Genomic DNA, 113156 nt, shown 5'->3' on the forward strand with positions numbered 1-113156 from the left:
TACGGCAGCGAGGTCCCGGCCGACGGTGGCTTCCTGATTCCCGAGGAACTCCGCTCCGAGATCCTCCAGGTCGCCCTGGAGACCGCGGTCGTCCGGCCGCGCGCGACGGTGATCCCGATGTCGTCGCTGCGGGTGCCGATCCCGATGATCGACGACACCTCCCACCAGTCCAGCATCCTCGGTGGCGTCGTCGGCTACTGGACCGAGGAAGCCGCAGGCCTCACCGAGTCGCAGGCCAGCTTCGGCCGGGTCGTCCTCGACGCCCGGAAGCTCACCGCCTACGCCGAGGTCCCGAACGAACTGCTGATGGACGCCCCGGCGTTCGCCGGGTTCTTCTCGGGCACGTTCCCGAAGGCCATCTCGTGGTTCGAGGACGTGGCCTTCATGGGCGGCACGGGCGTCGGTGAGCCGCAGGGCTTCATCAACTCCCCGGTCAGCGTCCAGGTCGCCGCCGAGACCGGGCAGCCCGCCGGCACGATCGTCTGGGAGAACCTCGTCAAGATGTACTCCCGCATGCTGCCGACGAGCCTCGGCCGCGCGGTCTGGATCGCATCCATCGACACCTTCCCGCAGCTCGCCACCATGGCCCTGTCCGTCGGTACCGGCGGCGGCCCCGTGTGGATCGGCAACATGGCCGGCGGCACCAGCGGCGCCGACACCCCGCCCGCCAGCATCCTCGGAAGGCCCGTCTTCTTCACCGAGAAGAGCCCGGCGCTCGGCACCACCGGCGACATCAGCTTCGTGGACCTGTCGTACTACCTCATCGGCGACCGGATGCAGATGGAGACGTCCAGCTCCGAGCACTACCGCTTCGCCAACGACAAGACCGCTTATCGAGTCGTGGAGCGCGTGGACGGCAAGCCGTGGCTGCAGTCCGCGATCACCCCGAAGAACGGCGGCCCCACCCTCAGCCCGGTCGTTCAGCTCGCTTCCCGCTGAGCCAGCGGCAGTGACGCCCCGCTAACCACCCCAGTCACAAAAGGAAGGCACAGCAATGGCAGGCATGCACGGACTCGGGCGCGTGTACAACGTGATCCCGATCGCCGCAGGCAACGCATTCAAGCTCCGCGGCGCGTCCGCGTGCAGCTTCGTCTGCACCGGCAACGACACCTTCACCCTCACCGTGGCGAGCAGCTTCGGCGGCTCCTACGCCAGCCCCGGCAACATCATCACCAAGAAGTGGACGAACACCTCCACCAACGGCACCGCCGCCTGGGTGGAGGCCACGCAGGCGGCATCCAACGCGGTCACCATCAGCTCCGGGACGGTCGTGTTCACGGTGCTGACGTCGCAGATCGCCGACCCCAGCGCCTACCTCAAGGTGTCCGTCGGTGCTTCCGGTCTGGTGACGGCGATCCTCCACGACCTGACCGTGGCCAGGAAGCCCGCGAACCTCGAAATCCTGGGGGCCTAGTCCGATGACGACGCTCATCAAGAACCAGGACGTCCGCACCATCGCGGGCGGTATCGCTGTCAGCCGGGCCACAGCCACCCTGCCGGCGTCCGGGACGGGGAACATCTTCGTCGTCGCAGGTGGCCGCATCCTCGTGCGCGGCCTGATAGGCGAGGTCACCACCGCGGTGCAGAACCAGGCGTGCACGCTGGCGATCGGCACCGCGCCGACCGTCGGAACCGGGTCGACGACGGCCCTCGGCACGGCATCCAGCATCATCGCCGCACCAATTGGCACGCACATGGCGGCCAACCCGGGCGGCGCGACCACGGTCGACCTGTCCACTCAGGCAGGCGTCCTCATCAGCACGGCCGCCCTGTTTGTGGTCAACGCCGGGAACATCACGATCACCACCTCGGCGACGAACACCGGCTCCGTCAAGTGGGACCTGCTGTACATCCCGCTCGACAACGGCGCCCAGGTCACGGCGGCCTGACCGTGTTGGAGACATGCCCGGAGTGCACCACCCGGTTCGCGGTGGGCCTGCTGCGGTGTCCGCACTGCCAGGCCCCCGCGCCCCGCTTCGCCGACCGCATGAAGGAGGAAGACATGCCGCGCATCACTGTGGCGGGCGGCCCGTCCAACCCGGACGCGCAGCCCGGCGAGACCGGCTACATCGCACCCGAAGGAGGCGATGACGTATCAGCTGGCAGCAACTCCTCGCCATCCGACGTCAAGCACGCGCCGAGTGGGAGCGAGACCCCAACGTCGTCGGACCGCCCACAGCGTGCCCCCGAGACGGAGAACCCCTCGAACCCGGACCCCCAAGCGAGCCCGGAACCTGGCACTGCCGATTCGACGGATGGCAGTACCCCCGCGACTGGGTCCGGCCGGAGCCGCCGGCAGGGCTCTTCGACGGGATCACGGAAGGGCCGGGCAGCTATGGAGGGCTCCCGTAAGTCCGGCGAGTCCTGAACCAGTTCGCATCGTCTGAAGGGAGGAGGAGAGCATGACCGCGACCGGCTACGTGTCCACGACCGGTGACGCCCGCAAGGTCAACCGCGCGGGTGACAGCATGACCGGCGACCTGGTCCTGAACGACTCCTCCCCGGATACCAGCCTCTCGGCGGCCTCGAAGGGTTACGTGGACACGGCGGTAGCCACGCCTAAGCCGTGGGTGTTCGACGTGACCGCGTATGGGGCGGTCGGGGACGCGCAGGTCGTCACGGACGGGGCGATGGGCTCCGGGTCCGCGGTCCTGACCAGCGCGACCGCGAACTGGCCCACGAGCGTGGTCGGAAAGTCGATCTCCGTGAAGGGCGCGGGGCCGGCTGGCGTGACCACTCTGGTCACGACCGTGGCGTCCCGGCAGAGCGCTACGCAGATCACCCTGAGCGCGGCGAATGCCTCCGGGGGTGCCGTGTCCAGCGCGGTCGTCATCTGGGGCACCGACGACACCACGGCAATCCAGGCTGCGGTGACCGCCGCTGAGGCGTACCTGACGACCCACACCTACGCACAGGTGTATCTCCCCCCGCGCCCGTACATCGTGGCCGGGGCCCTCAACACGACGAAGTCGGGCAACGGGCAGATCGTCTTCGGTGTGTACGCCGTCGCCAGCAACAAGCGCATCCTGGAGTTCCGTGGCGAGACTGACGGCGCCGCCGCGGTACGGCACTGGCAGCAGACGCAGCCGCAGTTCGCGGGGTCCTGCTTGATCAGCCTGGGTGTGTTCTCGTCCACCACCGCGCAGATCAACTCAATCAACGCGAGCGGCAATGCAGCCGTGATCTGTGGCCCCAACGAGGGCTCCGGGTTTGGTGTCGGCGCGGTCTTCTCCAACATGCAGGCGGTCGTCAAAAACCTGGCGATCCTCACCACGCACTCCAGCTTCGGCCTGACCTACGGGGCGCTGAACCTGTGGGGCGTCGCCAACGCCACCGTCGAGAACGTCGGCTATGGCACGGCGGGCGTGGTAACCGGCACCGACTACACCAGCCCCGGCGTCTTCGGCACAGGCCTGTCGGCTGGCTTGCTGTTGCCGGCGCCGGGCAACAACGACCACGTCATCGCCCGCAATGTGAGCTGCGGTGGCGGCTACACCTACGCCCTCTTCCTGACCGAGCACGCGGTTGTCGACCGCTACATGGCTCTGTACTGCTGGGCCGGCCTCGTCGCTGTCGGCACCTACGCCAACTCGGTTGGCTCGGTGCACTCGATGCACGTCACCTCGGCGTCCATTGAGGCGTGCACGCACGAGCTGTACATCATGGGCCCCGGCTCGCAGGGTGTCGGCCCGACGATCTACGCCAACATCAGCACGGAGTCCAGCACCCCGAACATCGCGGGCAACTCCGCAGGGGCCGTGAACGCGGCGCTCGGCCGAGTGATCTTGACCGGCCTGTTCACCGAGAGTGGCGTGAGCACGCAGTACCCGACCGGCATCGAGCTGGTTGACGGCCAAGTACCACGGGCGATCAAGAAGAAGACGAGCAACTTCACCGCCTCCCCGATCGACCGCGTCCTTCTCTGCGACACCACGGCCGGCGGATTCACCGGCACCCTGCCCGCCGCCGACTACAACCCGGTCGAGTACACGCTCAAGAACATCGGCGCCAACCCCTTGACCGTGGCGACGACCAGCAGTCAGCTGATCTACACCCTCACCGGAGCTGGAGCCACGACTGCCACGGTGGCAGCCGGCCAGACCCTCCGTGTGCAGGCCTTCTACAACGGAACGTCGTGGGGCTGGCACGCGGTAAGCACGCCCACCGCCCACGCGTCCACGCACGCGTCGGGTGGCAGCGACCCGGTCACTCTGGCCCAGTCGCAGATCACCGGCCTACTGACCGCGCTTGCCGCACTGCTGCCCCTGGCCGGCGGCACGATGACGGGCGACCTCACTGTCAACGGCGCCAACCTCACCGTCAAACGTGGCGACGGGACGGGTGCCTACCGGCTGCGGACGACAGGCGGAGGGCTTGATCTTGAGATCGCTGGCCTCGACGTCATCATCTCCGCTTGGTCCAACGCAGACTTCACAGGCACGCAGCACAACCTGTTGCGCTGGGAGTCGGCCGGCCCGCACCTGATCGGCCGCACCCAGTTCGGCACGACCCCCTTCGACAACGTCCACGACATCGACGCTGGCACCGGGGTGGCGGCGCTGGGCAAGAAAAACGGGCTCGCGAACATCCGCCTTGCTGGATTCAAGGCGACCTCGGGTGCGCCCACGACGGGCACGTGGACCACGGGTGACGTCGTCCTCGACTCGGCGGGCGCCTGGCACCTGTGCACCACCGGCGGGACTCCGGGGACGTGGACATGAGCGAAGTCATCGCAGGCCAGATGGTCACCCTGCTGTCGCAGTGGTACGACTTCGAGGGCGGCACGCTCACCGACCTCGACGCCACACCGACGATCACTATCACCAGCGTCGCCACCGGCAGCACCGTGCTCGCCGCCACCACGTCCGGCGTCACCCACCCCGGCACCGGCAGCTACGGCTACACCTGGACACCCGCATCCAGCCTCACCCCGGGCCTGTACCTCGCCACCTGGTCCGGCCTCAAGTCCAGCGCACCGGTAACCGCGACAGAAACCATCACCGTCACCGCGCCGTCCGCCGCTGCGGCAACGAACACCAACCCCGAGGGCATCTGGTACGCCACCCGCGAGGACGTCATGCACGCCCTCGACGTCCAGCCGACTGCCCGGAACCGTAGGCAGATCGACGCTGCGATTGAGGCAGCATCCCGTGACGTCGAGGGCCTGTGCCACCGCCGCTTCTACCCGGTGCAGGCCACCCGCTACTTCGATTGGCCGAACTTTCAGTACGCCTACCCGTGGAGGATCTGGTTCGACCAGTGGGAACTGGCCGCGGTTCCGAGCGCGGTCACGTCCGGCGGTGTGCCGATCCCGTTGTCCGCATGCAATTTCGAACCGGTCAGCAGCGGCCCGCCGTTCACGTACCTGGAACTGCGCGGGGACCAGCCGTACAGCTTCGGTGTCGGATCGACCCCGCAGCGGGACGTCGCGATCACCGGCCTGTACGGGTACCGCAATACCGAGACCGCCCTCGGCGCCACCGCGGCCGCCATCAGCGACACGACCAGCACGACGCTCACCGTGGACGGAGCCACCTCGGCTGTCGTCGGCGTCGGCTCCATCCTGCGGGTCGACTCCGAGCGGCTGATCGTCACCGAGCGGGCGAACACCAGCACCGGACAGACCGGCAGCATCACGGCCAGCAAGAGCGATGTGTCCCTCGCGGTCCCCGACGGCACGAAGTACGCGGTCGACGAGGTACTGCTCCTCGACTCCGAGCGGATGCGGATCGACGACGTCGCAGGCAACAACCTGACCGTCGAGCGGGCCTACAACGGCACCGTCCTCGCCGCCCACACCGCCGCCACCATCTACGCGCCGCGCTTGCTGACGGTCACCCGCGGAGCGCTCGGCACAACCGCTGACACACACGGCAGCGCCTCGACTGTGTACCAGTGGAACCCGCCCGGCCTGGTCAAGCAGCTCGTCAAAGCCGAGGCCATTTGGTCGCTGCTGGAAGAGCGCTCCGGCTGGTTCCGGAACGCGTCCGCGTCCGGCCGGTCCGCGCCTGAGGTGTCCCGGACCGCGCTCGACGCCCTCCGCGACCAGGCGTACACCGAGCACGGCCGCAAAGGCCGCCTGAGGGGAGTGTGACCATGCCTGGGATCGAGTTCGACACTCGCATGGTGGCACGCGGCCCCATGTTCGACGGGCGTACCGCAAAGGCGCTGCACGCCTACCGCGACGAGATCAGCCTCCGCATCGCCGAAGAGGGCGAGAAGCTCATCCGGCAGCGGTTGAAGGTCGTGCTGCAGCACCCGACCGGCTACTACGAGTCGAGGATCAGCGTCGACCGTGCCGGCGAGGGCTATCGCGTCTCGGACGGCGGGGTCATATACGGGCCCTGGTTGGAGGGTGTCGGGAGTCGCAACAGTCCCGTCACGAGGTTCCCGGGCTACGCCACCTTCAGGCGCACCAAGCCCTTGGTTGACCAGCGTGCCCGGCAAATCGCCGTGCAGCTCCTGGCCCGGTACAAGGCGATGGGGCTGATCTGACATGGCACTCGACCTGACCACCATTCTCGACGTCGTCCAGAGCCACGCCCTCGCCTCCGGCTATTTCGACCAAGTCAACGGGCACGAGCCGAAATCTGCGCCGGGCACCGGCCTGTCGGCGGCGGTCTGGGTGGAGCAGATCGGGCCCGCCCGCGGCGGCTCCGGGCTCGCCGCCACCAGCACGCGGCTGGCCCTGAACGTGCGCCTGTACACGCCGATGGTGCAGGAGCCTGAGGACGCTATCGACCCGAACCTGATGACCGCCCTCGACGCCCTCATGGCCGCCTACTCGGCGGACTTCACCCTCGGGGGCCTCGTCCGCGAGGTCGACCTCATGGGCATCTACGGCGACCCGCTGTCGGCGCGCGCGGGCTACCTCACCACCTCCGGCGCCGAGTACCGAGTAGTCACGATCACCCTTCCGTTGGTGGTCTCAGATCTGTGGGAGCAGGTGGCCTAGTGGCAAAAGCCAGCGGACTTGGTGACAACCTTTACATTTCAGGCTTCGACGCGTCCGGCGACATCAGCGCACTCGGGAACGTCGGCGGCGGCCCGGCCGCCCTGGACTTCACCGCGATCAACAAGTCCGCGATGGAACGCCAAGGCGGCATCCGTGACGGCCGCATGGAATTCACGGCCTACTTCAACCACGTAGCCGCCGGCGTCGGCACGCACGAGAAGCTCAGCGCACTGCCCACCAGCGACGTCATCCTCACCTACTGCCGTGGCACCAACCTCGGTGACCCGGCCGCATGCCTGGTCTCCAAGCAGATCAACTACGACGGCACCCGCGCCACCGACGGCGCCTTCACCTTCGCCGTGAGCGCGCAGGCCAACGGCTACGGTCTCGGCTGGGGCCGCCAGCTCACCGCCGGACTGCGCACCGACACGGCGGCCACGAACGGTACTGGCATCGACACCACGGCCTCGGCGAGCTTCGGCGCTCAGGCGTATCTGCAGGTCACCGCGTTCGCCGGCACCGATGCGACAGTGAAGATCCAAGACAGCGCCGACAACGTGACCTTCGCAGACGTCGCCGGGCTCAGCTTCACCCAGGTCACTGCCGCGCCGACGTCCGAGCGGATCGCTACCGGATCCACCGCAACCATCCGGCAGTACCTGCGGGCCGTCACCACCACCACCGGCGGCTTCACCTCGCTGACGTTCAGCGTGGTCGTCGTCAAGAACGAATCGACGGTGAGCTTCTAGTGAACCGGATCGAACCGGCGATGCCGGCCGAGGCGTACAAGACGTATGCGATCGTCGCCCCGCGCTCCTCGCACTGGGTGGATGCGACCTGCGAGCAGGTGGACTGCGCGCACTACCTGCACGGCTGGCAGTCCGTCATCGACGAGACAACCGAACTCGGGCAGCGGCAGGCCCACTACATCCGCAAGCAGTCCGGCCGCCGCTTCACCGAGGTCCGACGCGAGGACGGTCTGACCGCGTTCACCTTCGAAGCTGGTCAGGCCTGCTTCGACGCCGCTAAGCACCAGCGTCGGCTTGACCGGCCGGAGCTGTATGTCGTCCGGGACGGCGATCACCGGGGTAACCCGCGCGGTACGCCGGTCCGGCAGCACGTCCGCGCGGCCGACTGGGTCGAGGACTTCGCCGAGCACCAGCAGGCGCTCGCCGACGAACATCAGAAGGGATGACCAACCATGGCCAAGGCTTCCGGTCTCGGGTGGACCACGCTCTCGGTTGACGACAGCAGCGGCACCGTCAAGGACATCAAGAACGACATCACCAACCTTCAGTTCGCGACCCCGCGCGCGACGCAGGACATCACCGGCGTCGACAAGTCGGCGATGGAGCGTCTGCTTCTGCTGGCGGATTTCAGCATCACCCTGAACGGCGTGTTCAACTCGGCGACGGGCAAGTCTCACGACGTGTTCAAGACCGTCCCCAGCACGAGCGTGGCGCGGACGACGTCGCTGACCGTGAACGGCGTCAACCTCAACAACGAGGTGCTGTACACCGACTACCCGCTGACCCGTTCCAACAGCGGCGAGCTCACGTTCGCCGTGCCTGGCGTCCTCGCCGATGGCACGGTCCCCGTGTGGAGCTAGGGCAATTCGGACATCTTAGGAAGGAGGCCCGGCATGGGCTGCAAGCGAGTTCCCAAGCACTACCGGCTCAAGTTCGCTGATGGCGACTACGAGGGCCTCGAAGTGACCATGCGGTCGGTGTCCATCGGCGAGATGCGCACCGCCCAGAGCCACGAAGAGGGCTTCGACGGCCTGTTCGAACTCGTCGCCACCCACATGGTGTCGTGGAACCGGGAGGACGAGGACGGCACCCCGCTGCCGCCCACGGCCGAGTCGCTGGACGACGAGTCCCCCGCCCTCATCAACCTGATCGTCGATCAGTGGACGAGCGCGGTCGCTGGTGTGTCTGCCCCTTTGGAGCAGCCCTCGAACTCTGGCGCCAGTGCCCCGGTGGAGTCCATTCCGATGGAAGCGTTGTCACCGAGCCTCGCGAGCTGACCGACGCCCGCTTCATCCTCGGCCTGTGCGACCGCTGGAAGAAGTTGCCCAGCGAGATCTTGGCCGAGCCTGCCGAAACCCTGCGCCTGCTGACGATCGAAAGCTTGGGGGTGAACCCGGATGACCAACGTGGTGGAGATCCTGATCACGGCTAAGGATCTCGCATCCCCCGCGATGGCCCGCGTCAACGCCTCGGTGAACGGCGCCAGCAGGGGCATGTCGACGTTCCACAAGACGGCCATGATCGGAGCAGCCGGGCTCGCGGCGATCGGCTTCGAGTCGGTGAAGATGGCCGCCAAGTTCGACTCGTCAATGGCGCTTCTGCACACGCAGGCCGGCGTGTCACAGTCGAAGATCGCCGGGTTGAAGAAGGGCGTCCTTGACCTCGCTGGGAAGGTCGGTCAGGACCCGGATTCGCTCGCGGAGTCGCTGTTCCACGTGGAGTCGAACTTCGAGTCGATGGGCATCTCCAGCTCGAAGGCTTTGCATCTGGTCGAGACTGCGGCGAAGGGCGCGACGACTGGGCATGCGGACCTGGTCGACGTCACCAACGCCCTCACCGCCGCTGTCGCGTCGGGTATCCCTGGCGTGCAGAACTTTGACCAGGCGATGGGCGTTTTGAACGCCACCGTCGGCGTTGGCGACATGAAAATGCAGGACCTCGCCAACGCGTTCGGGTCCGGCATGGTCGCCACCGTCAAGGGCTTCGGCCTGTCTATCACCGACGTCGGTGCGGCGTTGGCCGTCTTCGGCGACAACAACATCCGCGGCAGCCTGGCGGGCAACCAGCTCCGCATGTCCGTCATGGCCCTCGCCCACCCTGTCGCGACTGCAGGAGACGCACTTCAGAAGCTCGGCTTGACGCAGACCACCCTTGCGACGGACATGCAGAAGGGCGGCCTCAAACTCGCCTTGGAAGACCTTGTTGCCCGTCTACACAAGGCCGGCGTCTCCTCCAAGGAGCAGGGTCAGATCATTACCGAGGCGTTCGGCCGGAAGGCCGGTGCGGGTCTGAATGTCCTCGTTTCGCAGATGGACCGACTGGAGTCGAAGTACCCGGCGTTGGAGAAGGGCGCGAAGGGCTTCGGGCAGTCGTGGGCGGATACGCAGAAGACGTTCGCGTTCCAGATGAAGGCGTTGCAGTCGTCGTTCGACGCGCTGATGATCAGCCTGGGCACGAAGCTGATCCCGCCCCTGCAGAGCTTCGTGAGCCTGCTCCTCGCGCATAAGAGCGCGGCCACCGCCGCGGCGGCCAGCATGGCTGGTCTCCTCGCGGCCACGGTCGCTGTGTCTGCGGCGATGAAGGTTGCTGCTGCCGCGTCCCTCGTGTGGAACGGCGCGATGCGCGGGTTTGCCGCGATCCAGGGCGTGTTCCAGACGATTGCTCTGCGGGCGATGTACATGCGAGAGGCGTTCATCGCGGCCGAGGGTGGTGTGGCTGGGCTGCGTGCCGCGTTCGCAGCGATGGGCGCGGTCGGTAAAGCGTCCGTGATCATTGGTGGCCTTGCGCTGCTTGCCCTGGCTGTGGCAAAGCTCAGCAGTAGCAGCAAAGAAGCGCGAGTCAGTGTCGATGATCTGGCGCGCTCGATCACTTCTGGTCTGGCGAGCGGCCACATCAACTCGTCCGTTCTGGATGATCTTCGTAAGGCGCAGCAGGGCCTTGTGAAGGACACGGACGACACGGCGTCCTCGTGGGACAGGCTGAAGTACACGTTCTCGCACCCGGGTGCGACGTGGAGCGATTCGGCATCGTCGGCTAAGGCCGCGGCGAACGACTACCGGGATCTGGGGAAGGCGATCGGGGAGATCGCCAAGAATAAGGGTGTCGACACTGCCCGGCAGGCATTGGCGTTGCTGGGCAAGCAGGGTGTGCACATCCCGACGAAGTACCTGAAGGACTTCAACAACGCGTCGAAGGATGCGGCGGTCGAGTCGAAGTTGACTGCGGCCAGCATGGGCTTGTTCGGTGATGCGGCGGTGTCGACGCAGGCGGCGCTTGATGGGGAGGCGCAGTCCGCGAAGGGCCTCGAAGAGTCCATCATGGCGCTGAACCAGGTCCATCGTGGCGCCTACGACGCCGAGACCGCGTTCTACCAGGCCATGAGCGACGCCAAGAAGGCCGTCAAGGACAACGGTAAGACCCTCGACGTCACGACCGAGGCAGGTCGGAAAAACCGCGACGTCCTCAGCCAACTCGCAGCGCGGACCGAGGACCTCGTCGATAAGAAGCTCAAGGAGAAGACGTCCTGGGATCAGGTAGACAAGACCTATAAGCAGGGCCGTAAGAGCCTCATCGACGCCGCGATGGCGATGGGCGACACCAAGAAGCAGGCCGAGGAGCTCGCGAATGCGATCTTGAAGGCGCCTGATGCGAAGAAGTTCAAGGTCAAGGTCGATGACAAGCAGGCGACTTCCGACCTGAACGCATTCAACACGGCGGTGAAGAAGTCGCCGGGCGCTAAGAGCGTCACTCTGAAGACACTCAGTCAGGGTGCCGAGCAGGTGCTGAAGGCATTCGGATTCAAGGTCACGCACCTGAAGGACGGTTCCGTCAAGATTTCCGCGGAGATCGGAGCGGCCCTAAGCGCGATTGGCAACGTGCAGAACGCCGTCGACAACCTGCACGGCAAGTCGATCGGGATCGGCGTTTTCACCACGAACTATCAAAAGACAGTGGATGAGGGCACCGTGCATTATGGCCCGCAGCTTCCCGGCATGCCGGGTGCTGCGCGTGGTGGTCTGCTCCGCGGCTACGCGGGTGGTGGCGGTGTCCAGATGTTCCCGGACGGGGGTTACGTCCGGGGGCCCGGGTCCGGCACGTCGGACAGCATCCTCGCCCTCATGGGTTCCGGGGCTATGGCGCGGGTGTCGAACACTGAGTACGTCATGAAGGCCGAGGCTGTCCGGAAGTACGGGGTGAAGTTCTTCGACGCCCTGAACGAGGGGCGCCTGCACGTCGCTGGGTTCGCTCGCGGCGGGCACCTGACGAAGGCGCAACGGCAGGCGCAGGAGCGGGCGAAGGAGCAGGCCAAGGCCGAGCATGACGCGCAAAAGCAGTTGGACAGCGAGTTCGGAATTTCCTACTTCGGCCGGCTGGCGGGCTACCGGCGGACGCCGTTCGAGCACAACCTGGGTGCGCCCACGGACATCAACGCGCTGGTGCAGTCGCTGAACGAAGCCGCCGGGAAGATCAAGGCCGCGTTCCATGGCCGGACCGAGTCGAACCTGCTCAAGCACCTCAACAGCATCGGCAAGGCGCTGATCAACCACGAGAAGGCCCTCACCAAGGTCACGGCGTCGCTGGACAAGGCCAAGGACAAGCTCAACAGCCTGAAGGACTCCGCGGCACAGTTGTCGGACTCGGTGAAGACGAGCCTGATCTCATCGGCGAACATCACCAAGGCTGCGTCCGGCAACGAGGGCGGCACTCTGACCCTGTCGGCGGTCCGAGCCGGCATGGTCGTCTCCCGGGACAAGGTCGTCGCCTTCGCCAACGCGCTGAAGGCTCTGAAGGCCAAGGGGTACAGCAAGAGCGTCATCCAGCAGGTCGCCGAGGCCGGAATCGACGGCGGTGGGCTGGAGACCGCGGGTGCGCTGCTGCAGGCGTCGGCGTCCGAGGTGTCGTCGATGAACAGCATGCAGTCGCAGATCGAGTCGGCGGCTGGTTCTGCGGGCAAGACGACCGCCAGCGCCGTGTACGACGCTGCGATCAAGGCGCAGGCGAAGGTGGTCGACAAGCTCACCAAGCAGCAGGCCAGCCTGGAGAAGGCCATGGCTAGCCTGGCCAAGAGCATGGAGAAGCTGATCCAGAAGGCCCTCGGTCACAAGGCTGCGGGTGGCGTGGTCGGCATGGCCGCGGCGGGTGGTCTCCGCTCGTCGCTGACGTGGGTGGGTGAGCAGGGCCCGGAGCTGCTGGACCTGCCCGCAGGCAGCCGGGTGTTCTCGAATCCGGACTCGCGGCGGATGTGGGCCGAGGCGAACACGCCGTGGTCGTCGATGCTCAACACGCCTCGCGCTTCCGGGAGCTACGCGCCTCCCGGGCCGGCCGCGACGTCGGGTCAGCCGATTGTGATCCAGGTCCGGCTCGGTGACCGCGACTTCGGTGAGCTGTGGGTGGACGCCGGCCGCCGTGAGGTTCGGGCTCGCGGCTCGATCGAGGCAACGCTTCGGCCGCCGCGCGGCCGGTAGGAGAAAGGGAGGGGACTGCTTTGCCGTACATCACATGGAACGGCCCGGCACCGACGACTGCCGCACTGGCTTCGGTAACGACCGGGACGAGCATCAAGACGATGCTGCAGCTCGCCACGCCAGCAACGCGGCAGATTCAGCTGCTGGAGTGGGGCTTCAGCCTGGACGACCCGCCGGGCGCGGACGGTGTCATCGAGCTGCTGCAGACGGACGTGGCGGCCACAGTGACGGCGCATTTGCCGTCGGGCGTGGTCAACCTGGACCCGAACGGGACGGCGTCGCTGCTGACCCTGGGCACCTCGGCGACCGGCTACTCGGCGTCTGCGGAGGGCACGATCACTGCCACCCGTCCTTTCGACGCGATCAGCCTCAGCTCGGTGTCAGGTGAGTCGAGCCTGCAGTACGTGCGGCAGTGGATGCCCGACTGCCGGCCGATCATCCCTGTGAGCAAGTTCCTCCGGGTGCGCGCAACGACGCCGACCACGGCCTGCGACATGCGGTGCTGGATCGTGTTCAGCGAGGTGAGCTGACCGGTGGCGCCTGGACTCGCTCCTCAACTCGCGGCGTGGGGGCGTCGTCTGCGTAACCTGCCTGCGCCCGCGCGCGGCTCTGGGGAGGCGTCCACCGGCGAGCCCGTACAGGTCGAGATGCTGGTGTCGGGCGAGTGGGTCGACATCACCGGGTACACGCTGGTCCGGGACGACAGCGGCCAGATACCCATCACCGGCGGGATCCGCGACGAGGGCTCCCAGACCGAGGCTGGCACGTGCACGTTGCAGCTCGACAACCGTGACGGCCGGTTCTCCCCGCGCAACCCGACCGGCATGTACTACGGGACGATCGGCAGGAACACGCCGATCCGGGTGTCGGTGCCGGACGGTATGGGCGGCAAGAGCTACCGGATCTGGGGTGAGGCATCGGAGTGGGCACCGAACTGGGACACCTCCGGCTCGGACGTGTGGACGGATCTGTCCGTCAACGGTGTCCTGCGTCGCCTCGCCCAGGGCCCGGCGCCTGAACACTCGGTCATCTACCAGGCGATCACGGATCCGGCGCCGTCGGGGCTGGTGGCGTACTGGCCGTGTGAGGACGCCACGGGGGCTACGTCCCTTGCGTCGGCGCTGACGAACGGGTCGCCCATGACCTGGTCTGGTACACCTGCGCTGGCCTCGTACAGCAACTTCATCGCGTCCGACCCGCTGCCCGACATCACGAGCGCGACCCTGTCCGGCAGCGTCCCCCGCTACGACGACCCGACCGCCACACAGGTGCGGTTCCTTGCCTACATCCCGGCTGACGGTGTCGCCAACTACAAGGTGCTGTGCGCCTTCGATCAGGTCGACTACTCGGCAGGGTCAGCGCAATTCTGGGAGCTGTATTACAGCAACACGGATGCTACGAACTCACTGGTGCTGCGTACCTGCGCCTCCGACGGCACCAACCTCGGCGCGCTGCTGCCTCATACTTTGGACGTCCGCGGCCGGCTGCTGTACGTCAGCGTGGAGTTGCAGGAGTCTGGTACGAGCATCACCCGGGCGATCCAGCTGACGGACGTCCTCACCGGCCGCACGTACAGCGTGTCCGACACGGAGACGCTGACTCAGCTCACCCGAGTCACGAAGATCCAGTTCGGGCCGGCATCCCGCAGCGTGGTCAACCCTGGGACCGCACTACTGCCGGGCGTCGTCATCGGGCACGTCACCCTCGAGAACCAGATCACGGCGATCAACGCGCTCGGGGTCCGCCTCAACCCGGTCGGCGAGGCGGCTGGCCGTCGGATTCAGCGGTTGTGCGGGGAGCAGGGCATCGCGGTCGAGTGGGTCGGCGACCTGGACGACACAGTAGCGATGGGCGCGCAGGGCAAGAGCAACCTGCTGACGCTTCTGCAGGAGTGCGCGCTCGCGGACGGCGGCATGCTGTACGAGACGCGGTCGGGGATGGGCCTCGGCTACCGCACCCGCGCGTCCCTGTACAACCAGGACCCCGTGCTAACGCTGGACTACTCGGGCGCGCAGCTCGCGAAGGTCCCCGTCCCTGTCGAGGACGACCGCTACGTCCAGAACAAGGTCACCATCACCTGCAACGGCGTAACCCAGTCCTATGAGGAGACGGACGGCAGCCTCAGCATCGCGCAGCCGCCGGCCGGGGTGGGCGTGTACGGACAGGAGACGACGCTCAACCTGGCGAGCACGGACACGGACACGCTGCTGGATCAGGCGGCGTGGCGGGTGCATCTCGGGACGGTGGATGAGGCCCGGTATCCGACGATCGCAGTGAACCTCGCGCACCCGTCGATCACGCCGGACATGCGGCGGGCGATCCTCGGCATGCGAATCGGTGACCGTATCCAGATCACCAACCCACCGAGCTGGCTGCCACCCGACACCATTGACCAGCTCGTCATCGGCACCAGCGAGACCATCACACGGTTCGAGCACAGGCTTACTTTCAACTGCCAGCCCGCCAGCCCGTACACGGTCGGCTACCTCGACAGCATCACTGTGCTCCTCGACACGGACGGCTCCGAGCTGTACGCGGACGTGGGGTCGGCGGACACGTCGCTAAAGGTGGGGCCGTCGCCTGGGCAAGCGGGTCTGTGGACCACGGACCCGGGCGACTTCCCCATCGATATCCGTGTCGGTGGTGAGGTGATGACGGTCGAGAGCATCACCGGTGGTGTTGCCGACGCCTTCAACCGGAACGTGACCAGCGGCTGGGGCAACACGGACACCGGGGAGACGTGGACCACCACTGGCGGTAGTGCTTCTGACTTCAGCGTGGTGGGGGTGTAGCCATGGCCGATACGTATGCCAACTACGCAGACTTGGCCGCGCACGAGACCGAGGGAGTGGACTACGAGCGGCGTAGCGTCCCGGTGACCGGGGCGACCTGGTGTGCGATCTCGATTCACGGCGGCGGCATCGAACCCGGTTCGGGGGAGGCTGCCCGCGCGGTCGGCGCGTCCCTCATGAATCACTATGAGTTCGCTGGCATCAAGGCGTCCAACAACTCGGTGCTCCACATCACCTCGACGAACTTTGACGAGCCGAACTGCGTGGCCATCGTCACGGCCGCCAAGCGGTGTATCAGCTTTCACGGCTACACGGGGGCGGCGGGGGTAGCGGAGACGTCACTGGGCGGCCTGGACACGGCAACCGGCACCCGAGTCGCGAACGCCCTGCGGGCCGCTGGGTTCCGGGTTGTTGCGGCGTCGCAGGAGCTGAACGGCAACGACACGGCGAACATCGCCAACAAGACGACCATCTCGGCCGGCGTCCAGCTGGAGATGTCGAACGCGCTCAGGGCGAGCTTCTTCCCCAACGGGGACCTGAGCCGGGCCATGCGCGACAGCGGCCAGCGAACGGCCGCGTTCAACGCCTACGTGGCCGCGGTCCGGAGCGCGTTCGATGGGCAGGGCCGGATGGCCTGTGGCAGCGTCAACGTCAGCAGGTGGGCGACCGTGCCGTGGTCGTCAGCGGATCTGGACATCAAGGCGAGGATGGCGACGGACGTCCTCGCCACGGGCGGCTCGCATTTCGTGCACCTGGCTGGCCGGTTCATCGACACCAGCAATAACTACCTTGCGAGGCTGGCGTTCAACACGGACCAGACGGTCACGCTGACACTGCGGTCCCGGATCGGCGGTACAGAGACGCTGCTCGCCACGGCCGCAGACACGAGCACCCTCACCCACGCCGCGGGACGGATGTTCTGGCTGCGGTTCCAGATCACGGGGACGACGCTGCAAGCGAAGGCGTGGCTGGACGGCGGGTACGAGCCGCCGTGGATGGTGAGCGTAACGGACGGCAATCTTCGAGCCGTCGGGCAGGTCGGCATGCGCACGATCCTGTCCAGCACGAACACGAACACGCTGCCGGTGACCGCCAGCTACGACGACTTCCAGCAGGTCACACCGCAGACGTTCAGCGTGATCCGCTCGGTGAACGGCGTCTCGAAGTCCCATGCCGCGGGCGAGGACGTCCGCCTCGCTGACCCGACCATCCTGGCCCTGTAGGAGGCACCCATGGCTGAGGCCTACCCGACACTGCTCGCCGGGCAGCGACTCACCGCGTCGCTGCTCCGGTCAATGCAGGTCCAATCGCTCCGCAAGACCGCGGACACGAGCCGGTCGGCGACGACGACGCAGGCCGCGGACCCGCACATTCAGATGGATGTGGTTGCTGGCGGCGTGTACACGCTGTGGGGCTGGCTGAAGTACGACGCCTTGGCGGCCGCTGACTTCACGATGGGCTTCTCCTACCCGACGGGAACGTTGGGTGAGTGGGTGGGGATGGGCGGCGGTACGACGGTGACGTCAGCGACGGGTGGCGGTGGCACGCAGCAAGACGCGGTGTCGACGTGGGGCTACAACGTGAGGCTGGAGACAACTGATGTGGTCAACACCAGGACTTACGGCGGCCTCGGTGTCGGGAACACGCTCACTGTCGACGTGAAGGGTACGTTCCGGATCGGTGCGACGGCCGGGACGTTGGCGCTGACGTGGGCGCAGTCGGTGTCGTCGGCGACCGCGACGACGCTGTACACGGACAGCTGGATCAATGTTCTTCGGGTCGCGTGAGGGGACATCATGGCGAGCTATGTGATCACCGCAAAGAACGGCAGTGCTGAGCCGGTGGTGTCGGTGCAGATCAGCGCGATCAATCAGGAGGGCACAGTCGTCGAGGAGATCGACGTGGTCAACTCGGTGCGCACGTTCCTCGGCACAGTCGCCGGAGTCGTGTCGGTGACGGCGCAGAAGTACGAGCAAGTCATCACCGTCGTCTAGCTGCCGCTTCATCGTCTGAGGGAGCGGATAGACAAGCCGCTTACGATTTCAACTAGACGGTACGTCTCGTCTCGTTATCCGGCACCAGCCGTGAAGGGACCCGAGTTGAACATCACCCTCCTTCCCGAGAACCACAGCCGCGCGCATCGGCTGGGCCGGCACGTCGAGCACGACCCGCGGTCCCTGCGCTACGCCCACGGCGTCCTGCCCGCCTCAGCGGTCAAGCCGGTCCAATGGCAGCGCCGCGTCCCAGTCTTCGACCAGGGGTCGCTGGGCTCGTGCACGGGCAACGCGGCGGCCGGTGTGCTCGCCACGGACAGCGCTGCCGGGCGCGGCGTCGCCTCAGTGACGGTGAAGGGCACCAAGCGGGCGGTCGACGAGACGCTCGCCGTCGACCTGTACAAGCTCGCCACCACGCTGGATGACGTGCCCGGCACCTATCCGCCGGACGACACCGGCTCCTCAGGCCTCGGCGCCGCGAAGGCCCTCAAGCAGATGGGGCTCGCCTCCGGGTACACGCATGCGTTCAGCCTTGCCGCGCTCAAGAGCGCGCTGCAGGCGGGCCCGGCGATGCTCGGGATCGTCTGGCTGAACTCGATGTTCGACCCGACGCCGTCCGGCACCCTGTCCGTGGACAAGTCCTCGGGCGTCGCGGGCGGGCACGAGATCGTCTGCTCGGGCTGGGACGGCTCCCGATTCCGCCTCGACAACTCGTGGGGCACCTCGTGGGGTGACTCCGGATCCTGCTGGGTCACCGAGACGGACATGCAGTGGCTGCTGTCCCAACAGGGCGACGTCACCATCCCCGCCCTCACTCACACGCCTACGCCGACTCCCACGCCTGCGGACCCGGATCTCGCGTTCGCGCTGGCCGCCCGCACCTGGCTCACCGCGAAGGGGCTGTGATGATCCACGGCATAGACGTCTCCGCCTACCAGCCGTCCACGTATGACACGACCGGTCTCGACTTCGTGATCGTGAAGGCGACCGAGGGTCTGTCGTACACCAATCCGCGACTGGCCGCGCAGACCGCGCACGCCCGCACCGCAGGGCTGGTCGTCGGCTTCTACCACTACCCGCACATGGCGAACTCGCCGCAGGCGGAAGCGGACTACTTCCTTTCCAAGGCGCCGATCCAGGCTGGGGACATCATCGTCTTCGACTGGGAGGGCTACGACACCGCCAACCAAGGCGTATCCAAGGCCCGGCAGCTCGCCTACCGGGACGCCTGGCTGAAGTACGTCAAGGGCAAACTGCCGTCCCACCGCGTCGGCATGTACTGCAACACCGAGTACTGGCTGACCATCGACCAGACCTCGACCTGCGGCGACTTCCTGTGGATTGCCACCGGCGGCAAGCCGGCAGGCCAGCCCGGCATCGACTACCGCTGGACTTTCCACCAGTACAGCACGGCGAACAACATCGACCACGACGTCGCGAACTTCCCCAGCAGGGCCGCACTCGCCGCATGGGCTGCTGGCACAACCCCCGAGGAGGACCCCATGGCGGGCTTCACCAAGCAGGACGTCCACGACGCGGTCTGGCGGATCGACGACATCGCCGCCGGCTCGACGGAGACGAACAAGGGCAACACGACGTGGCAGCCGCAGACGTACCTGAAGGGCACGTTCGAGAACACGGTGAAGCTGCTCGCGCAGGAGGCCGCGCAGACCGCGGCGATCACGAAGCTCGCCAGCCTCATCGGCTCGGGCGTGGACACGGCCACCGTGGTGGCGGCCGTCAAGGAAGCCATCGCGGACGCGGTGGTCAAGGTGTCGGTCGACGTCACCGGCTCGGCCACGCCGTGACTGACCTGTTCTACGATTCGGAGTTCCTGGAGGACGGCCGGACGATCGAGCTGATCTCCATCGGCATGGTGTGTGAGGACGGCCGCGAGTACTACGCCGTGAACCGGGACATGCCAGTGCGGCGGATCCGGAAGCACAAGTGGCTGATGGAGAACGTCGTCCCGCACCTCCCGAGGGGGCACGGTGACAGGCGTCTCACCGTGCCGGGCCGCTGGCTGTTCGACTACAGCGACCCGCTGGTGAAGCCGCGTCAGCGGATCGCTAATGAGGTCATGGACTTCATCCGCGCCGCCGGGACGGATGTCCAGCTCTGGGCGAACTACGGAGCCTACGACCACGTCTGCCTCGCCCAGTTGTGGGGCCGCATGGTCGACCTCCCCGAGGGTGTCCCCATGTTCACCCACGACATCCAGCAGGAGCGCGCCCGACTCGGCTTCAGTTGGGACGACCTGCCCAAGCAGGAGAGCGGCGAGCATAACGCGCTCGCCGACGCCAGGCACAACCAGACCGTCCGGCGCTGGCTCGCCGAACAGGAAGCGAGAACCTCATGACCGTCAACCTCGACTCGGCCTACTGGATCGGCCTCGTCATCTCCATCGTCCTGCCGGTCCTCGTCCGGCTCGTCACGACCCACGTCACCAGCGACGCCGTGAAGGCCGTGCTGCTGCTGGCGCTCTCGACCATGAACGGCTTCCTGGTGGAGTACGCGGGCCCGCACCACGGCGGGTACAGCGTGGCCACTGCCGCCGTCCTCGCCCTGGTCTCCTTCGGCACCGGCGTGCTGGCGCACTTCGGGTTGTGGGAGCCGACCGGGGTCGCCGACAGGGCTCAGGACCGGCTGGTGACCGCGAAGGCGGGTGCGTGACGCCGCCGGAGTCGTCCACGGTCGCTTTGGAGCTTGCTGAGATCCGCAGGTCGGTTGAGGTCGGCTTCACTGAGCAGCGGGGCCAGTTGGCTCTGCTGGTGCAGCGCGGCGATCAGACGGACAAGACGCTGGACGATCACGAGAAGCGGCTGGACGCCTTGGAGCGGAACCGGTGGCCGCTGCCGTCTCTGGCGGCGGTGTGCGGGGTCGGTGCGATGGCGGTGACGCTCTGGCAGGCGGCGGGCCGGTGAACACCGGCGACGCGGTGTGGGGCGGGCTGATTGTGGCGGGCGCGGCGTTTGAGACTTGGGCGCTGCGTACTGCCCGGCGGGAGCACACGTTCAGCGCGTCTACCCGGCGCTGGTTCCGGGTCCACACGAAGGCGGGCGCCGTCTGCTTTGCCGTCGCGTGGACAGGGTTCGGCGTCTGGTACCTCGACCACATCCTCCGCTGAGCCTGTAGACGCTACCATCGCAGTACGGCAGGACGCGCACGCCGATCCTTCGGGAGAAGGCCCACGGGGCCCGCGCAACCCACCCCGCCCCTTGTGGGCGGGGTTTTTTCATGCCGCCGTGGCGACGTCCCCGAGCTCCGCCCGCCGCAGCTCCGCAAGCAGGCGCTCGTACTCCGCCCGCTGCTCCCGCGACAACGGCACCTGCGGATGCGACCACAGTGCACGAATCTGCTCGTTCAGCTTGTCGGCAGCAGATCGCACTGGACCAGGGCTGGTCACAAGATCGGGGGGCATGGATCAAGCCTACGCCGCCTACGCCTTACTGCGGAGGGACATCCTCCACCGTGTACTCGTACCCGACCGTCAGGCGGTACGGCAGACACCACTCGCCATACTCGATCACACCCTCCTCATCCCACAGTCGGTGGGCGCCAGCGAGGATTGGGGAGCCGATGCGCACGCCCAGATAGTTGGCCTCACGCGCGTCGGCGTCGCGGCTGTGGAGGTCGTCACGACCAGCCTTGACGGTCCTGCCCGACTCCTGCTGGATCTTCGCAAGAAGTCCAGGCGCGGAGCGGGTCGACGTCGACAACAGCTCGGGAACAGACGCCGCAAAGTGTGCGGGATACCAGGTCACATGCAGGCCTGTGCGCTGCTGGCCCTTGCCGGTGTGCCACTCCCGACGCACTACCTGGGCGCCCTCGTCCAGGTCGAACAGCTCGGCCACGTACTGCGGCGGCCGGATCAGCTCCGCCCTGGTGACGATGACCGTCTCACCCTCGGCGAGAACGGACCCGGTACGCATGACGCGGGTGACCCGATCGTAGGAGCTGGGTGCGACCTCGGGAGCGTTGGCGACGAACGTGCCCTTGCGAGAGGTTGTGATGTAGCCCTCGACCTGCAGCTGATCGAGCGCGCGGCCGAGGGTGGCCACAGAGACGCCTTCCGTCTTGGCGAGGTCGCGCTGTGCTGGCAGCTTGGCGCCTTCTTCGAGGACGCCGTCGAGGATGCGCCGGCGGATGCGTTCCGCGACGCGCATGTAGGGGTGTTCGGTCTCGGGCATTGCGTCTCCTCGCGTCCTAGGTCATCGCCGACTGTACTAGGACACGAGTAATTCGTAAGGGTGGGGGTGCGTCTGACGTCTGGTCACATGTCCTAGGACACGCTACGGTCTGACCTAGGACACAACGTGCTGAACCCGGTGACCGTCGTATAGGCCCCGGGGTGTGGCCGACTGTGAGGAGTCGACGTGACGCACCGTACCGCCCAGCCCGCCCCGGCCACAGACTTGGACCAGGTGCCGCCCGACATCGCCACGATGCGCGCCAGCGCGCGCCGGCTCCTCGCCGAAGATGCGAAGCCGATCGGCCCTAACGACCTGGAAACGCTCCGGCTCATGCTGCGCGGGCACATCCAGCTGCTGATCCCTGCCGTTGAGGAGATGGCCCTCGGACTGCCGAAGCATGACATCGCCAGGGCGTGCGCGCTGGCCTGTACCCGCGAGGCCAGCATGCGGCTGCGCCTGGGCATCGGCGAGTACCCACCCGTGCGCATGTCTGTGGCCATGAAGCTGGCTCGCTCCGTGAACGCCCTCTGTGATCACTACGAGAACCTCAGTCAACGCTGAGGGGGTCAGCGTGTCGCCCCAGCGTCGCTCATAGACTGTCGGACTCACCCGCCGAGAGAAGGAATGATCCACATGCGCCCGCAGCGGTTCCAGGACTGGCTCATCGACACCGTGAAGAACACGCCCGGCGTGGGCCGCGTCCAGAGCTTGGCTGAGGCCGGAGACAGCAAGCATCCGTTCGGAATCGCTGTCACCCGCGGCGGCCGGGAAGAGCGCTGGCAGATCACCTACCGGCCCGCCGAAGGCGAGAAGCACGAGCAGGCCGAGAGCCCGGTCGAGGGAGCCCCGTTCTCGTCGCCTGCTCCGCAGCCTGACGACGCTCCGGACGTGTGGCTGACTCGTGCGATCGGCGCGGCGGAGTGCCCGGAGTTTGAGCGTGTCGCGCGCTGGACCGACCGGCCCAACCCTGCGACGCAGGCCGGGGTGACCGTGTTCGCGCACAACGGGGCCCGTAACTTCGTTCGCCCCCTGTAGACCCCCAGCCCGGACCGGGCTGGGTGAGCACAGCACCACATCAGCGCACCACCACACTGGAGGTACTGGTATGGAATGCACCCACGCCCGACCGGGCGCCCGGTTTGACCCGAGCCTGACTGAGGGTGGCTGCCCGGTCTGCGGCGCCATCGTCGGCTCAGAGTCCGGTCAGCCGACCACGATGCATCAGGGGCCGGATGGGACGACGTGCTCCGGCAGCGGACAGCCGGCCGTCTAACTGTGTTGACTGGCCCCGTTCGTCTGCCCGTGGTGGATGGGCGGGGCCTCGCCATCAGCGGACGAGGTCCGCGAGGGGCACGTCGAGGGCGTCGGCGATGAGGAGCAGGTCGGTGAGGTCGGGTGCGCGTAAGGCGTTTTCCCAGCGGCTGATCGTCTTGTGGTCGCGGCCGATGCGGTCCCCGAGGGCGAGTTGGGAGAGGCCGGCGGTGCGGCGGGCGTCGCGGATGCGTAAGCCGATCTCGGCGCGGCGGCGGGGTACCCAGGCGGGGAGGGGGTCGAGCACCCGCCCGATGCTGGAATGATCTTGGGGGAAAGTCTTTACCTGGCTGGGTAAATCTCAAGGCTCCGGGCACTCGACAGATATATGTGCCTGGAGTACCAATTATTTCCTCAACAGTGTGTAGCGGGGATGCACCTCAGTGTGCTGGGATGGGCATATGCCACTCGTACGCCAGTTCGAACAGTTAGCTCTTTGATCCCCCGACAGCCACCCCCTCAACAGCCCGGCACGGGCAGCCTGCAGTGTCGCCCGCGCCGGACGGGCCGTCCGCCCGCAGCAGGTTCACGGCTCGCCGTGAGCACCCTCTTGCGCGCGGGTGGGCGGCCTCAACAGAATCCCCCACCCCGCGCACTGGATCTGCACACAACCCCCAACAACCCCGAAGAATCTGCCCGTGTCATGTGCCACGGTGCGATCGTTGGACCATATAGCCAGGGTGAGGCGACAGCACCTCCCCGGGTGACAGCCTCACCCTGGCCATATGAGAACGGCCCCCGGTATGCGTACCGCCGGGGGCCGTTCAGCTCCCATGGGAGACAAGTGGGAGACAGATCATGCAGACTCAAGCCGAGTAAGGCTAACTAAGGCCGACTAGAGCTAAGTCGCATGACACAAAAACGCAGGTCAACTCACCGACCAGCACACCGAGGCTGCTGCTGGGTGATGCAGTGGATGCCGCCCCCGCCCGCGAAGATCGTACGGGCGTCCACCAGGGTCACCGTCCGCTCGGGGAACAGGCGCCGGAAGATCCCGGCGGCGATCTCGTCGCGCGGGTCGTCGAAGCCGCACAGCACGACGCCGCCGTTGCAGAGGTAGTGGTTGATGTAGGAGTAGTCGGCCCAGTGGCCGTCGGCCTCCAGGACGGTCGGGGCGGGGACCTCGACGACCTCCAGCCGGCGGCCGCGTGCGTCGGTCGCCGACTTCAGGATGCCGATGACCTCCTTGGTGACCTCGTGGTCGGGGTGGGCCGGGTCCGGCTGGGAGTGCGCCACCACGACGCCCGGACGGGCGAAGGCGGCCACGATGTCCACGTGGCCCAGCGTGCCGAAGCCGTAGGGCGGGTAGTCGCCCGTCAGGCCGCGCGGCAGCCAGATCGCCTGCTGTGTGCCGAGGTGGGCGTGGATCTCGGCCTCGACCTCCGCCTTCGACCAGTGCGGGTTGCGCTCGGGGCCCAGCTGGACCGTCTCGGTGAGCAGGACCGTGCCCTCGCCGTCTACGTGGATCGCGCCGCCCTCGTTGACCAGCTTCGAGGCGTACGTCTTCGCGCCGGCGAGGTCGGACACATACGCGGCGATCTTGGAGTCGTGCTCCCAGCGGGCCCAGTCCTGCGCGCCCCAGCCGTTGAACGTCCAGTCCACGGCGGCCAGTTGCCCACGGCCGTCGGTGAGGAACGTGGGCCCGATGTCCCGCATCCAGGCGTCGTCCAGGTCCCGCTCGACGGTGTCGACGTGCGGGCCGAGCAGGGCCTCGGCCTCGGCGGACTGGCCGGGGCCACAGACCACGGTCACCGGCTCGAAGCGGCGGATCGCGCGGGCCACCGAGGCCCAGGCGGCGCGGGACGCGGCGAGGTCGTCCGGGTCGTCGAAGGTGGGGTTGGGGCCCGGCCACGCCATCCAGGTGCGCTCGTGCGGGGTCCACTCGGCGGGCATACGGAAGCCGTCGGCGGCGGGGGTGGTCATGTGAGATCCCTGATGACTAGAGGAAGTAGAGACGGTTGAGGGAGACGGAGTCGGCGGGCTCGGAGCGCAGCGGGTCGCCGTCGAGGGTGACCAGGCCCGTGCGCTGGTCCACGTCGACCGCTCCGATGCGCGCGTTCAGGCGCAGGTCGGCGGGTCCGATGCCGCGGGTGCCGCGCACGGCGACCCTCCGGCGGCGGGTGGGCATCGAGTCGTTGCCCTGTTCGACGGCCGCCCGGGCGACGAACGCGACCGAGATGTCGGCGGCCGTCGCACCGTACGAGCCGAACTGCGGGCCGAGGACGAGGGGTTCGCAGGTGTCGGTGGCCGCGTTGGGGTCGCCGACCACGCCGTACGCCGGGAAGCCGGACTTCAGCACCAGCTGCGGCTTGGCGCCGAAGTACTCCGGGCGCCACAGCACGATGTCCGCGAGCTTGCCGGCCTCGATGGAGCCGACCTCGTGGGCGAGGCCGTGGGCGATGGCCGGGTTGATCGTCAGCTTTGCCATGTAGCGCAGGACGCGGGCGTTGTCGTCGCCCTCGCCGTCGCCCTGCATCGGGCCCAGCTCGGCCTTCATCTTGCCGGCCATGGCGAACGTACGGCGGACCGTCTCACCGGCGCGGCCCATGCCCTGGGCGTCGGAGGAGGTGATGCCGATCGCACCCAGGTCGTGCAGCACGTCCTCGGCGCCCATCGTGCCGGCCCGGATGCGGTCGCGGGCCATGGCGGCGTCGCCGGGCAGGTCGGGCTTGAGGTCGTGGACCGAGACGATCATGCCGTAGTGCTCGGCGACCGCGTCCCGGCCGAAGGGCAGGGTGGGGTTGGTGGAGGAGCCGATGACGTTCGGGACACCGGCCATCTTCAGCACGTTCGGGACGTGGCCGCCGCCGCAGCCCTCGATGTGGAAGGCGTGGATCGTCCGGCCTTCGAGGACGCGAAGGGTGTCCTCGACCGACAGGCACTCGTTCAGGCCGTCGCTGTGCAGGGCCACCTGGACGTCGTGCTCCTCCGCGACCCGCAGCGCCGTGTCCAGCGCGCGGGTGTGGGCGCCCATGTCCTCGTGCACCTTGAAGCCGGACGCGCCGCCCTCGGCCAGCGCCTCGACCAGGGGCGCGTCGTGGGACGACGAACCCCGGCCCAGGAAGCCGATGTTGACCGGCCATGCGTCGAAGGCGTTGAAGGCGTGGCGCAGCGCCCAGGGCGAGTTGACGCCGACGCCCCACACCGGGCCGAACTCCTGGCCGATGACGGTGGTCACACCGGAGGCGAGGGAGGCTTCCATGATGCGCGGCGACAGCAGGTGGACGTGGGTGTCGACGGCCCCGGCGGTGGCGATGAGCCCCTCACCGGAGACGATCGACGTGCCCGTGCCGACCACGACGTCCACGCCGTCGAGGGTGTCGGGGTTGCCGGCGCGGCCGACCGAGCAGATCCGGCCCTCCCGGATCCCGATGGAGACCTTCCTGATCCCCTGCACCGGGTCGATCACGACGACGTTGCTGATGACCACGTCACAGGTCTCGCGGACGGCGGCGGCCTTCAGGTGCAGTCCGTCGCGGGCGGTCTTGCCGAAGCCGGCCAGGAACTCGTCGCCGTAGCGCTGGGAGTCGGACTCGACGCGGATGGTCAGGCCCGAGTCGCCGAGCCGGATGCGGTCGCCGGCGCGCGGGCCGTGGGTGGCCGCGTAGGCGTGCGGGTCGACGTGGATCTCCCGGCTCACCTCTCGTCCCTTCGAGCGGCTCATCGCTCCTCGCCTCCGTCCGGCGTCGTTCCGAGGTATCCGCAGGCGGCGGCCCGGCGCAGGGCCTCTTCCCTCGCCCCGGGCGCGTCCAGCGGCCCGTCGACCAGTCCGGCGAAGCCGATCGCGATCCGGTCGCCACCGATCGGCACCAGCCCGACCTCCTCGCTCTCGCCCGGCCCGAAGCGGACGGAGGACCCGGCGGGTACGGCGAGCCGCATGCCGTAGGCGGCGGCGCGGTCGAAGTCGAGGCGCGGATTGGCCTCGAAGAAGTGGAAGTGGGAGGTGACGGAGACCGGCACGGTCGCGGTGTTGACGACGGTGAGCCGGACGGCCGGCGCGGGGTCGGCGTGCTGGGGTCCGGGCAGCAGTGCGCCCGGCGCCTGCTCGCCGAGGCCGCCGCCGATCGGGTCGGAGACCACCGCGAGCCGGGAGCCGTCGTCGAAGACCGCCTCGACCATCACCTCGGTGACGACGTCGGCGACGCCCGGCAGCACGTCCTCGGGGCCGAGCACGGACCGGGCCGCCTCGATGGCCTCGGCGAGCCGCTTGCCGTCCCGCGCGGCCTCGCACACGGTGTCCGCGATCAGCGCGGTCGCCTCCGGCACGTTCAGCCTGAGGCCGCGCCTCCGGCGGGCCCGGGCCAGTTCGGCGGCTCCGAAGAGCAGCAGCCGGTCACGTTCCGTGGGGGTCAGTCTCACGTCGCGGCACCTCCTTGCCATCCCCAAGTTAGAGCACCACTCTAAACACAGAATTCATGAAACAGAAGCATTGACCGACGGCAGGACTTCACGTCACATTGAGCGTCGCTCAAACCAGTAGGCGGCCGTCGAAGGAGACCCAGCCATGCCGATAGAACAGCGCGGAGTCGACACCATCCCGGACGAGGAGCGGACCAGCGGTCCGCGCGACCTCGTCTCGATCCTGCTCGGTTCCAACCTCTGCCTCGGAGTGATCATCTTCGGCTGGCTGCCGCCCTCCTTCGGACTCGGCTGGTGGGCGTCGGTGAGCGCGATCGTCGCGGGCACGGTGATCGGCACCCTCTTCACGGCGCCGCTCGCACTGGTGTCGCTGCGCACCGCCACCAACCTGTCCACCTCCTCCGGCGCCCAGTTCGGCGTCCGGGGCCGGCTGGTCGGCTCGGTGGTCGGCCTGCTGCTCGCCCTCGGCTACACCGCGCTCACCGTGTGGATCGGCGGCGACGTGATGCTGAGCGTGCTCGGCCGGCTGTTCGGGCTGCCCGCGGACGGGGTGTCGTACGCGGTGGTCTACGCGGTGCTCGCGGCGGCGACCGTCGCGGGTGCGGTCTACGGCTACCGGGTGCTGCTCGCCATGTCCCGCGTCCTCGCCGTCGGCATGACGGCCCTGCTGGTCCTCGGGATCTTCGCCTACGCCCCGCACTTCACCACCTCGGCGCTGCCGGACGCGGGCGGCTATCTGCTGGGCTCGTTCTGGCCGACCTGGTTCCTCGCGGCGGTGGCCGCGGGCCTCTCCGGTCCCATCGCCTTCATCACCCTCCTCGGCGACTACACCCGCTACATCTCGCCGTCCCGGCACACCAGCCGCCGGGTGCTGCACGCCACCTGGCTGGGTCTGGTCCTCGGCCTGCTGGTGCCGCAGCTGTTCGGCACCTTCACGGCGTACGCGGCCCACGCGGCGACGGAGTACGCGGGCCCGCTGGTGACGGCCTCCCCCACCTGGTACCTGGTCCCGCTGCTGCTGTCCGCGTCCGCCGGCTCGGTCGGCAACGCCGGTCTGATGCTGTACTCCATGGGCCTGGACTTGGACGCGATCCTGCCGAAGGCCTCCCGCGCCCGCGCCACCTACACGGTCGCGATCGTGGCCACGGCCTGCGTCTTCGTCGGCCACTACGCCTGGAACGCGCAGTCCGCGATGACGTCCTTCGTGCTGCTGCTCACCGCCATCGGCACCCCGTGGGCCGTCATCACCCTCATCGGCTTCGTCCGCTGTCGCGGTGTGTACGACGCCGACGCCCTGCAGGTCTTCAACCGCCGTTCACGGGGCGGGATCTACTGGTACCGGGCCGGCTGGAACGTACGGGCGGCCGTCTCCTGGGCCCTGGGCGCATCGGTCGGCCTGCTGGCGGTCTCCCTGCCGGCGTACCAGGGCCCGCTGCTGCGCCTGACCGGCGGCGTGGACTGCAGCTTCCTGCTGTCGGGCGCGGTCGGCGGGCTGATCTACCTGGCCCTGACGACCCGAACGGCACCGGCCCCTGCCGCCGCACAGGAACCGGTGGCCGCTCGGAGCCGGGTCTAGGACCGGAGGAGTCCGGCACTCGCGAGCGCATGATGTCGCGGCGGATGCCGGCGCTCTGCTCGCCGAGTTCACGGCCGCGCAGGATGACGGCGAGCGAGTCGGGGTCCAGCAACAGGATCTGCACCCGTGCCCCGTGCGCGGTGGCCGTTCTGACGCCCCGGAACAGACGCTCGGAGAACTGCGGCCCGAACAGGTTGGAGAAGGTGTCGAGCACCTTCACACACGCCGTCGCGCCGTGCACCTGGGAGGCGAACCACTCGTAGTCGAGGCGGGTGTGCTCACGGACCCGGCCCTCCTGGGCGCGGGAGATGAGCGGGCCGATCACGAAGACGGTGATGACCACGCCGACGAGGTCGGTGCCGAGGTTGAGGAAGAGGTTCTGCTGGTAGGCGCCCATGCCGGAGGCCCGCCACAGCAGCAGCGCGGCACAGCCGGCCAGCGCCAGCAGCGCGGTGAGGCTCTGCGGTCGGCGCGGGGTGCGCAGGGCACGCAGTAACCAGCGCAGTCGTGGCACCGGCGACCATGCGTTCATGTCCGCCCCTCCCCCCCCCCGTGGCGGGCGTCACCCCGCATACCAGTCCGCGGGGGCACGCGCCCCCGCGGACAGGGTGGATACCCGGACAGGAGTGGCGGTACGCCTCGAACACGCGCACCATTCACTCCCGTCGGACAGCCGGGAAAGCGGGCCTCAGCCGATCCGGTGCATCCAGCCGTGCTTGTCCTGCGTCACACCGCGCTGGATGCCGAGCAGCGCGTCCCGCAGACGGAGGGTGACCTCGCCGGGCGTGCCGTCGCCGTGGGTCCACGCGCCGGTCTTCGTCTTGACGTGGCCGATCGGGGTGACCACGGCGGCGGTGCCGCAGGCGAAGACCTCGGTGAGCGCGCCGGAGGCCGCGTCCTCGCGCCACTGCTCCAGGGTGATCACGCCTTCCTCGGCGGTGTAGCCGAGGTCGCGGGCCACCTGGAGGAGGGAGTCACGGGTGATGCCCTCCAGGATCGAGCCGGTGAGCTCGGGGGTGACGATCCGGTCGCCGTAGACGAAGGCGACGTTCATGCTGCCGCTCTCCTCGACCTTGGTGCGGGTGACCGCGTCGAGGTAGACGACCTGGTCGCAGCCGTGCGCGGCGGCCTCGGCCTGCGGCAGCAGGGAGGCGGCGTAGTTGCCGCCGGTCTTGGCGTCCCCGGTGCCGCCGGGGACGGCGCGGACGTGGTCCTCGGAGACCCAGATGGTGACCGGCTTCACGCCACCGGCGAAGTAGGCGCCGGAGGGCGAGGCGATGAGCATGAACAGGTACTCGTTCGCCGGGTGCACGCCGAGCGCGGCCTCGGTGGCGAACATGAACGGGCGCAGGTACAGCGACTGCTCGCCGCCGTGCGGCGGGACCCAGTCGGCGTCCTGGGTGAGCAGGGCGTCCAGCGCGGCGATGAACAGCTCCTCGGGCAGCTCGGCCATGGCCATGCGGCGGGCGGAGTTGCGGAAACGGCGGGCGTTCGCCTCGGGACGGAACAGCGCGATCGAGCCGTCGGGCTGCCGGTAGGCCTTCAGCCCCTCGAAGATCTCCTGGCCGTAGTGCAGGACGTGGGTGGAGGGGTCGAGGGAGATCGGGCCGTACGGGACGAGCTGGGCGTCGTGCCAGCCGCGGCCCTCGGTCCACTTGATCGTCACCATGTGGTCGGTGAAGTGGCGGCCGAACCCGGGGTCGGCCAGGATCGCCTCGCGCTCGGCGGCGGCGAGGGGGCTGGCGGAGGGCTTGAGCTCGATCGTGGGCGTCGTCATGTGTTGTCCTTCACCGGTTGTGTAGTGACGGGCCGCTTATACGCCTCGCAGCCGGCCGTTGGCCAGTGCTAGGACGTCCGAGCATTCCCTCATACCGCGGCTCCGCGTTCGATTATCGCGCGGGGGGCTGCGGCGGACGGAATCGGGGTGAAGGCGGCCCAAGGGTTGATGGTGGCACCCGGCGAGGCACAGGAGAAGCCGCCGGGTGCGGATGCGACCCGGCGGCTTCGAAGAGTGGCGCGGCGGGTCAGCCGGCTACTCGGGCGGCGAGCGCGTCGCCGATCTGCGAGGTGCTGCGGGCACCCAGCGCGGCGCGCTCGGTGAGGTCCGCGGCGACCGCCGTCTCGATGCGGTCGGCCTCGCCGTCGTAGCCGAGGTGGCGCAGCAGCAGGGCGACGGACAGGACCGTGGCGGTCGGGTCGGCCTTGCCCTGGCCGGCGATGTCGGGCGCGGAACCGTGGACCGGCTCGAACATCGAGGGGAACGCGCGGGAGGGGTTGATGTTCCCGCTGGCGGCCACGCCGATGCCGCCGGAGACGGCCGCGGCGAGGTCGGTGATGATGTCGCCGAAGAGGTTGTCGGTGACGATCACGTCGAACCGGCCCGGGTCGGTGACCAGGTAGATGGTGGCCGCGTCGACGTGAATGTAGTCGGTGGTGACCTCGGGGAACTCCTGGGCCACCCGGTTGAAGATGTTCGTCCACAGGTGCCCGGCGAAGGTCAGCACGTTGTTCTTGTGGACCAGCGTGAGCTTCTTGCGCGGGCGGCCCTGGGCGCGGGCGAAGGCGTCGCGGACCACCCGCTCGACGCCGTAGGCCGTGTTGACGGACACCTCGGTGGCGACCTCGTGCTCGGTGCCCTTGCGGATGGTGCCGCCGTTGCCCGTGTACGGGCCCTCGGTGCCCTCGCGGACGACGACGAAGTCGATCTCCGGCTGGCCGGCGAGCGGGGTGGCGACGCCGGGCAGGAGCTTCGAGGGGCGCAGGTTGACGTGGTGGTCGAAGGCGAAGCGGAGCTTGAGCAGGAAGCCGCGCTCCAGGACGCCGGACGGCACCGAGGGGTCGCCGATGGCGCCGAGCAGGATGGCGTCGTGCTGCTTGAGCGCGCCGAGGTCGGCGTCGGTGAGGGTCTCACCGGTCGCGTGGTAGCGCTTGGCGCCGAAGTCGTACTCCTTGGTCTCCAGCTTCACATCCTGCGGCAGGACTGCGGAGAGGACCTTGAGACCTTCGGACACGACCTCCTGGCCGATGCCGTCACCCGGGATCACTGCGAGATTGAGGCTGCGAGACATGCAGGCACCCTACTCCTCGTCCCAGCTACTGACATGAGCCTTCCACCATTCGGACACCTGGACGGGTGTCTTCCGGCGGGTGGGCTCAGTGGCCGGTCTCGCCGCCGTTGTCCCGGCGGTCCAGGGCGCGCTGGAGGGCGGCGGCGGCGTTCTTGCGGTCGGACTCGCTCGCGTGGGACACGTGGCGGACTCGGCGGCGGACGGTCGTCTCGGCCATGGGAATCGTCTCCTTCGGCAAACAGCGAGCACGCGAAAGGGATTTCGAGACGCCGGAGAGGCGGGGAGCGACGGGCCGCAGGGGTTGCCTGCACGGGGCCCGGCTCACGACCGCCATTCGCTGGATCGAGCGAGACGTTCGGCTCCTACAAAACTAAGGGAGCGGCCCGCTTCTGTCTGCACAATTACTCGGACTTCCTACTATCTGAGACGGCGCGCCGGCTCACACCGCTCCGAGCTGGGGTTCCGTGCGTTCGAGTGGGGGCTTTCCGAGGGAACGCAGGGTGCGGATCAGGGCCCGTACGGCGGTGGTGGCGGCGAGTTCCGGGGTCGTGACGTAGCCGACGGAGCGGTGCGGGCGGCCCGGCCCGAGATCGGTGATCTCCACGGCGGGCGGCGCCGCGGTGAGGGAGAGCGCGGGCATGATCGCCATGCCGAGTCCGCTGCCCACCATCGACAGCACCGCGCCGTCGTCCTCGGCGCGCACGGTCGCCGCCGGGATCCAGTCCTGGGCGGCCCACCAGGCACGCGTGTACGAGCCGCAGTTCTCCGCCCAGTCCACGAGCGGCAGGGCACGCGGATCCGGGTGCCCCGCCGGATGGACCAGTGAGTACGGCTCCTCGATCAGCACTCCGCCGACCAGTCCGGCCGGCGGCGGCCCGCTCAGGGTCGCGATGCCGAGGTCGGCCCGTCCGGCGGCGACCTCGCCCGCGGTGCCGGCGCCCAGTTCGCGTACGACGGTGACCGTCACCTCGATGCCGGGGTGCCGCTCGCCGAGCCGCTCCAGGGCGGGCGGCAGCAGATGCAGGGCCGTGCTGCGGAAGGCGGCGATCCGCAGCGGTCCGCGGACCTCACCGGAGTCCACTCCCCGGACGTCGGCGGCCAGGGCCCGGAGCATGCGCAGCACCCGTCGCGCATGGGCCGCGGCCCGCTCCCCCGCGGGCGTCGGCCGGGCGCCGAACCGTCCGCGTTCGAACAGCACCACGCCCAGCTTCCGCTCGATCCCGCGCACGGCGTGGGAGACGGCGGACTGGGTGGCGCCGAGCCGGTCGGCCGCGGCGGAGAACCCGCCCTCGTCGGCCACGGAGACCAGGATCCTCAGCTCCTGGGGGGAAAGGTCGACTGCGCTCACTCGGGGCTCCCGCCTGCGTGTATGAGGCCGTTTCATGGATCGGCGCGTTCCATGAGCCCAACCCCCTGCCCGGGTGCGGCATTCCTCCCTAGCGTCCCCGCCATGACCGAGATCGCGCTCACCGTGCAGCAGACCGCCCGCCCCACCGGCTTCCCCACCGCGGACCACTTCCGCTTCGCCGAGTCCCCGGTGCCCGAACCGGCCCCCGGGACGGCCCTGGTGGAGAACCTCTACTGGTCGGTGGACCCCTACCACCGCGAGATGATGGACGGCGACTTCGCGCTGAACTCCCCGCTGGAGGGCCGCACGCTGGGGCGGGTCGTGGCCTCCCGCAGCCCGGAGCTGCCCGAGGGTGAGATCGTCTTCCACCGCCGGGGCTGGCGCACCCACGCCGTGGTGAGCCCCGAGGAGGTCCGCCGCCTCCCGCACCACCCGGGCGTGCCCCTGTCGGCGCACCTGAGCGTGCTGGGCGGCACGGGCCTGACGGCGTACGTCGCCCTGACCCGGATCGCCCGGCTGCGCGCGGGCGAGGACGTGTTCGTCTCCGGCGCGGCGGGCGGGGTCGGTACGGCGGCCGGCCGCTTCGCCCGGCTGCTCGGCGCGGGCCGCGTGATCGGCAGCGCGGGCAGCCCGCAGAAAGTCTCCTACCTGACGGACCGGGCCGGCTACGACGCGGCCTTCGACTACCACACGGCACCGGTCACCGACCTGCTGACCGCGGCCGCCCCCACCGGCATCGACGTCGTCGTGGACAACGTGGGCGGCGACCACCTCGGCGCGGCGATCGGCGCGCTGCGCGAACGGGGCCGGGTGGTGCGGGTCGGCACGATCAGCCAGTACAACACCCCCGCCGCCCCGCCCGTCGTCTTCAACCACGCCGATGTCGTGGAGAAGAGCCTGCGCCTCGAGGGGTTCCTGGTGAGCGATCACCGGGACGTTCAGGACGAGCTGTACGACTTCGCCGTACCGCATCTGCGCAGCGGGGCGCTGACGGCGGACGAGACGGTGGTCGACGGGTTCGAGCGGATCGTGGAGGCGTTCCTGCTGATGCTGCGCGGCGGCAACACGGGCAAGATCCTGGTCCGCGCTGTATGACGGTTCGTCAGGTGACGTCTCCGTCGCGCCAGTCGAACACCAGCTCCTGGTCCGGATCGAGCGGCCCGGCGAGCGCGGGCCAGAGGTACACGCTCCCTTCTTCCTCCGCCAGCCGGACGATACCGCCGGGCGAGAGGGCGTGCACCCGGCCGGCCCACCGCTGCCAGCCCCGGCCGGTGTACAGCCGGGCGCCCTCCTCGCTGGCGCCGAGGGCGCCGAGGTCGTACGCCCGGTCGATCACCCGCTCCAGCTCGCCCATCACCCGTCCGCCGTGTCCGGTGCGCCGCACGTCGGCCCGTACGGCGACGGCCTCGACGTAGCCGGTGCGCAGCCAGCGCCCCCGATGCCTCACGCGCCGCATCACGAGGGCCCCGTGCGCGGCGAGGCCGGCGCCGTCGTGGACGAGGGCGTGCAGGCCGCCCAGCCCGTGGTCCCAGTCCTCGTCGGAGAAGTCACCGTCGAAGGCCGCGTCCAACAGGGCACGCAGCTCACGGAGTTCTGCGGGTTCGAGGTCGGCGGTGTGGGCGAGGCGCAGTCGGCTGGTCATGGCTCCCATCCTCGCTCGCCGCACCCCGCGATCGCCTCCCGGAATCCCTGCGGATCCTCCACGAGGCCGCTGTCGCAGATGCCGTTGATCCCGACGGCGTGCTCCAGCGCGCGCTCCCGGTCCTCGAACTCTGCCATGTCCCACAGGCCCGGGCCGCCGTGGCACAGCACCAGGGGGATCAGTGTGACGGAGGGAGTTGGAAACGGGCCGGGAAGCCTGCTCTGTGTCAGGCTTCCCGGCCCGTCGCTCGGGGGGCTGAGGGTCAGCCCATGTGCGGGTAGGTGTAGTCGGTCGGCGCGACCAGCGTCTCCTTGATGGCGCGGGTCAGGGTCCAGCGCAGCAGGTTCTGCGGGGCGCCGGCCTTGTCGTTGGTGCCGGAGGCACGGCCGCCGCCGAAGGGCTGCTGGCCGACGACGGCGCCGGTCGACTTGTCGTTGATGTAGAAGTTGCCGGCCGCGTAGCGCAGCTTCTCCATCGTGTACGCCGCCGCGGCGCGGTCATTGGAGATGACCGAGCCGGTGAGGGCGTAGTCGGAGACCGACTCCATCTGCTCCAGCATCTCGTCGTACTTCTCGTCGTCGTAGACGTGGACGCCGAGCACCGGGCCGAAGTACTCCGTGCGGAAGATCTCGTTCTCCGGGTCGGTGGAGACGATGACCGTGGGGCGGACGAAGTAGCCGACCGAGTCGTCGTAGCTGCCGCCCGCGACGATCTCGCAGGTCGGGTCGGACTTCGCGCGGTCGATCGCGGCCTTGTTCTTGGCGAAGGCACGGTCGTCGATCACGGCGCCGATGAAGTTCGACAGGTCGGTGACGTCACCCATGGTCAGGCGGTCGACCTCGGCCGCGAACTCCTCCTTGAAGCCGCTGTTCCAGATCGACGCCGGGATGTAGGCCCGGGAGGTCGCGCTGCACTTCTGGCCCTGGTACTCGAAGGCACCGCGGGTCAGGGCGGTCTTCAGCACCGCGCGGTCGGCGCTCGGGTGGGCCACCAGGAAGTCCTTGCCGCCGGTCTCGCCGACCAGACGCGGGTAGGAGCGGTACTTCTCGATGTTGGCGCCGACCGTCTTCCACAGGTACTGGAAGGTCTTCGTCGAACCGGTGAAGTGGATGCCGGCCAGGTCGCGGTGCTCGAGGGCGACCTTGGAGACCTCGATGCCGTCACCGGTGACGAGGTTGATGACGCCCTTGGGGAGACCGGCCTCCTCCAGCAGCCGCATGAGCAGCACGGCGGCGTGGGTCTGCGTCGGGGACGGCTTCCAGACCACGACGTTGCCCATCAGCGCGGGCGCGGTCGGCAGGTTGCCCGCGATGGCGCTGAAGTTGAACGGCGTGATCGCGTAGACGAAGCCCTCCAGCGGGCGGTGGTCCAGGCGGTTCCACACGCCCGGGGAGTTCGCCGGGGGCTGCTCGGCGATGATCTGGCGGGCGTAGTGGACGTTGAACCGCCAGAAGTCGACCAGCTCACAGGGCGTGTCGATCTCGGCCTGCTGGGCGGTCTTGGACTGGCCCAGCATGGTGGAGGCGGCGATCGTCTCGCGCCAGGGGCCGGCCAGCAACTCGGCGGCGCGCAGGATGATCGCCGCGCGGTCGTCGAAGGACATCGCGCGCCAGGCCGGCGCGGCGGCCAGGGCCGCGTCGATGGCGTCCCGCGCGTCCTGCTGGGTGGCGTGGCGGCCGGTGCCGATGACGGCCCTGTGGTTGTGCGGCTGGACCACCTGGAACGGCTCGCCGGCGCCCATCCGCTGCTCGCCGCCGATGGTCATCGGCAGGTCGATCGGGTTCTCGGCCAGCTCCTTGAGCTTGGTCTCCAGCCGGGCGCGCTCGGGCGAGCCGGGGGCGTAGCCGTGCACCGGCTCGTTGACGGGGGTGGGGACCTGGGTCACAGCGTCCATGAGATCCGTAACTCCTTGTACGTGAGCGGGTGTTCGGGCTAGCCCTTGGTGATCATGCTGCGGACGAAGAAGCGCAGGTTGGCCGGCTTCTCGGCGAGCCTGCGCATGAAGTAGCCGTACCAGTCGGTGCCGTAGGCGGTGTAGACGCGCATGCGGTGGCCCTCGGCGGCCAGCCGCAGGTGCTCGTCGCTGCGGATGCCGTACAGCATCTGGAACTCGTACTCGTCGGGCTTCCGGCCGGCCTTGTGGGCCAGCTCCTGGGCGATGGCGATCAGACGCGGGTCGTGGGACCCGATCATCGGGTACCCCTCGCCCTCCATCAGGACCCGCAGGATCCGGACGTACGCCTTGTCGATCTCGTGCTTCTGCTGGTAGGCGACCTCGGCGGGCTCCTTGTAGGCACCCTTTACGAGACGCACGCGGCTGCCCGCGGCGGCGAGGCGGCGGGCGTCGGCCTCGGTGCGGAAGAGGTAGGCCTGGATGACGCAGCCGGTCTGCGGGAAGTCCTTCCGCAGCTCCTCGTGGATGGCGAACATCGAGTCGAGGGTGGTGTGGTCCTCGGCGTCGAGGGTCACGGTGGTACCGATGGCGGCGGCGGCCTCGACGACCGGGCGGACGTTGGCGAGGGCCAGCTCGTGGCCGCCGTCCAGCGCCTGGCCGAACATCGAGAGCTTGACGGACATCTCGACCCTCTCGCCGAGCTCCAGCTCCTTGAGGTGGTCGATCAGCGCCAGGTAGGCGTCCCGGGCGGCAGTGGCCTGCTCGGGGGTCGTGATGTCCTCGCCGACGACGTCCATCGTCAGCTCCAGGCCCCTGGCCGTGAGGTCCTTGATGATCGGGACGATGTCGGCCACCGTCTCGCCGGGTATGAAGCGGTCGACGACCTGCTTGGTCACCGGGGCCGCCGAGATCAGGCGTCGCATCCGGTCGCTGCGCGACGCGGCGAGAATCACGGGACCCAGCACGGGGCACCTCCACAGACAAGCACCAATTCGGCCATCACCCGACGATTCGGGTACGGCACGGAGAACCACCGTGAAACCTAAGGATCTCTCCGATCGTGAGCCATCGACAGCTGTCACGCATCCGTGCCCCGGATCTCAGACAGATGTATGAAGGCCATCGGAAAATGAGGGAGAATGCCCGAGTGGCGGCTGATTTCAAGGCGTTCAGGGGTGACTACCAGGAGCTGGTGGACGAGATCTCGGAGCTGCTCGGGGTCCCGGCGACCCTGGAGAACCGCGACTTCGAGCTGATCGCCTTCGGCGCGTACGACAGCGAGGGCGAGCTGGATCCCTCCGCGCTGGACCCGGTGCGCACCCGCTCGATCCTGACCCGGCGCTCCACGGCGGGTGTCCGGACGTGGTTCGAGGGCTTCGGCATCACCCGCGCGACCGGTCCGGTGCGGATCCCGCCGAGCCCGGAGGCCGGGGTGTACCGCGGGCGGATCTGCCTGCCGGTACGCCATCGGGGGGTGGTCCTCGGCTACGTCTGGCTGCTGGACGGCGATCCGGGGCCGACGGACGCGCAGTTGGCGGCCGCGATGCGGGTGGCCGGCCGGATCGGCGCGCTCCTCGCGGACGAGGCGGAGGCAGGGGCGGGCCTGAGCCGGGAGCTGCGGGCGGTGCTCACCGCGGAACGCGGCTGGCAGCAGGACATGGCGGTGGCCGAACTGCGCACCGCGCTCGGCGCCCGCGCGGACGGCCCGGTCACCCTGGTGTGCGTCGCCCCCTGGCCGTCGGCCGACCCGGACGACGCACCGGCCGCCCGCACGATCCCGCACACCGCGGCGCTGTGCACGCTGCCGTGGGGGGCGTCGGGGCAGAGCCTCGCGCTGCTGGTACGGCTGCGGACGACGGAGACGAGCACGCCCGCGCTGGCGGCGGCCGCGCGGGTGCTGCAGGAGGCCGAGGGGGCCCGGGGGGCGCCGGCAGGCGCGGCGCGGGGGGCGGGGGCCCGGGTCGCCGCGGCGGCCGCCGCGGGATTCACCGGGGCGGGCCGGGCGGCCGCGGGTGCCGGGTGCGCCGCCGGGGTCGGCGAGCCCCGGACCGGTCTCACCGAGCTGGGGACGGTTTGGCGGGAGGCCGTCGCCGCGGCGCGCGCCGCGCTGGCCGAGCCGCGGTTCGGGCCGGTCGCCGAGTGGGCGCGCATCGGCCCGTACCGGCTGCTGACCGCGCTGCCGCCCGCGGCGGCGCACGACGTCGTGGTCGGCCCGCTGCTCTCCCCCGCCCACCGTGAGCTGGCCCGCACCGCCGAGGTCTACCTGGACTGCGCGGGCCAGGCCGGACGGACGGCGGCGGAGCTGGGCATCCACCGGCAGACCCTCTACTACCGGCTGTCCCGGGTGGAACAGCTGACCGGCCTGGACCTGGACGACGGGGAGGACCGGCTGCTGCTGCACATGGCGCTGAAACGGTCCCGGCTGTAGGGCCTGTCCGGCGGATCATGCCGGAGTCCCGGGGCAGGGCACGCCCGGTGCGTGAGCGACAGCGGCCCTCGGGTCAGTTCTTCGCCGCTGCCTCGATCACCCGTCGCAGCCCCTCGGTCAGCTGCTCGGCGGTGGTGGCCGAGTCCGGGTCGAAGAGCCACTGGACCATCAGGCCGTTGAGCAGCGTCTGGTAGAGGCGGCCCTCGGTCTCGGCCGCCTCCTGGTCGAGCTCCGCCTCGGGCACCCCGCTGAACATGGCGGCGAGCCCGGCGCGGCCCTCCTTCTGCGCCTCGGCCAGGAGTTTGCGCACTTCCTCCAGCCGCTCGTCCTGGAACATCAGCTCAAAGCTGAGCAGCCAGATCGCCCGCGACTCGGGCACCGTGCGAATGATGCTCGTCCACACCTCCTGGAAGCGCTCGAGCGACCCCGGAGGCTGCGTCACCTTCCCGCCGAGCCCGGGGTCGAACCGCTCCCCCACGCCTTCGATCAGCGAGATGTAGGCCTGCACCAGCAGCTCGGCCTTCGACCCGTAGTGGTAGCCGATCGACGCCAGGTTGGTGCCCGACTCCTTGACGATGTCCCGCGCGGTCGTGCGCAGGAACCCCTTCTCCAGCAGGCAGCGCTTGGCGCCTTCGAGCAGATCCTCACGGTGTCCCATACGCATCACCCTACCGCCGATCCATACACCTGTCCTAGACAGATGACTTATACAACCGTTCTAGACAAGCGTTTAAGACGCTTGTACAGTCTCTGGCATGACGAACCCGACGAGCACGAACGCCGGCGCCGACAGCGCCACCCCCGCCCGCGCCGGGCGCCGCGAGTGGACGGCCATGGGCGTGCTGATGCTGCCGCTGCTGCTGGTCTCGATGGACGTCTCGGTCCTGTACTTCGCGACCCCCGCCATCAGCGCGGACCTGCACCCGAGCGGCACCCAGCAGCTGTGGATCTTCGACATCTACGGCTTCGTCCTGGCCGGCCTGCTGATGACGATGGGCTCCCTCGGCGACCGCATCGGCCGCCGCAAGCTCCTCCTCATGGGCGCCGCCGCCTTCGGCACCGCCTCGCTCCTCGCGGCCTACGCGAACAGCGCCGAGACCCTGATCGCGGCCCGCGCGGTCCTCGGCATCGGCGGCGCGACCCTGATGCCGTCCACGATGGCCCTGCTGCGCACGATGTTCACCGACCCCGCCCAGCGGACGAAGGCGATCGGCCTGTGGTCCGGCGTGATGACCGGCGGCATCGCCCTCGGCTCGGTGATGAGCGGCATCCTCGTCGAGCACTTCTGGTGGGGCTCGGTCTTCCTGGTCAACCTGCCCGCGATGGTGCTCCTGCTGCTCCTCGGTCCGGTGCTGCTGCCGGAGTCGAAGGACCCGAACCCGGGCCGTTTCGACTGGGTGAGCGTCCCGCTGTCGATGGCCGCCGTGCTGCCCGTCATCTACGGCCTGAAGGAGATCCCCTCCGAGGGCTGGCACCCGCTGTACGTCGTCTCCCTCACCGTCGGCCTGCTCTTCACCGCCCTGTTCGTCCACCGGCAGCGCACGGCCGCCTCGCCGCTGATCCCGCCGGCCCTGCTGAAGGGCCGCGGCTTCGCCCCGGCGCTGGTCCTGAACCTCGTCGCCGCCCTCGCCATGCTGGGCTCGGCCATCTTCACCACGCAGTACCTGCAGTCGGTCCTCGGCAAGAGCCCCCTGGCGGCGGCCCTGTGGAGCCTGCTGCCCTCGGTGTTCATCGGACTCGCCGGTCCGGTCACCGCGCAGCTGGTCCGGCGGGGTGTCAACCGGGCGTACGTCGTCGCGGGAGGCTTCGCGGCCATGGCGGCCGGCTTCTCCGTCCTCGCGCTCCTCGGCACCGACTCGCTGTGGCTGGTGCTCGCCGGGGCCGGCGTCCTGGCCTGCGGGATGGTCGCGATCACGTCCCAGCTGGTCGACCTGGCCATGAGCAGCACCCCGGTGGAGCGGGCGGGCACGGCCTCCTCCCTGCTGGAGACCGGCACCGAGTTCGGCGGCGCGCTCGGCATGGCGGTCCTCGGGTCCATCGGCACGGCGATCTACCGCCACGAGATGCCGTCCAGCGCGCCGGCCGGAGCCCGCGAAACCCTGGGCGACGCCCTCGCCACGGCCGCGCATCTGCCCGGCGGGGCCGGTCAGTCCCTCGTCGCCACCGCCCGGGAGGCGTTCACCAGCGGGTTCCAGGGCGCGGCGATCGCCGGAGCCGTTCTGGTGGCGCTGGCCGCGGTGGGGGCCGCCGTGAGCCTGCGCAGGGTCGAGGCCGGGGACGGGAAGTAGGGCAGCGCACGAAAACGCCGGACGGGCTGACGGAAGTCAGCCCGTCCGGCGTTCGTGGACCACAAGGCCGAAGCGGGGCCTGGGGGCGGCGGCCCCCGGACGGCAACCTCAGACCAGGTTCACCGAGCGGGCGGACGTCGCACCGATCTCTGAGGCGACCTCGGCCAGCACACCGGCGGTCACCGTGTCATCGACGGTGAGCACCGCCAGCGCCTCGCCGCCCACCGCCGCGCGGGCGACCTGCATGCCCGCGATGTTGATGCCCGCCTCGCCGAGGATGCGGCCGACGGTGCCGACGACACCGGGACGGTCCTCGTAGCGCAGGACGACCATGTGGTCGGCGAGCGCGAGGTCGACGTCGTAGTCGCCGACCGCGACGATCTTCTGGATGTGCTTCGGACCGGCCAGCGTGCCGGAGACCGACACCTCCTCGCCCCCGGCGAGCGTGCCGCGCACGGTGACGACGTTGCGGTGCTCGGCCGACTCGGAGCTGGTGGTCAGCCGGACCTCGACGCCACGCTCCTGCGCGAACAGCGGCGCGTTGACGTAGGAGACCGTCTCGTCGACGACGTCCTCGAAGACACCCTTGAGCGCGGACAGCTCCAGCACCTTCACGTCGTGCTGGGTGATCTCGCCGTAGACCTCGACGTCGAGGCGGTGCGCGACCTCACCGGCGAGCGCGGTGAAGATCCGGCCGAGGCGCTCGGCGAGCGGCAGACCCGGCTTGACGTCCTCGGCGATGACACCGCCCTGGACGTTCACCGCGTCCGGCACCAGTTCACCGGCGAGGGCGAGCCGGACGGACTTGGCGACCGCAATGCCCGCCTTCTCCTGGGCCTCGTCGGTGGAGGCGCCGAGGTGCGGGGTGCACACGACCTGGTCCAGCTCGAACAGCGGCGAGTCGGTGCACGGCTCCTTGGCGTACACGTCGAGGCCGGCGCCGGCGACCCGGCCCTCCTTCAGCGCCGCGTACAGCGCCGCCTCGTCGACGATCCCGCCGCGCGCGGCGTTGACGATGCGCACGCTCGGCTTGACCTTGCGCAGCGCCTCGTCGCCGATGAGGCCGAGGGTCTCGGGGGTCTTGGGCAGGTGGACGGTGATGAAGTCGGAGACCTCCAGCAGCTCGTCCAGGGACAGCACCTTCACGCCCATCTGCGCGGCCCGCGCGGGCTGCACGTAGGGGTCGTAGGCGACGACCTTCATGCCGAAGGCGGACATCCGCTGGGCGACCAGGGCGCCGATACGGCCGAGGCCGACGACGCCGAGGGTCTTCTCGGCCAGCTCGACACCCGTGTACTTGCTGCGCTTCCACTCGCCGTTCTTCAGCGCGGCGTTGGCCTGCGGGATGTTGCGGGCGGAGGCGAGGAGCAGACCGCAGGCCAGCTCGGCGGCGGTCACGATGTTGGAGGTGGGGGCGTTGACGACCATCACGCCGGCCTTGGTGGCGGCGGAGACGTCGACGTTGTCCAGGCCGACGCCGGCGCGCGCGACGACCTTGAGCTTCTTCGCGGCGGCGATGGCCTCGGCGTCGACCTTGGTCGCGGAGCGGATCAGGATCGCGTCGACATCGGCGATGGCGGGGAGCAGTTCGGCTCGGTCGGCTCCGTTGGTGTGCCGGATCTCGAAGTCCGGGCCGAGTGCGTCCACGGTCGCGGGCGACAGCTCTTCAGCGATGAGTACGACAGGTTTCGAGCTCACGTGAGGTCCTCACAAGTCCAGAGCATGCGGACGGCCGTCCCGACGGCCGCAGGCGGAGGAGGGGGGCTAGCCGCGGAAGACGCACGACGCTGTGGGCCTGACGCGTATGTTGTGCAGCAGTCTAGTGGCGCGGCGATCGTCGCTTTGCGCCACCGCGGAAGTATCACCCGGACGAGAAACTACATTTTGTAGTCCTCCCGGCGGTTGTGGAACAGGGGGCCGGAGCAGTGCGCCCCGACCCCCTGACCTGAGGCTTACGCCTCCTCGTTCACCCAGCTCATCAGCTTCCGCAGCTGCTTGCCGGTGGTCTCCAGCAGGTGCTCGGAGTCCTGCTGCTTGTACTCGTTGTACTTCTTCAGACCGCCGTGGTACTCGTCCATCCAGTTCTGGGCGAAGGAGCCCTCCTGGATCTCGGCGAGGACCTTCTTCATCTCGGCCTTGGTGGCGTCGGTGATGATGCGCGGGCCGGTGACGTAGTCGCCCCACTCGGCGGTCTCGGAGACGGACCAGCGCATCTTCTCCAGGCCGCCCTCGTACATGAGGTCCACGATCAGCTTCAGCTCGTGCAGGCACTCGAAGTAGGCGATCTCCGGCTGGTAGCCCGCCTCGACCAGGGTCTCGAAGCCGGCCTTGACCAGGGCGGAGGTGCCACCGCAGAGCACGGCCTGCTCGCCGAACAGGTCGGTCTCGGTCTCCTCGGTGAAGGTCGTCTTGATGACACCGGCGCGGGTGCCGCCGATGGCCTTGGCGTACGACAGGGCCAGCGGGAAGGCGTTGCCGGTGGCGTCCTGCTCGACGGCGGCGATCGCCGGGACGCCGCGGCCCTCCTCGTACTGACGGCGCACCAGGTGGCCCGGGCCCTTCGGGGCGACCAGGGCGACGTCGACGCCGGCCGGGGGCTTGATGAAGCCGAAGCGGATGTTGAAGCCGTGGGCGAAGAAGAGCGCGTCGCCGTCCTTCAGGTTCGGGGCGATGGACTCCTCGTAGACCTGGGCCTGGATCGGGTCCGGGATGAGGATCATGATGACGTCGGCCTCGGCGGCGGCCTCGGCCGGGGTCACCACGCGCAGACCCTGCTCCTCGGCCTTCGCCTTGGACTTCGAGCCCTCGTGCAGACCGACACGCACGTCGACACCGGAGTCACGCAGCGACAGCGCGTGGGCGTGGCCCTGGCTGCCGTAGCCGATGACCGCGACCTTGCGGCCCTGGATGATGGACAGGTCGGCGTCAGCGTCGTAGAACAGCTCGGCCACTTTGGGTTCTCTCCTTGGTGTGCAGGTTGTGCGTCCCACCGTATGCCGGTGAGGGGAAGGGAAGTTTCTCGATCTCGGCATCCGGGCGGACGGGTCGTCGCCGACCGCCCGGTTCCAGCCTTGCGCGGTTCGCTCGAGTTCAGCTTTACGCGGTTCGGTCGAGCGCGCGAAGCGAGCGGTCGGTGATCGAACGGGCGCCGCGGCCGATCGCGATCGTGCCGGACTGCACCAGTTCCTTGATGCCGTACGGCTCGAGCATCTTGAGCATCGCGGACAGCTTGTCACTCGAACCGGTGGCCTCGATCGTGACGGCCTCCGGGGAGACGTCGACGGTCTTGGCGCGGAACAGCTGGACGATCTCCACGATCTGGGAGCGGGTCTCGTTGTCGGCGCGGACCTTCACGAGGACCAGTTCGCGCTGGACGGCCTGCCCGGGCTCCAGCTCGACGATCTTCAGCACGTTGACGAGCTTGTTGAGCTGCTTGGTCACCTGCTCCAGGGGCAGGTCCTCGACGTTCACCACGATGGTGATGCGGGAGATGTCCGGGTGCTCGGTGACGCCGACCGCGAGCGAGTCGATGTTGAAGCCGCGCCGCGAGAACAGGGCGGCGATGCGGGCCAGGATGCCCGGGGTGTTCTCCACCAGGACGGAGAGCGTGTGCTTGGACATGGTCTTTTACGTCTCTCTCGCTCAGTCGTCTTCGTTGTCGCCGAAGTCGGGGCGGACGTCCCGGGCGGCCATGATCTCGTCGTTGGAGGTGCCGGCGGCGACCATCGGCCAGACCATCGCGTCCTCGTGGACGACGAAGTCGACGACGACCGGGCGGTCGTTGATGGAGTTCGCCTCCTCGATGACCTTGTCCAGGTCCTCCGGGCGCTCGCAGCGCAGGCCCACGCAGCCCATAGCCTCGGACAGCTTCACGAAGTCCGGCACGCGCGTGCCCTTGGCCTCCGGGTTGATGTCGTCGGGGCCGGAGTGCAGCACGGTGTTGGAGTAGCGCTGGTTGTAGAACAGGGTCTGCCACTGGCGGACCATGCCGAGCGCGCCGTTGTTGATGATGGCGACCTTGATCGGGATGTTGTTCAGCGCGCAGGTGGTCAGTTCCTGGTTGGTCATCTGGAAGCAGCCGTCGCCGTCGATCGCCCAGACGGTCTGCTCCGGCTGCCCGGCCTTGGCGCCCATGGCGGCCGGGACCGCGTAACCCATCGTCCCGGCGCCGCCGGAGTTCAGCCAGGTGGCCGGCTTCTCGTACTGGATGAAGTGCGCGGACCACATCTGGTGCTGGCCGACGCCCGCGGCGAAGATCGTGCCCTCGGGGGCGAGTTGGCCGATGCGCTCGATGACCTGCTGCGGCGAGAGCGAGCCGTCCTCGGGCTGGTCGTAGCCGAGCGGGTAGGTCTCGCGCCAGCGGTTCAGGTCGCTCCACCAGGCGGTGTAGTCACCCTGGTGGCCCTCGCCGTGCTCCTTCTGCACCGCCTGGACCAGGTCGGCGATGACCTCACGGGCGTCGCCGACGATCGGCACGTCCGCGGCCCGGTTCTTGCCGATCTCGGCCGGGTCGATGTCGGCGTGGACGATCTTGGCGTACGGGGCGAAGCTGTCCAGCTTGCCGGTGACGCGGTCGTCGAAGCGGGCGCCGAGGGCGACGATCAGGTCGGCCTTCTGCAGCGCGGTGACGGCGGCGACCGCACCGTGCATGCCCGGCATTCCCACGTGCAGCGGGTGGCTGTCGGGGAACGCGCCGAGCGCCATCAGGGTCGTGGTGACGGGCGCGCCGGTGAGCTCGGCGAGGACCTTCAGCTCCGCGGTGGCGTGTGCCTTGAGGACGCCGCCGCCGACGTAGAGGACGGGCCGCTTGGCGGAGGTGATCAGCTTGGCGGCCTCGCGGATCTGCTTGGCGTGCGGCTTGGTCACCGGGCGGTAGCCGGGCAGGTCCATGGTGGGCGGCCAGGAGAAGGTCGTCTTCGCCTGCAGGGCGTCCTTGGCGATGTCGACCAGGACCGGTCCCGGGCGGCCGGTGGAGGCGATGTGGAACGCCTGCGCGATGACCCGCGGGATGTCCTCGGCCTTGGTGACGAGGAAGTTGTGCTTGGTGATCGGCATGGTGATGCCGACGATGTCCGCCTCCTGGAAGGCGTCCGTGCCGATCGACTTCGAGGCGACCTGGCCGGTGATCGCGACCAGCGGAACGGAGTCCATGTGCGCGTCGGCGATCGGCGTCACCAGGTTGGTGGCACCGGGGCCGCTCGTCGCCATGCAGACGCCGACCTTGCCGGTGGCCTGTGCGTAGCCGGTGGCCGCGTGGCCGGCGCCCTGCTCGTGGCGGACCAGCACATGGCGGACCCGGGTGGAGTCCATCAGGGGGTCGTACGCCGGGAGGATCGCACCGCCGGGAATGCCGAATACCGTGTCCGCGCCGACCTCCTCGAGGGAGCGGATGAGGGACTGCGCACCCGTGACGTGCTCGACGGGGGCGGACTGCTGTCCTCCGGATCGGGGCCGCGGCTGCGGATGGGCCCCGGTGGCCTGCTCGGTCATCGGCATTCTCTTCTCGATGCTGAGGGTTTTTGCGAGGTTTGTGCGGAGTTCAAGCGCTGCACGAGCGGCACTCGTGCAACAAAAAACCCCTCGTGCCGCAAGGCAAGCGAGGGGAGCGCGCCGGTGTGGTCGCTGGGCGTTCCGGATCGTCCTCCGGTGGGTCCCAGCTCAGCCGACGCGCTGTCCAAGTACGAGAATTCGGGTGCGCATGGCACTGACCCTCCCCCCGGCGCACACCACGTGTCAAGTGGGTGGGACGCGCGTCTCATTATGTGAGCGAAGGACACCGCCACCTCCCAGGACAGCCTGCACACTCCCTGTCTACACCCGCGCGCCGTTCTCCGCGGCCCGTTCACGCCCGGGGCGCAGCGGTCGGCGCCCCGCCCGCGAACGCCGGTTCGGCCGGTGCGTGCGGCACCGGATAGTGGCCGGATCCGAGCGCCCGGCGCAGCCGGTACTCGTCCAGCGGCCCGGCGAACGCCATGCCCTGTCCGTGCGTGCAGCCCATCGCGCGCAGCGCCACGACCTGCTCCGGCAGGTCCACGCCCTCGGCGACGGACTGGAGCCCGAGATCGCCGGCGATCCGCAGCAGACCGCTGGTGATCTTGTGCAGCCGCGCGGACTCCACGACGCCCTCGACCAGACCGCGGTCGAGTTTCAGGACGTCCACCGGGAGCCTCCTCAGGGCCGTGATGGCCGCGTAGCCGCTGCCGAAGCCGTCCAGCGCGATCCGCACCCCCAGCCGGCTGAGCGCGGCAAGGCGGCGCTCCAGCTCGTCCAGGGGGAGCCGCGGATCGGTGTCGGACAGCTCGAGGACCAGCGCGCCGGGCGGCAGCCCGTGCCGGGTGAGCAGCGCCTCCACGGAGCCGAGCGGCATCGAGCGGTCCAGCAGCCGCCGGGCGCTCATCCGGACGACCACCGGTACGACGAGCCCGGTCGCGGCCCGCTCGGCGGCCTGTTCGACGGCCTCCTGCAGGATCCAGCGGTCCAGCTCGGCGGTCTTGTCGCCGTCCTCGGCCACCCGCAGGAACTCGGCCGGGGTGAACAGCACCCCCTGCGAGGAGCGCCAGCGCGCCTGCGCCGACACGGCCGTGATCCGGCCGGCCTCCAGGCACACCACCGGCTGGTGCAGCAGCGCGAACTCGCCGTCGTGCAGCGCGGCACGCAGCCGGGTGGCCAGCTCCGCCTTGCGTACGACGTCCTGCTGCATCTGCGGCTTGTACAGCTCGACCCGGCCCTTTCCGGCCGCTTTCGCGCGGTACATCGCGAGGTCGGCGTTGCGCAGCAGCTCGCCCGCGCCGAGGCCCTGCTCGGCGAAGGCGACACCGATGGAGGCGTTGACCCGGACGTCGTTGCCGTCGATCGGGTACGGCTGGGAGAGGGTCACCCGGAGGCGCTCGGCGAGCTCCAGGATGTTCCGCTCCCTCGCGGCACGGTCCCGGGTGCCGTCCCCGACGATCAGGGCCGCGAACTCGTCGCCGCCCAGCCGGGACGCGGTGTCCCCCTGCCGGACCGCGTCCTGGAGCCGGCGGGCGGCCTGGACCAGCAGCTCGTCCCCGGCCTGGTGCCCGATCGTGTCGTTGACGGCCTTGAAGCCGTCCAGGTCGATGAAGAGCACGGCCGTGTTGCGCAGGGCGGCGCCCCGGTCGGTGGCCCGGCGGCCGGACAGGGCCTGTTGCACCCGCCGGGTGAACAGCGCGCGGTTGGGCAGGTCGGTCAGCGGGTCGTGCTCGGCGTTGTGCTGCAACTGGGCCTGCAGACGCACCCTTTCGGTCACGTCCCGGCTGTTGAAGATCAGCCCGCCGTGGTGGCGGTTGACCGTCGACTCCACGTTGAGCCAGCCGCCCTCGCCGGACCGGAAGCGGCACTCGATGCGGGTGGTGGGTTCCTCCAGCGGGCTGGCGGCGAGGAAGCGGCGCACCTCGTGCACCACGCAGCCCAGGTCCTCCGGGTGGATGAGACTGGCCAGCTCGCTGCCCACCAGGTCCTCGGCGGGCCGGCCGTAGACCCCGGCGGCGGCCGGGGAGACGTACCGCAGGACGCCGTTGGGCGCGGCGATCATGATGACGTCGCTGGAGCCCTGCACCAGGGAGCGGAAGTGGTTCTCCTTCTGCGCCAGCTCCTGGGTGAGGGTGATGTTGTCCAGCAGCATGATGCCCTGCCGGATGACGAGCGCGAGCACGACGCACCCCGCGGTGATCAGCACGACGTGGTCGGGCCGGCGGCCGTTGAGGACGTTGTACAGGATGCCCAGGGTGCACACGGCGGCGGCGAGGTACGGGGTGAGGGCGGCGAGGGAACCGGCCAGCGGCCGGCCGGCCGGGTACCGGCTGTGCTCACCTCCCGGGGCGGGCACGGACACGGGGTGGTGGCCCGTGCCGCGCTGTCCGGGCAGGTGCTCGTGGACCACGCGCGTGTGACCGTCCGGCACGTGCGCCTCCTGCGCGCCCTTGGCGCGGGGCGCGGCCCAGGGGGCGTAGGCGAGCAGCAGCGAACCGGCGAACCAGCCGGCGTCCAGCAGCTGCCCGGACCGGTAACTGCTGTGCAGCAGCGGCGAGGTGAACAGCGCGTCGCACATCACGGTCACCGCGAGCGCGCCGATCGCCGTGTTCACGGCGGTGCGGTTGCCCGGTGTGCGGCGGAAGTGCAGCGCGAGCACCATGCTGACGAGCGCGATGTCGAGCAGCGGGTACGCCAGCGACAGCGCGGTGTGCGCGACGCTCGGTCCGTCGAACCGGGCCGCCTGGGCGAGCGCGAGACTCCACGACAGGGTGAGCAGCGAGCCGCCGATCAGCCAGGCGTCCAGCGCCAGACAGATCCAGCCGGCCTTGGTCACCGGCCGTTTGGCGAGCACCAGCAGGCCCACGATGGCGGGCGGTGCGAAGCACAGGAAGAACAGGTCGGCGTAGCTGGGGCTGGGCACGGGCTGTCCGAGGACGACCTCGTACCATCCCCAGACCGCGTTGCCGAGGGCCGCCATCGTCGAGGAGAGGGCGAACAGCAGCCAGGCCGAACGGAAGCGGACGCGCGGACTGCGGGCGTACAGGAAGCAGGAGACGGCGGCGGTGCCCGCCGCGGCGCTCAGCCCGAAGTCACCCATGATCAGTGCGACTTCGTCAGTGCCCCAGGCGAACGCGGCCCCGACGGCGTAGGCCGCGCAGACCAGGGCGAGGACGAGTTGCTCCATCGCGCGCGTGCCCTCGCCGACGGCCTGCCGGCGGCGCGGCGCCTGCTGCGGGCGGGAGGCGCGCACCGCTGCGTCCAGGGCGGTCGTCACAGAGGGCGGCGCACTCACCGGGGCCTCCCCGTCTGCGCCGCTCCCGCGTCCCGGCGGTCCCGGTGCGCTGGGTGCCCCTGCCTCCTGCGACCGCTGTGCCTGCGCTGCTGGTGACTGTGGTGGCTGGTGTGATGGCCGCGTCTGCGCGTGGCCGTGCGCCAGGGCCGCCGTCGGCGGCTCCGCCGCGTCGGATCGTTCGTCCATAGGCCGTGCATCGCCCGTCGCCCCCCTCACAGATCTGAATGTCCATCCCCGGCGCCGAACGGTCAGCGGCGCAGCCCCTGTCGGGACGATACACCAGGATCGTCACTCAGGGACATAGCTTCTCTACGCTCCGTGACGACCAGGGAGGATGCGGGTACGCGCCGCGCCCGAGGGGTTGCGGAGGGTGCCGGAACCGTGGGCTACGACCCCGTCGTGAGGATCACGTTGCGCAGCGGCTCGTGGTTCACGAACCGGGTCAGCTGGTCCGTCAGCAGCCGCTTGGCGCGCGGCAGGAAGGCCGAACTGGGGCCGCCCACGTGCGGGCTGATGAGCACGCCGGGCGCCTGCCACAAGGGATGTCCCGGCGGCAGCGGCTCGGGATCCGTCACGTCGAGGGCCGCACCGATCCGGCCGCTCTCCAGCTCCATGAGCAGTGCCTTGGTGTCGACGACGGGTCCGCGGGCGACGTTCACGAGCAGCGCGCCGTCCTTCATCCGGCCCAGGAAAGCGGCGTCCACCAGGCCCCTCGTCTCCTCCGTCAAGGGCGTGGAGAGGATCACGACGTCAGCGTGTGGAAGCAGGGAGGGCAATTCGGTGAGCGGATGCACCGGACCGCGCGCCGTGGTGCGCGAGGAGCGCGCCACGCGCGCCACCCGCGCGAGCTCGAAGGGCGCGAGCCGGTCCTCGATGGCGGCGCCGATGGCGCCGTAGCCGACGATGAGCACGCTCTTGTCGGCGAGGGACGGATGGAACTCGCTCCGCCAGAGCCCCTCTTGCTGTGCCCTGACGAACTGGGGGATGCCGCGCAGGGAGGCGAGGGTCAGGGTGAGCGCGAGTTCGGCGGTGCTCGTCTCGTGCACGCCCCGTGCGTTGCACAGCCGCACGCCCGGCCGGATGGACGAGAGCCGCGCGGTGACGTCGTCGACCCCGGCCGTCAGCGTCTGGATGACCTGCACGTGGGTCAGGTGCTCGAGCGGACGCACCTTGACCGGCCCGCGCTTCATGTACGGCACCACGTACAGGACACAGTCCGCGGGGTCGCCGGGAAACTCCTGGTCACCGTCGGCGCCGCCGTCCCAGAACAGGTACCGGGGCCCTTCGGGAAGCCCCTCGATCTCCTCCGGCGCGATGGGAAGCCACACGTCAGCTGTCATGCATGGAGGCTATGTCAGGTACGCGCGGGTGCAGAGGTTAGGTTGGGGGCCGGGCAGAGGGAGGTTCACGAGCAGGTGGAGCGCAGGACGATCGGCGCGGGGGCGCTCGCGGTGGGGGCCGTCGGACTCGGGTGCATGCCGATGAGCTGGGGGTACAGCGGGTCGAGGCAGCGGGGCGACGAGTCGCTCAGAACCGCGCACCGGGCGCTGGACCTGGGTTCGACCCTCCTGGACACGGCGGACATGTACGGCCCGTTCACCAATGAGCTGCTGCTGGGGCGGGTGCTGAAGGAGCGGCGCCGGGAGGCCTTCGTGTCGACGAAGGTGGGGCTGCTGGTGGGTGAGCAGCACATCGTGGCCAACGGCCGCCCCGGATACGTGAAACGGGCCTGCGACGCCTCGCTGCGGCGTCTGCAGACGGACGTGATCGACCTCTACCAGCTGCACCGCGCCGACCCCGAGGTCCCGGTCGAGGAGACCTGGGGCGCGATGGCGGACCTCGTCCGGGCGGGCAAGGTGAGGGCGCTGGGCCTGTGTGCCATGGGCGCGCGCGGCGGCCGGCGCTCCGGGGCCGGACTGCACGACACGACCCTGCGCCAGTTGCAGCGGGTGCAGCAGGTCTTCCCGGTGGCCGCGGTGGAGGCGGAGCTGTCGGTGTGGTCGCAGGAGGCGCTGCGGGCGCTGCTGCCCTGGTGCGAGGCCCGGGGTGTGGGGTTTCTCGCGGCGATGCCGCTGGGCAACGGCTTCCTGACCGGCACGCTGACCCCGGGCGAGGGCTTCGAACCGGACGACCTGCGCGCTCGCCATCCCCGTTTCACGGCCGAGATGATGGCGGCCAACCAGCCGATCGTCGCGGGCCTGCGCCGGATCGCCCTCCGCCACGGCGAGCACGTCACCCCGGCGCAGGTCGCCCTGGCCTGGGTCCTGGCCCAGGGCCGCCATGTGATCGCCCTTCCGGGCACGAAGCGGGAACGCTGGGCCGCGGAGAACGCGACGGCGGCCGGCCTTCACCTGACCCGGGAGGACCTGACGGAGATCTCCCGGCTGCCGGCGGCACGGGGGTCGTGGGACTGAGGGGACCGGGGGGAGGGAACGGGCGTCGGGACGCGGGCGGACAGGCGATGCTGGACGAGTGGGCATCACCCACCCGCCGCTGGATCACCCCTTCGAAGGGACCATGATCGTGCAACGTCGAGCTGTGCCGGCCGTGTTGGCCCTGGCCGCCCTCCTGCTGACGGCCGGCTGTTCCTCCGGCGGAGGGGGCTTCCCGAACGGCGCCGGAGGGACACCCCCCACGGGTACGGCAGCGGGCACACCCTCCTCCGGCCGGGCCGCCGAGCCGGCCCCGCCGGCCAGGGGCTCGGTGAAGGTGCTGCGCACCGTGGCCGAGGGGCTGAAGACACCCTGGGGGCTGGCACCGCTGCCGGACGGCGCCCTGCTGGTCTCCTCCCGGGACGACGGGACGATCACCCGGATCGACGAGCGGACGGGCCGCAGGACCGAGCTGGGCAAGGTCTCCGGGGTCTCGCCGGCCGGCGAGGGCGGTCTGCTGGGCATCGCCCTCTCCCCCGACCACGCCTCGGACCACATGATCTACGCCTACTTCACCTCCGCCTCGGACAACCGCATCGTCCGCATGCTGTACGACGAGCGAAAGCCGGCCGGTGAGCAACTGGGCGCCCCCGACACGGTGTTCAAGGGCATCCCCAAGGGCGCCGTCCACAACGGCGGCCGTATCGCCTTCGGCCCGGACGGCATGCTGTACGCGGGCACCGGCGACAGCGGCAGGCGGGGGCTCGCCCAGGACAGGCAGTCCCTCGGCGGCAAGATCCTGCGTCTGACCCCGGAGGGCGAACCGGCTCCGGGCAACCCCTTCCCCCACTCCCCGGTGTACTCGTACGGCCACCGCAACGTCCAGGGCCTGGCCTGGGACGACAGACAGCGCCTGTTCGCCTCGGAGTTCGGGCAGGACACCTGGGACGAGCTGAACGCGGTCAAGCCGGGCGGGGACTACGGCTGGCCGAAGGCCGAGGGCAGGTCCTCGGATGCCGCCTTCCAGAACCCGCTGGCCCAGTGGCACACCGACGACGCCTCCCCCAGCGGCATCGCCTGGGTGAAGGGCGTGATCTGGATGGCCGGCCTGAAGGGTCAGCGCCTGTGGCGCATCCCGCTGCGGGGCACGGAGGCCTCGGCGGCACCGCAGGCCTTCCTCACCGGGACGTACGGCCGGCTGCGGACGGTGGTCGCGGCGGGTGGCGACAAGGTGTGGCTGGTGACGAGCAACACGGACGGCCGGGGACGGCCGAAGCCGGGGGACGACCGGGTGCTGGAGGTGCAGGTGGCCTAGCGCTCGGCGCCCGCCCGGCCGCTCACGCCTCCTCCCGTCCCCCCGGCTCCCCTTCCGGGCCCTCTCCCGGGGTCGGCTCCGGCTCCGCGGCGGCCGGCGGCGGTTCCGGCAGTCGTATGACGGCCTTCCCGGACGCCAGGTCGATGGGGCCCCGTCCAGGGTCGTTGTCGCCGACGTCCTCGCGGGTCAGCTCGAGCCGGTTCTGCTCGTCCCGGGTGTGTTTGCGGCCGGGTGCGAACAGTTCCTCGAAGGCGTTGAACACGGCCTCTCCCCCCGCTTCTCCCCTTCACGGCTTTTCTCCAGCGTAGGTCTCAGCCCGCCGTACCGGCAGTGAGCGGGTCGGCCGGGAACAGCTCCAGCCGGTGCGCCATCGCGGCTGCCTCTCCCCGGCCCGAGACGCCCAGCTTGCTCAGGATGTTGGAGACGTGAACACTCGCGGTCTTCGGGGAGATGAACAGTTCCTCGGCGATCTGGCGGTTGGTGCGGCCGTCCGAGACCAGGCGGAGCACGTCCCGTTCCCGGCTGGTGAGGCCGAGGGCCGTGACCGGGTCGACGGGTGCGAGGGCCCGGCGTGGGCTGAGGCGGGCGCGCTGGGCGAGCCGGGTGACGGCGTCGGCAAGCGGGCGGGCGCCGAGGTGGTCGGCGACCGCCCCGGCCAGCCGGAGCAGTTCGGTGGCGCGGCAGCGCTCGTCCTCGCCGCCGTCGGCGAGCAGGGACTCGGCGAGGCGGTGGCGCAGCCGGGCGAGGTCGTACGGGCGGTCCAGGCACTCGAACGCGGCCACCACCCGTGACCAGGCGTCGGCGGTGTCCCGGCCCTCGGCCCGGTGCAACTCGGCGCGGGTCCACTGCTCGTAGGCCTCCCACAGGGGTATGCCGGTGGTGAGTCCCCGGGCGGCCTCGCTCAGGCGGTGCAGGGTCTCGGCGCGGCCGGGCGCGGCGGCGGGCAGGGCCCGGGCGTCGGCCTCCGCGCGGGCGGCGGCCAGCAGCAGGGGCCAGGTGCCGCGGTGGGTGCCGGGCGGGAAACCGGCTTCCAGGACCGCCTGCAGTTCGGCGCGGGCGTCGAGGATCCGGCCCTCCGCGGCGGCGATGCCGAGGGCGACCCGTGCCACGGGCAGCCACTGCTGGGGCATGGGGTTGAGCACGCCGTAGTGGGCGCGGGTGGAGGCGAGTTGCCGGGCGGCCTGCGCGAGGTCGCCGCGGGCCAGGGCCAGGCGGGCCAGCTTGAGGGCGCCCGCGCCGCGGGGTCTGGCGCTGTGGCCGACCCGGGTGGCGTGGGCGGCGGCCTCGGCCGCCTCCTCCCACTCGCCGAGCACGTACAACGCGTGGGAGAGGTTGCCCCACACCCACGCCTCGGAGTCGAGGAGTCCGTACCGGCGGGTGAAGGCGATGCCTTCGCGCAGGAGCTGTGCGGCTTCCCGGGTGCGGCCGACGCCGCTCAGCTCGGACGGCAGGTTCACATAGGCGCGGCTCGCGACCTGGGTCACGCCTTCCGTCAGGGCGTCCTCCTTGACCTGCCGCATCTGCGCCAGCCCGGCCTCGACGTCGCCTGCGTCCACCATGAGGCCGCCCAGGGTGAGGCGCGCGTGCAGTTCGGTCTCGCGGGTGCCGAGCATGCGCGCGTACTCCACGGCCCGCTCGGCGGCGACGAAGGCCTCGGCTCCGGGCCGGTGCAGCATCGACCAGTTGGCGACCCGCGCGAGGACCTCGGCGTGCACCGCCGACGGCGGCAGGCCGCGCACCAGTTCCTGGGCGGTGGCCAGCTCCTGCCATCCGTCGCCGCGCGCCTGGGCCTGGACGAGGCGGGAGCGCTGTACCCAGAACCAGGCGGCGCGCAGGGGGTCCGGTTCGTCCTCGAGGAGGCGCAGGGCCCGTTTGGTGATCTTCAGCGCGCGTTCGCGTTCGCCGCCGAAGCGGCCCGCGACGGCGGCTTCGGCCATCAGGTCGAGGCAGCGCAGCGGGGTGGTGGCGGGGTCGCAGCCGCACGGGGGGTATGCCTCGGTGTAGTCGGCCGGGCGCAGGGCGGAGCGCACCTCCTGCGGGGCGCTGTCCCACAGCTCCATCGCCCGCTCCAGGAGCCCGAGCTGCTCGGTGTAGGCGTGCCGGCGGCGGGCCACGACGGAGGCGTCCAGGACGGCGGGCAGGGCCTTGGCTGCGTCATGGGCGTGGTACCAGTAACTGGCCAGGCGCATCGCGCGCGCGTCGGCCGGGACGAGCGTGGGGTCGGCCTCCAGGGCTTCGGCGTAGCGGCGGTTGAGCCGGGAGCGTTCGCCGGGCAGCAGGTCGTCGGCGACGGCCTCGCGGACCAGGGAGTGCCGGAAGCGGTAGCCGTCGCCGGTGCGCGTGACGGTGAGGATGTTGGCGCCGACGGCTGCCCGCAGCGCCTCGATGAGGTCGTCCTCGCCGAGCCGGACGACCGCGGCGATCAGCCGGTACTCCACGGTGGAGCCGCCCTCTGCCACGACCCGGGCGACCCGCTGGGCGCTCTCGGGCAGCGCCTCGACCCGGACCAGGAGCAGATCGCGCAGGGAGTCGGTGAGTCCGGTGCAGCAGCCGTCGCAGGCGGCGACGGCGAGTTCCTCGACGAAGAAGGCGTTGCCGTCGGAGCGTTCGAAGATCTCGTCCACCTGGGCGGGGTCGGGTTCGGCGGCGAGGATGCCGGCGATCTGGCGGCCGACCTCCTCGCGTGTGAGGCGGCCGAGTTCGATGCGGCGGACGGTGCGCAGCCGGTCGAGTTCGGCGAGCAGGGGGCGCAGCGGGTGGCGGCGGTGGATGTCGTCGGAGCGGTAGCTGGCGAGGACGAGGAGCTTGCCTGCGCGCAGGGTGCGGAAGAGGTAGGCGAGGAGGTGGCGGGTGGAGGCGTCGGCCCAGTGCAGGTCCTCCAGGACGAGCACGACCGGCCGGTCGGCGGCGATCCTTTCGAGCAGGCGGACGGTGATTTCGAACAGGCGGGCCATGCCCTGCTCGTCGTGGCGGCCGGCGCCTGCCTCGCCCAGGTCGGGCAGGAGGCGGGCCAGTTCCTCCTGCTGGCCGTGCGCGGCGGCGGCGAACTCCTCGGGCAGGGCGTCGCGCAGCGCGCGCAGCGCGGTCGAGAAGGGGGCGAACGGCAGTCCGTCGGCGCCGATCTCCACACAGCCGCCGACGGCGACGACCGCGTGCCGGCCGGCGGCCGTGGCGAACTCCTCGACGAGGCGGGTCTTGCCGACCCCGGCCTCGCCACCGAGCAGCAGCGCCTGCGGCTCGCCGGCGCGGGCGCGGGCGAGCGCGTCGTTCAAGGTGTCCAACTCGTCGGCACGGCCGACGAACACGGGACTGACGGACCTGGTCTCCACGGGCCCGAGCATCGCACGGGGGCCGGACGGCAGGGCACCGGTTTTCCACAGGTCCGGTGTGATCGTCGTACCGGCGGGTGGAGGGGTGGGAGCAACGGACGGAAGGGCCGCACGACGGGGGTGGACAGTCGTACGACCCTGGGCCGGGAGGTCCGGAAGGCGGCCCACCCCCGTACGGTCGCCCTGCGTCCCGGCCCCGTCCGTCGGCCGGGTGGTCACGCGGTGCGCGGGAGCCGGTGCCGGCGGGGGCGGCCGGTATGGGACTCGGCGACCGCGCTGTCGTGGCGGGCGGCACGGCGGGTCCGGGCGGCGCTGCGGGCCAGGCGCTGCTGCTCGGCCTCGCGGATCAGCTCGGCGGAGCGCATCTTGTGGTACTCGAACTCGATCACGGCGTGTCCTTCGAGGAGAGTCGGTGTCGTGCGTCGCTTTCTGCGATGCCTCCACCTTCGTCTCCCAGGGGGGTGCGCCACATGGGGAGAGTTCCGCATCTTCGGGCGGCGTACGGGCCGCACGCACGCGTAAGGGGCCTCAGGGAGTCCCTAAGGTGCTCATGGAATCCCTAAGGCCCCGGGGAGCCGCGCGTTCTCAGCCAGTCGAGGGCAGGGCGAGCAGGGCGTCGGAGTACTTCAGGACCGCCAGCAGCAGCCCGATGACGCCGAGCGAGACGCCGGCCCAGGCGACCGACCTGATCCAGGGTGCCTGCGGCCGGCCGGGGGCACCGAAGGCGGGCCGGGCGAGCACGACCACACCGGTCAGCAGCGCGGCCAGCGCGAACAGGCCGGCCCACAGGGCGGTGCTGTGCCAGGCGTTGCCGTAGACCGCCTTGATCTGGGTGGCGACGCTCGCGGTGGAGGAGGTCCGCAGCTGACCGATGAGTTGCTCGCGGGCGCCGGCGACGGTGCCGATCCAGCCACCGCTGAGCGAGACGAGACCCAGCGCGGCCGAGACGACCGCACCGGCGCCCTGGCCGACCCCGAAAGGCACGTTCTCCTGCGTGGCTTCCGCCTCCTCGGCGGCCTCCTCCGCGGCCTCCTCGTCGGCGGGCTTCTCCCCGGCGGCGTCCGCCTGCCCGGAGTCCCCCTCGGGAACCTCCGCCCGCGCGGCTTCCTCCCCGGTGGTGGCGGCCTCCACCGCCGTCTCGTCGCTCTGCGCCTCGGCGGGGGCCTTGGCGCCTTCCTCTGTCTTCGTAGCCATGCCCGGCACCGTACGGACCCTGTCTGAGAGGTCCCTTAATGATCGCTGTGCGCGGTACGCGCGCGTGCCGCGCGCCACTCGGGAGCGAGGACCGACCAGATCTCGGTGCTGGTGCGCACGCCCCGGTGCGGGTAGTTCTCGCGGAGCACACCCTCGCGGGTCATGCCGAGCCGCTGGGCCACCTTGATGCTGGGCTCGTTGGCGGAGGACACATGCCACTCCACACGGTGCATGCCGCGTTCCTCGACGGCCCAGTCCAGCAGCACCCGCATGCCCCGGGTGACCAGTCCGCGCCCGGCCGCCGCGGGCTCCAGCCAGCAGCCGGCCTCGCACACCCCGCTCGGCGTGTCCCACACCCGGAACAGCAGGCCGCCGACCAGCTTCCCGTCCAGCCAGATGCCGTGCAGACTGCCGGCGTCGACAGCGCGCTTGTCGGCGTACGACCTCACCCAGGAACGGGCGCCCTCCAGGTCACGGACCACGTCCGGCAGCCCGATGTGCCGGCCGATGAACTCCCGCCCCCGGTCGACGTTGGCGAGGACCTCCTCGGCGTGCCAGACCTCCAGGGGCCGCAGCTCGGCTCCGTCGTCACCCAGGGATATCGCGTACATCGTGCTGCTCGTCCTTCCGCAGTTCGTCCACCGGGACCTCGCCGAGCCTCTCATGCGCGGCGCGGCACTCGGGCGGCTCGATGCTGATGCGGGGCAGGCGGCGCTCCAGCCAGGCGGGCAGCCACCAGTTGGCGGCGCCGAGCAGGTGCATCAGCGCGGGCACCAGCAGGGTGCGCAGCACGAAGGCGTCCAGGGCGACGGCGGAGGCCAGCGCGATGCCGAACATGGCGATCACACGGTCGCCGCTGAGCACGAAGGCCAGGAAGACCGAGATCATGATGATCGCGGCCGAGTTGATGACCCGGCTGGTCTCGGCGAGGCCGACCCGGACGGCACGCCGGTTGTCACCGGTCTCCAGCCACTCCTCGTACATCCGGCTGACCAGGAAGACCTGGTAGTCCATGGAGAGTCCGAAGAGGACGGACACCATGATCACGGGCAGGAACGGCTCGATGGGACCGGCCCGGCCGAGGCCGAGCAGTTCGCTGCCCCAGCCCCACTGGAAGACGGCGACGACGACGCCGAACGCGGCGGCCACGGCGGCGATGTTCATCACCGCGGCCTTCAGCGGGACGCCGAGCGAACGGAACGCGACGAGCAGCAGCAGACAGCCGAGCCCGATGACCGCGCCGACGAACAGCGGTAGTTTCCCGACGATCACATCCGCGAAGTCGTCGTAACCGGCGGTGACCCCGCCGACCTGGATGCCGAGGGAGGTGCCGGTCTCCGCGCGCGGCAGCACCTTCGTGCGCAGTCGGTCCACGAGATCGCTGGTGTCCTGTGACTGCGGCGCCGAGTCCGGGACGACGGTGAGGTAGGCGGTGGTGCCGTCGGCGGAATAGGTGGCCGGGGTGGCGGAGGCGACGCCCCGGGTGGCGCGCAGGGTGGTGTCGAGGTTGTCCAGGGCCAGCTCGTCGTCGCCGCCGTCCACCCGGGTGACCAGGGTGAGCGGTCCGTCCACCCCGGGCCCGAAGCCGTCGGCGAGCAGGTCGTAGGCCTTGCGGGTGGTGGAGGTGCGGGGGTCGTTGCCCTGGTCGGAGGTGCCGAGGTGGAGGGAGAGGGCCGGCAGGGCGAGCAGCGCGACCACGGCGACGGCGAGCGAACCGAGCAGCTTGGGCCGGCGTTCGACGAGCGCCGACCAGCGGGCGGCGAGACCGGTGGGCAGCTCCGGGCGCGGCCCGTGTTCGGCGAGCCTGCCCCGCTCGCGGCGGCTGAGGGCCCGGGGGCCGATGTACGACAGCAGGGCGGGCAGCAGGGTGACCGAGGCGGCGACGGTCAGCACCACCGTCAGCGAGGCGGCGACGGCGACGCCGTTGAGGAAGCCGAGCCGCAGGGTCAGCATCCCCAGCAGGGCTATGCACACCGTCGCACCCGCGAACACGACCGCGCGTCCCGTGGTGGCCACGGCGTTCACGGCGGCCTCGGTGACGCTCAGCCCGCGTTTCAGACCGCGCCGGTGTCTGGTCACGATGAACAGCGCGTAGTCGATGCCGACGCCGAGACCGATCAGCATGCCGAGCATGGGCGCGAAGTCGGCGACCGTCATGGCGTGTCCGAGCAGCCCGATGCCGGCGTAGGCGGTGCCGACGCCGACCAGCGCGGTGGCGATGGGCAGAGCCGAGGCGGCGAGCGAGCCGAAGGCGAGGAACAGTACGACGGCCGCGACGAGGACGCCGACCACCTCGGCGGTGTGCTCGTGCGCGGACGCCGTGAGCCCGATCGCGCTGCCGCCCAGCTCCACGTGGAGCCCGTCGCGTTCGGCGGCCTTGGCGGTGCGCACCACGGCCCGCGCCTCGGAGGTTCCGATGTGCTCGACCGGCTGGGTGAAGGTCACGGTGGCGTAGGCGGTGTGGCCGTCGGCGCTGATCCGGTGCGCGCCCCGGCTGCCGTACGGCCCGGTCACCGAGGCGACCGCGGGCAGCGCGGCGATCCGGCGCAGGGTGCGGGTCATGGTCCGCTTGACACCGGCGGCGCGGACGGTGCCGGTGACGGTGTGCCAGACGACGGTGTCGCTGTCCCCGCCCAGACCCGGGAAACCGTCCTCGAGCAGCTGCGCCGCGCGGCCCGACTCGGTGCCGGGGACGCTGTAGTCGTTCGAGTACGACGAACCGGCCACTGCTGCGGCCGCGGTGACACCGCCGAAGGCGAGGAGCCACAGCAGGACGGCGATCAGCCGATGCCGGACACACCAACGGGCGAGGTCTGCCACGGACGTGCTCCCAGTGATGATGTGTGGATCTTTGACCGGGAACGATCGTCCATGAGGTGAACAGCCCGCAAAGAACATATGAGTAAGCGCAGGACACTCTTGCAGGCGAAAGTGATCGTTTGTCGCGTTCGTGGGCTTGTTCACAAGAGTGGGAGGCACATCACAGGACACGCGTGCGCACTCTGTCGCCCGGAGGTACGAGGACGGCCCCGGAGGTCACACCTCCGGGGCCGCACCACGGGTCTCAGCCCTCGCTGACGCCCAGCTTCTGCAGGATCAGCTCCTTGACGCGAGCCGCGTCGGCCTGACCCCGGGTCGCCTTCATGACCGCGCCGACCAGGGCGCCGGCCGCGGCCACCTTGCCACCGCGGATCTTGTCGGCGATGGCCGGGTTGCCGGCGATGGCCTCCTCGACGGCGGCGGTCAGCGCGCCCTCGTCGGAGACGACCTTCAGACCGCGCTTGTCGACGACCTCGTCCGGGGTGCCCTCGCCCGCGAGGACGCCCTCGATGACCTGGCGGGCCAGCTTGTCGTTCAGGTCACCCTTCGCGACCAGCTCGGCGACCCGGGCCACCTGCTGCGCGGTGATCGCCAGCTCGTCCAGCGCCTTGCCGGACTCGTTGGCGCTGCGTGCCAGTTCGCCCATCCACCACTTGCGGGCGGAGGCCGCGTCGGCACCGGCGTCGATCGTGGCGACGATCGGCTCCAGCGCACCGGCGTTGAGGATCGCCTGCATATCGGTGGCGGAGATGCCCCACTCGGCCAGCAGCCGGGTGCGGCGGGCCAGCGGCATTTCGGGCAGGGCCGCCCGGATCTCCTCGACCCACTCGCGCGAGGGCGCGACCGGGACCAGGTCGGGCTCCGGGAAGTACCGGTAGTCCTCGGCCTCTTCCTTCACGCGGCCCGAGGTCGTGGACCCGGTGTCCTCGTGGAAGTGGCGGGTCTCCTGCACGATCGAGCCGCCGTCGCCGAGCACGGCCGCGTGCCGCTGGATCTCGAAGCGGACCGCACGCTCCACCGAACGCAGCGAGTTGACGTTCTTGGTCTCGCTGCGCGTGCCGAACTTGTCGGCGTCCTTGGGCATCAGCGACAGGTTCACGTCGCAGCGCATCTGGCCCATCTCCATACGGGCCTCGGACACGCCGAGCGCGCGGATCAGCTCGCGCAGCTCACGGACGTACGCCTTCGCCACCTCGGGGGCGCGCTCGCCGGCGCCGACGATCGGCTTGGTGACGATCTCGATCAGCGGGATACCGGCGCGGTTGTAGTCCAGCAGGGAGTGGGACGCGCCGTGGATACGGCCCGTGGCGCCGCCGACGTGCGTCGACTTGCCGGTGTCCTCCTCCATGTGGGCGCGCTCGATCTCCACGCGGAAGGTCTCGCCGTCCTCCAGCTGTACGTCGAGGTAGCCGTTGAAGGCGATCGGCTCGTCGTACTGGGAGGTCTGGAAGTTCTTCGGCATGTCCGGATAGAAGTAGTTCTTCCGGGCGAAGCGGCACCACTCGGCGATCTCGCAGTTCAGCGCGAGGCCGATCTTGATGGCGGACTCGACGCCGGTCGCGTTGACGACCGGGAGCGCGCCGGGCAGGCCGAGGCAGGTCGGGCAGGTCTGCGAGTTGGGCTCGGCACCCAGTTCGGTCGAACAGCCGCAGAACATCTTGGTCTTGGTGCCGAGTTCGACATGGACCTCAAGGCCCATGACGGGGTCGTACGACGCCAGCGCGTCCTCGTACGACACCAGGTCGGTCGTGGTGGTCACGGTGAAAACTTCCCTCTCAGCCCAGCAGGACGTCGTCGTCGCCCAGCCGCTTCAGCTCGCGGTAGAGGATCGCGAGGCCGGTCACGATCGCCACGGCGGAGACCGTGGCGTCGATCAGCCGCAGCGTGTCGTGCTCGGCGCGGGCCTTCTTGATCTGCTTGGTGACACCGATCGCGCCGAACGCGGTGGTGGCCATCGACAGGTACGTACCGGACTTGGACTTCTTGAAGTCCTTGGCCTTGGACAGCTTGCTCACAGCGACGGAGCCTCCTCCAGCAGCGGGTGTCCCCACTTTTCCACGAAGGCGGCCTCGACGGCGGCGCCGACCTTGTACAGCCGGTCGTCCTTCATCGCGGGGGCGATGATCTGCAGGCCCACCGGGAGGTTGTCCTCCGGGGCGAGACCGCAGGGCAGGGACATGGCCGCGTTGCCCGCCAGGTTGGTCGGGATGGTGCACAGGTCCGCGAGGTACATCGCCATCGGGTCGTCGGCGCGCTCGCCGATCGCGAAGGCGGTGGTCGGCGTCGTCGGCGAGACGATCACGTCGACCTGCTCGAAGGCCTTCTCGAAGTCGCGCGTGATGAGCGTGCGGACCTTCTGCGCGGAGCCGTAGTACGCGTCGTAGTAGCCGCTCGACAGGGCGTACGTGCCGAGCATGACGCGGCGCTTGACCTCCGGGCCGAAGCCGGCCTCGCGGGTGAGCGAGGTGACCTCCTCGGCCGAGTGGCGGCCGTCGTCGCCGGTCCGCAGGCCGTAGCGCAGGCCGTCGAAGCGGGCGAGGTTGGAGGAGCACTCGGACGGCGCGATCAGGTAGTACGCCGACAGGGCGAGGTCGAAGGACGGGCAGTCCAGCTCGACGATCTCGGCGCCCAGCTCCTTCAGCAGCGCGACGGACTCGTCGAAGCGCTGGATGACACCGGCCTGGTAGCCCTCGCCGCGGAACTGCTTGACCACGCCGACGCGCATGCCCGCGACGCTGCCGTTCCGGGCGGCCTCGACGACCGGCGGGACCGGGGCGTCGATGGACGTCGAGTCGAGCGGGTCGTGCCCGGCGATGACCTCGTGCAGGAGGGCCGCGTCCAGGACCGTGCGGGCGCAGGGGCCGCCCTGGTCCAGGGAGGACGAGAACGCCACCATGCCGAAGCGGGACACCGCGCCGTACGTCGGCTTCACGCCGACCGTGCCGGTGACGGCGGCCGGCTGGCGGATGGAGCCGCCGGTGTCGGTGCCGATGGCGAGCGGCGCCTCGAAGGAGGCGAGCGCGGCGGAGGAACCGCCGCCCGAGCCGCCGGGGATCTTGGTGAGGTCCCAGGGGTTGCCGGTCGGGCCGTAGGCGCTGTTCTCGGTCGAGGACCCCATGGCGAACTCGTCCATGTTGGTCTTGCCGAGGATGACGACGTCGGCGGCCTTCAGCCGCTTGGTGAGCGTCGCGTCGTACGGCGGGATCCAGCCCTCGAGGATCTTCGAGCCGACGGTCGTGGGCACGCCCTCGGTGGTGAAGATGTCCTTGAGCGCGAGCGGGACGCCGGCCAGCGGGCCGAGCTTCTCGCCGCGGGCCCGCTTCTCGTCCACGGCACGGGCCTGGGCGAGGGCACCCTCGCGGTCGACGTGCAGGAAGGCGTGCACCTTCTCGTCGACGGCCTCGATCCGGGCGAGGTGGGCCTCGGTGACCTCGACGGCCGTCAGCTCGCCGGAGGCGATCTTCTCGGCGATCTGCGCGGCCGTGAGCTTGATGATGTTGCTGTCCGTCATGGTGGTCACTCCTCCCCCAGGATCTGCGGCACCTTGAAACGCTGCTGCTCCTGGGCCGGGGCGCCGGAGAGCGCCTGCTCGGGGGTGAGCGAGGGACGGACCTCGTCCGACCGCATGACGTTCGTCAGCGGCAGCGGGTGCGAGGTCGGCGGTACGTCTTGGTCGGCGACCTCGCTGACGCGGGCGACCGCGCCGATGATGTCGTCCAGCTGTCCCGCGAAGTGGTCGAGTTCTTCGGGCTTCAGCTCCAGACGCGCCAGCCGGGCGAGGTGGGCGACCTCCTCGCGCGTGATGCCAGGCATGCAGCGATCCTCTGGGGTGAGTGTGTGTGGTTTGGGGCCAATCCTATGGGGCGGGGCCGGGTGGCCGTTAAACGGTTTCCCGACTCCCCGCCGTCAGCGGTGGCGGCCGTCCCAGACCTCGCTCTTCAGGAAGTGGTTGTCGTACAGCTCCTGGACCTCCAGGAGGCTCTCCGGGGTGACCTCGCCGAGGCGGATCCGCTGCAGGTGGCGGAAGTACTCGAAGCGCTCGACGCCCGGGGTGATGACGATCAGGATGTCGGCGGGGCTGCCGGGGACGGCGGCGAAGGCGTGCGGCCGGTCCGGCGGGACGACGACCAGGTCGCCGCGCCGGGCGGTGACCACGTCGTCGCCGGACAGCAGCTCGGCCTCGCCGTCGAGCAGGAAGAACATCTCGGCGGAGTTGTGGTGCACGTGCGGGCGGGCTCCGTCGGCACCCTCGGCGAGCGTGACCCGGACGGTGGACAGCGCGCCTCCGCTGGCGCTGCTGTCGGCGAGCAGTTTGACGGCAGTGGGCGCCTGACCGACCACCTCGGCCTCCGCGTCCCTGACCAGCACGGTCTCGTCGAACTTCGGCACGAACAGCGACATGATGCGTTTCCCCCTGTCGGACGCGCTCAGACCGCGAAGAGCAGTCCGGCACTGATCATTACAACGAACGCGGTGGCGAAGTGGATCCCGGACGCGACGGTTTTCGCGCCGCCGCCGCGCAGGACCATCATGATCATGGCGGCGGTCGCGCGGACGTGCACGTCCTGCGCGCGGCGCCGGGCCGCCCGCCACGACGCGGTGTTCACCCACCTGGTGGACCTGCCGTTCGCCACGGAAGAGGCACCGGCGGCGCTCAGGGAGGCGTTCGGCGAGCTGTTCACCGGGGTGGACGCCGATCACGGCCCCGGGCGGGGACCCCGGCCTGCTGACGCGCCCGGAACTACTCGGCGGCGGGCAACGCGGCGCGCGGCCTCTGCCACCCTCGTGAACCACGGGCCCGCAGCCACGCCGTCGTCTCATCGGGCGGCATCGCCGCAGCGACGAGCCACCCCTGTACGGCGTCACACCCCAGATCGCGCAGCCGCTCCCACGTCTCGTCGTCCTCCACGCCCTCGGCGACGACCAGCAACCCGAGGGAGTGCGCCAGATCGACGGTGCAGCGCACGATCTCCGCGTCCTCGTTGTCGACGGCCAGCCGCGCGACGAACGACCGGTCGATCTTCAGCTCGCTCACCGGCAGCCGCCTCAGGTGCACCAGGGACGAATACCCCGTGCCGAAGTCGTCCAGCGACATCTTCACACCGTGCCCGGTCAGGCCCGCGAGGGTGTCCGCGGCCCGCTGCGGGTCCTCCAGCAGCACATGCTCGGTGATCTCCAGCTGCAGGGCGCCCGCGGGGACCCCGTGCCGGGCCAGCCGGGCCGCGACCGATCCTGCGAAACCGGGCGTGTGCACATCACGCGGCGAGACGTTCACCGCCACCGGCACCCGCAGGCCCTGCGCGCGCCACTTGGCGACCTGTCCGAGCGCGGTCTCCAGGACGTACTCGGTCAGGTGGGGCATGAGGCCGGAGGACTCGGCGATCGCTATGAACTCGTCCGGCGGAACCTTCCCCCGCTCGGGATGCACCCAGCGGACCAGGGCCTCCAGGCCCGCGACCTGACCGTCGAAGCGGACCTTGGGCTGGTAGTGCAGCTGCACCTCGTGCGCGTCCAGCGCCCGGCGCAGGTCGCCCAGCAGGCCGAGCCGGTCCGGGGTGTTCGAGTCCCGCTTGGACTCGTACACCTCCACTCCCGTACGGTCCCTTTTCGCCTGGTACATCGCCACGTCCGCCCGCCGCAGCAGTCCCTCGGCGTCCAGGGCGTGGTCCGGGAAGACGGCGACACCGGCGCTGGCCTCCAGGACGAGGGTGAGCCCGTCGAGGTCCAGCGGGGAGCTGAGCGCGGCGACGAGGCCGCGGGCCACGCGCGTGGCCGACGTGGTGGAGTCGGCGACGGGCAGTAACACGGCGAACTCGTCACCGCCGAGGCGCGCTGCCTCCGCTCCGCGCGGCAGGGCGAGCCGCAGCCGGTCGGCTATCTGCAGCAGCAGCCGGTCCCCGGCGAGATGACCGAGGGTGTCGTTCACCGACCTGAACCGGTCGAGGTCGATCAGCATGAGGGCGGCGCGCGCACCGATGCGTTCGGCGTCGTCCAGAGCCGTCCAGATCCGCTCCAGCAGCCACTGCCGGTTGGGCAGCCCGGTCAACGGGTCGCGCAGCTGCTCCTCGGCCCGCGCGCGTGCCATCCAGAGCGTGGAGTCGAGGGCGATGAGGGGGATGGCGAACAGCGGGAGCAGGATCGGTTCAGCCACGGCGACGACGCACAGCAGCGGTGCGATGCCGAGCAGGGCGACGGCGAGCAGCCCCTGTCTCACCAGGGCGGTACGCGCCACGGTGGGCACCTTGCCGCGGCGCGGGGCGTACAGGTACCACTGCAGGCCGCGGCTGACCGCGAGATAGGCGACGGCGACGAGGACGACCTCGGGGGCCGTGGCGATGCTCCAGCTGTCCGGCCGCCAGGGCGCCTCGACGCTGGGGACCCGGCCGAACGCGCCGAGCAGCAGCGCGCCGGCGCCGATGCCGAGGAGGTCCACCGCACCGTGCAGCACGCCCTGCCGCCAGCGTTGGCGCCGGGCGATCCCGACCAGGACGACGACGGTGAGGCTGACCATGCCGGCGGGCACCCAGCCGTACAGCAGCAGGACGGCGAGGGTGAGGGCGGCTCCGGAGCCGGTGCCGCCCCACCAGCGGGCGCGGCCCAGCATGACGAGGTGCCCGACGATGACGCCGGTGAGCAGGGCCAGCGACCAGCCGACCGTGCCGCACGGGAAGAGGGCGTGATGGCCGCTGAAGGCACGGTAGAAACCGGCGCCGAGGACGAACGCGGCGGCGGCCACGACGGCCGCGGGCAGTGCGGGCCAGGACAGGTGCCGCTCCGCGTCGGCGTCCGCGCCGGCCAGACCGGGGGAGGGCGCGACACCCACCGGTATGGGCGGGTGGGCGTCGGGGGCGGCGCCCGGCCCGGCCACGCGGGCCCGCCCGCGCGTACGTCCGTGCACCCGCACCGTCCACCGGGTCCCTCGCCAGGCGCCCGCGCGACGGCGCAGGCGCAGCCGTGAGTCGGACGCGACGCTCTCGGTCGGTTCCATTCCCGTCCCTCTCACAGCCGGCGGTGCCCACGCCACGCGGCCCGATGTCCGACACCCATCAGCAGCTCCGCGTCGAAGAAACCTTCCCCGCGCTCCCGGAGCGCACGGAGTTGCCCCAACCGCAGCCGGGCACGGCAGGTGCACACCTCAACAGTAGGCCGCGGAAGGCTTCCACGGGCACCGGTCGTCGGCGGTTGCCCGAATACGCCCGGGCCACCCGTATGCAACTGATATGCGCCGATCGGGTGGCCTTCAACCGCTACTCCCCGGTCGGAAGCGCGACTTCGGCCGCCGCGTCCGGGCCCTGCTCCAAGAGGACCGCGAAACCGTCCTCGTTCAGAACCGGGACCTTCAGTTGCATGGCCTTGTCGTACTTCGATCCCGGGTTGTCACCCGCGACGACGAACGAGGTCTTCTTGGACACCGATCCGGTCACCTTGGCGCCCCGGCTCTGCAGTGCCTCCTTGGCGCCGTCCCGGGTGAAGTTCTCCAGGGTGCCGGTGACGACGACCGTGAGCCCCTCCAGCGGGCGGGGGCCCTCCTCCTCGCCGGTCGACTCGTCCTCCAGCGAGACACCGGCGGCCTTCCACTTGCGGACGATCTCGCGGTGCCAGTCCTCGGCGAACCACTCCTTGAGGGCGGCGGCGATGGTCGGGCCGACGCCGTCGGTGGTGGCCAGCTCCTCCTCCGTGGCCTGTTCGATGCGGTCGACGGAGCGGAACTCGCGGGCGAGGGCCTGGGCGGCGACCGGTCCGACGTGCCGGATGGACAGGCCGTTCAGGAATCGGGCCAGCGGGCGGGACTTGGCCGCCTCGATGTTCTCCAGCAGCGCGAGGGTGTTCTTCTTCGGCTCGCCCTTCTGGTTGGCGAAGACCGTGACGACCTTCTCCTCGCCGGTCTTCGGGTCCCGCTTGGGCAGACCGCTGTCGGGGTCGAGGACGTACGCCTTGATGGGCAGCAGCTTCTCCACCGTCAGGTCGAACAGGTCGCCCTCGTCCACCAGCGGCGGGTCGGCCGGTTCCAGCGGGCGGGTGAGCGCGGCGGCCGCCACCGCGCCGAAGTTCTCGATGTCCAGGCACTCGCGGCCCGCGAGGTAGGAGACGCGCTCGCGCAACTGGGCCGGGCAGGTACGGCCGTTGGGGCAGCGCAGGTCCACGTCGCCCTCCTTCATGGGCCTGAGCGGTGTGCCGCACTCGGGGCACTCGCCCGGCATCACGAACTCCCGCTCGCTGCCGTCCCTGAGGTCGACCACCGGGCCGAGGATCTCCGGGATGACGTCACCGGCCTTGCGCAGCACGACCGTGTCCCCGATGAGGACGCCCTTGGCCTTGACGACCTCCTGGTTGTGCAGGGTGGCGAACTCCACCTCGCTGCCGGCGACCGTGACCGGCTCCACCTGGGCGTACGGCGTGACGCGGCCGGTGCGGCCGACGCCGACCTTGATGTCGACGAGCTTGGTGTTGACCTCTTCCGGCGCGTACTTGTAGGCGATCGCCCAGCGCGGCGCCCGCGCGGTGGAGCCGAGGCGGCCCTGGAGCCGGATCTCGTCCAGCTTGACGACGACACCGTCGATCTCGTGCTCCACGGAGTGGCGGTTCTCGCCGTAGTGGGCGATGAACTTCCGTACTCCGTCGAGGTCGTCGACCACGCGGTTGTGCGGGGAGGTGGGCAGGCCCCAGGTCTTCAGCAGGTCGTAGGCCTGGGAGAGGCGGGTCATGCCCGTGAAGCCCTCCAGGGCGCCGATGCCGTGGACGACCATGTGCAGCGGGCGGGTGGCGGTGACCCGCGGGTCCTTCTGGCGCAGGGAACCGGCGGCCGCGTTGCGGGGGTTGGCGAACGGCTTGTCACCGGCCGCGACCAGGCGTTCGTTCAGTTCGAGGAACTTCTCCATCGGGAAGTAGACCTCGCCGCGGATCTCCACGAGGCCGGGCACCTCGTCGCCCTGCAGGCGGTCCGGGATCTCCGTGATCGTGCGGACGTTCGGGGTGATGTCCTCGCCGGTGCGGCCGTCGCCGCGGGTGGCCGCGCGCGTGAGCCGGCCGTTCTCGTACGTGAGGTTGACCGCGAGGCCGTCCACCTTCAGCTCGGCCAGGAAGTGGTACTCCTGGTCGCCGAGTTCGCGTGCGATGCGCTCGGCCCAGGCGGCCAGTTCCTCGTCGTTGAAGGTGTTGTCGAGCGACAGCATCCGCTGGCGGTGCTCGACCGCGGTGAACTCCGTCGCGTACGACCCCGCGACCTTCTGGGTCGGGGAGTCCGGGGTGCGCAGCTCCGGATACTGCTCCTCCAGGGCCTCCAGGGTCTTCAGGAGCCGGTCGAACTCGGCGTCGCTGATGACGGGAGCGTCCTTCACGTAGTACCGGAAGCGGTGCTCCTCGATCTGCTCAGCGAGCTGCGCGTGCTTGTCACGTGCCTCGGCGGGCACTGCCGTCTCCGCCTGCTGCTTGTCGCCGGCCACCGTGTCGTCCTCCCGTTACTCTGGGTTGTCCGCGAGGGATCTCGCCGCCTGGACGCAGTGGGCGAGCGCCTGGCGTGCGTAGGCCGGGGTGGCCCCCGCCAGACCGCAGGCCGGGGTGACCGTGACCGCCTCCGCGAGCAGCCCCGGGTGCAGACCCAGCCTGCGCCACAGCGTCCTGACACCCATGACGCTACCGGCAGGGTCTGACAACGGCACTTGAGTGCCGCTCACGACACCGGTGAACAGCCGGGTCCCGCCCTCGACGGCTTCGCCGATCGCGTCGTCGTCACGTTCGGTGAGGAGGGCGAAGTCGAAGGAGACCGCGGCCGCACCGGCGCGCCGCAGCAGTGCGAACGGCACGTCGGGGGCGCAGGAGTGGACGACCACGGGTCCGCCGTCCTGTGCCCCGATGACGTCGCGCAGGGTGGCCTCCACGACCTGCCGGTCCACGGCCCGGTGCGTGCGGTAGCCGCTGGCGGTGCGCACCTGTCCGCGCAGGACGGCGGTGAGGGAGGGCTCGTCGAGCTGCAGGACGAGGCGGGCGCCCGGCACGCGGCGCCGTACCTCCGCGAGGTGGAGCCGCAAGCCCTCCACGAGCGAGGCGGCGAGATCACGGCAGGCGCCGGCGTCGGAGAGCGCGGACTCACCGTTCTTCAGTTCCAGCGCGGCGGCCAGCGTCCACGGCCCGACCGCCTGCACCTTGAGGTCGCCCTCGTACCCCTGGGTGAACTCCTCGAAGGCGTCCAGGTCCTCCCCCAGCCAGGAGCGCGCCCGCTTGGTGTCCCGGCCCGGCCGGTCCCCGATCCGCCAGCCGCTGGGCTCCACGCGCGCGTACAGCTCGACGAGCATCCCCGCGGTGCGGCCGATCATGTCGGCGCCGGGTCCGCGCGCGGGCAACTCGGGCAGGAACGGAAAGTCCTCGAAGCTGCCGGTGACGGTCTTGGCGGCCTCGCGGGCGTCCTCTCCGGGCATGGACCCGACACCGGTGGCCCCGGCAAACGTGATCTGGCTGTTTTCGCTCACCAGGGAAGCCTACGGAACCCCCCGGCCGGGGTCAGCGCCCCGGCCGCACCGTCAGGTCGTTGACCTCCGCGTCCCTCGGGAGATCCAGTGCCATGAGGATCGTCGTGGCGACCGACTCGGGGTCGATCCACGCGCCGGGGTCGTACTCCTTGCCCTCCTGCTGGTGGACCTTGGCCTGCATGGGGCTGGCCGTGCGGCCGGGGTAGACCGAGGTGACCCGGACGCCGTTCGCGTGCTCCTCGTGGCGCAGGGAGTCGGCGAGGGCCTTCAGGCCGTGCTTGGAGGCGGCGTACGCGGACCAGCCGGCGTGGGCGCTCAGGCCGGCACCGGAGTTGACGAAGATCACATGGCCGCGGGCGGCGCGCAGCTGGGGCAGGAGGTGCCGGGTCAGCTCGGCGGGGGCGATCAGGTTCACGTTGAGCTGGTGGCGCCAGGACTTGGGGGTCAGGTCGCCGACCTCACCCAGGTCGACGACTCCTGCGATCTGGAGGAGGGAGTCCACCCGGTCCGGGAGGGTCTGGTGGGAGAAGGCCCAGGAGAGCTTGTCCGGGTCGGCCAGGTCGCCGACCAGGGTACGGGCGCCGGGGAACTCGGCCGCCAGTTCCTTCGCGCGGCCCGCGTCGCGCGCGTGCAGGACGAGTTCGTCCCCGCGCGCGTGCAGACGGCGGGCGACGGCCGCGCCGATGCCCGAACCGGCACCGGTGATCACATGTGTAGCCATGCCCGCCATGCTCGCATCAGTGCACGCCGAGCTGCTCCTCCAGGTACGCCAGCGCGCCGACCGGCTCCTCGGCGAAGAAGACCAGCTCGGACAGCGGGCGGGGCAGGAAGCCCTCGTCCTCCATGCGGCGGAACTGCTGCTGGAGGCCGTCGTAGAAGCCCGCGGTGTTCAGCAGGACGACCGGCTTGTCGGTGCGGCCGTGCTTCTTCAGCTCCAGGATCTCGGTGGCCTCGTCCAGCGTGCCGGTACCGCCCACCATGATCACCACGGCGTCGGCCTTCTCCAGCAGCAGCTTCTTGCGTTCGGCGAGGTCGGCGGCGATGACCATCTCGTCGGCGCCGGGCCACACCTTGTTGGCGAGGAATTCCACGGACACGCCCAGCAGTCTGCCGCCCGCCTCGTGCACCCCGTCGGCGACGACCTTCATCAGACCGACGTTGGAACCGCCCCACACCAGGGTGTGCCCGGCCTTGCCGATCAGTTCCGCGAACTCGCGCGCGGGGCGCGTGTACCGCTCGTCGAGGTCGGCGGCGGACAGGAAGACGCAGATGTTCATGGCCCCTACCGTACGACCCCGGTCCGGGGTCTCCGTCGTACGCGGGAAGAAGAACGGGCCCGCCGGTGCTGTCCCGTCATGAGCCAAGGACACACGATCACCGTCGAACAGGGCGAGCGGCACGTGCGCGTGGTGCACGGCGACCAGGTGCTCGCGGAGACCGACCGGCCGCTGGTGCTGCGCGAGACGGGCTGTCCGGTGCGGTACTACATCCCCGCCGAGGACGTACGCGTCGATCTGCTGACCCCCTCCGACACGCACACCGTCTGCCCCTTCAAGGGCACCGCGTCCTACTGGTCGCTGCCGGACGCGCCCGACCTGGTCTGGGCGTACCCGGATCCCAAGCCGGACGTCGCCGGGATCAAGGATCACTTCTGCTTCTACGAAACCGACGTGTCGTGAGCGATGAGCCGATGCCGGTGCGGCAGTCTGCACGGGCATGGACAAGAAGACGACTTCCCGCGACGGCACGTCCCTCGCGTACGAAGTGATCGGCCAGGGGCCCACGGTGGTCCTGGTGAGCGGCGCGATGTCCACCGGCGGCACCGTGGCACCCCTGGCTCAGCGGCTCGCGGACCGCTGCACGGCCGTCGTCTACGACCGCCGGGGCCGCGGCGAGAGCGGTGACACCAAGCCGTACGCGGTCGAGCGCGAGGTGGAGGACCTGGCCGCGCTGATCGACGCCGTGGGCGGCGAGGCGGCGCTGTTCGGCGTCTCCTCGGGCGGCGCGCTGGTGCTCGAGGCGGTGGCGAGCGGGCTGCCGGCCGCCCGGGCCGCCGTCTACGAGGTGCCGTACGCCGACTTCCTGCAGGGCGGCGCCGAGCGGGAGGCGACGTACAAGGAGCAGCTGGACAAGGCGCTCTCCGAGGGCCGCCGGGGGGACGCGGTGGAGCTGTTCCTGCGGCTGACGGGCCTCGGCGAGGAGGTCATCCGGGGCGCCCGGCAGTCGCCGATGTGGGCCGGCATGGAGGCCGTCGCGCCGAGCCTCGCGTACGACGACGCGGTCATGGGCGACGGCCTGCTGCACCGGGACCGGCTCGCGGCGATCTCCGTGCCCGTGCTGGTGGTCGCGGGCGGGGCGAGCCCGGACTGGATGCGCGAGGCGAACCAGGAGATCTCCCGGGCGGTGCCGCAGGGCGCGTACCGCGAGCTGGAGGGCCAGACCCACATGGTGGAGCCGGACGTGCTGGGGCCGGTGCTGGCCGGGTTCCTGACGGAGTAGCCGCGGCCAGGGCCTGTCCGGCGGATCAGCCCTGGACCGCTGCGGCGGTCGCGCGCGTGGTCGTCGCGATCGTCGCCGAGCCCACCACGCGCGTGCCGTCGTACAGGACGATCGCCTGGCCGGGGGCGACGCCGCGGACCGGCTCGGTGAAGGTCACGCGCAGCTCGCCGTCGACCGGTTCCGCGGTGACCTGGGTCTCGCCGCCGTGGGCGCGCAGCTGGGCGGTGTAGGCGCCAGGGCCGGTGGGGGCGGTGCCGCACCAGCGGGGCTTGATCGCCGTCAGCGCGCTCACGTCCAGGGAGGCGGCCGGGCCGACGGTCACGGTGTTCGTCACCGGGGAGATGTCGAGGACGTAGCGCGGCTTGCCGTCGGGGGCCGGGGTGCCGATCCTGAGGCCCTTGCGCTGGCCGATGGTGAAGCCGTAGGCGCCCTCGTGCGTGCCGACCTTGGCGCCGGACTCGTCGACGATGTCGCCCTCGGCCTTGCCCAGCCGGCCGGCGAGGAAGCCCTGGGTGTCCCCGTCGGCGATGAAGCAGATGTCGTGCGAGTCGGGCTTCTTGGCCACGGCCAGGCCCCGGCGCTCGGCCTCGGCGCGGATCTCCTCCTTGGTGGTGACCGTGTCGCCGAGCGGGAACAGCGCGTGGGCGAGCTGCTTCTCGTCCAGCACACCGAGGACGTACGACTGGTCCTTCGCCATGTCGGAGGCGCGGTGCAGCTCGCGGGAGCCGTCCTCGCGGACGACGACCTTGGCGTAGTGGCCGGTGCAGACCGCGTCGAAACCGAGGGCGAGGGCCTTGTCGAGCAGCGCGGCGAACTTGATCTTCTCGTTGCAGCGCAGGCACGGGTTGGGGGTGCGGCCGGCCTCGTACTCCGCGACGAAGTCCTCGACCACGTCCTCGCGGAAGCGGTCGGCGAGGTCCCAGACGTAGAAGGGGATGCCGATGACGTCGGCCGCGCGGCGGGCGTCGCGGGAGTCCTCGATGGTGCAACAGCCCCGCGCGCCGGTCCGGAAGGACTGCGGGTTCGCGGAGAGCGCGAGGTGGACGCCGGTGACGTCATGGCCGGCTTCCGCGGCACGCGCGGCGGCGACGGCGGAGTCGACTCCACCGGACATGGCGGCGAGGACGCGGAGGGGGCGCTGCGGGGTCTCAGTCATAGCCCTTCCAGGGTACGGGGCGGCGGGATTCGGGCACGCAGCTGATACGGGAGCGAGATACCTGAAAAAATCAAGGTCTAGGCTCTTTTTTGTCCGGTAGGTGCGGTTCTATCCTGAATGTCAGACCTACGGGACGAGTGAGGGAGTTCAAGCGGAGTAGCCGACTTCAGCGAGAGATACATGATCTCTTCAACGAGAGGTACACCGTCTCCGCTGGTGCCGACATCGACGCTCGGGCTGAGAGGCCAGAAGGTCGCAAGGACTGGACCCGACGGCGACCCCCATCACCTGATCCGGACAATGCCGGCGAAGGGAACCCGCCTCGTAGGTCGCTCATGTGCCCCGGCGCGTTCCCCGGCGTCCGCTCGCTCGCGTCTCAGCTGAGCCCCGCCGCCCGCGCCCGCTCCACCGCCGGGCCGATCGCCTCGGCGACCGCCTCGACGTCCGCCTCCGTGGAGGTGTGGCCGAGGGAGAAGCGCAGGGTGCCGCGGGCCAGGTCCGGGTCGGTGCCGGTGGCGAGCAGGACGTGACTGGGCTGGGCGACGCCCGCGGTGCAGGCGGAACCGGTCGAGCACTCGATGCCCTGGGCGTCCAGCAGGAGCAGCAGCGAGTCGCCCTCGCAGCCGGGGAAGGTGAAGTGCGCGTTGGCCGGCAGGCGGCCCTCGGGCGCCGGGTCGCCGCCGAGGATCGCGTCCGGTACGGCCGCACGGACGGCGTCGATCAGCTGGTCGCGCAGGGCGCCGATGTCACGGGCGAACCGCTCGCGGTGTTCGGTGGCGAGCCGGCCGGCGACGGCGAAGGAGGCGACGGCGGGGACGTCGAGGGTACCGGAACGGACGTGCCGCTCCTGGCCGCCGCCGTGCAGGACGGGTACGGGGGTGTGGTCACGGCCGAGCAGCAACGCGCCGATGCCGTACGGCCCGCCGATCTTGTGGCCCGAGACGGTCATCGCGGCGAGGCCCGAGGCGGCGAAGTCGACCGGCACCTGACCGACGGCCTGCACCGCGTCGGCATGCATCGGAATGCCGAACTCGGCCGCCACCTCGACGAGTTCACCAACCGGCAGGATGGTGCCGATCTCGTTGTTGGCCCACATCACGGTGACCAGCGCGACGTCGTGGGGGTTGCGGGCGATCGCCTCGCGCAGGGCGTCGGGGTGGACGCGGCCGTAGGAGTCGACGGGGAGGTACTCGACCGTCGCGCCCTCGTGTTCGCCGAGCCAGTGGACGGCGTCGAGGACGGCGTGGTGTTCGACGGGGCTGGCAAGGACGCGGGTGCGGGCCGGGTCGGCGTCGTGGCGGGACCAGTACAGGCCCTTGACGGCGAGGTTGTCGGCCTCGGTGCCGCCCGAGGTGAAGACGACCTCGCTGGGGCGGGCGCCGAGCGCTTCCGCGAGGGTTTCACGGGACTCCTCGACCGTGCGGCGTGCCTGGCGGCCGGATGCGTGGAGGGAGGAGGCGTTGCCCGTGATGCTCAACTGGGCGGTCAGGGCCTCTGCCGCCTCCGGGAGCATCGGGGTTGTCGCGGCGTGGTCGAGGTAAGCCATGGTGCGCCCGATTCTACGGCCCCCGCACGGTCGGCCTCGGCTGCGAGGTCCTTTGAGCGAGGTCGCCCTGCCCGTGCCCGGGACGACTGCCCACGGCGGTGGCCGTCCGGTCGCCCCGTCGTCCTCGGGGCTCCGACTCGGTCAGCCGGTGGCTCGGGGGGTCACAGGCTCCACGACAGGGTGTGGGAGACCTGCATCGCGATGGCCAGGACGGCCAGGTCGGCCACGCCGAGGGTCAGGCCCAGCAGGGCTCGGCCACGGCGGGTGGTGCCGCGCCACAGGGACACGGCGGCCAGCACGATCGCGGTCGGGCCGAGGAAGATGTTGAGGACGAGCAGGCCGAGAAGGCCGAGGATGAAGGACGCCACGGCCATGCCGTCGGCGTCGCGGGTGGCCGGCCGGGTGTCGTCGCGGCTCGTGACCGGTGCGGTGAGTTGCATGGTGCTCAGCTCCTGGAAGTCATGACGGACGGTCAGTTGGCCGACGTGCGACGCCGGCGGCCGTGGCGCTCGCGGAGCGCGAACACGCCGAGCCACACGGCGATGCCGGCGGCCACGACGGCGGTGACGGTCAGCGGCGCGTGGGCGACGGTGCCCAGCACGACACCGAGCAGCATGAGTGCGGCGACGAGGAACAGCATGGGATCGGATCCCCCCTCCTGGATGCCTCGTATGGGGCCGGTGTGAAATTTCGGTGAACAGTTGTAGTAACAGTTGTTCACTGACTTCTACTCTAACGCCCTCCACGGCTTTTCAATTCCAGAGAACAGTTGTTAACTGGATGACATGAGTCACACCCTCGGTATTCGGCAGGCCCAGAAGCAGAAGACCCGGCAGGCGTTCCTCGACGCGGCGCTCGCGCTGCTGGAGGAGCAGAGCCTGAGCAGCCTGGGCCTGCGTGAGGTCACCCGGGCCGTCGGCGTCGCTCCGACCGCCTTCTACCGGCACTTCCGCTCGACCGCCGACCTCGGGGTGGCACTGGTCGACGAGGCGCTGGGCAGCCTGCACCCGATGGTGCGGACGACGGTGTCCACGACGGGCGACAGCGAGGAACGCATCACACGCGCCATCGAGTTGATCGCCCGTCATGTGGACGCGTACCCCGCACATGTCCGGTTTATCGCCCGCGAACGACATGGCGGGGTTCAGCCGGTCCGGGAGGCCATCCGTGCCCAACTGGTCCGGTTCGCCGAGGAGGTCAAGGCCGAGCTGGCCAACGATCCCGAGGCCACGGGGTGGAGCGACGACGACCTGCTGATGCTCGCGCATCTCTACGTCGACCAGATGCTCATCACCGCGTCACTGTTCCTGGAGGCCCTGGAGGCCCCGGCGCAGGAGCGGGAGCGCGTCACCCAGCTCGCCACCCGGCAGCTGCGGCTCATCAGCATCGGCCGCAGCCACTGGGCGGCCTGAGCCGCCGGGCTCCGGGCTTGAGCCCTGCCGAGCCTGCCCGCGCCGGCCCGCCCCCCGGTCTGCCCGGCCTGACCACCCGCCTGACCGCCACCCGGACCTCCGCAGCCGCCGCCCTGAGCGCCACCGGGGCCGCCCTGCCCGCCCTGAGCGCCGGGCGCACCGCTCGGCAGGCCCGACGGCGTACCCGCGGCCACCCCCGAGGGCAGCCCGGACGGCGTGCCGGTCGGCCTGGTGGTGGACACGCCCGAGGGCGCACCGAAGGGAAGCCCGCTCGGGCACCGGGCCGTGCCGCCCGTGGGCATGCCGGACGGCGACTGACAGTCCTGCCGCTGCCCGGACCCGCCCCCAGAGCACGAGGACGACGAGCCGCACGCGGTCAGCAGCAGCGGGCTCAGCGCCGGCAGGGCGACGGCGGGGGCGATGCCGTGTCAGGAGCCCCGCTGGTACAGAGCCGTGACGGAACGGACCGCCGCCAGCAGTTCCGCGCGGGCCTCGGGCGGGTCCAGCAGCTCCACCTGGTCGGAGAACACCAGGAGTTGGCGCACGGCGGAAAGCGCCGGGTAGGTCAGCCGGGCGGTGACCCAGTCACTCGCGCCGTCGTCGTCGGGCAGCGCGGTCAGCGCGGCGGCCGTCAGCCGCTGGAACATGTCGAGCCGCTCACGGCGGACCCGCACGGTGACCTCGACGCCGCCCTGCCGTTCCTCCACCTGGCGCCGCAACGCGTCCCAGGTGTCGGCGAGTTCGGCCCCCGGCCGGCGCCGTACCGGCTCGTCCAGCGGGCGGGCCGAGCGGATCCGGTCGGCCCGGAACAGCCGGGGCGTCCCGCGCCGGTCGGCGACCAGGTACCAGACCCCGGCCTTGGCGACCAGGCCGTACGGGTCCACGGTGTACGTCCGCGGCTCCCGCTCCCCGCTGTGCCGGTAGCGCAGCCTGAGGCGCCGGTCGGAGAACACCGCGTCCTGCAGCACCGCCAGGTCGACGGCCCGCTGGGGGCCGCTCTTCCAGCGGGTGGCGTCGATCAGGATGCGGCGGCTGGTCACCTCGGCGGCGGGCCGGTACGGCGCCGGCAGCGCGGCCATCACCTTGCGCAGGGCCGAGCCGAGGGCCGCGTCGAGGCCGAGCGCGGCGTGTGCTCCCTGGGCGGCCAGGATGAACAGGGCACGGGACTCGTCGGCGGTCAGTCCGGTGACGTCGGTGCGGAAACCGGCGAGGAGTTCGATGCCGCCGTGCCGGCCGCGCTCGGCGTACACCGGGACGCCGGAGGCCGACAGGGCCTCGATGTCCCGGTAGATGGTGCGGACCGAGACCTCCAGCCGGTCGGCGAGTTCGTGCGCGGGGACGCGGCCCCGGGTCTGCAGGAGCAGCAGGATCGACAGCAGCCGGTCGGACTTCACGCGCCCAGAATCCCGCCCGCGACGAGCTCCTCGCAAATGTTGACGGTCGTTGTCAGGTTATCCCGCGATGCTCGGCGCACCGACTCACGAAAGAGGCATCGCATGACCACCACCGGCTTCACCGACCCGCGCCCCGTCTACGTCCGTGCCACCGAGCAGGCGGCGGCCCTCATCAAGGCCGTGCGTCCGGAACACCTCACCGCCCCGACGCCCTGTGCCGAGTTCGACGTACGGGCCCTGCTCGGGCACATCGTCGGCGGCACCCGGCGGATCGCGGTGGTCGGCGAGGGCGGCGACGGAATGGCGGTGGAACCGACCGCCGCCGGGGTCGCGGACGACAGCTGGGCCGCGGCCTACGACGAGGTGCGCGTCCGCGTCCTGAAGGCCTGGGAGAGCGACGAGCGGATGACGTCCCCGGTGCGCGTGCCGTGGGGCGAGGTACCGGGCCACGCGGCGCTCTCCGGCTATGTGATGGAGATCGTGACCCACACCTGGGACCTCGCCGAGGCCATCGGCCACGCGGGCGGCCTCGACCCGGAACTCGCCGAGTACGCACTCGGCACCGCCCGCGCGGTGCTTCCCGACTCCCGGCCGCGGGACGCGCAGACCCCCTTCGGCGCCCGCCGCCGGGCCCCCGAGGGGGCCGGCGTCCACGCGGAGCTGGCCGCCTGGCTGGGCCGCGCCCCGCTCAGCCGAGTCTGACCCGGGCCAGCTGGCGGGACTGGGCCACCAGGCGGTCCTCGCTGTCCCAGACCTCGGCGTCCTCCTCCAGGAAGCCGCCGGCCAGGTTGCGGGTGGTGATGGACACCCGCAGCGGACCGGGGGCCGGGCGGCGGCGGACGTGGACGGTGAGTTCCACCGTGGGGACCCAGCCCTTGAGGCCGATCTCGAACGCGGTGGGCGGCAGCGCGTCCACCGCGAGGAGGAGGGAGAGCGGGTCGGCGTCACGGCCGTCGGCCAGGCCGAACCAGGCGCGCATCTCCCCCTTGCCGGAGGGCGCGCCGAGCGCCCAGCCCAGGGTCGAGGGGTCCAGCTTGAGCATCAGACGGTCGGCGATCGCCGAGCTGCCCTCGACGGGGGCGGGGCCGTCGTCGGGGCCGAAGCACTGCTCCGGCGGCGGGATCGCGGGGGGCGTCGCGGTCGTACGGACGTCGTCGGGGAGGGTGGCGAGGTCGCCGTAGGAGGCGAGGACGCGGATGCGTTCGACCTCGTTGCCCTCGTCGTCGTACTGGAAGAGCGAGGCCTGGCCGGTGGAGAGGGTACGGCCGGTGCGGATCGTGTCCGTGCGGACGACCGCCGGGCCGGGCTGCGACGCGGTCAGGTAGTGCGCGGAGACGGTGAAGGGATCCGGGTGCGGGAGGGTGTCCGCGAGGGCCCGGCCGAGCACGGCCAGCAGATAGCCGCCGTTGACGGCGCTGATGATCGTCCAGCCGGCCGAGAGGTCGATGTCGTAGACACCGGGCTCGCGCCGGATCACCGCGGTGTCGCGGTCGAACTCGCTGTCGCCGATCACGGCCCGCGACGGGGAGGGGGCGGAAGCTGCTTCTGGCATGGGTGAACGGTACAACAGGAAATTACTAAGCGGTAGCTTTTCAGGGAGTCGCCCAGTCAACCGCAGGCCATCAGATCCCTCTGTCGGGTGAGGTTCCGGCAATTTCTCGGTAAGTGCCCCGACTCGTCCACAACCTCGAACCCCTGATTCCCCTCTATGGGGACATGAGCCTCACCGGGACTCCGTTCCTCTACACGACCATCGTGCTGGCCGTGGTTGCACTGATACTGCCGCTCGTCCTGTGGTCGCGGGTGCGCGGGCCCAAGGCCCTGCGTGCCGCGGCCCGCGTGCTGATGCTGCTGTTCGCCCAGGGCACCGCCGTCACACTGATCTTCGTTCTGGTCAACAACCAGAACAACCTGTACGACAACTGGGCCGATCTGCTCGGCACCGGCAACCACGTCCAGCAGGCCCAGGACCTGGGCCGGGACGGCACCGGCGGCATAGCGGTGAAACGGTTGCCCAAGGTCAAGCAGACCTTCACGGCGGCCAGCGGGCCCGGCATGCAGGCGGCCGGCGGAGTGCGCGTCACCCAGCTCAAGGGCCGGGTCTCGGGCGTGAACGCCGAGGTCTACGTCTGGCTGCCGCCGCAGTACAACGACCCGGCCTACCGCAACAAGAAGTTCCCGGTGGTGGAGCTGCTGCCGGGCTACCCCGGTTCGGCGAAGGCCTGGTTCGGCTCCATGAAGACGCACGAGCAGCTGCTGCCGCTCATGCAGAGCGGTCAGGTGGCGCCCTTCATCCTGGTCGCCCCGCGCACCAACCTGCTGGCCGGCGTGGACACCGGCTGCGCGAACATCCCCGGTCAGGTCAACGCCGACACCTGGCTCAGCATCGACGTGCCGAAGATGGTCACGGACAACTTCCGCGCCCAGCCGGCACCGAAGGGCTGGGCCGTGGCCGGGTACTCGGCGGGCGCCCACTGCGCGGTCAAGCTGGCCGTGGCGCACCCCGACCGCTACCGGGCCGCGGTGAGCCTGTCCGGCTACAACGACCCGATCGGCGAACGCAACTCCCTCGCCGCACAGAGCCCGACCCTGCGCGCCGAGAACAACCCCTACCTGCTGCTGAAGAAGCGGGCCGTGCCGCCGCCGATCGCGCTCTACGTCTCCGGCGAGTCCGGCGACGGCTACCAGGCGGGTATGGCGCTGGAGTCCATCGCCAAGGCACCGACGACCGTGCACGTGGTGTTCCTGCCACGCAGTGCGGGCGGCCACAACATGGCGCTGTGGCGGCCCCAGGTCGACACGGTGTTCCGCTGGCTGACGCTGCAGATGGGCCAGAACCGCGCCAAGGGCCAGGACCGTTCTCTTACCGGAACCGCGGGTTCTCTTACCGGGAACGCCGCCGGAACCACCGGCACTACCCCTCGGTCACCGTCGACCGGCGGTTCCACGCGCGCGGAGCTCGCCAGTGGAACCGCATCGCGAGCAGGCGCAGCACGAAAGCCGTGACGGCGGCGAGCCCACTGGTGAGGGGGGTCAGGGCGTCGTAGCGAATGCACAGCACCACCATCGTGGCGCCGACCATCGCTGGGACCGCGTACAGGTCGCGGTCCCAGCGCAGCAGTGAGGGCACCTCGTTGGCGAGCACGTCGCGCAGCACACCGCCGCCCACCGCGGTGGCGAGCCCGAGCGTCGCCGACGCGGTCAGACCGAGGCCGTAGCTGTACGCCTTCGTCGTACCGCTGACGCAGAACAGGCCGAGTCCGGCCGCGTCGAAGACCAGCACCGCCGCCTGGATGCGCTCCACGTGCGGGTGCAGGAAGAACACGACCAGTGCGGCGAGCAGCGGGGTGACGAAGTACCCGAGGTCGGTGAAGGCGGCCGGGGGCACGGCGCCGATGACCAGGTCGCGGAACAGCCCTCCGCCCAGCGCGGTGACCTCGGCGAGCACGGCGATGCCGAACACGTCGAAGTTCTTCCGGACGGCCAGCAGGGCGCCGGAGATCGCGAACACGAAGATGCCGACGACATCGAGCGTGTGCTGGACGGAGGGACTGAAGAGTTGCTGGAGCTGCACCTCGGTATTCTCACCTGTCGCCGGGCGTGAACCTTACAAAGCCAGGCTCACAGGGAGGGTTTCCCTGTGGTGAACAGCCAGGTGTCGAACAGGTCGTCCAGTTGCTTCCCGCTGACGCGCTCGGCGAGGCGGATGAAGTCGGCGGTGTTCGCGTTGCCGTACCGGTGGAGAGCGGTCCAGGCGGGGAGCAGCCTGAAGAAGGCCTTGTCGCCGATGCGCTCGCGGAGCACCTGGAGCGTCATCGCGCCGCGCTGGTAGACGGCGGAGGCGAACATCGTGTCGCGCTGCGGGTCGGCGACCTTGACCTTCCAGAAGGACGAGTCGGCCGCGATGGCGTCGTAGGCGGCGAGGAAGGAGTCGTGCGCCGAGCGGGTGCCCTTGTGTTCGGCCCACAGCCACTGGGCGTAGCTGGCGAAGCCCTCGTTCAGCCAGATGTCCTTCCACCGGCGCACGCTCACCGAGTCGCCGAACCACTGGTGGGCCAGCTCGTGCACGATGGTCGACTCGTTGCGCACGGCCGAGTAGGCGGGCTTGCTCTGCACCTCCAGCGAGAACCCGGCCTCGGGCATGTCGTCCACGATGGCGCCGGTCTCCTCGAACGGGTACGGCCCGAACACCCGCGACCAGTAGTCGGTCGCGGCGGCGGTCACGGCGTACACGTCGACCTTGTTGCTGTTCTTCAGCACCGGGTCGACAGCGACGTAGACCGGGATGCCGCCCGGGGTGCGGCCGGTGCGCACGTCGAACTTCCCGATGGTCGCGGTCGCGAGGTAGGTCGCCATCGGCTTCGACTCGCGCCAGTGGGTGTACGTCGAGCCGCCCTTGTCGTGCGTCGACAGCAGCCGGCCGTTGGAGACGGCGGTCAGGCCCTTCGGCGCCCTGATCCGGATGTCGTAGGTGGCCTTGTCGGAGGGGTGGTCGCTGGACGGGAACCAGGTGGAGGCGGCGTTGGGTTCACAGGCGACGAAGACGCCGTCGGCGGTCTTCATCCAGCCGTACTTGGAGCCGAACACGATGGGCCCGCCGAGGGGCTGGGGTGTGCCGCCGTAGGTGACGGTCACCCGGAAGTGCCGGCCCCGGGCGAGGCTGTGCCGCGGGGTGATGACGAGTTCGTCCCCGTCGCGCGTGAACGTGGCGCGTCTGCCGTCGACCGCGACGGAGCTGACGTCCAGCTGCTGCAGGTCCAGGTCGAAGGAGGACAGGTTCTGCGTGGCGCGGGCGGTGAGGGTGGTACGGCCGTCCAGGCGGCCGGTGCCGGGGGCGTAGGCGACGTCGAGGTCGTAGTGCAGCGCGTCGAAGCCGCCGTTGCCGAGCCGCGGGAAGTAGGAGTCGCCGATGCCGGGGGCGCCCTGGGTGGGGGCTGGGGCCGCGGCGATGAGGAATAAGGAGGCCACCGCGGTCGCGAGGGTCCCCAGACGTGCCGAACGGGAGAGTGCCATCAGTCGTCCCTTTCCAGCGTGCCGATCAATGGCCGGACACGGACGACTGTGCACTCTCCCGCTCGGGCATGTACATGACTTTGCCCAGTTGTCATGCGCTACTTGTCGGTTGACTCCTGGGACTCGGAACCAGACGCGGCACCGGGCTCGGACTCGGACGCTTCGGCAGCCTCCTCGGCCGCCGGCTCGGCTGCCTCCTCGGCCGTCTCCTCCGCCAGCACCGCCGCCACCGCCGCCGACGTCTCGGCCGACTCCGCGAGGACCTCGTCGGCGACCAGCTCGGCCGCCTCCTTCGCGGCGGTCAGCAGGACCGTGTCCTGCGGAGCCTGGTCCGCGAAGTTCTCCGGGTGGTGGCAGGCGACCCGCTGACCCGGCCTCAGCTCCAGGAGCGCGGGCTCGGTGGTCTTGCAGATCTCCGTCGCCTTCCAGCACCGGGTGTGGAAGCGGCAGCCCGAGGGCGGCGAGATCGGCGAGGGCACGTCGCCCTTGAGCAGGATGCGCTCGCTCTTCGCGTTCTTCCGCTTCGGGTCCGGGATCGGCACCGCCGACATCAGCGCCTTGGTGTACGGGTGCATCGGCGCCTTGTACAGCGCGTCCCGGTCGGCGAGTTCGACGATCTTGCCGAGGTACATCACCGCGATGCGGTCCGAGACGTGCCGGACGACCGAGAGGTCGTGCGCGATGATCACGTACGTCAGGCCGAGTTCCTCCTGGAGGTCGTCCATGAGGTTCACGACCTGCGCCTGGATCGACACGTCCAGCGCGGAGACCGGCTCGTCCGCGACGACCAGCTTCGGCTTCAGGGCGAGCGCGCGGGCGATGCCGATGCGCTGGCGCTGACCGCCGGAGAACTCGTGCGGGTAGCGGTTGTAGTGCTCGGGGTTGAGGCCGACCACCGACAGCAGCCGCTGCACTTCCTTCTTGATGCCGCCCTCGGGCTCGACGCCCTGGAGCCGGAACGGGGCCCCGATGATCGTGCCGATGGTGTGGCGCGGGTTCAGCGACGAGTACGGGTCCTGGAAGATCATCTGCACGTCGCGGCGCATGGGACGCATGCCGCTCACGCCGAGGTGCGTGATGTCCTTGCCCTCGAACTCGATGCTGCCGGCGGTCGGTTCGAGCAGCCGGGTGATCAGCCGGCCCATCGTCGACTTGCCGCAGCCCGACTCGCCCACGACACCGAGGGTTTCACCGGAGCGGACCTCGAAGTCGATGCCGTCGACCGCACGCACGGCCCCGACCTGCCGCTGGAACAGGCCCTTCTTGATGGGGAAGTGCTTCTGCAGCCCGGTCACCTTCAGCAGGGTCTCGCCGGGCGCGGCGTCCTTGGTGAGGGTGGCCGTACCGGAGGTCTCCTCGGCCACGCCGTCGCCGTCGCTCTGGGCAGGGATGCTCACTGCCTCGTCCTTGGCCTTCTCACTCACAGCTTCGGCGCAATCTCTTCGGTCCAGATCCGTTCCCGCTGCTCCTGCGACATGTGGCAGGCGGCCCAGTGGTTGTCACCGACCCCGGTCAGCTCCGGGCGGACCGTGCGGGTCAGGTTGTCCTTCGGGACGTCGGCGTACGGGCAGCGCGGGTTGAAGGCGCAGCCGGACGGCACGTTGATCAGCGAGGGCGGGGAGCCCTTGACCGGGATGAGGCGCTCCTGCTGGTCGCGGTCCAGGCGCGGCATCGAGCCGAGCAGACCCCAGGTGTAGGGGTGGCGGGGCTCGTAGAACACCTTCTCGGCCGGACCGCGCTCGACGCAGCGGCCGCCGTACATCACCAGGATGTCGTCGGCCAGTTCGGCGACGACGCCCAGGTCGTGGGTGATGATGATGACCGCGGAGCCGAACTCCTTCTGCAGGTCGCGGATGAGGTCCAGGATCTGCGCCTGGACCGTCACGTCGAGCGCGGTGGTCGGCTCGTCCGCGATCAGCAGCTCGGGGTTGTTCACGAGCGACATGGCGATCATGGCGCGCTGGCGCATACCGCCGGAGAACTCGTGCGGGTAGTTGTCCACCCGCTTGTCCGGCTGCGGGATGCCCACGCGGTCGAGCATCTCGACCGCACGGCGCTTGGCGGTCTTCTTGTCGACGTCGTGGTGGGTCCGGTAGGCCTCCACGATCTGGGCGCCGATCGTGTAGTACGGGTGCAGCGCCGACAGCGGGTCCTGGAAGATCATCGCCATCTCCCGGCCGCGCAGCTTGCGCACGTGGTCGGGGTCGGCGGAGAGCAGCTCGGTGCCGTTCAGCCAGATCTCACCGGAGATCTGCGCCTTGCGCTTGCCGTACTGGCCGGCGGTGTGCAGGCCCATGATGCCGAGCGAGGTCACGGACTTGCCGGAGCCCGACTCGCCCACGATGCCGAGGGTCTTGCCCTTCTCCAGCTGGAAGCTGAGCCCGTCGACGGACTTCACCAGACCGTCGTCGGTCGGGAAGTGCACCTTCAGGTCGCGCACCTCCAGGAAGGAGGTCGACGCGGGCGAGGAGCTGGTGGGCTCGCCCACGGCCGCTCCGGTCTTGCTGAGTTCGGTCATGAGAGCCTCACTCGGGGGTCGATCACGGCGTACAGGATGTCCACCACGAGGTTGGCGATCAGCACCGCGAGGGAGGTGATCAGGGTGACACCGAGGATGAAGGGGAGGTCCTGGTTCTTGATCGCGTCCAGCACCTTCTGGCCGAGGCCGGGCAGGCTGAACGTGGTCTCGGTCAGGATCGCGCCGCCGATGAGGGCGCCGAGGTCCATGCCGAGCATGGTCAGGATGGGGGTCATCGTGGAGCGCATGGCGTGCTTGCCGATGACGACCTGTTCCTTGAGGCCCTTGGCACGCGCCGTGCGGATGTAGTCCTCACCGAGGATCTCCAGCATGGTGGCGCGGGTGATGCGCGCGTACATCGCCGCGTAGAGGAAGGCCAGCGTGATCCACGGAAGGATCATGCCGCCGAAGTAGCCCGTGAAGCTCGAGCTGAGCGGGACGTACTGGGCGTCGATCAGGTTCAGGCCGTAGCTGAAGATGGCCAGCGACAGCAGACCGGTGAAGTAGATCGGCAGCGAGACACCGCCGAGCGCGACGACCATCGCGCCGCGGTCCCACAGGCTGCCCCGCTTGAGGGCGGAGAGGACACCCGCCGCGACACCGAAGACCAGCCACAGCACGGCCGCGCCGAGCGCGAGACCCAGGGTCACCGGGAAGCGGTCGGTCAGCACCGGCCACACGGCCTGCTCACTGCGGAAGGAGTAGCCGAAGCACGGCGCCGCGCAGTGGGTGACATCGCCGCCGGCCGAGTAGGTACGGCCCACGAAGATGCCCTTGAAGAACTCCCAGATCTGGACGTAGACCGGGTCGCCCAGACCCAGCTTCTCCCGGACCGCCGCGACGGCGGCCGGGTCGGCCTGCTTGCCGACGAAGCTCGTGGCGATGTCGACGCCCGCCCACTTGGGGACGACGAAGAAGATGCAGAAGACCACCGTGATGATGACCACCAGCATCACTGCGGCGGCGAACAGCCGCCTGATGAGGTAAGCGAGCACAGCTTACGGCCCGCCGCGGACCGCGGGCCCCGGAGGTCGTCCGGGGGCCCGCGGTCACGCCGCGCCGGCCTTCACCTGCCTTTCGTGCCGTACGGCGGGTGTGCCGGGGTTACTTCGAGGACTTCAGGCCCAGGTTGACGAAGTCGTACATACCGCTGTACGCGTTCGTCGTGTACACGTTGGCCAGTCGCGAGGAGCGCCAGTTGATGAACTTCTCGAAGGTGAACGGCAGGTAGTAGCCGCCCTCCATGACCTTGTGGTTGAGCTGCTGGGCGATGCCGGCCTGCTGGGTCGGGCTGGTCGCCTTGACGTACTGGTCGAACAGCCCGTCGATCGTCTTGTCCTTGATCAGGGCGTAGTTGTTGTTGCCGCTCTGCTCGATGTACTTGCTGTTCCACAGCGGCAGGCCGTAACCCTGGACGGTCGGGAAGTCCGGACCCCAGCCCATGATGATGATGCCGTAGCCCTTCTTCTTCACGTTCGAGGGGCTACCGATGATGCCGGTGGTCTGCGAGCCGTCGTACTGGTCGATCTGGACGTTGACGCCGATCTTCTTCAGCGACGCCTGGAGGGACTCGGCGGTGGCCACCTCGACCGGCTTGTTGTTGCGGACGGCGATGGTGGTGCTGAAGCCGTTCGGCTTGCCGCAGGCCTTCAGCTCCTCCTTGGCCTTGGCCACGTTGCCGTTCTTGTTCGCGCCGGCGATCTGGAACGGGTCGTACTTCTGGCCCTCGGCGCCCGGGACGGACGGCGGCAGCATGTTGGTGCCGATGTCACCACCGGCGATGGGGCCACCACGCGCGGTCTGCAGCGACACGTGGTCCGCACCGTAGATGACGGCGTTGCGGCAGTGGATGTTGTCGAACGGCTTCACGCTCTGCGGGAACACCGCGTAACGGATGTAGCCGGAGACCGGGTTGTCCAGGTTGCCCTTGTGCTCCTTCAGGGCCACGGTGCGGCCCTGCGGCGACATGCCGGTCTGGTTCAGGTCCAGGTCGTAGTCGCCCGCGATCAGGCGCTGGTCCATGTCGTTGGCGTTGGTGAAGAACTTGATGCTGATCTTGTCCGGGTACGCCTTGCGGACCGGGTCCGAGGACTGCTTCCAGCTGGTGTTGCGGACCAGGACGAGGTCCTTGCCCGGCTCGTACGCCTGGAACTTGTACGGGCCCGAGGAGAACGGGTGCAGCGCGTACTTGGACTTGGTGTCCTGGTCCTGGCGGACCGGGGACGCCGACGGCAGCGCCAGCATCTGCAGGAAGTCCGAGTTGGCCTGCGGCAGATGGAAGACGATCGTCTTGTCGTCCGGCGTGTCGATCGCCTTCAGGCCCAGGTGGTCCGCGGCCTTGTCCTTGTACGGACCCTGGTAGGCGTTCTTGGGGTCGAGCACGTTCTTCAGGTACGTCGGGCCGCCGGACAGGACGTCCTGCGCCCAGATGCGCTCGATGCCGTACTTGACGTCCTTGGAGGTGACCGGCTTGCCGTCCTCCCACGTGATGCCGTCACGCAGGGTGAACGTGTAGGTCTTCTTGTCGGCCGAGACCTTGCCCATGTCGGTGGCGAGGTCCGGCTGCACCTCGGCACCGGTCTGACCCGGCTCGGTCTTGTAGGTGACCAGCTGACGGCTGTAGTAGCGCATGAAGTTCCACGCCATGCCGTAATAACCGCGGGTGGTGTCCCACGAGTCGGCGTCCTGGGCGCTGGCGAACTTCAGCTCGCCGCCCTTCTTCGCGAGCGAAGCCTGGGCGACCTTGTTGTTGGCGGCGTCGAAGCCGGCCGCACCGTTCTTGCCGCTGTCGTCCTTGCCACCGCCGCACGCCGCCGTGGTCAGCAGCCCGGCGACCACTACGGCAGCGGCCATGGCCTGCTTGCGCCGCCCTGAGGTGCGTTGGGTAGTCACGATCTCGGATCCTCCGGATTAGATGAGAGACCCCGTGCCAGGTGCCACGGGTCGCTTGTGGTACGGCAGTTCAGCGGGAGCCCTTGGGGTCCAGCGCGTCGCGCACGCCGTCACCGAAGAGGTTGAAGGCGAGCACGGTGATGAAGATCGCCACGCCAGGAACCACCATGTACATGGGATCCGAGTCGTAGTAGTCGATCGCGTTGGACAGCATCTGACCCCAGGAAGCCGTAGGCGGCTTGACGCCCACACCCAGGAAGCTGAGCGCGGCCTCGGTGAGGATGTTGGTCGGGATCATCATCGTCGTGTACACGATGATGGGCGCCACGAGGTTGGGCAGCAGTTCCTTGAAGAGGATGTAGAACTGCCCGGCACCGAGGGAGCGGGCCGCCTCGACGTACTCGCGTTCGCGCAGCGAGAGGGTCTGCCCGCGGACCACACGTCCGATGTAGGGCCAGCCGAAGAAGCCGATGACCAGGATCATCACGAGCAGGCGCACGCCCGTGCCGGTCAGTCCCAGCATCTGGTTGGGCATCACCGAGACCAGGCTGATGATGAACAGGAGCTGGGGGAAGGCGAGCAGGCCGTCCATCACCCGGCTGATGACCGAGTCGACCCAGCCGCCGAAGAAGCCGGCCAGGATGCCGAGGACGGTGCCCAGCACGACCGCGACGACCGCGGACAGGAAGCCGACGAGCAGCGAGATCCGGGCACCGTAGACGATGCGCGCGAAGATGTCGCGGCCGTTGACCGGTTCGACGCCGAGCAGATGGTCGCCGCTGATGCCGCCCAGGGAGCCCTTGGGGGTGCCGAACAGCGGATCGATCATGCTCTCGTGATAGACGTCCGGGTCCTGGCCGACGAGGCTCGTGATCACCGGTGCGAGCAACGCGATCACGATGAGGAGGAGCACGACGACGCCGCCCGTCAGGGCAAGTTTGTCCCGCTTGAGGCGTTCCCAGGCGATCCGGCCCAGGGAACGGCCCTGAACGGCCTTCGCGTCGGTGGCCGCGACCGCCGCTTCCTCTGCCGCACCCGGGGCCGCTTCCGCGGTCGGCTCGTGCAATGGTGCCGTCATCAGGCTGGGACCCCTCTCAACCGGCGGTAGCCGGCCCGCACTTGCCGCTGGTAGCGGCATCAAACAGTCCGTCGTACACAGGGGCGAACCCCTTGAAGGGGGAGTCTTCAACGCTTGCGCGATCAGCCGCCAGCCTTGACGTGGAATGGATGCGCAACCGTGATGCAAGCAGGCGTTTCCTGTTATACGGACAGGGAGTTGCGGCGAACGGACGGTGAGGAGGGGACGGACCGCCGTGGAGAAAGGGCCTTATGGCCCTTATGTGCAGGTCAGTAGCGTCCGGGCACCGGTGGATAGCCGTAGCCGGTGGCCGGCGCCTGGGGGGAGGCCTGGAGCTGGGGCTGGGGGGCGGCGTGGGCCTCACGGTCGTAGAACGGGCGGGCGTTGGCCCGCATCCACATCACGACCGGGTCGTAGTCGTCGGTCATCGCGACCGTCGACACCGGCAGGCCCTCCGGGACCGCGCCGACGGACTGCTGCATCATCGCGCGCACCGAGTCGACCGCGGCCGGCGAGGTGTCGTACACGTCCAGGCCGATGGAGAGGTACGGCGCACCGAGCGCCGGCTGCACCCAGGCGCGGCGCAGGGAGCGCAGGGCCGGGGTGCGGTGGGCGTTCTGCGCGAGCAGAGCGTAGAACTGCGGGATCTCGATGCCGGGTTCGGTCAGCCGGAGTGGTCCTGCGGGCTGGCGGTCCAGGCCCGTCGCGATGCGGCGCAGGTCCAGCCAGGGGATGCCGACGCCGCCGCCCTGGGCGTGCGGGTTGAGCCAGAGGCCGTAGTGGTCGGGGTAGAGGGTGCGGGCCACGTCGAGTCCGTCGACGACCTCGTACGACCGGTTCCAGCCGCTGGCCGAGAGTTCCTGGGCGGAGGTGACGCAGGGGGCGTACTGGAAGCCGTCGACCTCCATGTTTCCGTACTGGGCGTCCGGGGAGCCGGCCTGGCCGTGCCACAGCAGCATCCAGATCTGGCCGGAGGACGGGGTGGCGAGGGCGCGCAGCAGGGCCTCGTAGGCGTCGTAGCGGCCGGGGGTGACCTGGCGCAGCATGTGCTCGACGCTGCCGCTGTGGCTCGCGCTCACCTGTCGTGCCCTTCTCTTTTTCGTGCCCCCGTGTGTGGGGACAGCTTAAGCGCCCAGTAGCCCGGGGTCCTGGGTGCGTGCGCGGGTGCGGATGCGTGGGTGGTACTCGCGCGGTTCCCCGCGCCCCCCGGGCGAACTCAGTGACCGTGCAGATAGAAGGGCCGGACGTTCGACTTCAGCCATTCGGCCACCGGGTCGTCCGTCACGTCCAGGAGGACGAGGTTGACCGGCCATGTGACCGGGACCTTGCCCAGGGCCCGGCCGAGGGCCTGCATGGGAAGGGTCCGCAGGTCGCCTTCCCACTGGGAGAGTTCCACGCCCACGAACATGACCGGGTCGGCCGTCTCGATGGCGGCCAGGCAGCGGCGGGCGGTGAGGACGACACCGGTCTCGGCGAACTCGGCGGACGCGGCGGAGAGGAAGTCGACCGGGTCGTCCTGCCAGTCGGGTTCGAAGAGACGGACCCGGCCGCCGGTGCCCGGGCCGTCGAGCGGGGTGCGGCCGGCGCGGCACAGCTCGGCCACCGCCTCGGGCGGGAGCGGGATGCCGACCAGGGCGTCGGGGTTCACCAGGATGCCGGCCTGCGGGGGCAGACCGCGGGCGAACTCCACGGCGGGGGCGATCGTGTACGACATGTGGGAGCCGGCCGCCTGGCGCAGCTGCTCCTCGGAGCTGAACACCGGGACGTACGTCTGGCCGCCGATGTCCAGCGTGGGCAGGTCCAGCGGGCCGCTGTCCGGGCCGCCGCCGCTCGGCAGCGGGATCCACAGCAGGCTGCGGCCCAGGACCTCGAGGATCCGGCCGGCCGCGGCGGGTATGCCGAGGGAGGCCGAGAGCACCTCCTCCAGCTCGTTGCCGGGCCAGCCGCCGTGGGGCTGGGGGTGCGCCTGTGCCGGGAAGTCCGCGGGAATGTCCGCCGGGAAGTCCATCTGCCTACCGCCTGCTGGGAACCACTGTGAGCAAGAAGGCTAGCGGGTACCTGTGACAGCCCCTCACCCTCCGAACGCGATCTGCCTCACCCGGTGAACTCGATCCGCTGCAGGACGTCCGCGGCCGCGCGGTCCAGCAGCACCGCCGATCCGCAGCCCGCGGGCAGCTCGCCCCGCTCGACCGCGTCGAGCAGCCGGGCGGTCGTACGGCGGTGGCGGCGGAAGGCGTAGCGGGAGACGCCCCGGCCGCGCTCGCGCTGGCCGCCACGGGCCGTCTCGGGTGCCACGTCGAGCAGGAGCAGGTGCAGGGTGCCGCCGCGGCGGCGGGCCTCGCGGGCGAGCCAGGCGCGCACCCAGGGCTGGGTGCCGCAGTCGTGGACGACGACGCCCTCCCCGCTGCGCAGGGCGCGGCGCAGCCCGGCGTAGTGGGCGAGGCGGACCAGGGGGCGGTACAGCGCGTACGGGAGCGCGCGGGGCAGGCGGGCCGCGAAGCGGTCGCGGGTGTCCTGCGAGTCGATGCGGTGACCGGCGACCGCGCGCCCCATCAGGGTGGACTTGCCGCTGCCGGGCAGGCCGGTGATCACGGCGAGGTCGCGGGGCCCGAAGACCAGGGCGCGCGGGCCGTGCCCGGCACGGTCGCGCAGGTCACGGACGACCGGGGCCGGGGCGGGAGCGGGGACGGGGGCCCGGCGCTGCCTCGGCACAGCGATGCCGGTGGTGACGGTGGCGTACACCGGGGTCCTGTTCACCGTGATCGTCCTCCCCTGTCGGCTCGGTCATCGTCATTCCCGCGATCCGTAAAGAGAAGGTAATGGACGCTGTTGGCGACGGGGTCCGCGTCCTGCCACAGGTCGGTTACAAAAGCCCGCACGCCGTGCAATGATGTGCCCGCCAACTGCATACCGGCCGTTTGAATCCGCGCGGGAGAGTCCCCAGCAGCCTTCGCTGGGGCGCCGAAGGAGCAAGTCCCTCCCTTGAATCTCTCAGGCCCCGTTACCGCGCGGGCGAGGCACATCTGAAAAGCGGGCCGCTGCGACAGTGGCCCCACCCAAGGTGCAAGCCGTGATCGTCCCCGTGGCGGTCCTGGCGAACCTCTCAGGTTCCGATGACAGATGGGGAGGAACGTTCCTCGCCCCATCCCTGTTGCCCTGGGAGACGACCGACCGATGAGCAGCACTGAACTCCGTCACACCGCGCTCGATGCCGTGCATCGCTCGCTCGGTGCGACGATGACCGACTTCGCCGGCTGGGACATGCCCCTGCGCTACGGCTCCGAGCGCGACGAGCACGTCGCCGTGCGCACGAAGGCGGGTCTCTTCGACCTCTCCCACATGGGCGAGATCACCGTCACCGGCGCCGGCGCGGCCGCCCTCCTCGACCACGCCCTGGTCGGCAACATCGCCTCCGTCGGCGTCGGCCGCGCCCGCTACACCATGATCTGCCAGGCCGACGGCGGCATCCTGGACGACCTGATCGTCTACCGGCTCGCCGAGACCGAGTACATGGTGGTCGCCAACGCCTCCAACGCCCAGGTGGTGCTGGACGCCCTGACCGAGCGCGCCGCCGGCTTCGACGCCGAGGTCCGTGACGACCGGGACGCGTACGCGCTGATCGCCGTCCAGGGCCCGCAGTCCCCCGGCATCCTGAAGTCGGTGACCGACGCCGACCTGGACGGCCTGAAGTACTACGCCGGCCTGCCCGGCACGGTCGCCGGTGTCCCCGCGCTGATCGCCCGCACCGGCTACACCGGCGAGGACGGCTTCGAGCTGTTCGTGAAGCCGGAGCACGCCGTGGAGCTGTGGCAGGCCCTGACCAAGGCCGGCGAGGGCGCCGGCCTGGTCCCGTGCGGCCTGTCCTGCCGGGACACGCTGCGCCTGGAGGCGGGCATGCCGCTGTACGGGCACGAGCTGACCACCTCGCTCACCCCCTTCGACGCCGGGCTCGGCCGGGTGGTGAAGTTCGAGAAGGAGGGCGACTTCGTCGGCCGCGAGGCGCTCCAGCGGGCCGCCGCCCGCGCGCAGGAGAACCCGCCGCGCGTCCTGGTCGGCCTGGTCGCCGAGGGCCGCCGCGTCCCGCGCGCCGGGTACGCCGTCGTCGCGGGCGGCGAGGTGATCGGCGAGGTCACCTCCGGCGCCCCCTCCCCCACCCTGGGCAAGCCGATCGCCATGGCGTACGTCGACGCGGCGCACGCGGCGCCGGGCACCGAGGGCGTCGGCGTGGACATCCGGGGCAGCCACGAGCCGTACGAGGTCGTGGCGCTGCCCTTCTACAAGCGCCAGAAGTGACACCGTCGTACCTCTGAGTCGTACCTGTGAAAGTGACGTCGGGCACATCACCGCTGCTCACGCACGTCTCCAGCAGTCCCCCCTCACCAGCACTCCCGCGCGTACAGGAGAATTCAGGCCATGAGCAACCCCCAGCAGCTGCGCTACAGCAAGGAGCACGAGTGGCTGTCGGCCGCCGAGGACGGCGTCTCGACGGTCGGCATCACCGAGTTCGCGGCCAACGCGCTCGGCGACGTGGTCTACGCCGACCTGCCCGACGTCGGCTCCACGGTGACCGCGGGCGAGACCTGCGGCGAGCTGGAGTCGACCAAGTCGGTCTCCGACCTGTACTCGCCGGTCAGCGGTGAGGTCACCGAGATCAACGAGGACGTCGTCAACGACCCGTCGCTGGTGAACTCGGCCCCCTTCGAGGGCGGCTGGCTGTTCAAGGTGCGCGTCACGGAGGAGCCGGCCGACCTGCTCTCCGCCGACGAGTACACCGCCCAGAACGCCGGCTGAGGAGTCGTAGCCCCATGACCGTCCTGAACACGCCCCTGCACGAGCTGGACCCGGAGATCGCCGCCGCGGTCGACGCCGAGCTCGGTCGCCAGCAGTCCACGCTGGAGATGATCGCCTCCGAGAACTTCGCGCCGCTCGCGGTGATGGAGGCGCAGGGCTCGGTGCTGACCAACAAGTACGCCGAGGGCTACCCGGGCCGCCGCTACTACGGCGGCTGCGAGCACGTGGACGTCGCCGAGCAGATCGCCATCGACCGGATCAAGGAGCTGTTCGGCGCCGAGTACGCCAACGTGCAGCCCCACTCCGGGGCCTCCGCCAACCAGGCGGCCCTGTTCGCGCTGGCCCAGCCCGGGGACACCATCCTCGGACTGGACCTCGCCCACGGCGGCCACCTGACCCACGGCATGCGCCTGAACTTCTCCGGCAAGCAGTTCAACGTGGTCGCCTACCACGTGGACGCCGAGACCGGCCTGGTCGACATGGCCGAGGTCGAGCGCCTCGCCAAGGAGCACCGCCCGAAGGTGATCATCGCCGGCTGGTCGGCGTACCCGCGTGAGCTGGACTTCGCCGCCTTCCGCCGGATCGCCGACGAGGTCGAGGCCTACCTGTGGGTCGACATGGCGCACTTCGCGGGCCTGGTCGCGGCCGGTCTGCACGCGAACCCGGTGCCGTACGCCGACGTGGTCACCTCCACCACCCACAAGACGCTGGGCGGTCCGCGCGGCGGCATCATCCTCGCCCGTGGCAAGGACTTCGCGAAGAAGCTGAACTCGGCCGTCTTCCCGGGCTTCCAGGGCGGTCCCCTGGAGCACGTGATCGCGGCGAAGGCGGTCTCCTTCAAGGTCGCCGCCTCGGAGGAGTTCAAGGAGCGCCAGCGTCGTACGGTGGAGGGTGCGCGCATCCTCGCCGAGCGCCTGACGGCGGCGGACGCGCGTGAGGCCGGCGTGAACGTGCTGTCCGGCGGCACGGACGTGCACCTGATCCTGGTGGACCTGCGCGAGTCCGAGCTGGACGGGCAGCAGGCCGAGGACCGCCTCCACGAGGTCGGCATCACGGTCAACCGCAACGCGGTCCCGAACGACCCGCGGCCCCCGATGGTGACGTCGGGCCTCCGGATCGGCACGCCCGCCCTGGCGACCCGCGGCTTCACGGCCGAGGACTTCGCCGAGGTCGCGGACGTGATCGCCGAGGCGCTGAAGCCGTCCTACGACGCCGAGGCCCTCAAGGCGCGCGTGAAGGCGCTCGCCGACAAGCACCCGCTGTACGCGGGCCTGAACAAGTAAGTCCCCGGCGGGGCACCCGGAGGACGGGTGCCCCACCACCCCCTGTACTGCCTTCTTGAGGAGTGACCGTGGCCATCTCGGTCTTCGACCTGTTCTCGATCGGCATCGGCCCGTCCAGCTCCCACACGGTCGGCCCGATGCGTGCGGCGCGCATGTTCGCACGCCGCCTGCGCAACGAGGAGCTGCTCGGCTCCGTGGCGTCACTGCGCTGCGAGCTGTACGGCTCCCTCGGCGCGACCGGCCACGGCCACGGCACCCCCAAGGCGGTCCTGCTCGGCCTGGAGGGCGCCTCGCCGCGCACGGTGGACGTGGAGACCGCCGACGAGCGGGTGGAGGGGATCAAGACGGCGGGCCGCCTCACGCTCCTCGGCGAGCACGAGATCCCGTTCTCCTTCGACGACGACCTGGTCCTGCACCGGCGCAAGGCACTGCCGTACCACGCCAACGGCATGACGATATGGGCGTACGACGCGAGCGGCGCGGAGCTGCTCTCCAAGACGTACTACTCGGTCGGCGGCGGTTTCGTCGTGGACGAGGACGCGGTCGGCGCGGACCGGATCAAGCTGGACGACACGGTCCTGAAGTACCCCTTCCGCACCGGCGACGAGTTGCTGCGCCTGACGAAGGACACCGGCCTGTCGATCTCCTCCCTGATGCTGGAGAACGAGCGGGCCTGGCGCACCGAGGAGGAGATCCGGGCGGGCCTGCTGGAGATCTGGCGGGTGATGCGCGAGTGCGTGCAGCGCGGCATGTCCCGTGAGGGCATCCTGCCGGGCGGTCTGCGGGTCCGCCGCCGCGCGGCCGTCTCGGCCCGCCAGTTGCGCGCCGAGGGCGACCCGCTGGCCCACGCCATGGAGTGGATCACGCTCTACGCGATGGCGGTGAACGAGGAGAACGCGGCGGGCGGGCGCGTGGTGACGGCCCCCACGAACGGCGCGGCCGGCATCATCCCGGCGGTCCTGCACTACTACATCAACTTCGTGCCCGGTGCCGACGAGGACGGAGTGGTCCGCTTCCTTCTGGCCGCCGGCGCGATCGGCATGCTCTTCAAGGAGAACGCCTCCATCTCCGGCGCCGAGGTCGGCTGCCAGGGCGAGGTCGGCTCCGCCTGCTCCATGGCCGCGGGCGCCCTCGCCGAGGTCCTCGGCGGCTCCCCCGAGCAGGTCGAGAACGCCGCCGAGATCGGCATGGAACACAACCTCGGCCTGACCTGCGACCCGGTCGGCGGCCTGGTCCAGATCCCGTGCATCGAGCGCAACGGCATGGCCGCGGTGAAGGCGGTCACCGCCGCCAAGATGGCCATGCGCGGCGACGGCTCCCACAAGGTGTCCCTCGACAAGGTCATCAAGACCATGAAGGACACCGGCGCGGACATGTCGGTGAAGTACAAGGAGACGGCTCGGGGTGGGCTGGCTGTGAACATCATCGAGTGCTGAGGAAGTAGGCAGGCCCTGACCAGCGCGTCCGTGTTCTCGGCGCTGCCGGGGCCTTCCCTGCCTACGCGGCGGAAAATCCCCGGGAAGACGCCAGAGAATCGACCGCTGACCTGAGGGTTCGCGGTATTCACTGCATGTCGAGTCGCGGCGGACGGCCTCCCCGGCTTCCGGCGAGGGAAGCCCCGTCACCCTCGTCGAAGCACGCCATGCCGGCAAGCTGCTGGGCGCAGCCGGCCGGCACGGCCACAAGCACACCCTCGACGCGATCAAGAGCGTCGACGACGGGCAGGCGTTCATCATGAGCATCTCCGAGGACGTCAGCCGCGTGGACACGACGGTCATGGAGAAGACGCAGGCGTACGCCGACCTGGTCGGGTTCGGTCACACGGCGGAGCGCCGCGCGGAGATGTCCGGCAAAGGTCCGGACTACGCGAAGTGGCGGCTGGACCTGCTCAACTCGACGACCGACATCGCGGTACTGGTGGCGGAACGCAAGGAGGCCAGGACCAAGATCGACCACCTCGAGCGAGCCGGGCCCTCCTGGCCGGGCTGGTGAAGAAGTCCCCGGAGGAGCTCGCCGAGCTGTTCGAGGGCGAGGTCGGCAAGCACCTGGACGCGGTGGAACGCGTACGCAAGGCGGCGTCAGCCACCACGGACGGCGTCTCCGAACTGGAGCCCACGGAAGCGGAGCCGGCCAAGGATGACGGCGGCGGCCGCCCCCATGACAGCGTCCGGAAACCGCAGATGCCCGGGAGACACGAAAAGAGTCGGAGACCCGCCGAGCCGGCCCATCATCATCTACGTCTCCTCGTTCGGAAGAGACACGGCCGCGTGGTCGCTGACACTCTTCCCGCCGAGCAGCTCACGTCAAACGGTCCAGTACGGCGGCCACTCGGTCCCGTAGTTCCTCATCGGTCAGGTCGTCCGGGTCTCTGAGGTCAGGATCGATGCTGTAGTCCTCCAATGCATAGAAGACCTCGTCCAGCGCGTTCTCCAAAGCCCCGCTCATACGCTCGCCCGCGTCCATGCCCCGGCGCCGCTCGTCGAGCCACCGTCTGGCGAAGGAGGGGCCGTCGATCGAACGGGACGCGAGAGAGCGCATCAGATCGATCTGTTGCCCGGTATGACTGGTAGCGGAGCTTTCCCCGGCCGACTTGAACGCCCTGGTCTGCGGAGGGTAGTGGCTGGAGACAACAGAGAGTTCCACTTCGCCCGCGGGGCTTCTGCGAGCGTAGCGCTGGAATTCCGCCCGGGCCCTGTCAGTACCCTCGGCCACAGCACCTCTCATGAACTCCGGGCTTCCTGCTGCCAGAGCGTAGCCGCCTTGGCACAGCACAGCCCCCAGGAAATTGTCCGCGACCAGCAACAAGCCTGGCGTGCCCGGCCACTGTGCGCTGACAGCGAGGAGCGCGTCCGGTTCGGCTGGCCCGGTGACCACTGGCCACTCGGCGAACCTCTCAGCGAGCGGCGCCCCGAAAACAGCTGCGGAACCAGTCCCCCGCGCTCCCGCCGCCAGTCGCTCAACAGTGTCTCGCCCCGGTGGGAGGTGCGCGGCCAGCGGAGCGACCGAGATGGCCTGGACTCGTGCGAGCCAGTCCTCGCGGAAGTTCCCGGTATCGGAGAGGACGGTCTCGAGGACGTCACGATTCTTGATCTGCTGCACTGCAGGTCCTTACGTAAGGAAGCCCTTTCGGAGCCCACGCCTGTTCCTGCCCTCGGTAGTCGTACCGGTACATCTTGGTGTCCGGGGCGAGCATGTGGTCTCGCATGGCCTGCTGGAACTGAGCAAGAGTCTGTTTGTTCCGACTTCCAGCGACGCCGAAGTCCTGCGCGTGGCTGTCGTACTTCCTATCGATCTTCCAGCGGTGCCGACCGAGGCGTTCGCCGGACTCGATGCCTGGCCGCGCGATGCGCGCGACGAGCCTGCGCTCGCGCAGCCAGATGGGGTGTTCGGCGGAGAAGTACGCCTTGTCTGCGCGGAGTTTGACGGGCCGGCGCCGCCGTGGCCCCCGGCGGGACCGGACTGCGGGGATGCCGAGGATGAGCGGCTTGAGGGCGAAACTGTCGTGCATGTTTGCACCTGACACGGCGACGGCGAGAGGCATGCCCTGAGCATCGGACAGCACGTGCAGCTTGCTGCCCTTCTTGCCGCGATCGACCGGGTTCGGCCCTGTCAGCGATCCCTCCTTTTGGCGCGAACGGAGGCCGCGTCGACGATCGCCGGGGTCCAGTCCGCTTCGCCCCGGACCTCGATTTCGTCCAGCACCGCCCGATGCAGCCGCCGCCACAGGCCGACCTCGGTCCATACCGTGAAGCGGCGATGCGAGGTGGCGGAGGACGTGCCGAACGTCGGCGGCAGATGCCGCCAGGCACAGCCGCTGGTCAGCACGTACACCACTGTGGCGAACACGGCCCGCTGGTCGCGCGGAGCGGTCCCGCCACCTTGCGGTCGAGCCGCGAACGACGGCAGTAACGGGGCGACCAGCCTCCAGAGCGCATCAGGAACCAGACGCTACGACAGATCAGCACTCACGGCGGGCATCATGCCGCTCGAACATCAGGCTTCAAGTCACTGGGGATAGCTTTCTATGCCTCGATTGATGCGGCCGATCTGGCTGCCTGCTCGATCATCGCGCAGTAGGCGGTGCGGGCGTCCTCATCGATCTGCATCTCGTGTTCGGGGCGCATCCCGGTTCGGCCGTCCACGCCTTCGCGCAAGATGTCGGCGTGCCCGGCATGCCGGTTGGTCTCGCCGAGGACGTGCACCAGGATGGCGAACAGGTTCGTGTTGGCATAAGGCTCTGGCCACCACGGCACGTGGCCCGGGGCATCGAGGGCAAGCTCGTCGATCGTCGCGTCTGAGTGTTCCCACGTGCGCCGGTAGGACTCGATGATCTGATCGCGTGCCTCGTCCTCAGCCGCCCACAGATCGCTGCCGTCGTGGTCCTGCCACCGGGGCAGCGGCTCTGGGGACGGCCGGTCGAAGACCTCGCCCAAATACCTGGCCTCGACGCTGGCCACGTGTTTGACCAGGCCGAGGAGGTTGGTCCCGGTCACTGTCAAAGGTCGGCGGGCGTCGTATTCGGAGAGGCCGTCGAGCTTCCAGAGCAGCGCCTTGCGGTCCCGCCGCAGTCGCCCGTGCAGGGTGCCCTTCGCGAATTCATCGATCATGCGTCATGAGCCTGCCATGGGCTACTCATGGCCTCAAGATCCCGTATGTGGACCGCAATGACCGGCAGCGCTGACCCGGCCATGGCCACCGCCCTGAGCTATTGATGACGCTCGCGGAACTTGCCACGTGAGACAGCCTCTTACTCATCACCTTCTGGCTACTGAAGTCGGCTCTCTGCTCCCATTGGGCCTTGGCACAGAGCGCGAGCCCCAGAGGGTCGGCCCATGCGAGGGGGTTGCCGACGTAGCTGTTGGGATTGGGTGCCGGCTCGAGACCCAGCGGATCCGAGGTCAGGTACGTGCCTGTTTCGGGGTCGTAGTACCGGAAGTGGTTGTAGTGCAGTGCACAGAGGGAAAGCCCCCAGGTAGCGAACGTGTCTTTCTCGCCAGGTACAGGGCCGTTGCCCATGGCTCCCCATCTATCGGAGCGCCCCAGAATCCAGGCTGCTGCCACGCGGCGGGCCCGAACGTCACACCGGGCCGGAAAGTGGTTGATGTTCCTCCAGGGGCTACCGTGCAGTAACCGCTCACTCCTACGCTGCCGCCAACTCGACAGAAGTAAAAGGGAGTTGGGCAATGGGAGCAGTGAGACGGATCGCGGCACTCGCGGGGGCCGCCGCTCTGCTGGTGATGGGGCCGGGCAACGCGCACGCGGCGGCGCCGAAGTTCTCCGAGACCACCGCCATCGGCACGCACAACGCGTACGACAAGGCCAAGTACACGTACTTCGCCCAGGCGCTGGACTCCGGCGCCTCGCTGCTGGAGCTGGACGTGTACGTGGACAGCCTCAGTCACCGCTGGCGGGTCAGCCACAGCAACCCGCTGGGCAACGACAACAACTGTGAGGCCGCGAAGACACCGGGCGAGCTGTACAGCAAGAGCCGCAACCAGGACCTCGGCAGCTGCCTGGACAACATGGCCGCCTGGAACCAGCTCCACCCCGACCACCCGCCGATCGTGATCAAGGTCGAGATGAAGGTCGGCTTCAACAACAACGCGGGCATGGGACCGGACGAGTTCGACACGCTCGTCTCCCAGAAGCTCGGCAACAGCGTCTACAAGCCGGCCGATCTGCTGGGCGGGACGTACTCCTCCCTGGACGCCGCCGCCAAGGCGAACGCCTGGCCCTCCCGCGACTCCCTCAGGGGCAAGTTCCTCTTCGAGCTGATCCCCGGCACGGTGGAGCAGTCGAACCCGTTCGACCACTACTGGACGGACCAGGAGTACGGCGACCATCTGCGCGACCTGTACGCGACCGGGCAGATCGGCCAGGCGCAGGCGTTCCCGGCCGTGCTGGGTGCCGCGAACGCAGACCCTCGCGTCAGCCGTTACGACGCCTCGATCCGGCCCTGGTTCGTGTTCTTCGACGGTGACGCCGCCACCTACGTCAACAGCGGTTATGACACCGCGTTCTACTCCGCGAACCACTACGTCTCGATCATGACCGACGCCCACAGCGTGTCGCCGGCCATCTCCTCCACCACCCCGACGGACGCCGAAGTCGCCGCCCGGCTGGTCCTGCTGGCCAAGGACCACGCGAGCCTCATCACCTCCGACTGGTCGGCGAAGCCGGCGTCGGTGCTGAGTTCGGTGACCACCCGAGGCTGAGGTTCCGGATCGGGCGGCACGGGGCACAACTCCTGCATGCTGCATGGCATCGACGTAAGCGCATTCCAGTCCTCCGCGTACGGCACGGACGGCCTCTCCTTCGTCTTCATCAAGGCGACGGAGGGCCGTTCGTACGTCAACCCCCGGCTGACCGCGCAGACCAAGAGGGGCCGCGACGCGGGGCTGGTCGTCGGCTTCTACCACTTCCTGTGGCCGGGCGACCTCACCGCCCAGGCCGAGTACTTCGTCCAGCACGCCCCCGAGCGCGCCGGCGACGTCCTCGCGGTCGACTGGGAGACCACGGGCGACGGAACGCGCGCGAGCAACGCGGAGAAGGACCACTTCATCCGCAAGCTGAAGGAGCTACGGCCGCACAACCGGGTCGTGCTCTACTGCAATCGCGACTTCTGGCTGAACGTCGATACCACCTCCTACGCGGGCGACGGCCTCTGGATCGCCGACTACGTCACGGCCGGCAAGCCCCGCATCAAGGCGAAGTGGCTCTTCCACCAGTACACCAGCACGCCGCACGACCAGGACGTGGCCCACTTCGCGAGCAAGGCCGCGCTGAAGGAGTGGGCCACGCCGTAGGCCTTGTGGGCTCAGCCCCGGAAGTCCGCCGGGCGGTGCGGGGAGGCGTCCGACAGGGCCTTTGTGACGGCCTCCACTCCTGCGCGGAGGCCGTAGACCGGGGTGCCGGGCTGTTGGCGCCAGGAGGTGTCGATGTCGCCCGCGTCGACCGTGTCGAAGCCGAGTTCGTCGATCAGGGCGCGGACGGTCCGCTTGGCCTGCGCGTCGTCGCCGGCGACCGGGAGGGCGAGGCGCTCGGGGTCGCCCGCAGGGCGGGGGCGGTCCAGGATGTCCTGGGCGTAGGTGCCGTTGAAGGCCTTGATCACCGGGTGGCCGAGGTGGCGTTCGACCCAGCGGCTCTCGGTCAGGCCCTCGTCCTCGATGGCCGCGATACGGCCGTCGCGCTGTTGCGGGTAGTAGTTGTTGGTGTCGATCACCGCCACGTCCTCGGCGGCGCCGGCCAGCAGGCCGGAGGGGAGGTCCGGGACCGCCTTGAGGGGGACGGTGACGACCACGACCTGGGCGCCCTCGGCCGCTTCCTCGGCCCGGACGGGGGTCGCGCCGGTCTCCTCGGCCAGTTCCTTGAGCGTCTCGGGGCCGCGGGAGTTGGCCACGGACACCTCGTGGCCGAGGGCGGTGAGCCGCCGGGTGAGGTTGCCGCCGATGTTCCCCGCGCCGATGATGCCGATCTTCATGACAGGCCCTCCAGGCTCTTTTCATGCATGTGCATGCGTCTGTGTGGGTGACAACCCTGTCGGTGCGGGTGGTATTCCGGCGCTGCGGCCATCCGGTGAGCAGGCAGCCGTAGCTGATCGCGGTGACGTGCGGAGCCCTGCCCCCAGGAGGCAGGGCTCCGCACGCGTGGCGCTCCTTCGGACCGGTCCGGCCTGAGCCGGGAATCCCCTCCCCTGCGGGGGAGGGAGCGGTCACTTGTTCAGGTAGGCCCAGAACTCGTCGAAGGACAGGACCTTGTCGCCGTTGAGGTCGCGGGTCCTGATGATGGCCGCGGCGACCGTCTCGGTGACGTTCCAGTCACCCTCCTGGGCCAGGGCGGACTTGAACTCGGCGGCGGTGATGAATCCGTCACCGTCCGCGTCGATCCGCTGGAACTGCTTGCGTGCTTCCTCGATGTCCGCCACCGATCCGCCCCTTTTGGTCGTGTTTCTCATGCCGTGCTGGCGTACTGACGCTGGTCAGATTAACGGCCCGGTCCGGCCTTCAGCGCCGCGGCCACCCAGCCGGCCTCCTGCTGGGACCTCGGGGGCTGCTGCTCGGCCCTGATCACGGCCGTCAGTCGGCCGAGGTCACCGGCTGCCCGCCGTCAGTGCCACGGGCGGTAGTACGGATTGCTGACGCAGCCGTCCAGGATCTCCGTCTTCGTCGGCTTGTCCACCGGGCAGGCGCCGATGACGTACTGCCGGGCGATGCCGCCGGGGAAGGCGACCTCGACCTGGTCGGCCCACTTGTGGGTGTCGCCGATGGTCTTGTTGACGTCGATACCGCCGGGTGCGTCGATGTAGTAGTTGTACTTGGACTTCCAGGTCTTGAAGAGGTCGTGGTCGTACGTCGTGGACACGTACGGCGAGGGCTGGTTGACGAGGACGTACTTCTCGATGTCGTACTGGCCGTTGACCACGTCCCGCGGGAGGAAGCCCTCTTCGAAGATGGTCTCCGGCGCCCGGTTGTCGTTGCGCCACAGCGTGCCGCAGGTGGTGCGCCAGGCGGGCGCCGGGGTGATCCGGTCGATGTCGACGCGCCGGTCGGCGGCGGCCTTGATCCTGTCGTCGAACTGGGGGCAGGCGGGGGCGGCCTTGGCGGGGGCCGCCGAGCCGGTGGCCGTGCGGGAAGGGGCCGTGGGGGCGGTGGCGGCCGTGGTCGCGAGGACGGCGCCGAGGGACAGGACGGCGGCAACGAACCGCCGCCGCAGGCGAGTTGCGATCATGCCCGACACGATCGCGGCTCACCGGCGGCGGACGGTGGATCATCACCCGTTCGGCGGCGTGTCCCCCTGACCTTCCGTCAGCGGAAGATGCCGGTGTGCCCGAGCGAGTAGCGGCCCGGCTGCGGGTAGACGGCGAGACCGTGCGGACCGCGGCCGACCTTGATACGGGCCAGCTCCCTGCCGGTGCCGGTGTCGATGGCGTACACCTCGGAGTTGTAGCGGCCGGACAGCCACAGCACCTTGCCGTCGGCCGAGACGCCGCCCATGTCGGGGCTGCCGCCGCCGGGCAGGCGCCACTTCTTGGTGAGCCGTTTCTGGTTGAAGTCGAAGACGGAGATGGTGCCCTCGCCGCGGTTGGAGACGTACATCTCGCGGGAGTCGCGGCTGACGTAGAGGCCGTGGGCGCCCTTGCCGGTGGAGAGGAAGCGGGGCCGGGTGAACTTGTCGCCGTCCAGGATCCACACGCCGTTGGCCATCATGTCGGCGATGTAGAACAGCTTGCCGTCCGGGGAGATCTTGACGTCCTGCGGCATCGCTCCGTGGAACGGCAGCTTCTCCTGCTCGAGGACCTTCATCTTCGCGGTGTCGACCTTGAGGACCTCACCGCTGAACTCGCAGGAGACGATGAAGTAGCGTCCGTCCGGTGAGAAGTCGGCGTGGTTGACGCCGTAGCAGCTGACCGGCACGGACTTGACGACCTTCATGGTGTGGGCGTCGCGGAAGACGAGCGCGCGGTCCATGGAGGCCATGACGACGGCGTACTTGCCGTCGGGCGTGAAGTACAGGTTGTAGGGGTCGTGGACGGCGACCGGCTTGCCGGCCTTGCCGGTCCTCGGGTCGATCGGGGTGAGACTGTTGCCGAGGTCGTTGTTGACCCAGAGGGTCTTCAGGTCCCAGGACGGTACGACGTGCTGGGGCTGCCGGCCGACCGGGAGGGTGTCGATGACCTTGTAGGTCTTCGGGTCGATGACGGTGACGGTGTCGGAGTTGGTGTTGGGGACGTACACCCGGGACGGGAAGTCCCTGACGACCGGCGAGAGCAGGCCCGGGCGGTCGGCGGAGTAGAGGTCCTTGGGGTCCTCGACGGGCGGCATCCCGGGCAGCACGTTCACCCGGGCCTCGTTCACCCGCGGCTGCACCGGCGCCTTGCTGACGACGGCCTCGTTCTCGTGGCGGGAGGAGCCGGAATCGCATGCGGACAGCAGCGCCAGGGCGGTGAGGGCAGCACCGGCGGCCAGCAGGCGGGCGGCTTTCATGGTTCGCATCAGCTCAGCAGCTCCGTGGTGGTGACCGCGCGCAGTTTGCGGCGGCCGAGTTCGTGGAGGAGGTCGGGGAGGGCGGCGACCGTGTCCGGGTACCCGAAGTGCAGGCTCACCACCGACCCGCCGCGCACTTCGGCGAGGACGTTGCGGGTGACGGCGGCGGCGCCGGGGCGGGTGTAGTCGAGCGAGTCGACGTCGTACGACAGCACGTGCGGGTAACCGGCGGCGCGGGCGAGCCGGGCGACCAGCGGGGAGGCGGTCGGCGAGCGGGAGGGACGGAACCAGGTGCCGATGGATCCGGTGAGCCGCTTGAGCCGGTCCGCGCAGTCCGTGATCTCCTTGCGGGCGGCCGCCTCGGACAGGGCGTTGACGGAAATGTGCCGCTGGGTGTGATTGCCGAGGTCGTGACCGCCGTCGAGGATCCGTCGGGCGACGTCGGGGTGTTCGTCGAGCCAGGTGCCGACGGCGAGCACGGTGAGCCGGGCGCCGTGCTGCTCGGCCGTGGCGAGCAGGGAGTGGGCGATCGCGGGGTCGCCCTGGCCGTGGAAGGTGAGGGCGACCTGGGGGCGGTTGCGCGGGCCGTGGGTGATCTGGGCGGGCTGTGCGGGGTAGGCGCGCGGGGCGGGGGCCGCCTTGGCGCTGGCCGTGGGCCGGTCGGAGGCGGAGGCGTCGGACGGGGACGTGGCGGTCGGGGTGGGGGACGGGGCGGCGTGGCCCGCGCCGCAACCGGCGGCGAGCGCGCCGCCGGCGACGAGCCCGGCGCCCGCGCGCAGCACCTCGCGTCGGTTGGTGGTGGTCACCCGCACCATTTAAGGGGCGTTAGGTAAGAAAACCGCCGATTGGCCCGAAAGGAGGATGATTTCGGGTCGCCGTAAGGACGATGTCGTGCACGCGCTACCTGTCGGCAACCCGCATCTCGAACCACGTCGTCTTGCCGCGCGGCAGCAGGTCCACGCCCCATCGGTCGGAGAGCTTGTCCACGAGGAACAGTCCGCGACCGCTGACGTCCAGTTCCTGCACCGGCATCAGACAGGGCAGGCCGCGCGAGGGGTCGCGGACCTCGACGCGGATCCAGCCGGTGCGGCGTCGCATCCGGAGGCCGAAGACCCGGGCGCCGGTGTGCCGGACGGCGTTGCCGACCAGTTCGGACACGAGTAAGACCGCGTCCTCGGCCAGCTTGGGGGTCAGCCGCCAGGTGCGCAGGACGACGACCTGGGCGAGCCGGCGGGCGGTGGCCGCGGATTCCGGACGGGACGGCAGCGGTACCTCCGCCTCCGTCGGGTTGCCGAACAGTTCGAGCGCCTTGAGCGCCTGTTCGTCCTCGACCGCGGGCGACCAGCGTGCCGCGGCCGCACGGCTGTGTCCCCGCGGCTGTTCGATGCCCTCCAGCCCCGCCATGCCCCCATGATGGCGGCCCGGGGCCGTCTTGGGGGCCGTTCCGGAGGAATACGCCCCCTGTACGCCCCCGGCCTCCGCCGGGCGACCGACATATGCCAACGGCATGTCACTGGTCGGTAGGGCCCGATTGACCTGCGAGGACGGCTCACTTCCGGGCAATCGACAGGCTCCCTCGACCGAGCAGGCTTAAGGTTGCCTTAAGGCTCCCATAAACCGCTCCATCGAGGGACCCGGAGGAGACGAGGCGTCAATTGCAAGAGGACCCGCAGGAGTTACGGGGAAGTTCACATCGCTGACGGCCGGCGGAACTCGCCGGAGCTCAGAGGAACTTCGCCTTGCCCGGCCCCTCCTCCACGAAGCTGCGCATACCGCGCTCGCGGTCCTCGGTGGCGAACAGGCCCGCGAACCAGTTCCGTTCGACGGCCAGTCCGGTGTCGATGTCGGTCTCCAGGCCCGTGTCGACCGACTCCTTCGCGGCGCGCAGGGCGATCGACGGGCCCTGGGCGAGCTTCGCGGCCCAGGCGTGCGCCTGCTCGTACACCTCGGCGGCCGGGACGACCCGGTCCACCAGGCCGATCGCCAGGGCCTCGTCGGCCTTGACCTGGCGGCCCGTGAAGATGAGGTCCTTGGCCTTGGACGGGCCGACCAGGCGGGGCAGCCGCTGGGTGCCGCCGGCGCCCGGGATCAGGCCGAGCAGGATCTCGGGCTGGCCGAGCTTGGCGTTCTCGGCGGCGATGCGGTAGTCGGCGCACAGGGCCAGCTCGCAGCCGCCCCCGAGGGCGTAGCCGGTGATCGCGGCGACGACGGGCTTGGGGATGCGGGCGACGGCCGTGAAGGAGTCCTGCAGGGCCCGGGCGCGCAGGACCATCGCGGTGTGGTCCATGTTCTGCATTTCCTTGATGTCCGCGCCCGCCGCGAACACCCGCTCGCCGCCGTAGATCACCACGGCGCGCACGTCGTCGCGGCGCGTGGCCTCCTCGGCGAGCTCCTTCAGCCGGTCCTGGGTGGCGACGTCCAGCGCGTTCATCGGCGGACGGTCCAGGCGCAGGGTTCCGACGCCTTCGGCGACTTCGAGAGAGACGGTCATGCAGGTCAGGTTAACGGCCACTAACGACAATGGACCCGGTGCCGTGGATCACAGCACCGGGTCCGTACGTCAGTGAGGGGTCACTTCGTCCAGTCCGCCCACGACATGTTCCAGCCGTTGAACCCGTTGGCGGGGTCCACCGTCCGGTCGTGGGCGTTCTTCACGACCACCACGTCGCCGATGATCGAGTGGCTGAACATCCAGGCCGCCGGGGTGGAGCTGTCGTAGCCGCCGCGGACGTCACGCAGGCCGACGCAGCCGTGGCTGGCGTTGTAGTTGCCGAAGGCGCCGCCGCCCCAGTAGTTGCCGTGCAGGAAGGTGCCGGAGGTGGTCAGGCGCAGGGCGTGCGGGACGTCCTTGATGTCGTACTCGCCGCCGTAGCCGACGGTCTCGCCGTTCATGCGGGTGACCGCCAGCTTCTCGCTGATGACCATCTGGCCGTTCCAGGTGTCGTAGCCGGGCTTGCCGGTGGTGACCGGGATGGTCTTGATGACCTTGCCGTCCTGGGTGACCTTCATCGTGTGCTTCTTGGCGTCCACGACGGAGACCTGGTTGCGGCCGATGGTGAACTTGATGGTCTTGTGCTGCTTGCCGTAGACACCGCCGCGGCCCTCGACCCCGTCCAGGTTCAGGTCGACGGTGACCTTGGTGCCTTCCTTCCAGTACTTCTCGGGCCGGAAGTCCAGGCGGTCGTTGCCGAACCAGTGGCCCTCGACGTCGACGGCCGGCTCGGTCCTGATCGTGATGGCCTTCTCGACGGCGTCGGGGTGGGTGATGCCCCGGGTGAAGTTGACGGAGAACGGCATGCCGACGCCGACGGTGGAGCCGTCCTCGGGGGTGAAGTAGCCGAGGAAGGTGTTCTTCGGGGTCAGGGTGGTGAAGGAGGAGTCCTCGGCGGCCGCGCGGCCCTGGTCGTCCTTGGCGACCGCGTGCACGGAGTACTTGGTGGAGGCGGCCAGATGGGCCGACGGCGTCCAGGACGCGCCGCCGCCGGTGATGGTGCCGGCCACCGCCCGGCCCTTGGCGTCCTTGACGGTGACCTCGCTCAGTTTGCCCTTGGCGACGTCCACCTTGAGTGCGCCGCTGGTGTCGACGCCGGTGGCACCGGACTTGGGCGATATGGTCACGGTGGCGGTGGACTGCTGCCCCGCCTGCTGCGTGCCGCCGTCCTTGTCCTTGCCCGCACCCTTGCCGCCGCCCCCGCCGCAGGCCGCGAGGCAGAGCACCAGGGCGCCGGCTATGAGAGCCGGCCCCCCACGGCCTCGTCGCCCCGCCCCCGACGCCCCCGATATAGGCCGCACGTTCAACGCGTTCTCCCCTCGCCGGACCTGGTCCGGCACGCTCCCCACCACATTGGTCCGCGCATATTAACCGCCCGGTTTTGAGCAGGGTGTCAGGCGAATGTCACCGTTCCGTCGCAACTTCCGCCTGTCACCGCCGCCCGAACCCCGGCCCCTCACCCGGTTACTTCACCGCGCCGCCCGCCTTCCACTCCTTCCAGCCCATGTTCCACCCGCCGAGGCCGTTGTCGGGGGCGACCGTCTTGTCCTTGCTGTTGACGACTTCGACGACGTCACCGATGAGGCTGCGGTCGAAGAACCAGCCCGCGGGGGTGTCCGAACTGCCGCCCTTGACGTCCCTCAGGCCCACGCAGCCGTGGCTGATGTTGACGACGCCGGGGGCGTCCGGGTTCCAGTAGTTGCCGTGCAGGAAGGTGCCGGAGTCGGTGAGCCGCATGGCGTGCGGGACGTCGGGGATGTCGTACTCGGCGCCGAGGCCGACCGTCTGGCTGTTCATGCGGGTGACCTCCAGCATGTCCATCACCACCATCTTGCCGTTGTAGGTGGGATGTTTCGGGGCGCCCGCGGTGACCGGCACGGTGGCGAGCAGCCGGCCGTCCCTGCGGACCTCCATGGTGTGCTCCTCCGCGTCCACCAGGGAGACCTGGCTGCGGCCGACGGTGAAGGAGAAGGTCTTGTCCTGCAGCCCGTAGACGCCGGGCGCTCCCTGGACGTCCCGCAGGTGGAGGTCGACGGTGACCTCGGTGCCGGGTTTCCAGTACTGCTCGGGGCGGAAGTCCAGTCGGCTCTTGCCGAACCAGTGCGGGCGGATCTCGACGGCCGGGCGGGCGCTGACCCGGATGGCCCGTTCGACGGCGGCGCGGTCGGTGATCTCCCGGCTGAAGGTGAGGGAGACGATCATGCCGGTGCCGACGGTGGCCCGGTTCTCGGGGGTGACGTAGCCGATGAACCGTTCATCCGGGACAAGTGTGGTGAAGGTGGTGTGCCGGGCCGAGCGGCGGCCGCCCGCGTCCCGCGCCACCACGTCCACGGTGTACTTGGCGGCGAGCGCCAGCCGGTCCCGGTCCGGCCGCCAGGTCATGCCGTCCTCGCTGATGTGCCCGGGGACCGGGAAGTCCTGGGCGTCCTGCGACTTCACGACGGTCACCTTCTCCAGGCGCCCGTCGGGCACCCGCACCAGCAGCCGCTGGTCGGGGCGGACGGCCTTGCTGTCGTCGTCGGGGGTGACATGGATGACGTCCTCGGGTGCCGGGGGTTTGCCGAGCGCTCCGCCCAGCCCGAGCGGGCCGGAGCCCCCGAAAGAGCAGCCTGCCAGCAGTGCCGCCGATGTCACTACGGCGGCCAGCGCGACCCACGCGCGCCGCGCGCGTCCTTGTACGTGCCTCACGCGGGACTCAACGACCGGGCCCGCCCCGGGGAAACGTGAGTGCGACCCACGCACTGGGCAGAACAGAGG

Annotated in this window: 109 protein-coding genes, 2 pseudogenes and 2 riboswitches (1 of these 113 running past the window's edge); of the genes and pseudogenes, 43 read left to right on the forward strand and 68 right to left on the reverse strand. The window is 70.0% G+C overall.

Annotation, left to right across the window (positions count from 1 at the left end; all coding sequences use genetic code 11):
• The 23 genes from ACZ7HQ_RS30410 to ACZ7HQ_RS30520 all read left to right on the forward strand — a co-directional run.
• On the forward strand, positions 1-939 hold the 3' portion of the coding sequence (locus ACZ7HQ_RS30410) for a phage major capsid protein (RefSeq protein WP_470996622.1). 459 nt of this gene lie to the left of the window's left edge; 939 of the gene's 1398 nt are visible here — the last part of the coding sequence; the start codon falls outside the window, past its left edge; the stop codon is at positions 937-939.
• A 55-nt stretch (positions 940-994) separates the two neighbouring features.
• A complete protein-coding gene (locus ACZ7HQ_RS30415; protein WP_470996625.1) occupies positions 995-1414 on the forward strand; it encodes a hypothetical protein in 420 nt (139 codons plus the stop codon).
• 4 nt (positions 1415-1418) lie between these two features.
• Positions 1419-1889: a hypothetical protein gene (locus ACZ7HQ_RS30420; RefSeq protein WP_470996627.1), complete on the forward strand. Its 471-nt coding sequence runs from the start codon at positions 1419-1421 to the stop codon at positions 1887-1889.
• Between the two features lie 513 nt (positions 1890-2402).
• Positions 2403-4721, forward strand: coding sequence for a hypothetical protein (locus ACZ7HQ_RS30425; RefSeq protein ID WP_470996630.1), 2319 nt, complete (start codon positions 2403-2405; stop codon positions 4719-4721).
• The gene (locus ACZ7HQ_RS30430; RefSeq protein WP_470996633.1) at positions 4718-6094 is read left to right on the forward strand and encodes a hypothetical protein; all 1377 of its coding nucleotides are present in this window, start codon (positions 4718-4720) and stop codon (positions 6092-6094) included. The genes ACZ7HQ_RS30425 and ACZ7HQ_RS30430 overlap by 4 nt, the downstream gene beginning before the upstream one ends.
• A 2-nt stretch (positions 6095-6096) precedes the next feature.
• The gene (locus ACZ7HQ_RS30435) at positions 6097-6495 is read left to right on the forward strand and encodes a hypothetical protein (RefSeq protein ID WP_470996636.1); all 399 of its coding nucleotides are present in this window, start codon (positions 6097-6099) and stop codon (positions 6493-6495) included.
• A gap of 1 nt (position 6496) precedes the next feature.
• The gene (locus tag ACZ7HQ_RS30440) at positions 6497-6955 is read left to right on the forward strand and encodes a hypothetical protein (RefSeq protein ID WP_470996639.1); all 459 of its coding nucleotides are present in this window, start codon (positions 6497-6499) and stop codon (positions 6953-6955) included.
• Complete coding sequence (locus ACZ7HQ_RS30445) at positions 6955-7704, forward strand: hypothetical protein (RefSeq protein WP_470996642.1); 750 nt, start codon at positions 6955-6957, stop codon at positions 7702-7704. Before ACZ7HQ_RS30440 ends, ACZ7HQ_RS30445 begins: the two co-directional genes overlap by 1 nt.
• Positions 7704-8150: a hypothetical protein gene (locus ACZ7HQ_RS30450; protein WP_470996645.1), complete on the forward strand. Its 447-nt coding sequence runs from the start codon at positions 7704-7706 to the stop codon at positions 8148-8150. Before ACZ7HQ_RS30445 ends, ACZ7HQ_RS30450 begins: the two co-directional genes overlap by 1 nt.
• Before the next feature lie 6 nt (positions 8151-8156).
• Positions 8157-8564 (forward strand): hypothetical protein, encoded by a 408-nt coding sequence (locus ACZ7HQ_RS30455; protein WP_470996648.1) that lies wholly within the window; start codon positions 8157-8159, stop codon positions 8562-8564.
• 33 nt (positions 8565-8597) lie between these two features.
• On the forward strand, positions 8598-8981 hold the full coding sequence (locus tag ACZ7HQ_RS30460) for a hypothetical protein (protein WP_470996650.1): 384 nt from the start codon (positions 8598-8600) through the stop codon (positions 8979-8981).
• Between the two features lie 120 nt (positions 8982-9101).
• Complete coding sequence (locus ACZ7HQ_RS30465) at positions 9102-13169, forward strand: phage tail tape measure protein (protein WP_470996653.1); 4068 nt, start codon at positions 9102-9104, stop codon at positions 13167-13169.
• Positions 13170-13270: 101 nt separating this feature from the next.
• Positions 13271-13699 (forward strand): hypothetical protein, encoded by a 429-nt coding sequence (locus tag ACZ7HQ_RS30470; RefSeq protein ID WP_470996656.1) that lies wholly within the window; start codon positions 13271-13273, stop codon positions 13697-13699.
• 3 nt (positions 13700-13702) lie between these two features.
• Positions 13703-15961, forward strand: a complete 2259-nt coding sequence (locus ACZ7HQ_RS30475) for a hypothetical protein (RefSeq protein WP_470996659.1) — start codon at positions 13703-13705, stop codon at positions 15959-15961.
• A 2-nt stretch (positions 15962-15963) separates the two neighbouring features.
• Positions 15964-17184: a poly-gamma-glutamate hydrolase family protein gene (locus tag ACZ7HQ_RS30480; RefSeq protein WP_470996662.1), complete on the forward strand. Its 1221-nt coding sequence runs from the start codon at positions 15964-15966 to the stop codon at positions 17182-17184.
• A 9-nt stretch (positions 17185-17193) separates the two neighbouring features.
• A complete protein-coding gene (locus tag ACZ7HQ_RS30485) occupies positions 17194-17748 on the forward strand; it encodes a hypothetical protein (RefSeq protein ID WP_470996665.1) in 555 nt (184 codons plus the stop codon).
• A 9-nt stretch (positions 17749-17757) separates the two neighbouring features.
• Positions 17758-17955: a hypothetical protein gene (locus ACZ7HQ_RS30490; RefSeq protein ID WP_470996668.1), complete on the forward strand. Its 198-nt coding sequence runs from the start codon at positions 17758-17760 to the stop codon at positions 17953-17955.
• Positions 17956-18060: 105 nt separating this feature from the next.
• Positions 18061-18861, forward strand: coding sequence for a hypothetical protein (locus ACZ7HQ_RS30495; RefSeq protein WP_470996671.1), 801 nt, complete (start codon positions 18061-18063; stop codon positions 18859-18861).
• Positions 18861-19763 carry a glycoside hydrolase family 25 protein gene (locus ACZ7HQ_RS30500; protein ID WP_470996674.1) on the forward strand — a complete coding sequence of 301 codons (903 nt, stop codon included), beginning with the start codon at positions 18861-18863 and terminating at the stop codon, positions 19761-19763. The genes ACZ7HQ_RS30495 and ACZ7HQ_RS30500 overlap by 1 nt, the downstream gene beginning before the upstream one ends.
• Complete coding sequence (locus tag ACZ7HQ_RS30505; RefSeq protein ID WP_470996677.1) at positions 19760-20314, forward strand: 3'-5' exoribonuclease domain-containing protein; 555 nt, start codon at positions 19760-19762, stop codon at positions 20312-20314. Before ACZ7HQ_RS30500 ends, ACZ7HQ_RS30505 begins: the two co-directional genes overlap by 4 nt.
• Positions 20311-20628 (forward strand): hypothetical protein, encoded by a 318-nt coding sequence (locus ACZ7HQ_RS30510; protein WP_470996680.1) that lies wholly within the window; start codon positions 20311-20313, stop codon positions 20626-20628. The genes ACZ7HQ_RS30505 and ACZ7HQ_RS30510 overlap by 4 nt, the downstream gene beginning before the upstream one ends.
• Positions 20625-20879 carry a hypothetical protein gene (locus ACZ7HQ_RS30515; protein ID WP_470996683.1) on the forward strand — a complete coding sequence of 85 codons (255 nt, stop codon included), beginning with the start codon at positions 20625-20627 and terminating at the stop codon, positions 20877-20879. Before ACZ7HQ_RS30510 ends, ACZ7HQ_RS30515 begins: the two co-directional genes overlap by 4 nt.
• Positions 20876-21082 (forward strand): hypothetical protein, encoded by a 207-nt coding sequence (locus tag ACZ7HQ_RS30520; RefSeq protein WP_470996686.1) that lies wholly within the window; start codon positions 20876-20878, stop codon positions 21080-21082. Before ACZ7HQ_RS30515 ends, ACZ7HQ_RS30520 begins: the two co-directional genes overlap by 4 nt.
• 108 nt (positions 21083-21190) lie before the next feature.
• Here the strand turns inward: ACZ7HQ_RS30520 and ACZ7HQ_RS30525 are convergent, their stop codons facing one another.
• Entirely contained in the window at positions 21191-21343 is a 153-nt protein-coding gene (locus ACZ7HQ_RS30525) for a hypothetical protein (protein ID WP_470996689.1), read from the reverse strand.
• A 58-nt stretch (positions 21344-21401) separates the two neighbouring features.
• A complete protein-coding gene (locus tag ACZ7HQ_RS30530) occupies positions 21402-22145 on the reverse strand; it encodes a GntR family transcriptional regulator (protein WP_470996691.1) in 744 nt (247 codons plus the stop codon).
• Between the two features lie 186 nt (positions 22146-22331).
• Here ACZ7HQ_RS30530 and ACZ7HQ_RS30535 point away from each other — a divergent pair, with 186 nt between their 5' ends.
• Positions 22332-22709, forward strand: a complete 378-nt coding sequence (locus tag ACZ7HQ_RS30535) for a DUF6415 family natural product biosynthesis protein (protein WP_470996694.1) — start codon at positions 22332-22334, stop codon at positions 22707-22709.
• 72 nt (positions 22710-22781) lie between these two features.
• A complete protein-coding gene (locus ACZ7HQ_RS30540; RefSeq protein WP_470996697.1) occupies positions 22782-23183 on the forward strand; it encodes a hypothetical protein in 402 nt (133 codons plus the stop codon).
• 292 nt (positions 23184-23475) lie between these two features.
• On the opposite strand, the gene ACZ7HQ_RS30545 is transcribed toward ACZ7HQ_RS30540, so the two are convergent.
• The 4 genes from ACZ7HQ_RS30545 to ureA form a co-directional block, all read right to left on the reverse strand.
• Complete coding sequence (locus ACZ7HQ_RS30545; RefSeq protein ID WP_470996699.1) at positions 23476-23706, reverse strand: helix-turn-helix domain-containing protein; 231 nt, start codon at positions 23704-23706, stop codon at positions 23476-23478.
• A gap of 626 nt (positions 23707-24332) precedes the next feature.
• Positions 24333-25382, reverse strand: coding sequence for an agmatine deiminase family protein (locus ACZ7HQ_RS30550; protein ID WP_470996701.1), 1050 nt, complete (start codon positions 25380-25382; stop codon positions 24333-24335).
• A 16-nt stretch (positions 25383-25398) separates the two neighbouring features.
• Complete coding sequence (locus ACZ7HQ_RS30555) at positions 25399-27123, reverse strand: urease subunit alpha (protein WP_470996704.1); 1725 nt, start codon at positions 27121-27123, stop codon at positions 25399-25401.
• On the reverse strand, positions 27120-27818 hold the full coding sequence (gene ureA, locus ACZ7HQ_RS30560) for an urease subunit gamma (protein WP_470996706.1): 699 nt from the start codon (positions 27816-27818) through the stop codon (positions 27120-27122). The genes ACZ7HQ_RS30555 and ureA overlap by 4 nt, the downstream gene beginning before the upstream one ends.
• Positions 27819-27963: 145 nt before the next feature.
• Here ureA and ACZ7HQ_RS30565 point away from each other — a divergent pair, with 145 nt between their 5' ends.
• Positions 27964-29394: a cytosine permease gene (locus ACZ7HQ_RS30565; protein WP_470996709.1), complete on the forward strand. Its 1431-nt coding sequence runs from the start codon at positions 27964-27966 to the stop codon at positions 29392-29394.
• A 688-nt stretch (positions 29395-30082) separates the two neighbouring features.
• Here the strand turns inward: ACZ7HQ_RS30565 and ACZ7HQ_RS30570 are convergent.
• From ACZ7HQ_RS30570 to ACZ7HQ_RS30585, 4 genes are all read right to left on the reverse strand, one after another.
• Positions 30083-31171 (reverse strand): branched-chain amino acid aminotransferase, encoded by a 1089-nt coding sequence (locus ACZ7HQ_RS30570; RefSeq protein WP_470996712.1) that lies wholly within the window; start codon positions 31169-31171, stop codon positions 30083-30085.
• A 247-nt stretch (positions 31172-31418) separates the two neighbouring features.
• Positions 31419-32462 (reverse strand): 3-isopropylmalate dehydrogenase, encoded by a 1044-nt coding sequence (locus ACZ7HQ_RS30575; RefSeq protein WP_470996714.1) that lies wholly within the window; start codon positions 32460-32462, stop codon positions 31419-31421.
• Between the two features lie 85 nt (positions 32463-32547).
• Positions 32548-32679 carry a hypothetical protein gene (locus tag ACZ7HQ_RS30580; protein WP_385839785.1) on the reverse strand — a complete coding sequence of 44 codons (132 nt, stop codon included), beginning with the start codon at positions 32677-32679 and terminating at the stop codon, positions 32548-32550.
• 222 nt (positions 32680-32901) lie between these two features.
• The gene (locus tag ACZ7HQ_RS30585) at positions 32902-33810 is read right to left on the reverse strand and encodes a LysR family transcriptional regulator (protein WP_470996717.1); all 909 of its coding nucleotides are present in this window, start codon (positions 33808-33810) and stop codon (positions 32902-32904) included.
• 102 nt (positions 33811-33912) lie between these two features.
• On the opposite strand from ACZ7HQ_RS30585, the gene ACZ7HQ_RS30590 reads away from it, so the two are divergent.
• Positions 33913-34905: an NADP-dependent oxidoreductase gene (locus ACZ7HQ_RS30590; RefSeq protein ID WP_470996720.1), complete on the forward strand. Its 993-nt coding sequence runs from the start codon at positions 33913-33915 to the stop codon at positions 34903-34905.
• A 7-nt stretch (positions 34906-34912) separates the two neighbouring features.
• Here the strand turns inward: ACZ7HQ_RS30590 and ACZ7HQ_RS30595 are convergent, their stop codons facing one another.
• The 4 genes from ACZ7HQ_RS30595 to ACZ7HQ_RS30610 all read right to left on the reverse strand — a co-directional run bounded on the left by ACZ7HQ_RS30595 (position 34913) and on the right by ACZ7HQ_RS30610 (position 38311).
• The gene (locus tag ACZ7HQ_RS30595; RefSeq protein ID WP_470996723.1) at positions 34913-35452 is read right to left on the reverse strand and encodes a GNAT family N-acetyltransferase; all 540 of its coding nucleotides are present in this window, start codon (positions 35450-35452) and stop codon (positions 34913-34915) included.
• Positions 35449-35589, reverse strand: a complete 141-nt coding sequence (locus tag ACZ7HQ_RS30600; RefSeq protein ID WP_470996726.1) for a hypothetical protein — start codon at positions 35587-35589, stop codon at positions 35449-35451. Before ACZ7HQ_RS30600 ends, ACZ7HQ_RS30595 begins: the two co-directional genes overlap by 4 nt.
• A 125-nt stretch (positions 35590-35714) precedes the next feature.
• The gene (pruA, locus tag ACZ7HQ_RS30605) at positions 35715-37346 is read right to left on the reverse strand and encodes an L-glutamate gamma-semialdehyde dehydrogenase (protein WP_470996728.1); all 1632 of its coding nucleotides are present in this window, start codon (positions 37344-37346) and stop codon (positions 35715-35717) included.
• A gap of 38 nt (positions 37347-37384) precedes the next feature.
• Complete coding sequence (locus ACZ7HQ_RS30610; protein WP_470996731.1) at positions 37385-38311, reverse strand: proline dehydrogenase family protein; 927 nt, start codon at positions 38309-38311, stop codon at positions 37385-37387.
• Between the two features lie 164 nt (positions 38312-38475).
• Here ACZ7HQ_RS30610 and ACZ7HQ_RS30615 point away from each other — a divergent pair, with 164 nt between their 5' ends.
• Positions 38476-39774, forward strand: a complete 1299-nt coding sequence (locus tag ACZ7HQ_RS30615; RefSeq protein WP_470996734.1) for a PucR family transcriptional regulator — start codon at positions 38476-38478, stop codon at positions 39772-39774.
• A 73-nt stretch (positions 39775-39847) separates the two neighbouring features.
• Here ACZ7HQ_RS30615 and ACZ7HQ_RS30620 read toward each other — a convergent pair whose 3' ends face one another.
• The gene (locus ACZ7HQ_RS30620; RefSeq protein ID WP_470996737.1) at positions 39848-40432 is read right to left on the reverse strand and encodes a TetR/AcrR family transcriptional regulator; all 585 of its coding nucleotides are present in this window, start codon (positions 40430-40432) and stop codon (positions 39848-39850) included.
• A 97-nt stretch (positions 40433-40529) separates the two neighbouring features.
• Between ACZ7HQ_RS30620 and ACZ7HQ_RS30625 the strand changes: the two genes are divergently transcribed.
• On the forward strand, positions 40530-42062 hold the full coding sequence (locus ACZ7HQ_RS30625) for an MFS transporter (protein WP_470996740.1): 1533 nt from the start codon (positions 40530-40532) through the stop codon (positions 42060-42062).
• Positions 42063-42170: 108 nt separating this feature from the next.
• Here ACZ7HQ_RS30625 and serA read toward each other — a convergent pair whose 3' ends face one another.
• From serA to ACZ7HQ_RS30655, 6 genes and pseudogenes are all read right to left on the reverse strand, one after another.
• Positions 42171-43760, reverse strand: coding sequence for a phosphoglycerate dehydrogenase (gene serA, locus ACZ7HQ_RS30630; protein WP_470996742.1), 1590 nt, complete (start codon positions 43758-43760; stop codon positions 42171-42173).
• A 254-nt stretch (positions 43761-44014) separates the two neighbouring features.
• Entirely contained in the window at positions 44015-45013 is a 999-nt protein-coding gene (gene ilvC / locus ACZ7HQ_RS30635) for a ketol-acid reductoisomerase (RefSeq protein WP_470996745.1), read from the reverse strand.
• 145 nt (positions 45014-45158) lie between these two features.
• Positions 45159-45683: an acetolactate synthase small subunit gene (ilvN, locus tag ACZ7HQ_RS30640; RefSeq protein ID WP_030793132.1), complete on the reverse strand. Its 525-nt coding sequence runs from the start codon at positions 45681-45683 to the stop codon at positions 45159-45161.
• A 21-nt stretch (positions 45684-45704) separates the two neighbouring features.
• Entirely contained in the window at positions 45705-47552 is a 1848-nt protein-coding gene (locus ACZ7HQ_RS30645) for an acetolactate synthase large subunit (RefSeq protein WP_470996749.1), read from the reverse strand.
• Between the two features lie 243 nt (positions 47553-47795).
• Positions 47796-50847: pseudogene (locus ACZ7HQ_RS30650) on the reverse strand (putative bifunctional diguanylate cyclase/phosphodiesterase).
• A gap of 386 nt (positions 50848-51233) precedes the next feature.
• Positions 51234-52187 (reverse strand): 2-hydroxyacid dehydrogenase, encoded by a 954-nt coding sequence (locus ACZ7HQ_RS30655; RefSeq protein ID WP_470996752.1) that lies wholly within the window; start codon positions 52185-52187, stop codon positions 51234-51236.
• Positions 52188-52262: 75 nt separating this feature from the next.
• Between ACZ7HQ_RS30655 and ACZ7HQ_RS30660 the strand changes: the two genes are divergently transcribed.
• Both ACZ7HQ_RS30660 and ACZ7HQ_RS30665 read left to right on the forward strand, forming a co-directional pair.
• Positions 52263-53261, forward strand: coding sequence for an aldo/keto reductase (locus ACZ7HQ_RS30660; RefSeq protein WP_470996755.1), 999 nt, complete (start codon positions 52263-52265; stop codon positions 53259-53261).
• Positions 53262-53364: 103 nt separating this feature from the next.
• A complete protein-coding gene (locus ACZ7HQ_RS30665; RefSeq protein ID WP_470996981.1) occupies positions 53365-54534 on the forward strand; it encodes a PQQ-dependent sugar dehydrogenase in 1170 nt (389 codons plus the stop codon).
• Positions 54535-54556: 22 nt separating this feature from the next.
• Here the strand turns inward: ACZ7HQ_RS30665 and ACZ7HQ_RS30670 are convergent, their stop codons facing one another.
• The 17 genes from ACZ7HQ_RS30670 to ACZ7HQ_RS30750 form a co-directional block, all read right to left on the reverse strand.
• Complete coding sequence (locus ACZ7HQ_RS30670; protein WP_470996758.1) at positions 54557-54796, reverse strand: DUF6191 domain-containing protein; 240 nt, start codon at positions 54794-54796, stop codon at positions 54557-54559.
• Between the two features lie 49 nt (positions 54797-54845).
• Positions 54846-57875: a helix-turn-helix transcriptional regulator gene (locus tag ACZ7HQ_RS30675; RefSeq protein WP_470996983.1), complete on the reverse strand. Its 3030-nt coding sequence runs from the start codon at positions 57873-57875 to the stop codon at positions 54846-54848.
• A 203-nt stretch (positions 57876-58078) separates the two neighbouring features.
• The gene (locus ACZ7HQ_RS30680) at positions 58079-58252 is read right to left on the reverse strand and encodes a hypothetical protein (RefSeq protein WP_470996761.1); all 174 of its coding nucleotides are present in this window, start codon (positions 58250-58252) and stop codon (positions 58079-58081) included.
• 196 nt (positions 58253-58448) lie between these two features.
• Positions 58449-59057 carry a hypothetical protein gene (locus ACZ7HQ_RS30685; protein ID WP_470996768.1) on the reverse strand — a complete coding sequence of 203 codons (609 nt, stop codon included), beginning with the start codon at positions 59055-59057 and terminating at the stop codon, positions 58449-58451.
• A 35-nt stretch (positions 59058-59092) separates the two neighbouring features.
• The gene (locus tag ACZ7HQ_RS30690) at positions 59093-59668 is read right to left on the reverse strand and encodes a GNAT family N-acetyltransferase (RefSeq protein WP_470996771.1); all 576 of its coding nucleotides are present in this window, start codon (positions 59666-59668) and stop codon (positions 59093-59095) included.
• Positions 59646-61877, reverse strand: a complete 2232-nt coding sequence (locus ACZ7HQ_RS30695; protein ID WP_470996774.1) for an MMPL family transporter — start codon at positions 61875-61877, stop codon at positions 59646-59648. Before ACZ7HQ_RS30695 ends, ACZ7HQ_RS30690 begins: the two co-directional genes overlap by 23 nt.
• A gap of 244 nt (positions 61878-62121) precedes the next feature.
• The gene (gatB, locus tag ACZ7HQ_RS30700; RefSeq protein ID WP_470996777.1) at positions 62122-63636 is read right to left on the reverse strand and encodes an Asp-tRNA(Asn)/Glu-tRNA(Gln) amidotransferase subunit GatB; all 1515 of its coding nucleotides are present in this window, start codon (positions 63634-63636) and stop codon (positions 62122-62124) included.
• A 16-nt stretch (positions 63637-63652) separates the two neighbouring features.
• Positions 63653-63892 carry a hypothetical protein gene (locus ACZ7HQ_RS30705; protein ID WP_053662973.1) on the reverse strand — a complete coding sequence of 80 codons (240 nt, stop codon included), beginning with the start codon at positions 63890-63892 and terminating at the stop codon, positions 63653-63655.
• Entirely contained in the window at positions 63889-65388 is a 1500-nt protein-coding gene (gene gatA, locus ACZ7HQ_RS30710; protein ID WP_470996780.1) for an Asp-tRNA(Asn)/Glu-tRNA(Gln) amidotransferase subunit GatA, read from the reverse strand. Before gatA ends, ACZ7HQ_RS30705 begins: the two co-directional genes overlap by 4 nt.
• A gap of 5 nt (positions 65389-65393) precedes the next feature.
• Complete coding sequence (gene gatC / locus ACZ7HQ_RS30715; protein WP_329505585.1) at positions 65394-65690, reverse strand: Asp-tRNA(Asn)/Glu-tRNA(Gln) amidotransferase subunit GatC; 297 nt, start codon at positions 65688-65690, stop codon at positions 65394-65396.
• A 93-nt stretch (positions 65691-65783) separates the two neighbouring features.
• Positions 65784-66278, reverse strand: a complete 495-nt coding sequence (locus ACZ7HQ_RS30720) for a cupin domain-containing protein (protein WP_470996783.1) — start codon at positions 66276-66278, stop codon at positions 65784-65786.
• A 26-nt stretch (positions 66279-66304) separates the two neighbouring features.
• Positions 66305-66559, reverse strand: coding sequence for a hypothetical protein (locus ACZ7HQ_RS30725; protein WP_470996786.1), 255 nt, complete (start codon positions 66557-66559; stop codon positions 66305-66307).
• Positions 66560-66618: 59 nt separating this feature from the next.
• Positions 66619-68865, reverse strand: coding sequence for a putative bifunctional diguanylate cyclase/phosphodiesterase (locus ACZ7HQ_RS30730; RefSeq protein ID WP_470996789.1), 2247 nt, complete (start codon positions 68863-68865; stop codon positions 66619-66621).
• Positions 68866-69124: 259 nt separating this feature from the next.
• Positions 69125-71320 carry an NAD-dependent DNA ligase LigA gene (ligA, locus tag ACZ7HQ_RS30735; RefSeq protein ID WP_470996791.1) on the reverse strand — a complete coding sequence of 732 codons (2196 nt, stop codon included), beginning with the start codon at positions 71318-71320 and terminating at the stop codon, positions 69125-69127.
• Positions 71321-71335: 15 nt separating this feature from the next.
• A complete protein-coding gene (locus ACZ7HQ_RS30740) occupies positions 71336-72343 on the reverse strand; it encodes a methionine synthase (protein WP_470996794.1) in 1008 nt (335 codons plus the stop codon).
• A gap of 31 nt (positions 72344-72374) precedes the next feature.
• On the reverse strand, positions 72375-73073 hold the full coding sequence (locus ACZ7HQ_RS30745) for an SDR family oxidoreductase (RefSeq protein WP_470996796.1): 699 nt from the start codon (positions 73071-73073) through the stop codon (positions 72375-72377).
• A 7-nt stretch (positions 73074-73080) separates the two neighbouring features.
• Positions 73081-73620, reverse strand: coding sequence for an LOG family protein (locus ACZ7HQ_RS30750; protein ID WP_470996799.1), 540 nt, complete (start codon positions 73618-73620; stop codon positions 73081-73083).
• Positions 73621-73698: 78 nt separating this feature from the next.
• Between ACZ7HQ_RS30750 and ACZ7HQ_RS30755 the strand changes: the two genes are divergently transcribed.
• Together ACZ7HQ_RS30755 and ACZ7HQ_RS30760 are read left to right on the forward strand one after the other, a co-directional pair.
• Positions 73699-74022: a DUF427 domain-containing protein gene (locus tag ACZ7HQ_RS30755; RefSeq protein WP_470996802.1), complete on the forward strand. Its 324-nt coding sequence runs from the start codon at positions 73699-73701 to the stop codon at positions 74020-74022.
• A gap of 37 nt (positions 74023-74059) precedes the next feature.
• Positions 74060-74842, forward strand: a complete 783-nt coding sequence (locus ACZ7HQ_RS30760) for an alpha/beta fold hydrolase (protein ID WP_470996804.1) — start codon at positions 74060-74062, stop codon at positions 74840-74842.
• A 25-nt stretch (positions 74843-74867) separates the two neighbouring features.
• On the opposite strand, the gene mnmA is transcribed toward ACZ7HQ_RS30760, so the two are convergent.
• The 4 genes from mnmA to ACZ7HQ_RS30780 form a co-directional block, all read right to left on the reverse strand.
• Positions 74868-75998 carry a tRNA 2-thiouridine(34) synthase MnmA gene (gene mnmA, locus ACZ7HQ_RS30765; RefSeq protein ID WP_470996807.1) on the reverse strand — a complete coding sequence of 377 codons (1131 nt, stop codon included), beginning with the start codon at positions 75996-75998 and terminating at the stop codon, positions 74868-74870.
• Positions 75999-76374: 376 nt separating this feature from the next.
• Positions 76375-77544: a cysteine desulfurase family protein gene (locus ACZ7HQ_RS30770; protein WP_470996810.1), complete on the reverse strand. Its 1170-nt coding sequence runs from the start codon at positions 77542-77544 to the stop codon at positions 76375-76377.
• Between the two features lie 161 nt (positions 77545-77705).
• Positions 77706-77984 carry a DUF4190 domain-containing protein gene (locus ACZ7HQ_RS30775; RefSeq protein WP_470996813.1) on the reverse strand — a complete coding sequence of 93 codons (279 nt, stop codon included), beginning with the start codon at positions 77982-77984 and terminating at the stop codon, positions 77706-77708.
• 32 nt (positions 77985-78016) lie between these two features.
• Positions 78017-78184 (reverse strand): hypothetical protein, encoded by a 168-nt coding sequence (locus ACZ7HQ_RS30780; RefSeq protein WP_470996815.1) that lies wholly within the window; start codon positions 78182-78184, stop codon positions 78017-78019.
• A 145-nt stretch (positions 78185-78329) separates the two neighbouring features.
• Between ACZ7HQ_RS30780 and ACZ7HQ_RS30785 the strand changes: the two genes are divergently transcribed.
• Positions 78330-78956: a TetR family transcriptional regulator gene (locus tag ACZ7HQ_RS30785; RefSeq protein ID WP_470996817.1), complete on the forward strand. Its 627-nt coding sequence runs from the start codon at positions 78330-78332 to the stop codon at positions 78954-78956.
• A gap of 428 nt (positions 78957-79384) precedes the next feature.
• Here ACZ7HQ_RS30785 and ACZ7HQ_RS30790 read toward each other — a convergent pair whose 3' ends face one another.
• Positions 79385-80350 carry a helix-turn-helix transcriptional regulator gene (locus ACZ7HQ_RS30790; RefSeq protein WP_470996820.1) on the reverse strand — a complete coding sequence of 322 codons (966 nt, stop codon included), beginning with the start codon at positions 80348-80350 and terminating at the stop codon, positions 79385-79387.
• 102 nt (positions 80351-80452) lie between these two features.
• On the opposite strand from ACZ7HQ_RS30790, the gene ACZ7HQ_RS30795 reads away from it, so the two are divergent.
• Complete coding sequence (locus tag ACZ7HQ_RS30795) at positions 80453-81052, forward strand: TIGR03086 family metal-binding protein (RefSeq protein WP_470996823.1); 600 nt, start codon at positions 80453-80455, stop codon at positions 81050-81052.
• Here ACZ7HQ_RS30795 and ACZ7HQ_RS30800 read toward each other — a convergent pair.
• Positions 81039-81902 carry a thioesterase family protein gene (locus ACZ7HQ_RS30800; protein WP_470996825.1) on the reverse strand — a complete coding sequence of 288 codons (864 nt, stop codon included), beginning with the start codon at positions 81900-81902 and terminating at the stop codon, positions 81039-81041. The genes ACZ7HQ_RS30795 and ACZ7HQ_RS30800 overlap by 14 nt on opposite strands.
• A gap of 164 nt (positions 81903-82066) precedes the next feature.
• Here ACZ7HQ_RS30800 and ACZ7HQ_RS30805 point away from each other — a divergent pair, with 164 nt between their 5' ends.
• Positions 82067-83356, forward strand: coding sequence for an alpha/beta hydrolase (locus ACZ7HQ_RS30805; protein ID WP_470996828.1), 1290 nt, complete (start codon positions 82067-82069; stop codon positions 83354-83356).
• On the opposite strand, the gene ACZ7HQ_RS30810 is transcribed toward ACZ7HQ_RS30805, so the two are convergent.
• The 10 genes from ACZ7HQ_RS30810 to ACZ7HQ_RS30855 all read right to left on the reverse strand — a co-directional run bounded on the left by ACZ7HQ_RS30810 (position 83265) and on the right by ACZ7HQ_RS30855 (position 94608).
• Positions 83265-83924 carry a trimeric intracellular cation channel family protein gene (locus tag ACZ7HQ_RS30810; RefSeq protein ID WP_470996831.1) on the reverse strand — a complete coding sequence of 220 codons (660 nt, stop codon included), beginning with the start codon at positions 83922-83924 and terminating at the stop codon, positions 83265-83267. The genes ACZ7HQ_RS30805 and ACZ7HQ_RS30810 overlap by 92 nt on opposite strands.
• Positions 83925-83971: 47 nt before the next feature.
• Positions 83972-85363 (reverse strand): M1 family metallopeptidase, encoded by a 1392-nt coding sequence (locus ACZ7HQ_RS30815; protein ID WP_470996834.1) that lies wholly within the window; start codon positions 85361-85363, stop codon positions 83972-83974.
• A 98-nt stretch (positions 85364-85461) separates the two neighbouring features.
• Positions 85462-86760, reverse strand: a complete 1299-nt coding sequence (locus tag ACZ7HQ_RS30820; RefSeq protein WP_470996837.1) for an ABC transporter ATP-binding protein — start codon at positions 86758-86760, stop codon at positions 85462-85464.
• 23 nt (positions 86761-86783) lie between these two features.
• On the reverse strand, positions 86784-87881 hold the full coding sequence (locus ACZ7HQ_RS30825; RefSeq protein WP_470996840.1) for an ABC transporter ATP-binding protein: 1098 nt from the start codon (positions 87879-87881) through the stop codon (positions 86784-86786).
• Positions 87878-88876 carry an ABC transporter permease gene (locus ACZ7HQ_RS30830; protein ID WP_470996843.1) on the reverse strand — a complete coding sequence of 333 codons (999 nt, stop codon included), beginning with the start codon at positions 88874-88876 and terminating at the stop codon, positions 87878-87880. The genes ACZ7HQ_RS30825 and ACZ7HQ_RS30830 overlap by 4 nt, the downstream gene beginning before the upstream one ends.
• Positions 88877-88985: 109 nt before the next feature.
• Complete coding sequence (locus ACZ7HQ_RS30835; RefSeq protein ID WP_470996846.1) at positions 88986-90773, reverse strand: ABC transporter substrate-binding protein; 1788 nt, start codon at positions 90771-90773, stop codon at positions 88986-88988.
• 70 nt (positions 90774-90843) lie between these two features.
• A complete protein-coding gene (locus ACZ7HQ_RS30840; RefSeq protein ID WP_470996849.1) occupies positions 90844-91851 on the reverse strand; it encodes an ABC transporter permease in 1008 nt (335 codons plus the stop codon).
• Between the two features lie 269 nt (positions 91852-92120).
• Positions 92121-92897: an enhanced serine sensitivity protein SseB C-terminal domain-containing protein gene (locus ACZ7HQ_RS30845; RefSeq protein WP_470996985.1), complete on the reverse strand. Its 777-nt coding sequence runs from the start codon at positions 92895-92897 to the stop codon at positions 92121-92123.
• 170 nt (positions 92898-93067) lie between these two features.
• Entirely contained in the window at positions 93068-93859 is a 792-nt protein-coding gene (locus ACZ7HQ_RS30850) for an enhanced serine sensitivity protein SseB (protein ID WP_470996852.1), read from the reverse strand.
• 86 nt (positions 93860-93945) lie between these two features.
• Positions 93946-94608: a P-loop nucleotide/nucleoside kinase family protein gene (locus ACZ7HQ_RS30855; RefSeq protein ID WP_470996855.1), complete on the reverse strand. Its 663-nt coding sequence runs from the start codon at positions 94606-94608 to the stop codon at positions 93946-93948.
• A gap of 162 nt (positions 94609-94770) precedes the next feature.
• A riboswitch (glycine riboswitch) is annotated at positions 94771-94868 on the forward strand.
• Positions 94869-94981: riboswitch (glycine riboswitch) on the forward strand.
• 44 nt (positions 94982-95025) lie between these two features.
• Here ACZ7HQ_RS30855 and gcvT point away from each other — a divergent pair.
• From gcvT to ACZ7HQ_RS30880, 5 genes are all read left to right on the forward strand, one after another.
• Positions 95026-96144 carry a glycine cleavage system aminomethyltransferase GcvT gene (gcvT, locus tag ACZ7HQ_RS30860; RefSeq protein WP_470996858.1) on the forward strand — a complete coding sequence of 373 codons (1119 nt, stop codon included), beginning with the start codon at positions 95026-95028 and terminating at the stop codon, positions 96142-96144.
• A 120-nt stretch (positions 96145-96264) separates the two neighbouring features.
• Positions 96265-96642 carry a glycine cleavage system protein GcvH gene (gene gcvH, locus ACZ7HQ_RS30865; RefSeq protein ID WP_470996861.1) on the forward strand — a complete coding sequence of 126 codons (378 nt, stop codon included), beginning with the start codon at positions 96265-96267 and terminating at the stop codon, positions 96640-96642.
• Between the two features lie 14 nt (positions 96643-96656).
• Complete coding sequence (glyA, locus tag ACZ7HQ_RS30870; RefSeq protein ID WP_470996863.1) at positions 96657-97925, forward strand: serine hydroxymethyltransferase; 1269 nt, start codon at positions 96657-96659, stop codon at positions 97923-97925.
• A 68-nt stretch (positions 97926-97993) separates the two neighbouring features.
• Entirely contained in the window at positions 97994-99361 is a 1368-nt protein-coding gene (locus tag ACZ7HQ_RS30875; protein WP_470996866.1) for an L-serine ammonia-lyase, read from the forward strand.
• Between the two features lie 298 nt (positions 99362-99659).
• A complete protein-coding gene (locus tag ACZ7HQ_RS30880; protein ID WP_470996868.1) occupies positions 99660-99917 on the forward strand; it encodes a hypothetical protein in 258 nt (85 codons plus the stop codon).
• Between the two features lie 306 nt (positions 99918-100223).
• Here ACZ7HQ_RS30880 and ACZ7HQ_RS30885 read toward each other — a convergent pair whose 3' ends face one another.
• The 5 genes and pseudogenes from ACZ7HQ_RS30885 to ACZ7HQ_RS30905 form a co-directional block, all read right to left on the reverse strand.
• On the reverse strand, positions 100224-101024 hold the full coding sequence (locus ACZ7HQ_RS30885; RefSeq protein ID WP_470996871.1) for a colicin immunity domain-containing protein: 801 nt from the start codon (positions 101022-101024) through the stop codon (positions 100224-100226).
• Complete coding sequence (locus ACZ7HQ_RS30890; protein WP_470996874.1) at positions 101002-101649, reverse strand: transposase; 648 nt, start codon at positions 101647-101649, stop codon at positions 101002-101004. The genes ACZ7HQ_RS30885 and ACZ7HQ_RS30890 overlap by 23 nt, the downstream gene beginning before the upstream one ends.
• Complete coding sequence (locus ACZ7HQ_RS30895) at positions 101535-101870, reverse strand: transposase (RefSeq protein WP_470996988.1); 336 nt, start codon at positions 101868-101870, stop codon at positions 101535-101537. Before ACZ7HQ_RS30895 ends, ACZ7HQ_RS30890 begins: the two co-directional genes overlap by 115 nt.
• 77 nt (positions 101871-101947) lie before the next feature.
• Positions 101948-102532 carry a DinB family protein gene (locus tag ACZ7HQ_RS30900; protein ID WP_470996877.1) on the reverse strand — a complete coding sequence of 195 codons (585 nt, stop codon included), beginning with the start codon at positions 102530-102532 and terminating at the stop codon, positions 101948-101950.
• Between the two features lie 157 nt (positions 102533-102689).
• Positions 102690-102875 (reverse strand): annotated as a pseudogene (locus tag ACZ7HQ_RS30905) (RHS repeat-associated core domain-containing protein); the annotation flags it as partial.
• 233 nt (positions 102876-103108) lie between these two features.
• On the opposite strand from ACZ7HQ_RS30905, the gene ACZ7HQ_RS30910 reads away from it, so the two are divergent.
• Both ACZ7HQ_RS30910 and ACZ7HQ_RS30915 read left to right on the forward strand, forming a co-directional pair.
• Positions 103109-104140, forward strand: coding sequence for a phosphatidylinositol-specific phospholipase C domain-containing protein (locus tag ACZ7HQ_RS30910; RefSeq protein ID WP_470996880.1), 1032 nt, complete (start codon positions 103109-103111; stop codon positions 104138-104140).
• A gap of 36 nt (positions 104141-104176) precedes the next feature.
• The gene (locus ACZ7HQ_RS30915) at positions 104177-104731 is read left to right on the forward strand and encodes a glycoside hydrolase family 25 protein (protein ID WP_470996883.1); all 555 of its coding nucleotides are present in this window, start codon (positions 104177-104179) and stop codon (positions 104729-104731) included.
• A gap of 11 nt (positions 104732-104742) precedes the next feature.
• On the opposite strand, the gene ACZ7HQ_RS30920 is transcribed toward ACZ7HQ_RS30915, so the two are convergent.
• The 9 genes from ACZ7HQ_RS30920 to ACZ7HQ_RS30960 all read right to left on the reverse strand — a co-directional run bounded on the left by ACZ7HQ_RS30920 (position 104743) and on the right by ACZ7HQ_RS30960 (position 113087).
• Positions 104743-105405, reverse strand: a complete 663-nt coding sequence (locus tag ACZ7HQ_RS30920; protein ID WP_470996885.1) for an NADPH-dependent F420 reductase — start codon at positions 105403-105405, stop codon at positions 104743-104745.
• A gap of 231 nt (positions 105406-105636) precedes the next feature.
• Positions 105637-105849 (reverse strand): EF-hand domain-containing protein, encoded by a 213-nt coding sequence (locus ACZ7HQ_RS30925; protein ID WP_356403910.1) that lies wholly within the window; start codon positions 105847-105849, stop codon positions 105637-105639.
• A gap of 182 nt (positions 105850-106031) precedes the next feature.
• On the reverse strand, positions 106032-106652 hold the full coding sequence (locus tag ACZ7HQ_RS30930) for an ADP-ribosyltransferase (protein ID WP_470996887.1): 621 nt from the start codon (positions 106650-106652) through the stop codon (positions 106032-106034).
• A 77-nt stretch (positions 106653-106729) separates the two neighbouring features.
• The gene (locus ACZ7HQ_RS30935) at positions 106730-107917 is read right to left on the reverse strand and encodes a YVTN family beta-propeller repeat protein (RefSeq protein ID WP_470996890.1); all 1188 of its coding nucleotides are present in this window, start codon (positions 107915-107917) and stop codon (positions 106730-106732) included.
• Positions 107917-108723 carry a polysaccharide deacetylase family protein gene (locus ACZ7HQ_RS30940; protein ID WP_470996893.1) on the reverse strand — a complete coding sequence of 269 codons (807 nt, stop codon included), beginning with the start codon at positions 108721-108723 and terminating at the stop codon, positions 107917-107919. The genes ACZ7HQ_RS30935 and ACZ7HQ_RS30940 overlap by 1 nt, the downstream gene beginning before the upstream one ends.
• 85 nt (positions 108724-108808) lie before the next feature.
• Positions 108809-109312, reverse strand: a complete 504-nt coding sequence (locus ACZ7HQ_RS30945; protein ID WP_470996895.1) for an ATP-binding protein — start codon at positions 109310-109312, stop codon at positions 108809-108811.
• Between the two features lie 319 nt (positions 109313-109631).
• Complete coding sequence (locus tag ACZ7HQ_RS30950; protein WP_470996898.1) at positions 109632-110399, reverse strand: enoyl-CoA hydratase/isomerase family protein; 768 nt, start codon at positions 110397-110399, stop codon at positions 109632-109634.
• Between the two features lie 80 nt (positions 110400-110479).
• Positions 110480-111706 (reverse strand): L,D-transpeptidase, encoded by a 1227-nt coding sequence (locus ACZ7HQ_RS30955; RefSeq protein ID WP_470996901.1) that lies wholly within the window; start codon positions 111704-111706, stop codon positions 110480-110482.
• 157 nt (positions 111707-111863) lie between these two features.
• Positions 111864-113087: a L,D-transpeptidase gene (locus tag ACZ7HQ_RS30960; protein ID WP_470996904.1), complete on the reverse strand. Its 1224-nt coding sequence runs from the start codon at positions 113085-113087 to the stop codon at positions 111864-111866.
• Positions 113088-113156 lie beyond the last annotated feature (69 nt).

This window comes from Streptomyces sp. NPDC037290, assembly GCF_055603245.1.

Bases quoted from the DNA above. Each gene is read 5' to 3' on its own strand.
- ACZ7HQ_RS30800 (WP_470996825.1), bottom strand. From the start codon at position 81,902: ATGCCAGAAGCAGCTTCCGCCCCCTCCCCGTCGCGGGCCGTGATCGGC.
- ACZ7HQ_RS30825 (WP_470996840.1), bottom strand. From the start codon at position 87,881: ATGACCGAACTCAGCAAGACCGGAGCGGCCGTGGGCGAGCCCACCAGC.
- ACZ7HQ_RS30945 (WP_470996895.1), bottom strand. From the start codon at position 109,312: ATGGCGGGGCTGGAGGGCATCGAACAGCCGCGGGGACACAGCCGTGCG.
- ACZ7HQ_RS30600 (WP_470996726.1), bottom strand. From the start codon at position 35,589: ATGGCAGAGTTCGAGGACCGGGAGCGCGCGCTGGAGCACGCCGTCGGG.
- ACZ7HQ_RS30460 (WP_470996650.1), top strand. From the start codon at position 8,598: ATGGGCTGCAAGCGAGTTCCCAAGCACTACCGGCTCAAGTTCGCTGAT.
- ACZ7HQ_RS30795 (WP_470996823.1), top strand. From the start codon at position 80,453: ATGACCACCACCGGCTTCACCGACCCGCGCCCCGTCTACGTCCGTGCC.
- ACZ7HQ_RS30745 (WP_470996796.1), bottom strand. From the start codon at position 73,073: ATGGCGGGCATGGCTACACATGTGATCACCGGTGCCGGTTCGGGCATC.
- ACZ7HQ_RS30490 (WP_470996668.1), top strand. From the start codon at position 17,758: ATGGCGAGCTATGTGATCACCGCAAAGAACGGCAGTGCTGAGCCGGTG.
- ACZ7HQ_RS30555 (WP_470996704.1), bottom strand. From the start codon at position 27,123: ATGAGCCGCTCGAAGGGACGAGAGGTGAGCCGGGAGATCCACGTCGAC.
- ACZ7HQ_RS30665 (WP_470996981.1), top strand. From the start codon at position 53,365: ATGATCGTGCAACGTCGAGCTGTGCCGGCCGTGTTGGCCCTGGCCGCC.
- ACZ7HQ_RS30615 (WP_470996734.1), top strand. From the start codon at position 38,476: ATGAGGGAGAATGCCCGAGTGGCGGCTGATTTCAAGGCGTTCAGGGGT.
- ACZ7HQ_RS30480 (WP_470996662.1), top strand. From the start codon at position 15,964: ATGGCCGATACGTATGCCAACTACGCAGACTTGGCCGCGCACGAGACC.
- ACZ7HQ_RS30685 (WP_470996768.1), bottom strand. From the start codon at position 59,057: ATGGCTACGAAGACAGAGGAAGGCGCCAAGGCCCCCGCCGAGGCGCAG.
- ACZ7HQ_RS30910 (WP_470996880.1), top strand. From the start codon at position 103,109: ATGGGAGCAGTGAGACGGATCGCGGCACTCGCGGGGGCCGCCGCTCTG.
- pruA (WP_470996728.1), bottom strand. From the start codon at position 37,346: ATGGACGCTGTGACCCAGGTCCCCACCCCCGTCAACGAGCCGGTGCAC.
- ACZ7HQ_RS30690 (WP_470996771.1), bottom strand. From the start codon at position 59,668: ATGTACGCGATATCCCTGGGTGACGACGGAGCCGAGCTGCGGCCCCTG.
- ACZ7HQ_RS30470 (WP_470996656.1), top strand. From the start codon at position 13,271: ATGCTGCAGCTCGCCACGCCAGCAACGCGGCAGATTCAGCTGCTGGAG.
- ACZ7HQ_RS30440 (WP_470996639.1), top strand. From the start codon at position 6,497: ATGGCACTCGACCTGACCACCATTCTCGACGTCGTCCAGAGCCACGCC.
- ACZ7HQ_RS30780 (WP_470996815.1), bottom strand. From the start codon at position 78,184: ATGCTGTTCCTCGTCGCCGCACTCATGCTGCTCGGTGTCGTGCTGGGC.
- ACZ7HQ_RS30920 (WP_470996885.1), bottom strand. From the start codon at position 105,405: ATGAAGATCGGCATCATCGGCGCGGGGAACATCGGCGGCAACCTCACC.
- ACZ7HQ_RS30815 (WP_470996834.1), bottom strand. From the start codon at position 85,363: ATGGCACTCTCCCGTTCGGCACGTCTGGGGACCCTCGCGACCGCGGTG.
- ACZ7HQ_RS30425 (WP_470996630.1), top strand. From the start codon at position 2,403: ATGACCGCGACCGGCTACGTGTCCACGACCGGTGACGCCCGCAAGGTC.
- ACZ7HQ_RS30900 (WP_470996877.1), bottom strand. From the start codon at position 102,532: ATGATCGATGAATTCGCGAAGGGCACCCTGCACGGGCGACTGCGGCGG.
- ACZ7HQ_RS30540 (WP_470996697.1), top strand. From the start codon at position 22,782: ATGCGCCCGCAGCGGTTCCAGGACTGGCTCATCGACACCGTGAAGAAC.
- ACZ7HQ_RS30500 (WP_470996674.1), top strand. From the start codon at position 18,861: ATGATCCACGGCATAGACGTCTCCGCCTACCAGCCGTCCACGTATGAC.
- ACZ7HQ_RS30435 (WP_470996636.1), top strand. From the start codon at position 6,097: ATGCCTGGGATCGAGTTCGACACTCGCATGGTGGCACGCGGCCCCATG.
- ACZ7HQ_RS30940 (WP_470996893.1), bottom strand. From the start codon at position 108,723: ATGGTGCGGGTGACCACCACCAACCGACGCGAGGTGCTGCGCGCGGGC.
- ilvN (WP_030793132.1), bottom strand. From the start codon at position 45,683: ATGTCCAAGCACACGCTCTCCGTCCTGGTGGAGAACACCCCGGGCATC.
- ACZ7HQ_RS30565 (WP_470996709.1), top strand. From the start codon at position 27,964: ATGCCGATAGAACAGCGCGGAGTCGACACCATCCCGGACGAGGAGCGG.
- ACZ7HQ_RS30510 (WP_470996680.1), top strand. From the start codon at position 20,311: ATGACCGTCAACCTCGACTCGGCCTACTGGATCGGCCTCGTCATCTCC.
- ACZ7HQ_RS30620 (WP_470996737.1), bottom strand. From the start codon at position 40,432: ATGGGACACCGTGAGGATCTGCTCGAAGGCGCCAAGCGCTGCCTGCTG.
- ACZ7HQ_RS30465 (WP_470996653.1), top strand. From the start codon at position 9,102: ATGACCAACGTGGTGGAGATCCTGATCACGGCTAAGGATCTCGCATCC.
- ACZ7HQ_RS30420 (WP_470996627.1), top strand. From the start codon at position 1,419: ATGACGACGCTCATCAAGAACCAGGACGTCCGCACCATCGCGGGCGGT.
- ACZ7HQ_RS30785 (WP_470996817.1), top strand. From the start codon at position 78,330: ATGAGTCACACCCTCGGTATTCGGCAGGCCCAGAAGCAGAAGACCCGG.
- ACZ7HQ_RS30845 (WP_470996985.1), bottom strand. From the start codon at position 92,897: ATGCTGCGCCAGGTCACCCCCGGCCGCTACGACGCCTACGAGGCCCTG.
- ACZ7HQ_RS30850 (WP_470996852.1), bottom strand. From the start codon at position 93,859: ATGGACTTCCCGGCGGACATTCCCGCGGACTTCCCGGCACAGGCGCAC.
- ACZ7HQ_RS30415 (WP_470996625.1), top strand. From the start codon at position 995: ATGGCAGGCATGCACGGACTCGGGCGCGTGTACAACGTGATCCCGATC.
- ACZ7HQ_RS30455 (WP_470996648.1), top strand. From the start codon at position 8,157: ATGGCCAAGGCTTCCGGTCTCGGGTGGACCACGCTCTCGGTTGACGAC.
- ACZ7HQ_RS30930 (WP_470996887.1), bottom strand. From the start codon at position 106,652: ATGATCGCAACTCGCCTGCGGCGGCGGTTCGTTGCCGCCGTCCTGTCC.
- ACZ7HQ_RS30675 (WP_470996983.1), bottom strand. From the start codon at position 57,875: ATGCTCGGGCCCGTGGAGACCAGGTCCGTCAGTCCCGTGTTCGTCGGC.
- mnmA (WP_470996807.1), bottom strand. From the start codon at position 75,998: ATGACTGAGACCCCGCAGCGCCCCCTCCGCGTCCTCGCCGCCATGTCC.
- ACZ7HQ_RS30645 (WP_470996749.1), bottom strand. From the start codon at position 47,552: ATGACCGAGCAGGCCACCGGGGCCCATCCGCAGCCGCGGCCCCGATCC.
- ACZ7HQ_RS30950 (WP_470996898.1), bottom strand. From the start codon at position 110,399: ATGACCGTCTCTCTCGAAGTCGCCGAAGGCGTCGGAACCCTGCGCCTG.
- ACZ7HQ_RS30730 (WP_470996789.1), bottom strand. From the start codon at position 68,865: ATGGAACCGACCGAGAGCGTCGCGTCCGACTCACGGCTGCGCCTGCGC.
- ACZ7HQ_RS30655 (WP_470996752.1), bottom strand. From the start codon at position 52,187: ATGACAGCTGACGTGTGGCTTCCCATCGCGCCGGAGGAGATCGAGGGG.
- ACZ7HQ_RS30755 (WP_470996802.1), top strand. From the start codon at position 73,699: ATGAGCCAAGGACACACGATCACCGTCGAACAGGGCGAGCGGCACGTG.
- ACZ7HQ_RS30550 (WP_470996701.1), bottom strand. From the start codon at position 25,382: ATGACCACCCCCGCCGCCGACGGCTTCCGTATGCCCGCCGAGTGGACC.
- ACZ7HQ_RS30760 (WP_470996804.1), top strand. From the start codon at position 74,060: ATGGACAAGAAGACGACTTCCCGCGACGGCACGTCCCTCGCGTACGAA.
- gatA (WP_470996780.1), bottom strand. From the start codon at position 65,388: ATGACGGACAGCAACATCATCAAGCTCACGGCCGCGCAGATCGCCGAG.
- ACZ7HQ_RS30625 (WP_470996740.1), top strand. From the start codon at position 40,530: ATGACGAACCCGACGAGCACGAACGCCGGCGCCGACAGCGCCACCCCC.
- ACZ7HQ_RS30935 (WP_470996890.1), bottom strand. From the start codon at position 107,917: ATGCGAACCATGAAAGCCGCCCGCCTGCTGGCCGCCGGTGCTGCCCTC.
- ACZ7HQ_RS30880 (WP_470996868.1), top strand. From the start codon at position 99,660: ATGAGCATCTCCGAGGACGTCAGCCGCGTGGACACGACGGTCATGGAG.
- ACZ7HQ_RS30775 (WP_470996813.1), bottom strand. From the start codon at position 77,984: ATGCAACTCACCGCACCGGTCACGAGCCGCGACGACACCCGGCCGGCC.
- ACZ7HQ_RS30750 (WP_470996799.1), bottom strand. From the start codon at position 73,620: ATGAACATCTGCGTCTTCCTGTCCGCCGCCGACCTCGACGAGCGGTAC.
- glyA (WP_470996863.1), top strand. From the start codon at position 96,657: ATGACCGTCCTGAACACGCCCCTGCACGAGCTGGACCCGGAGATCGCC.
- gcvT (WP_470996858.1), top strand. From the start codon at position 95,026: ATGAGCAGCACTGAACTCCGTCACACCGCGCTCGATGCCGTGCATCGC.
- ACZ7HQ_RS30485 (WP_470996665.1), top strand. From the start codon at position 17,194: ATGGCTGAGGCCTACCCGACACTGCTCGCCGGGCAGCGACTCACCGCG.
- ACZ7HQ_RS30595 (WP_470996723.1), bottom strand. From the start codon at position 35,452: ATGACCAGCCGACTGCGCCTCGCCCACACCGCCGACCTCGAACCCGCA.
- ACZ7HQ_RS30530 (WP_470996691.1), bottom strand. From the start codon at position 22,145: ATGCCCGAGACCGAACACCCCTACATGCGCGTCGCGGAACGCATCCGC.
- ACZ7HQ_RS30840 (WP_470996849.1), bottom strand. From the start codon at position 91,851: ATGACGGCACCATTGCACGAGCCGACCGCGGAAGCGGCCCCGGGTGCG.
- ACZ7HQ_RS30430 (WP_470996633.1), top strand. From the start codon at position 4,718: ATGAGCGAAGTCATCGCAGGCCAGATGGTCACCCTGCTGTCGCAGTGG.
- ACZ7HQ_RS30590 (WP_470996720.1), top strand. From the start codon at position 33,913: ATGACCGAGATCGCGCTCACCGTGCAGCAGACCGCCCGCCCCACCGGC.
- ACZ7HQ_RS30805 (WP_470996828.1), top strand. From the start codon at position 82,067: ATGAGCCTCACCGGGACTCCGTTCCTCTACACGACCATCGTGCTGGCC.
- ACZ7HQ_RS30570 (WP_470996712.1), bottom strand. From the start codon at position 31,171: ATGACGACGCCCACGATCGAGCTCAAGCCCTCCGCCAGCCCCCTCGCC.
- gcvH (WP_470996861.1), top strand. From the start codon at position 96,265: ATGAGCAACCCCCAGCAGCTGCGCTACAGCAAGGAGCACGAGTGGCTG.
- ACZ7HQ_RS30580 (WP_385839785.1), bottom strand. From the start codon at position 32,679: ATGGCCGAGACGACCGTCCGCCGCCGAGTCCGCCACGTGTCCCACGCG.
- ACZ7HQ_RS30575 (WP_470996714.1), bottom strand. From the start codon at position 32,462: ATGTCTCGCAGCCTCAATCTCGCAGTGATCCCGGGTGACGGCATCGGC.
- ACZ7HQ_RS30720 (WP_470996783.1), bottom strand. From the start codon at position 66,278: ATGTCGCTGTTCGTGCCGAAGTTCGACGAGACCGTGCTGGTCAGGGAC.
- gatC (WP_329505585.1), bottom strand. From the start codon at position 65,690: ATGCCTGGCATCACGCGCGAGGAGGTCGCCCACCTCGCCCGGCTGGCG.
- ACZ7HQ_RS30770 (WP_470996810.1), bottom strand. From the start codon at position 77,544: ATGGCTTACCTCGACCACGCCGCGACAACCCCGATGCTCCCGGAGGCG.
- ACZ7HQ_RS30915 (WP_470996883.1), top strand. From the start codon at position 104,177: ATGCTGCATGGCATCGACGTAAGCGCATTCCAGTCCTCCGCGTACGGC.